The organism is Bartonella sp. TT29SHDZB, from assembly GCF_042193395.1.
GTDB lineage: Bacteria > Pseudomonadota > Alphaproteobacteria > Rhizobiales > Rhizobiaceae > Bartonella.
The window spans coordinates 1-115343 of sequence record NZ_JBHILQ010000002.1 but is presented as its reverse complement, the minus strand read 5'-3'; the positions used below and the strand labels follow the sequence as shown (position 1 = coordinate 115343).

At 37.0% G+C, this 115343-nt stretch carries 89 protein-coding genes, 1 tRNA gene and 8 pseudogenes; 43 read left to right on the top strand and 55 right to left on the bottom strand.

Annotation, left to right across the window (positions count from 1 at the left end; genetic code table 11):
• Positions 1-365 precede the first annotated feature (365 nt).
• Positions 366-1118 (top strand): BA14K family protein, encoded by a 753-nt coding sequence (locus tag ACFIJJ_RS01695; protein ID WP_375622246.1) that lies wholly within the window; start codon positions 366-368, stop codon positions 1116-1118.
• 68 nt (positions 1119-1186) lie between these two features.
• On the opposite strand, the pseudogene ACFIJJ_RS01690 reads toward ACFIJJ_RS01695, so the two are convergent.
• Positions 1187-1487, bottom strand: a pseudogene (locus ACFIJJ_RS01690) (MBL fold metallo-hydrolase); the annotation flags it as partial.
• Positions 1488-1492: 5 nt separating this feature from the next.
• Between ACFIJJ_RS01690 and ACFIJJ_RS01685 the strand changes: the two are divergent.
• Together ACFIJJ_RS01685 and ACFIJJ_RS01680 are read left to right on the top strand one after the other, a co-directional pair.
• Positions 1493-1891: pseudogene (locus tag ACFIJJ_RS01685) on the top strand (sensor histidine kinase); the annotation flags it as partial.
• Positions 1892-2364: 473 nt separating this feature from the next.
• Positions 2365-2988, top strand: coding sequence for a BA14K family protein (locus ACFIJJ_RS01680; RefSeq protein ID WP_375622247.1), 624 nt, complete (start codon positions 2365-2367; stop codon positions 2986-2988).
• Between the two features lie 69 nt (positions 2989-3057).
• On the opposite strand, the gene ACFIJJ_RS01675 is transcribed toward ACFIJJ_RS01680, so the two are convergent.
• Positions 3058-3708, bottom strand: a complete 651-nt coding sequence (locus ACFIJJ_RS01675; RefSeq protein WP_375622248.1) for an MBL fold metallo-hydrolase — start codon at positions 3706-3708, stop codon at positions 3058-3060.
• Positions 3709-3852: 144 nt separating this feature from the next.
• On the opposite strand from ACFIJJ_RS01675, the gene ACFIJJ_RS01670 reads away from it, so the two are divergent.
• On the top strand, positions 3853-4557 hold the full coding sequence (locus ACFIJJ_RS01670) for a response regulator (protein ID WP_375622249.1): 705 nt from the start codon (positions 3853-3855) through the stop codon (positions 4555-4557).
• A 7-nt stretch (positions 4558-4564) separates the two neighbouring features.
• Positions 4565-5905: an ATP-binding protein gene (locus ACFIJJ_RS01665; protein WP_375645749.1), complete on the top strand. Its 1341-nt coding sequence runs from the start codon at positions 4565-4567 to the stop codon at positions 5903-5905.
• 45 nt (positions 5906-5950) lie between these two features.
• Here the strand turns inward: ACFIJJ_RS01665 and ACFIJJ_RS01660 are convergent, their stop codons facing one another.
• Positions 5951-6451 (bottom strand): YbjN domain-containing protein, encoded by a 501-nt coding sequence (locus tag ACFIJJ_RS01660; protein WP_375622251.1) that lies wholly within the window; start codon positions 6449-6451, stop codon positions 5951-5953.
• A 380-nt stretch (positions 6452-6831) separates the two neighbouring features.
• Positions 6832-7101, bottom strand: a complete 270-nt coding sequence (locus ACFIJJ_RS01655; protein ID WP_375622252.1) for an accessory factor UbiK family protein — start codon at positions 7099-7101, stop codon at positions 6832-6834.
• 305 nt (positions 7102-7406) lie between these two features.
• On the opposite strand from ACFIJJ_RS01655, the gene lgt reads away from it, so the two are divergent.
• The 4 genes from lgt (at position 7407) to ACFIJJ_RS01635 (ending at position 11640) form a co-directional block, all read left to right on the top strand.
• Positions 7407-8285 carry a prolipoprotein diacylglyceryl transferase gene (gene lgt, locus ACFIJJ_RS01650; RefSeq protein ID WP_375622253.1) on the top strand — a complete coding sequence of 293 codons (879 nt, stop codon included), beginning with the start codon at positions 7407-7409 and terminating at the stop codon, positions 8283-8285.
• The gene (locus tag ACFIJJ_RS01645; RefSeq protein ID WP_375645801.1) at positions 8260-9339 is read left to right on the top strand and encodes a class I SAM-dependent methyltransferase; all 1080 of its coding nucleotides are present in this window, start codon (positions 8260-8262) and stop codon (positions 9337-9339) included. The genes lgt and ACFIJJ_RS01645 overlap by 26 nt, the downstream gene beginning before the upstream one ends.
• A 102-nt stretch (positions 9340-9441) precedes the next feature.
• Positions 9442-10233 (top strand): peptidoglycan editing factor PgeF, encoded by a 792-nt coding sequence (pgeF, locus tag ACFIJJ_RS01640; protein ID WP_375645748.1) that lies wholly within the window; start codon positions 9442-9444, stop codon positions 10231-10233.
• A 474-nt stretch (positions 10234-10707) separates the two neighbouring features.
• Positions 10708-11640 carry a ribose-phosphate pyrophosphokinase gene (locus tag ACFIJJ_RS01635; RefSeq protein WP_273791232.1) on the top strand — a complete coding sequence of 311 codons (933 nt, stop codon included), beginning with the start codon at positions 10708-10710 and terminating at the stop codon, positions 11638-11640.
• Here ACFIJJ_RS01635 and ACFIJJ_RS01630 read toward each other — a convergent pair.
• Entirely contained in the window at positions 11637-13136 is a 1500-nt protein-coding gene (locus tag ACFIJJ_RS01630) for a helicase HerA domain-containing protein (protein ID WP_375645746.1), read from the bottom strand. The genes ACFIJJ_RS01635 and ACFIJJ_RS01630 overlap by 4 nt on opposite strands.
• Before the next feature lie 292 nt (positions 13137-13428).
• Here ACFIJJ_RS01630 and ACFIJJ_RS01625 point away from each other — a divergent pair, with 292 nt between their 5' ends.
• A complete protein-coding gene (locus tag ACFIJJ_RS01625; protein WP_273791234.1) occupies positions 13429-14058 on the top strand; it encodes a 50S ribosomal protein L25/general stress protein Ctc in 630 nt (209 codons plus the stop codon).
• Between the two features lie 76 nt (positions 14059-14134).
• Positions 14135-14716, top strand: coding sequence for an aminoacyl-tRNA hydrolase (pth, locus tag ACFIJJ_RS01620; RefSeq protein ID WP_375645745.1), 582 nt, complete (start codon positions 14135-14137; stop codon positions 14714-14716).
• Between the two features lie 235 nt (positions 14717-14951).
• Here the strand turns inward: pth and ACFIJJ_RS01615 are convergent, their stop codons facing one another.
• On the bottom strand, positions 14952-15695 hold the full coding sequence (locus tag ACFIJJ_RS01615; RefSeq protein ID WP_375622258.1) for a L,D-transpeptidase: 744 nt from the start codon (positions 15693-15695) through the stop codon (positions 14952-14954).
• Between the two features lie 266 nt (positions 15696-15961).
• Between ACFIJJ_RS01615 and ychF the strand changes: the two genes are divergently transcribed.
• Positions 15962-17065: a redox-regulated ATPase YchF gene (gene ychF / locus ACFIJJ_RS01610; protein WP_375622259.1), complete on the top strand. Its 1104-nt coding sequence runs from the start codon at positions 15962-15964 to the stop codon at positions 17063-17065.
• A 158-nt stretch (positions 17066-17223) separates the two neighbouring features.
• Here ychF and ACFIJJ_RS01605 read toward each other — a convergent pair whose 3' ends face one another.
• The 4 genes from ACFIJJ_RS01605 to petA form a co-directional block, all read right to left on the bottom strand.
• A complete protein-coding gene (locus ACFIJJ_RS01605; RefSeq protein ID WP_375622260.1) occupies positions 17224-17664 on the bottom strand; it encodes a PRC-barrel domain-containing protein in 441 nt (146 codons plus the stop codon).
• Positions 17665-17774: 110 nt separating this feature from the next.
• Complete coding sequence (locus tag ACFIJJ_RS01600) at positions 17775-18671, bottom strand: cytochrome c1 (protein WP_375622261.1); 897 nt, start codon at positions 18669-18671, stop codon at positions 17775-17777.
• On the bottom strand, positions 18665-19918 hold the full coding sequence (locus ACFIJJ_RS01595; RefSeq protein ID WP_375622262.1) for a cytochrome bc complex cytochrome b subunit: 1254 nt from the start codon (positions 19916-19918) through the stop codon (positions 18665-18667). Before ACFIJJ_RS01595 ends, ACFIJJ_RS01600 begins: the two co-directional genes overlap by 7 nt.
• Before the next feature lie 4 nt (positions 19919-19922).
• Positions 19923-20471 (bottom strand): ubiquinol-cytochrome c reductase iron-sulfur subunit, encoded by a 549-nt coding sequence (gene petA / locus ACFIJJ_RS01590; protein WP_375622263.1) that lies wholly within the window; start codon positions 20469-20471, stop codon positions 19923-19925.
• 716 nt (positions 20472-21187) lie between these two features.
• Between petA and ACFIJJ_RS01585 the strand changes: the two genes are divergently transcribed.
• Positions 21188-21664 carry a tRNA (cytidine(34)-2'-O)-methyltransferase gene (locus tag ACFIJJ_RS01585; protein ID WP_375645743.1) on the top strand — a complete coding sequence of 159 codons (477 nt, stop codon included), beginning with the start codon at positions 21188-21190 and terminating at the stop codon, positions 21662-21664.
• Between the two features lie 693 nt (positions 21665-22357).
• On the opposite strand, the gene ACFIJJ_RS01580 is transcribed toward ACFIJJ_RS01585, so the two are convergent.
• Positions 22358-23611: a CCA tRNA nucleotidyltransferase gene (locus tag ACFIJJ_RS01580; protein WP_375622264.1), complete on the bottom strand. Its 1254-nt coding sequence runs from the start codon at positions 23609-23611 to the stop codon at positions 22358-22360.
• A 247-nt stretch (positions 23612-23858) separates the two neighbouring features.
• On the opposite strand from ACFIJJ_RS01580, the gene ACFIJJ_RS01575 reads away from it, so the two are divergent.
• The 5 genes from ACFIJJ_RS01575 to ACFIJJ_RS01555 all read left to right on the top strand — a co-directional run bounded on the left by ACFIJJ_RS01575 (position 23859) and on the right by ACFIJJ_RS01555 (position 32164).
• On the top strand, positions 23859-24890 hold the full coding sequence (locus ACFIJJ_RS01575; RefSeq protein WP_375622265.1) for an AAA family ATPase: 1032 nt from the start codon (positions 23859-23861) through the stop codon (positions 24888-24890).
• A complete protein-coding gene (locus ACFIJJ_RS01570) occupies positions 24891-25802 on the top strand; it encodes a DUF58 domain-containing protein (RefSeq protein WP_375645742.1) in 912 nt (303 codons plus the stop codon).
• Positions 25799-28597 carry a DUF4159 domain-containing protein gene (locus ACFIJJ_RS01565; RefSeq protein WP_375645741.1) on the top strand — a complete coding sequence of 933 codons (2799 nt, stop codon included), beginning with the start codon at positions 25799-25801 and terminating at the stop codon, positions 28595-28597. The genes ACFIJJ_RS01570 and ACFIJJ_RS01565 overlap by 4 nt, the downstream gene beginning before the upstream one ends.
• The gene (locus ACFIJJ_RS01560) at positions 28594-30690 is read left to right on the top strand and encodes a glutamine amidotransferase (RefSeq protein WP_375645740.1); all 2097 of its coding nucleotides are present in this window, start codon (positions 28594-28596) and stop codon (positions 30688-30690) included. The genes ACFIJJ_RS01565 and ACFIJJ_RS01560 overlap by 4 nt, the downstream gene beginning before the upstream one ends.
• A gap of 589 nt (positions 30691-31279) precedes the next feature.
• Positions 31280-32164 carry a metallophosphoesterase family protein gene (locus tag ACFIJJ_RS01555; RefSeq protein WP_375622269.1) on the top strand — a complete coding sequence of 295 codons (885 nt, stop codon included), beginning with the start codon at positions 31280-31282 and terminating at the stop codon, positions 32162-32164.
• Positions 32165-33586: 1422 nt separating this feature from the next.
• On the opposite strand, the gene ACFIJJ_RS01550 is transcribed toward ACFIJJ_RS01555, so the two are convergent.
• The 12 genes from ACFIJJ_RS01550 to ACFIJJ_RS01495 form a co-directional block, all read right to left on the bottom strand.
• Positions 33587-34411, bottom strand: a complete 825-nt coding sequence (locus ACFIJJ_RS01550; protein WP_375645739.1) for an outer membrane protein — start codon at positions 34409-34411, stop codon at positions 33587-33589.
• 464 nt (positions 34412-34875) lie between these two features.
• A complete protein-coding gene (locus ACFIJJ_RS01545; protein ID WP_375645737.1) occupies positions 34876-37821 on the bottom strand; it encodes a bifunctional [glutamine synthetase] adenylyltransferase/[glutamine synthetase]-adenylyl-L-tyrosine phosphorylase in 2946 nt (981 codons plus the stop codon).
• Between the two features lie 77 nt (positions 37822-37898).
• On the bottom strand, positions 37899-39281 hold the full coding sequence (locus tag ACFIJJ_RS01540; protein ID WP_375622272.1) for an ATP-binding protein: 1383 nt from the start codon (positions 39279-39281) through the stop codon (positions 37899-37901).
• Positions 39278-39964, bottom strand: coding sequence for a response regulator transcription factor (locus tag ACFIJJ_RS01535; RefSeq protein WP_273791552.1), 687 nt, complete (start codon positions 39962-39964; stop codon positions 39278-39280). The genes ACFIJJ_RS01540 and ACFIJJ_RS01535 overlap by 4 nt, the downstream gene beginning before the upstream one ends.
• Positions 39965-40036: 72 nt before the next feature.
• Positions 40037-41548: a Do family serine endopeptidase gene (locus tag ACFIJJ_RS01530; protein WP_375622273.1), complete on the bottom strand. Its 1512-nt coding sequence runs from the start codon at positions 41546-41548 to the stop codon at positions 40037-40039.
• A 212-nt stretch (positions 41549-41760) separates the two neighbouring features.
• A complete protein-coding gene (locus tag ACFIJJ_RS01525; RefSeq protein ID WP_375622274.1) occupies positions 41761-42171 on the bottom strand; it encodes a cytochrome c-type biogenesis protein CcmH in 411 nt (136 codons plus the stop codon).
• 1 nt (position 42172) lies between these two features.
• Entirely contained in the window at positions 42173-44152 is a 1980-nt protein-coding gene (locus tag ACFIJJ_RS01520) for a heme lyase CcmF/NrfE family subunit (RefSeq protein WP_375645736.1), read from the bottom strand.
• A 7-nt stretch (positions 44153-44159) separates the two neighbouring features.
• Positions 44160-44639: a cytochrome c maturation protein CcmE gene (ccmE, locus tag ACFIJJ_RS01515; protein ID WP_273791548.1), complete on the bottom strand. Its 480-nt coding sequence runs from the start codon at positions 44637-44639 to the stop codon at positions 44160-44162.
• Between the two features lie 77 nt (positions 44640-44716).
• Positions 44717-45487, bottom strand: a complete 771-nt coding sequence (locus ACFIJJ_RS01510; protein WP_375645735.1) for a tetratricopeptide repeat protein — start codon at positions 45485-45487, stop codon at positions 44717-44719.
• A 233-nt stretch (positions 45488-45720) separates the two neighbouring features.
• Complete coding sequence (locus tag ACFIJJ_RS01505) at positions 45721-47139, bottom strand: ATP-binding protein (protein WP_375645734.1); 1419 nt, start codon at positions 47137-47139, stop codon at positions 45721-45723.
• Positions 47139-47804: a response regulator transcription factor gene (locus tag ACFIJJ_RS01500; protein WP_375622278.1), complete on the bottom strand. Its 666-nt coding sequence runs from the start codon at positions 47802-47804 to the stop codon at positions 47139-47141. Before ACFIJJ_RS01500 ends, ACFIJJ_RS01505 begins: the two co-directional genes overlap by 1 nt.
• A gap of 21 nt (positions 47805-47825) precedes the next feature.
• Complete coding sequence (locus ACFIJJ_RS01495; RefSeq protein ID WP_375622279.1) at positions 47826-48062, bottom strand: hypothetical protein; 237 nt, start codon at positions 48060-48062, stop codon at positions 47826-47828.
• A 346-nt stretch (positions 48063-48408) separates the two neighbouring features.
• On the opposite strand from ACFIJJ_RS01495, the gene ACFIJJ_RS01490 reads away from it, so the two are divergent.
• The 4 genes from ACFIJJ_RS01490 (at position 48409) to ACFIJJ_RS01475 (ending at position 53025) form a co-directional block, all read left to right on the top strand.
• Complete coding sequence (locus ACFIJJ_RS01490) at positions 48409-50559, top strand: transglycosylase domain-containing protein (RefSeq protein ID WP_375645733.1); 2151 nt, start codon at positions 48409-48411, stop codon at positions 50557-50559.
• A 17-nt stretch (positions 50560-50576) separates the two neighbouring features.
• Complete coding sequence (locus tag ACFIJJ_RS01485) at positions 50577-51173, top strand: DUF1214 domain-containing protein (RefSeq protein WP_375645732.1); 597 nt, start codon at positions 50577-50579, stop codon at positions 51171-51173.
• The gene (locus ACFIJJ_RS01480) at positions 51166-51705 is read left to right on the top strand and encodes a hypothetical protein (protein ID WP_375645731.1); all 540 of its coding nucleotides are present in this window, start codon (positions 51166-51168) and stop codon (positions 51703-51705) included. Before ACFIJJ_RS01485 ends, ACFIJJ_RS01480 begins: the two co-directional genes overlap by 8 nt.
• Before the next feature lie 534 nt (positions 51706-52239).
• Positions 52240-53025 (top strand): DUF1499 domain-containing protein, encoded by a 786-nt coding sequence (locus tag ACFIJJ_RS01475; protein WP_375645729.1) that lies wholly within the window; start codon positions 52240-52242, stop codon positions 53023-53025.
• A gap of 1142 nt (positions 53026-54167) precedes the next feature.
• Here the strand turns inward: ACFIJJ_RS01475 and ACFIJJ_RS01470 are convergent.
• Positions 54168-54458, bottom strand: a complete 291-nt coding sequence (locus tag ACFIJJ_RS01470; RefSeq protein ID WP_375645728.1) for a hypothetical protein — start codon at positions 54456-54458, stop codon at positions 54168-54170.
• Positions 54459-54711: 253 nt separating this feature from the next.
• Here ACFIJJ_RS01470 and ACFIJJ_RS01465 point away from each other — a divergent pair, with 253 nt between their 5' ends.
• From ACFIJJ_RS01465 to ACFIJJ_RS01455, 3 genes are read left to right on the top strand one after another with little or no spacing between them, the layout of a single operon-like run.
• A complete protein-coding gene (locus tag ACFIJJ_RS01465; protein ID WP_375645727.1) occupies positions 54712-56379 on the top strand; it encodes a peptidase domain-containing ABC transporter in 1668 nt (555 codons plus the stop codon).
• A complete protein-coding gene (locus ACFIJJ_RS01460; RefSeq protein ID WP_273791620.1) occupies positions 56369-57694 on the top strand; it encodes an HlyD family type I secretion periplasmic adaptor subunit in 1326 nt (441 codons plus the stop codon). Before ACFIJJ_RS01465 ends, ACFIJJ_RS01460 begins: the two co-directional genes overlap by 11 nt.
• Positions 57694-58158 (top strand): toxin-activating lysine-acyltransferase, encoded by a 465-nt coding sequence (locus ACFIJJ_RS01455; protein ID WP_375645725.1) that lies wholly within the window; start codon positions 57694-57696, stop codon positions 58156-58158. Before ACFIJJ_RS01460 ends, ACFIJJ_RS01455 begins: the two co-directional genes overlap by 1 nt.
• A 232-nt stretch (positions 58159-58390) precedes the next feature.
• On the opposite strand, the gene ACFIJJ_RS01450 is transcribed toward ACFIJJ_RS01455, so the two are convergent.
• Positions 58391-58465: transfer RNA gene (locus ACFIJJ_RS01450), tRNA-Gln, on the bottom strand.
• 875 nt (positions 58466-59340) lie between these two features.
• Between ACFIJJ_RS01450 and ACFIJJ_RS01445 the strand changes: the two genes are divergently transcribed.
• A complete protein-coding gene (locus tag ACFIJJ_RS01445; protein ID WP_375622288.1) occupies positions 59341-59943 on the top strand; it encodes a superoxide dismutase in 603 nt (200 codons plus the stop codon).
• Between the two features lie 83 nt (positions 59944-60026).
• Here the strand turns inward: ACFIJJ_RS01445 and ACFIJJ_RS01440 are convergent, their stop codons facing one another.
• On the bottom strand, positions 60027-62120 hold the full coding sequence (locus ACFIJJ_RS01440) for a S9 family peptidase (RefSeq protein ID WP_375645724.1): 2094 nt from the start codon (positions 62118-62120) through the stop codon (positions 60027-60029).
• A gap of 855 nt (positions 62121-62975) precedes the next feature.
• Between ACFIJJ_RS01440 and ACFIJJ_RS01435 the strand changes: the two genes are divergently transcribed.
• Positions 62976-63413 carry a MucR family transcriptional regulator gene (locus ACFIJJ_RS01435; RefSeq protein WP_012754848.1) on the top strand — a complete coding sequence of 146 codons (438 nt, stop codon included), beginning with the start codon at positions 62976-62978 and terminating at the stop codon, positions 63411-63413.
• Positions 63414-63511: 98 nt separating this feature from the next.
• On the opposite strand, the gene ACFIJJ_RS01430 is transcribed toward ACFIJJ_RS01435, so the two are convergent.
• Both ACFIJJ_RS01430 and ACFIJJ_RS01425 read right to left on the bottom strand, forming a co-directional pair.
• Positions 63512-63922, bottom strand: a complete 411-nt coding sequence (locus tag ACFIJJ_RS01430) for a SufE family protein (protein ID WP_375622290.1) — start codon at positions 63920-63922, stop codon at positions 63512-63514.
• 108 nt (positions 63923-64030) lie between these two features.
• Positions 64031-64406, bottom strand: a pseudogene (locus tag ACFIJJ_RS01425) (DUF5330 domain-containing protein).
• 1020 nt (positions 64407-65426) lie between these two features.
• On the opposite strand from ACFIJJ_RS01425, the gene ACFIJJ_RS01420 reads away from it, so the two are divergent.
• Positions 65427-66266 (top strand): peptidoglycan-binding domain-containing protein, encoded by an 840-nt coding sequence (locus ACFIJJ_RS01420; protein ID WP_375622336.1) that lies wholly within the window; start codon positions 65427-65429, stop codon positions 66264-66266.
• A gap of 140 nt (positions 66267-66406) precedes the next feature.
• On the opposite strand, the pseudogene ACFIJJ_RS01415 reads toward ACFIJJ_RS01420, so the two are convergent.
• The 4 genes and pseudogenes from ACFIJJ_RS01415 to ACFIJJ_RS01400 form a co-directional block, all read right to left on the bottom strand.
• Positions 66407-67372, bottom strand: a pseudogene (locus ACFIJJ_RS01415) (integrase); the annotation flags it as partial.
• 671 nt (positions 67373-68043) lie between these two features.
• A complete protein-coding gene (gene ppdK, locus ACFIJJ_RS01410) occupies positions 68044-70710 on the bottom strand; it encodes a pyruvate, phosphate dikinase (protein ID WP_375645722.1) in 2667 nt (888 codons plus the stop codon).
• Positions 70711-70886: 176 nt separating this feature from the next.
• Positions 70887-71543 carry a DsbA family protein gene (locus ACFIJJ_RS01405; RefSeq protein ID WP_375622292.1) on the bottom strand — a complete coding sequence of 219 codons (657 nt, stop codon included), beginning with the start codon at positions 71541-71543 and terminating at the stop codon, positions 70887-70889.
• Positions 71544-71625: 82 nt separating this feature from the next.
• Complete coding sequence (locus ACFIJJ_RS01400) at positions 71626-72126, bottom strand: DUF721 domain-containing protein (protein ID WP_375622293.1); 501 nt, start codon at positions 72124-72126, stop codon at positions 71626-71628.
• Between the two features lie 203 nt (positions 72127-72329).
• Between ACFIJJ_RS01400 and mutY the strand changes: the two genes are divergently transcribed.
• Positions 72330-73388 (top strand): A/G-specific adenine glycosylase, encoded by a 1059-nt coding sequence (gene mutY, locus ACFIJJ_RS01395; protein ID WP_375622294.1) that lies wholly within the window; start codon positions 72330-72332, stop codon positions 73386-73388.
• Between the two features lie 488 nt (positions 73389-73876).
• Here mutY and ACFIJJ_RS01390 read toward each other — a convergent pair whose 3' ends face one another.
• Positions 73877-74965, bottom strand: a complete 1089-nt coding sequence (locus ACFIJJ_RS01390) for a site-specific DNA-methyltransferase (RefSeq protein WP_372440009.1) — start codon at positions 74963-74965, stop codon at positions 73877-73879.
• 370 nt (positions 74966-75335) lie between these two features.
• Between ACFIJJ_RS01390 and ACFIJJ_RS01385 the strand changes: the two genes are divergently transcribed.
• The 7 genes from ACFIJJ_RS01385 to ACFIJJ_RS01355 all read left to right on the top strand — a co-directional run bounded on the left by ACFIJJ_RS01385 (position 75336) and on the right by ACFIJJ_RS01355 (position 85074).
• A complete protein-coding gene (locus ACFIJJ_RS01385) occupies positions 75336-76031 on the top strand; it encodes an HAD family hydrolase (RefSeq protein ID WP_375622295.1) in 696 nt (231 codons plus the stop codon).
• Positions 76032-77043: 1012 nt separating this feature from the next.
• Entirely contained in the window at positions 77044-77379 is a 336-nt protein-coding gene (locus tag ACFIJJ_RS01380; protein WP_375645721.1) for a hypothetical protein, read from the top strand.
• A gap of 176 nt (positions 77380-77555) precedes the next feature.
• The gene (locus tag ACFIJJ_RS01375) at positions 77556-77906 is read left to right on the top strand and encodes a hypothetical protein (protein WP_375622297.1); all 351 of its coding nucleotides are present in this window, start codon (positions 77556-77558) and stop codon (positions 77904-77906) included.
• A 164-nt stretch (positions 77907-78070) separates the two neighbouring features.
• Positions 78071-78424 (top strand): hypothetical protein, encoded by a 354-nt coding sequence (locus ACFIJJ_RS01370; RefSeq protein ID WP_375622298.1) that lies wholly within the window; start codon positions 78071-78073, stop codon positions 78422-78424.
• A 609-nt stretch (positions 78425-79033) separates the two neighbouring features.
• The gene (gene thrC / locus ACFIJJ_RS01365) at positions 79034-80431 is read left to right on the top strand and encodes a threonine synthase (RefSeq protein WP_375622299.1); all 1398 of its coding nucleotides are present in this window, start codon (positions 79034-79036) and stop codon (positions 80429-80431) included.
• 83 nt (positions 80432-80514) lie between these two features.
• Positions 80515-81789, top strand: coding sequence for a M16 family metallopeptidase (locus ACFIJJ_RS01360; RefSeq protein WP_375622300.1), 1275 nt, complete (start codon positions 80515-80517; stop codon positions 81787-81789).
• A 399-nt stretch (positions 81790-82188) separates the two neighbouring features.
• On the top strand, positions 82189-85074 hold the full coding sequence (locus ACFIJJ_RS01355; RefSeq protein WP_375622301.1) for an EAL domain-containing protein: 2886 nt from the start codon (positions 82189-82191) through the stop codon (positions 85072-85074).
• A gap of 42 nt (positions 85075-85116) precedes the next feature.
• Here the strand turns inward: ACFIJJ_RS01355 and ACFIJJ_RS01350 are convergent, their stop codons facing one another.
• Positions 85117-85701, bottom strand: coding sequence for a YqgE/AlgH family protein (locus ACFIJJ_RS01350; RefSeq protein ID WP_375622302.1), 585 nt, complete (start codon positions 85699-85701; stop codon positions 85117-85119).
• A 71-nt stretch (positions 85702-85772) separates the two neighbouring features.
• Between ACFIJJ_RS01350 and ACFIJJ_RS01345 the strand changes: the two genes are divergently transcribed.
• Positions 85773-86651, top strand: a complete 879-nt coding sequence (locus ACFIJJ_RS01345) for a protein-disulfide reductase DsbD domain-containing protein (protein WP_375645720.1) — start codon at positions 85773-85775, stop codon at positions 86649-86651.
• Positions 86652-86677: 26 nt separating this feature from the next.
• On the opposite strand, the gene rnhA is transcribed toward ACFIJJ_RS01345, so the two are convergent.
• From rnhA to cyoE, 4 genes are all read right to left on the bottom strand, one after another.
• Entirely contained in the window at positions 86678-87145 is a 468-nt protein-coding gene (rnhA, locus tag ACFIJJ_RS01340) for a ribonuclease HI (RefSeq protein ID WP_375622304.1), read from the bottom strand.
• 5 nt (positions 87146-87150) lie between these two features.
• On the bottom strand, positions 87151-88110 hold the full coding sequence (locus tag ACFIJJ_RS01335) for a homoserine kinase (RefSeq protein ID WP_375645718.1): 960 nt from the start codon (positions 88108-88110) through the stop codon (positions 87151-87153).
• Complete coding sequence (gene ispH, locus ACFIJJ_RS01330) at positions 88110-89165, bottom strand: 4-hydroxy-3-methylbut-2-enyl diphosphate reductase (protein ID WP_375645717.1); 1056 nt, start codon at positions 89163-89165, stop codon at positions 88110-88112. The genes ACFIJJ_RS01335 and ispH overlap by 1 nt, the downstream gene beginning before the upstream one ends.
• Positions 89166-89345: 180 nt before the next feature.
• A complete protein-coding gene (gene cyoE, locus ACFIJJ_RS01325; RefSeq protein WP_375622307.1) occupies positions 89346-90281 on the bottom strand; it encodes a heme o synthase in 936 nt (311 codons plus the stop codon).
• A gap of 418 nt (positions 90282-90699) precedes the next feature.
• On the opposite strand from cyoE, the gene ACFIJJ_RS01320 reads away from it, so the two are divergent.
• Entirely contained in the window at positions 90700-91239 is a 540-nt protein-coding gene (locus ACFIJJ_RS01320; RefSeq protein WP_375622308.1) for an invasion associated locus B family protein, read from the top strand.
• Positions 91240-91348: 109 nt separating this feature from the next.
• On the top strand, positions 91349-92767 hold the full coding sequence (tldD, locus tag ACFIJJ_RS01315) for a metalloprotease TldD (RefSeq protein ID WP_375622309.1): 1419 nt from the start codon (positions 91349-91351) through the stop codon (positions 92765-92767).
• A gap of 536 nt (positions 92768-93303) precedes the next feature.
• Here tldD and ACFIJJ_RS01310 read toward each other — a convergent pair.
• The 8 genes from ACFIJJ_RS01310 to ACFIJJ_RS01275 all read right to left on the bottom strand — a co-directional run bounded on the left by ACFIJJ_RS01310 (position 93304) and on the right by ACFIJJ_RS01275 (position 101931).
• Complete coding sequence (locus tag ACFIJJ_RS01310; protein WP_375622310.1) at positions 93304-94557, bottom strand: class I SAM-dependent RNA methyltransferase; 1254 nt, start codon at positions 94555-94557, stop codon at positions 93304-93306.
• Positions 94554-95297 (bottom strand): TlyA family RNA methyltransferase, encoded by a 744-nt coding sequence (locus ACFIJJ_RS01305; RefSeq protein ID WP_375645716.1) that lies wholly within the window; start codon positions 95295-95297, stop codon positions 94554-94556. Before ACFIJJ_RS01305 ends, ACFIJJ_RS01310 begins: the two co-directional genes overlap by 4 nt.
• A gap of 16 nt (positions 95298-95313) precedes the next feature.
• Positions 95314-97221, bottom strand: coding sequence for a 1-deoxy-D-xylulose-5-phosphate synthase (dxs, locus tag ACFIJJ_RS01300; protein WP_375622312.1), 1908 nt, complete (start codon positions 97219-97221; stop codon positions 95314-95316).
• A 243-nt stretch (positions 97222-97464) separates the two neighbouring features.
• Positions 97465-97719: an exodeoxyribonuclease VII small subunit gene (locus ACFIJJ_RS01295; protein WP_375622313.1), complete on the bottom strand. Its 255-nt coding sequence runs from the start codon at positions 97717-97719 to the stop codon at positions 97465-97467.
• A gap of 7 nt (positions 97720-97726) precedes the next feature.
• The gene (gene ribB / locus ACFIJJ_RS01290; RefSeq protein ID WP_375622314.1) at positions 97727-98830 is read right to left on the bottom strand and encodes a 3,4-dihydroxy-2-butanone-4-phosphate synthase; all 1104 of its coding nucleotides are present in this window, start codon (positions 98828-98830) and stop codon (positions 97727-97729) included.
• A gap of 15 nt (positions 98831-98845) precedes the next feature.
• A complete protein-coding gene (aroC, locus tag ACFIJJ_RS01285; protein WP_375622315.1) occupies positions 98846-99934 on the bottom strand; it encodes a chorismate synthase in 1089 nt (362 codons plus the stop codon).
• A 148-nt stretch (positions 99935-100082) separates the two neighbouring features.
• Positions 100083-100901 (bottom strand): enoyl-ACP reductase FabI, encoded by an 819-nt coding sequence (gene fabI, locus ACFIJJ_RS01280; RefSeq protein ID WP_375645714.1) that lies wholly within the window; start codon positions 100899-100901, stop codon positions 100083-100085.
• Between the two features lie 127 nt (positions 100902-101028).
• A complete protein-coding gene (locus ACFIJJ_RS01275) occupies positions 101029-101931 on the bottom strand; it encodes a DnaJ C-terminal domain-containing protein (protein ID WP_375645713.1) in 903 nt (300 codons plus the stop codon).
• 325 nt (positions 101932-102256) lie between these two features.
• Here ACFIJJ_RS01275 and pdxH point away from each other — a divergent pair, with 325 nt between their 5' ends.
• Positions 102257-102880: a pyridoxamine 5'-phosphate oxidase gene (pdxH, locus tag ACFIJJ_RS01270; protein ID WP_375631578.1), complete on the top strand. Its 624-nt coding sequence runs from the start codon at positions 102257-102259 to the stop codon at positions 102878-102880.
• 237 nt (positions 102881-103117) lie between these two features.
• On the opposite strand, the gene ubiA is transcribed toward pdxH, so the two are convergent.
• Positions 103118-104122 carry a 4-hydroxybenzoate octaprenyltransferase gene (gene ubiA / locus ACFIJJ_RS01265; RefSeq protein WP_375645712.1) on the bottom strand — a complete coding sequence of 335 codons (1005 nt, stop codon included), beginning with the start codon at positions 104120-104122 and terminating at the stop codon, positions 103118-103120.
• A gap of 90 nt (positions 104123-104212) precedes the next feature.
• Between ubiA and purD the strand changes: the two genes are divergently transcribed.
• Positions 104213-105487 (top strand): phosphoribosylamine--glycine ligase, encoded by a 1275-nt coding sequence (purD, locus tag ACFIJJ_RS01260; protein WP_375645710.1) that lies wholly within the window; start codon positions 104213-104215, stop codon positions 105485-105487.
• A 637-nt stretch (positions 105488-106124) separates the two neighbouring features.
• Here purD and ACFIJJ_RS01255 read toward each other — a convergent pair.
• The 3 genes from ACFIJJ_RS01255 to ACFIJJ_RS01245 all read right to left on the bottom strand — a co-directional run bounded on the left by ACFIJJ_RS01255 (position 106125) and on the right by ACFIJJ_RS01245 (position 109171).
• Entirely contained in the window at positions 106125-106652 is a 528-nt protein-coding gene (locus tag ACFIJJ_RS01255; RefSeq protein ID WP_375645709.1) for a DUF6101 family protein, read from the bottom strand.
• 144 nt (positions 106653-106796) lie between these two features.
• Entirely contained in the window at positions 106797-108206 is a 1410-nt protein-coding gene (locus ACFIJJ_RS01250) for an FAD-binding oxidoreductase (protein ID WP_375645708.1), read from the bottom strand.
• 2 nt (positions 108207-108208) lie between these two features.
• Positions 108209-109171 (bottom strand): L-threonylcarbamoyladenylate synthase, encoded by a 963-nt coding sequence (locus ACFIJJ_RS01245; RefSeq protein WP_375622322.1) that lies wholly within the window; start codon positions 109169-109171, stop codon positions 108209-108211.
• A 278-nt stretch (positions 109172-109449) separates the two neighbouring features.
• Between ACFIJJ_RS01245 and ACFIJJ_RS01240 the strand changes: the two are divergent.
• Together ACFIJJ_RS01240 and ACFIJJ_RS01235 are read left to right on the top strand one after the other, a co-directional pair.
• Positions 109450-109732: pseudogene (locus ACFIJJ_RS01240) on the top strand (type II toxin-antitoxin system RelB/DinJ family antitoxin).
• Positions 109733-109739: 7 nt separating this feature from the next.
• Positions 109740-110020 (top strand): annotated as a pseudogene (locus ACFIJJ_RS01235) (type II toxin-antitoxin system YafQ family toxin).
• A gap of 61 nt (positions 110021-110081) precedes the next feature.
• Here the strand turns inward: ACFIJJ_RS01235 and ACFIJJ_RS01230 are convergent.
• The 5 genes and pseudogenes from ACFIJJ_RS01230 to ACFIJJ_RS01210 form a co-directional block, all read right to left on the bottom strand.
• Positions 110082-110276: a hypothetical protein gene (locus ACFIJJ_RS01230; protein ID WP_375645800.1), complete on the bottom strand. Its 195-nt coding sequence runs from the start codon at positions 110274-110276 to the stop codon at positions 110082-110084.
• Between the two features lie 157 nt (positions 110277-110433).
• The gene (locus ACFIJJ_RS01225; RefSeq protein ID WP_375645707.1) at positions 110434-110661 is read right to left on the bottom strand and encodes a hypothetical protein; all 228 of its coding nucleotides are present in this window, start codon (positions 110659-110661) and stop codon (positions 110434-110436) included.
• Positions 110658-111013, bottom strand: a pseudogene (locus tag ACFIJJ_RS01220) (glycoside hydrolase family protein); the annotation flags it as partial. The pseudogene ACFIJJ_RS01220 and the gene ACFIJJ_RS01225, both read right to left, overlap by 4 nt.
• Positions 111008-112015, bottom strand: a pseudogene (locus ACFIJJ_RS01215) (hypothetical protein); the annotation flags it as partial. The pseudogenes ACFIJJ_RS01220 and ACFIJJ_RS01215, both read right to left, overlap by 6 nt.
• A 1679-nt stretch (positions 112016-113694) precedes the next feature.
• Positions 113695-115343, bottom strand: a 1649-nt coding sequence (locus tag ACFIJJ_RS01210) for a DUF6990 domain-containing protein (RefSeq protein ID WP_375645706.1), incomplete at its 5' end; no start/stop codon positions are given.

Below are 115343 nucleotides of genomic sequence, written 5' to 3'. Positions count from 1 at the left end.
ATAAAGTAAAATAAGACTTTCTCATAGAACCATAAGCCTCTGATAAAAAAATGATAACTTTTATTCATATACCTATTGTTCAATTCATATTGTACCAAACAATAAAAAACTATCCCTAAATAAAGAGTTCATATTCCATAGTAAAAAATCGTGGACTCTCAATACAAACTTATTAATTAACCTCAAGCAGAGTACATTAATTGAAATCAAAATTCTGTTATGATTTCATTTTACTGTCTCCGCGATAGATTTAACTAAATAAATTTTTATTTTTTTGTCACAATAAAGTCCAAAATTGTTCAGACTCTATTCAGTTTGAAACGTGTAGGATGTGAAAAATACGAATTTACACAAGGAGCATCATTATGAAAAAAGTGATCAGGTTAGCGGCATTATCAGCAATATCAACTGTGACCGTTTTGATGCCGCTAAATGCAACGCTTGCGGATATGGCATGGAAGCGTAGTGACTCTATCTCGAGAGAAATAGATGATATGATGAGGAAGATGCGTAAAGAAACAGATGATGCGATAAGGGAAATGAAGAAGAAAGCTGATATCCCGCCTTGCGGTTTTTCTCGCTCCCATTGTTCTGATAGCAAACGTGGCTTTTTTTCTGATGATTTCCAAAAGTTTGTTGATGATTTCCGCAAGCGTTCTGATGATGACAAGAGAAGATTTAAAGCCAAACATAGTAAGGCGGAACAACAACACCATCATCACCATTATCATCATTTTGAAAACAAAACATATCATTACGTCGAGCGCAAAAAGACAAAACACAGTAATATTCATATAGACAACTCAGAAGATGCTTTAGCGGTGGGTATTCTTGATCTTAAAACTGGTACGATTCTTGGTACAATTTTAAAAAAAACAGAACAGCCACAAGTGGTTTATCAAATAGTACCACAAAATCAGATAATTTATCAAAAAGTTCCGCAAAATCAAAGAGTTTATCAAGTGCAGCAAATGGTGGCATATGAGCCACTCCAGCAATCATTAGAATCTGATTGGCTTAACTATTGCAAGAAAAAATACCGTTCTTTCAACCCTAAAACAGGGACCTTTCGAGACCGTAATGGTGTGGAACACTTTTGTTATGCCCCAATAAATTAACTTCTGTTCCATCCTACTAAAAAAATCTTAAATGGCAAAAAAACGCTTCAAAGCGTTTTTGTGTTTGCTCATATATTAAAATCTTGAAGAAAAGAATTATTTTGGCGCTCATAGCCTATACTACTTTTGGGATCATGCCCACAGATAAAACAAACATCATCGCCTAAGGGTAAAACTTTTTCTCGAAGGGATTTGCATCAATTTTTCATAGGAACAGAAGGGGAAGTCCGTACGTCCAATAGAACCACGAAAAAGAACAGCACCCAAGAGGGCTAAGCGCTCTTTTTCATTGAAATAAATAACATGACCAAGGGAATGCCCCAGTGTATACAAAACCCTAAACTCATGTCTAGCAAAATACACACACTCACTATATCGAACAACGCACCATGATGCTTTCGGGTGTAAGCCATGATTTAAGAACCATTCTCACTTGTTTTAAACTTCAGCTAGCGTTAGCAAATACTGACTTTGATATCAAGCCGCTTGAGCAAGATGTGAGTGACATGCAAAATATGTTAGAAGATTACCTTGCTTTTGCCCGTAGTGAAGACAGTGAGTGTGTTAAAACTTTTGATTTAAATGCTCTTATGCAAAAATTCTCTACCGATGCGCATCTTCACAAACGCCAATTTTCCTACACCATTGAAAGCCCTACACAAATACAAGCACGCCCACGTGCCTTCACACGTCTCATCAGCAATCTTGTGTCAAACGCATTTTATCATGCCAATACTGTCAAACTAACAGCCATATCCCAACAAGAATGTTTCCCATATATCAAAAAAAAGTTCCCGCAATATATTATATTTATACAATTATAATATGATATCGAACTCAATATTTAGCCTCACAAGAGAGTAGTCAAACAGGACTGTATTTTATCACACCAATAAGGTTCTATCTTAGCACCATAAGTCTATAATAAAAAACGATAACTTTTATTCATACACCTATTGTTCAATTCATATTGTATCAAGCAATAAAAAAGTACTCATCAATAAATAATTTATAACCAATAGTAAAAAATCTGGTTCTCTAAATACAAGCTGCTTAATGAACATTAAGAATAGTACATTAATTGAAATCAAAATTCTGTCATGATTTTATTTTACTGTATTGGTAATAGTTTTAACTAAATGAATTTTTATTTTTTTGTCACAATAAAGTCCAAAATTGTTCAGGCTCTATTCAGTTTGACACATGTAGGATGTGAAAAATACGAATTTACACAAGGAGCATCATTATGAAAAAAGTGATCAGATTAGCGGTATTATCAGCAATGTCTACTGTAACCGTTTTGATGCCATTAGATCCAACGCTTGCGGATATGGCATGGTATCATAACTATGATATGAGGAGGGAGGCTGGTTTACCGTCTCACAATTTTAGCTCCCATTTTTCTCATAGTGAACATCACTCTTTTGATAATCCCCACAAGCGTCATTATGTTAGCCATAAATGGGGAGCACAACAACACCATCATGTTGAACATAAGACATATCATTATGTCGAGCGCAAAAAGACAAAACACAGTAGTATTAATATAAATAACTCAGGAGAAGCTTTAGCAATGGGCATTCTTGCTCTTGCAGCAGGTGCACTTCTCGGCAAAATTTTAAAAAAATCAGAACAGCCACAAGTTGTTTATCAAACCGCACCACAGCATCAAATTGTATATCAACAGGTTCCACAAGAACAGATAATTTATGAAGCTCCGCAAACGGTGAAATATGAGCCAGTACAACAATCATTAGAATCTGATTGGCTTCAATATTGCAAGAAAAAATACCGTTCCTTCAACCCTAAAACAGGGACCTTTCGAGACCGTAATGGTGTGGAACACTTTTGTTATGCCCCAATAAATTAACTTCTGTTCTGCCCTACTAAAAAGTCTTAAATGGCACAAAAAAACGCTTCAGAGCGTTTTTTTATTTGCTCATATATTAAAATCTTGAAGAAAAGGATTATTTTGTCGCTCATAGCCTATGCTACTTTGGGGACCATGCCCACAGATAAAACAAACATCATCGCCTAAGGGTAAAACTTTTTCTCGAAGAGATTGCATCAATTTTTCATGGGAACAGAAGGGGAAGTCCGTACGTCCAATAGAACCACGAAAGAGAACATCACCCAAGAGGGCTAAGCGCTCTTTTTCATTGAAATAAATAACATGACCAGGAGAATGTCCTGGGGTGTGAAAAACCTTAAACACATGTCCAGCAAAATGAACGCACTCACCATCTTCTAACCATTGATCAGGGATACAGATGCAAGCATCAGTGATGCCATAATTTTTTGCGCTTTCGCTCACGGCATCCATCACAGGCTTATCATCGCGATGTGAACCGATGATTTTTACATTAAGCGCTTCTTTCACTTGCATTGCTGCTCCCACATGATCAAAATGACCATGTGTTATCCAAATAGCCTCAACGATAACACCATTCTTTTCGATTACGTCTTGAATCCGCGGCCAATCACCACCAGGATCAATGAGAACCCCCGTTTTACATTCACTATCAAAAAGCAAAGTGCAATTTTGTTGGAATGTTGTAACTGGAATAATATGTATATTAAGACTACCCATCATATCCTTTTCAAAAGTAACTTTTTTAAATTTATAAATAAAACTTTCTCTCTTTTAAGGTAAAGGTGCTGCTCGACAGCTTTATACAACTTATGTAAACTTGCATTTTGTGTAAACTAAATTTTTATCAAGGTTTTTTTAAGAATGACCAATCACGTTCAAGTTTTGTGTGACGATGCCCCTCACCTTCTTGTGATTGATGACGATACTCGTATTCGCAATCTTTTATTTCAGTTTCTCATTAAAAATGGATTTCGTGTTTCAGTTTCAGCCAATGCGAATGAAGCAAGACGACTATTGGCAAGTTTAGATTTTGATCTTCTTATTGTTGATGTCATGATGCCTGGTGAAAACGGTATTGACCTCACTCATTCACTCCGCCAAACAAAAAATGTCCCTATCTTCATGCTAACAGCTTTATCAGAAATAGACAATCGTATCCGTGGATTAGAAGCAGGGGCAGATGATTATCTGGCTAAGCCGTTTGACCCTCGTGAACTTCTCCTTCGCATCAACGCCATTTTACGACGTGGTTTTCCCCTTAGCCAACCCAAAATTGAGCAAATCGTTTTTGGTCCTTATATATTTTCAATTTCACGACGCGAACTCAAAAAAGGAGGAGAAATTATTAAATTAACAGATAAAGAGCAAGAAATGATGGTCATTTTTGCCGAAAATGCAGGCGATACAATTCCGCGCCATAAATTTGCGACCGATGACAGCAATATAAGTGAACGTGCCATTGATGTGCAGATCAACCGCCTTCGTCGTAAAATAGAAAAAAATCCAGCACTCCCTATATGGCTCCAAACTGTGCGAGGAATAGGGTATAAACTCTCAATTGAATAGGCGCACAATGTTCAAACCTTTAAGATTTTTTTTTCGATGGTTAACGAAAAAAATGCCTAAACGGCTTTATGCTCGCTCTTTAATCATTATTATCGCTCCCATGGTGCTTCTGCAAACGGTCATTGCTTATGTCTTTATGGAACGCCATTGGCAAATGGTAACCGAGCGTCTTTCAACGGCTGTCGTGCATGATATTGCAGCCATTATTGATATTCTTGAAACATATCCCCAACAAGATAACTATGAAGATATCAAGCGTATTGCACAACAACGTATGGGATTAAATATTTCTATTCTATCTCCTACCTCCTTACCCCCTCCAGGACCTAAGCCATTTTTTGCAATTCTTGACTATTTTTTAAGTGAAGAAATCACCCGCCAAATTAACCGTCCCTTCTGGATCGATACCGTAGGAGATTCTGATCTTGTTGAAATCCGCATCCACCTTGGTCACAATATCTTACGCGTCTTTGCTCCACGCAGCCAAGCTTATGCTTCCAATACTGCTATTTTTTTAAGCTGGATGGTAGGAACAGCTCTTGTTTTATTGCTGATAGCAATTTACTTTTTGCGCAATCAAATCAAACCGATTCAACAATTGGCTGAAGCAGCAGAAAGCTTTGGACGCGGTCGTCCTTTACCAAAAGGATTTCAACCACAAGGAGCTGATGAAGTTCGTCGTGCAGGCATCGCTTTTGTACGCATGCGTGAACGTATTGAACGCCAAATTGAGCAACGTACCATGATGCTCTCAGGAGTAAGTCATGATTTAAGAACCATTCTTACACGCTTTAAACTTCAGCTAGCATTAGCAAATACTGACTTTGATATTAAACCGCTTGAGCAAGATGTAAGTGACATGCAAAATATGTTAGAAGATTATCTTGCTTTTGCTCGTGGTGAAGGAAGTGAAAGTGTCAAAACTTTTGATTTAAATGCTCTTATGCAAAAATTCTCCGCCGATGCTCATCTTCACAAACGTCAATTTTCTTACACTATTGAAGGTCCTACAGAAATACAAGTACGTCCCCGTGCTTTCACACGCTTAGTCAGCAATCTTGTATCAAATGCATTTTGTTACGGTACGACCGTTAAACTAACCGCTAACTCTCAACTAGAATCTTTTATATTAATCATCGATGATAATGGACCTGGAATTCATGAAAATATGCGCACAGAAGTTTTTAAGCCATTCTTTCGACTTGATAAAGCGCGAAATCAAGATGCAAGTGGAACAGGACTTGGTCTTTCTATTGCCCAAGACATAGCACGCAGCCACGGTGGCAACATACAATTAGATGAGAGCCCTCTAGGGGGGGTGCGCGCTATTCTTGATATCCCCCTATGAGTAATATTTCAGCAAACCGTCTGTAAAAATAACAGACTGTATATTTTAGGCATTCCCTACAGTTTCAAACAAAGTGTACTGTAGTGCCTTGTAAGCACTTTCTCCCGACAAAGCAACCATCTGAAATGCAACATAATGGCTTTCACAGACTTTAAGTGCATGTATCAACAATGTTTCAACCTGTATATGAGATGGATGCATCCCACCAGCCAAAAGAAGACCTTGTCGATAAATAACTGAATTATTCCTTTGCCAGTAATCAAAATGTCCCAACAACAACTTTTCATTAATTGCTAGCAATAAGCGCTGTATTTCAGCTGTTTGAGCATTTTTTATAGAAAGATCAAACGAACAAGCTAAATGAAGTGCTTCATGCTCTTCCATCCATGAAAAAGCAAGACGATAGTTTGCACGTTTTCCTTCCACACAAACGCTAATTTCATCTTGTGCATCCCGCTCAAATGACCAATCATATTCACAGGCAATCTGTTCGATAAAGTCAACAGGGTGCTCTTTTCTTTCTGTGGCGCAAAATGCAAGCCTCATCACAATCCTCAATCATCTTTAAACATTGTCAACAGAATATAAACCATCTAAACTGTAACAATATTTTGCTACAATCAGAACCTTTACACCAAACAAATACACATAAAAACATCGACAGTACACAAACACCCAGAACACAATCGCGCTGTTTAGGGCAACCTGATAATCATAAAACGAATCATCAAGTCTTTTCAGTGTATTGATACAATTTCATAGCGCCAGCCCCCCTGATTCAAAAAAATGTATTTTACCCCCAAAAAAAATCAAAAATAAACAAATGCTCCGCTCTAACAGACTCAAGATTAAGCATTTTTTAGTTTCACGCATCATATTGAAAAATTGGGGATATTTTTTGAAGATTCTTTTTTTAAGAAACTATTTTACTTTTTTGTGTCTGCGTTTTTTAAATCATCTTTTTTTAAATCATCAAGGCGCCTTTTCAAATCAGCATTATCAGCATGGATTTTCAGCACCATCTCCTTAAAAGTCTCAAACTCTTCGCGAGAAACAAGATCAAGTTTGTTTGCTATCTTTTCAGCCTGCACACGAAAAGCTGTTCCAGCTTCACGTCGTATGCCTTGCGCAACGTCAGCAGCATCCGTTGCTAATTTTGCTAATTCATCAAAAATACGGTTTGATCCATTACGCATAACATTTTTCCTTAAATTTTAATTATTGACGCACGCATTATAGCGTATTCTCATAACATTTAGATACTGTAATTTGTTCCTTTTACTCTATATTTTACATACTATGTAGACTTTTCATAACGATTTTGTTTAAGAGTTTTTAATACTCCTTTTATCACCATATTTTTTTTACCGCGATAAATCAGTGGAAATCTATCACCCTTTCTGTCTAGCCTCCCTACTGACTTGACCATTGTGCATTCATCTGTCATTTCTGATCATCAGAGTCACTTCATATTCATCTCATAATGTAAGATGCTTAACTCATGAACAATTTGTCTTGTCCAGCCATTGCTTTTCCGTCTTTTCTTGATCCTGTCATTATCCAGCTAGGTCCTATAACACTTCATTGGTATGGACTTGGTTACGTGCTGGGTATTCTTTTTGCTTGGTGGTATGCGCAAAATTTATTAAAAAAAACATCTCTATGGTATAGAAACCACCCTCCTATGGATAAAGAGAAGATCGGAGATTTTGTTGTCTGGTCTGCCATAAGTGTTGTTGTTGGAGGACGTTTAGGACAAGTTCTTGTATGGGATCCCATTTACTATTTTAACCATCCAAGTGCTATCATTGCCGTATGGGATGGGGGAATGTCCTTTCATGGCGGACTTATTGGTATTATCATTGCTATGATCTGGTTTGCCCGTAAAAATCATATTAACATACGAGCCATGTTTGATATCATTGCTGCAGGTGCTCCTATTGGTATCGGCATTGTACGAATTTGCAACTTCATCAACCAAGAGTTATGGGGCAATATTACTACACATCCTTGGGCTGTTTGTTTTCCTCTCGATCCTTACTATTTACCGCGCCATCCAAGTCAACTTTATGAAGCATTTATGGAAGGATTTCTTCTCTTCATCATCCTGTGTCTTCTTATTTTTTGGTTCAAAGCATTAAAACGTCCCGGTACTGTATCAGGGATATTTATTATAGGCTATGCAATAGCACGCAGCATTTCTGAAATTTACCGTGCTCCTCAAGAAGATCCAGAATGGTTTTCCACACTTTTCCATTCTACTGGTTTTACTTATGGCATGGCTTTATCTCTTCCCATGTTTCTTTTAGGGGGATATCTTCTTCTCCATGCCTTTAAATATAAATCGACAGAAAATGGCCAGTCTCAAAGAAAAAATTAAAGAAATTATTGCCCTTAATGGACCAATCACTGTTAGCCAATATATGACGTTGGCACTCACCGATCCTCAATTTGGTTATTATCAAACACAAACACCTTTTGGACGTGCTGGTGATTTCATTACAGCACCTGAAATAAGCCAACTATTTGGAGAGATGATTGGCATTTGGACTCTTGCAAGCTGGAAAGCTCAAGGTTGTCCTTATCCTTTTATTCTCGCTGAAATAGGTCCAGGACGTGGAACTTTGATGGATGACATTTTGCGAACTATCCAAAAGCTCTCTCAAACGGCATTTAATGCTGCTGAAATTTTTCTGATAGAAATAAGCAAAAAACTTGCAAAAGAACAAAAAAAGCGCCTTTGCTCTTATCAAAAACAAATCCATAGCATTGAAAATTTTAATCAAATTCCTTCAAAACCTCTCTTCCTCATTGCTAATGAATTTCTCGATACACTCCCTATCAACCAATATATTAAAGTCAATGGAGAATGGAAAGAGCGCTGCATTACAGTCAATCAAAATGGAGATTTCATCTTTATTGCTGCCCCACATAGACTTCCCTCTTCTTGTCTACAAACCTATTGTTCTAAAGTGCCTGACGGAACAATTTTTGAACATGCCCCCTTACGACATCAGTTCATGAAACAAATCAGCCACCATTTAGTGCAAGTAACAGGTTCTGCTTTACTTATCGACTATGGTGCTTGTGATCTTGCTTTTGGTGATACGCTGCAAGCTCTCTCAAAACATAGATTTCGTGATGTTTTCGATGCCCCTGGTGAACATGACTTAACATCCCATGTTGATTTTTCTTTTTTAAAAACCATCGCTCTTGAACAGGGCTGTTTTGCTGAAATCTTCGAGCAAGGAGAATTTCTTTTTAAAATGGGGCTACTGGAGCGCGCAAAACAGCTTGGAGTGGGAAAAAGCACTCCTTTGCAAGATAAAATCTGCCAAGACATCGAACGGCTCGCTGGTCCAGATCAGATGGGAAAATTATTTAAAGTTTTACATTTCAGTGATAAAAACATCTCCATCCCTCCCCAATTATGATGATCAGCGCTTTTGTCAATAAGCACATCATTATCTGAAATATTCATTGACAAATATGAACATCTCCATCCTCATTTCAAATAATCTCCATAAGGAACTTTTATGAAATCTATCCCTCATCCCATTCTTGCAAAAAATCTTTCTACTTTACACAGCCATGGGATAAAACATGGATTTTTTACACGTCAAGGTGGTGTTTCAAAAAATCTTTATCATAGTCTTAATGTTGGGAAAGGTTCAAATGATCAACCTGAACATATCGTACAGAATCGTCTTTTGATCGCCAATTATTTTTCTATTGAGGCGAAAAATTTAGTCACAGTCAATCAAATACACTCCTGTAACATTGTCGTAGCTCATCAAGCAACTATCGGTACCCCTCCTCAAGCTGATGCTCTAGTTACGACCACCCCAGAACTCGTTATTGGGGTTCTTACAGCAGATTGCGGCCCCATTCTGTTTGCTGATCCACAAGCTGGAGTCATCGCTGCAACTCATGCTGGCTGGCGTGGAAGCTTAAATGGAATTATCGAGAAAACAATTGCTGTTATGGAAAAACAAGGAGCCAAAAGACAATCAATAACAGCAGTCCTTGGACCTTGTATTGGTCCATGCCACTACGAAGTAACAAGTGAATTTTACGACCAATTTATGGAGAGCCATAGCAAATTTCAAAAATATTTTTTAAAAACAGAAAAAGTCAATCATTTTCGCTTTAATCTATGGGCATTTATTATAAACACACTCAAAGAAGCAGGCGTTAATGCTTCTTGTGTAGAGCTTTGTACCTATCAAGATGAACAGCGTTTTTTCTCCTATCGCCGTGCAATTCACCGCAACGAACCCGATTACGGACGGCAAATTTCCGCTATTATGCTGAAAAACAAAAGATGAGCCCCTTTTATACTTGGAACAATACCAAAACTGCAAAACTAAACTTTTTATCCAAATGTAAAAATAAATCCCATTGTACTTTTCTTTTTTCACGAAATTATCTAGCAGCCCATAAAATATGATTGCCTTCGCTATGATCATTTCCAATGTTTGGTTATAATGATTGAAAGCAAGATTATACTTCATTTTATTACTCCCCTTCATTCATCTTCAATATGAAACATTCTCCATATTGAAAACATTTTTTATAAAGTAATAACCAAAAAGCTTAATCTATATGTATTTCTTTGCCACATGGAGAAAAAACTTTGCTCTAACAGTAATAAACTTTTGGAAAAAGAGACAACATACCGCATAGCTCTTTAACAATAATCGATAAAATTGTAAGGCTTTTGTAATTGTTCTCTTGCAATTTAATAAAAAGAAATTAAAAACCGTGTCGCATTCCCACCATGATAATTCAGAGGTTCTACTATGAAACTTTTCTGCGGAAATTCTAATCCACGCCTTGCTGAAGATGTTGCAAATTATTTGAATATCCCCTTAGGCAAAGCAACTGTAAAACGCTTTGCTGATCAAGAAATTTTCGTAGAACTGCATGAAAATGTACGTGGACAAGATGTTTTTGTTTTGCAATCTACATCCTATCCCGCAAATGATCATTTGATGGAATTGCTCATCATGATTGATGCCCTTCGTCGTTCTTCTGCGCGTCGTATTACAGCTGTTATCCCCTATTTTGGCTATGCCCGCCAAGATAGAAAACCAGGACCACGAACTCCCATTTCTGCAAAACTTGTTGCCAATCTCATTACTGAAGCAGGAGCCCATCGTGTTTTAACATTGGACCTTCATGCAGGACAAATTCAAGGTTTTTTTGATATCCCTACAGATAATCTCTATGCTGTCCCTGTCATTTCTCGCGATGTCAAAGTGCATTATTCTCTTGAAAATGTTATTGTTGTTTCACCTGATGTGGGTGGTGTGGTTCGCGCGCGCGCGCTCGCCAAGCGCTTGAACAGTTTGCTCGCTATTGTGGATAAACGTCGCGAAAGCCCCGGTGAATCAGAAGTTATGAATATCATTGGAGATGTATCGGGAAAAGATTGCCTTTTGCTTGATGATATTGTTGATTCAGGTGGAACTTTATGCAATGCAGCAAGTGCTCTGCTTAAACATGGTGCCAATAGTGTCACGGCTTATATCACACACGGTGTTCTTTCTGGTAATGCAATCGAACGAATTGCCAATTCAGAGATGAAAGAATTGGTTATTACAGATTCAATTATGCCAACACAAGCTATTGAGAAAACCCATAATATTCGTGTTTTGCCCATTGCCGACCTTATTGGAGAAGCAATAGCAAGGACAGCAGCAGAACAATCGGTTTCCAGCTTATTTGGTTAAAGTGGTTCCTTGGGGTCTCCCGGTGCTGTTTCAACACCAAGATCAGGAAATGCAACAATACGTTGACCACTAAAATGCGTGTGAATAACAATAAGTCCACGCTCTTCAAAGTAGGTTAAAAGTCGGCGTGCACGGCTTAAAGAATGAGTCCCATAAAGACGTGCTAAAAATGCATCAGATGGACAGGGCTTTCCCCCTAATGCGGCCTGTGCCACGTTCAAGAAGACTCCTTGAACATCTTCTTCCAAACTTTCTGATATCTGCAAAATATGTTTCCAACGTTCACTGACAGCCGTTTGTTCATCAACAAAAGCCTGAGCAATAGCCAACTTACGCCGAAATTGTGAAAGATTAAAAGGAACCTTTGACATACCATGGATACGACAACGAACTGAAAAATCTTGATAAAGCACCGCTGTTGAACGATAAAAAGCTTCAGAATCCTCAAGAATTTCCCGAATAATATGTTCTGCCTGCCCGTCACGCTCAACATCAGAAAGTTCAGGAAATAAACTCGGGTTTTCTTCCAACAACTCTTGTTTTTTATGCACGACCTCCTCTAACATCTCGTGCATTGATTTTTCCCTCATCGGCTCTCGTGTTTGTTTAAATGGCGTTAAAATTTCCTCTGGTGAAGCAGTAAAAACGAGCTCTTGTACATCATCTCGCTCTGTTGGAAGTGGCATTAATTTAGGGCTAGAAGAGCGTGCCAAAGTTTCAACAGAACCGATAATAATTGGTAAGGGACGTCGTGATAAAGCAGGGCCTAAAGCTATAAAATTTCCCCGTTCAAGATCTCTAAACATTTCCGCTTGGCGACGTTCCATCCCCAAAAGATCAGCGGCGCGCACCATATCAATATCTAAAAAAGTCCGCCCTATTAAAAAGTTTGAAGCTTCAGCCGCAACATTTTTGGCAAGCTTAGCCAAACGTTGTGTCGCAATAACACCAGCAAGACCACGTTTACGTCCTCGACACATAAGATTGGTCATAGCGCTCAAAGAAATTTTACGCGCTTCATCAGAAACTTCTCCTGCTGCAGTTGGAGCAAACAATTGTGCTTCATCGACAACGATAAGCATAGGATACCAATAATCACGTTCCACATCAAAAAGTGCCCCAAGGAAAGCCCCTACAGCACGCATCTGTTGTTCAGTATCCAAGCCTTCAAGATTAAATACCACTGAAACTCGATGTTGTCGAATGCGATGGGCAATACGAGTCAATTCTAGTTCACTACGTTGAGCCTCTACAATAACATGACCAAATTTATCTGCCAAAGTTACAAAATCGCCTTCTGGATCAATTACACAATGCTGCACCCACTTAGCACTTTGCTCCAAAAGACGGCGTAAAAGATGTGATTTCCCTGAACCGGAATTACCTTGTACAAGAAGACGTGTTGCCAATAATTCTTCTAAGTCAAGAAGTGCTGGCATCGATTTATGCAAAGCACGACTTTCTGACATCTCACCCAAGGCAATCTCAACCTTCATAACATCTCCAGTGTTTGATTTTGAACATATCAGTGCCAGCACATATTGGTTGATTCTCCATCCACACCGCAATTTGTAACATTTCCTCCTTTTTAACGGTAGAAATCATCGATTTTTCCCACAACTCTTGCATCTATGAATAGTTTGAACTATAGAACAAACTTCTGCGTAGACACCCTTGGAGGCAACGTAGAATGGAGTGATCGCTGTTGGTTAGCGCATATCTTCATATCCATGCAAAAACTGTTACTGTTTTTGAAGGATCTCCAATCATGTAAAAAGGACTTAAATTATGAGTAAAAGCTACACTCTTAAGGCCGAAAAACGCGAGCGGGTTGGTAAGGGGTCCTCCCGTGAACTTCGCCGCAACGGTCTTATTCCTGCTGTCATTTATGGTGAAAAACAACCACCCTTGGCAATAACAGTTCCCTATAAAGAAATTTTCTACAAAATTCATGCCGGTGGTTTTCGTACCACTATTGCAACGATTATTCTTGACAAGCAAAAAATTATGGTCTTGCCAAAAGACTATCAACTCGATCCCGTGCGTGACTTTCCCCTCCATGTAGACTTTTTACGCATTTCAGCAAAATCCGTTGTAGAAGTGAATATTCCTGTCCACTTCCTCAATGAAGATACGGCACCTGGACTTAAAAAGGGTGGTGTCCTCAATATTGTTCGGCACGAAATTGAATGTACAGCTCCAGCAAGTGCTATTCCTGAAGCTATTGAAATTGATCTCTCCAGCTACTCTATTGGTGATTCTATTCACATTTCAGCAGTGCAACTGCCAAAAGATGTGACTCCCATCATCCAAGATCGAGACTTTACCATTGCAACCATTGCAGCTCCTGCTGGCATGGATGTCAGCGATGAAACTTCTGAACAAGAAAATGATGAAGAAAACACGGAAACTTCATAAAACTCAAAAGGCGGGAATTTTTTCCGCCTTAATTTATGAGACATTACCCTTACTCATACTTTGACTGAAGATACACATGTGGCTTATTGCTGGTCTTGGCAATCCTGGTTTACAATATCAAAACAACCGCCATAATATCGGCTTTATGGCTGTTGATGCCATTTATCAGTCCTTCTCTTTTTCTCCATGGTCAAAGAAGTTTCAAGCAGAAATCTCCAATGGTTTCATAAATAATGAGACAATTTTTCTTATAAAACCACAAACTTTTATGAATCTTTCTGGTCAAGCTATTGGCGAAGCTTTGCGATTTTATAAATTAGATTTGAAGAATTTGATCATCATTTATGATGAGTTAGACCTGTCACCGGGAAAAGTTCGTATAAAAATTGGTGGAGGAAATAATGGGCATAATGGCATTAAGTCTATTGATGCCCATTGTGGTACTGACTATTGTCGTATACGCATAGGAATTGGTCATCCTGGAAGCAAAGAACTTGTTCATCAACATGTCTTGGGAAATTTTACCAAATCTGATCAAGAATGGTTATCCCCTCTCTTAGAGACAATTGCAAAAAATATCGCTCTCCTTATAAAAGATGAGAAATCCCTCTTTATGAATGAAGTTTCACAAACGATAAAACACAATCAGAACCATTAGCTTGCGTGCCCCTGTCGCGTGAAGAATATGAATAAGAACTCTTAAAAAAAATCCTCTTATAAACTTTCTCAAAGACAAAATCTGTTGGCAACGTGAGAAGCTAGAAAATAGAATCAAAATACAAGCTTGTATACACTTTTGAAAAAGAAAGGCTTATCTTCTCTTTTAAGAAAAAGAGAAGATTGAACAGAAAACCAAAATACTTAAATGGCTCTCTCCAATCTTCTCCCCCAAATTAAAAAAAATCATTTGGCTGAATGGTTGCCTGTAGCGGATCGTAGCCATTTGATTGTTGACTATAAACTGTAGGAATACTCCTATTGTTTTGCAATACCACAACACGCGAACCAACGGGAACACGATCATAAAGATCGATAATATCTTGATTAAGCAAACGAATGCACCCACTTGAAATAGCACGCCCAATTGACCACGATTCGTGTGAACCATGAATACGGAAAAGTGTATCTTTCCCATTTTTGAACAAATAAAGTGCCCGCGCACCTAATGGATTATCGGGCCCTGGTGGCATTCCTTTCCCAAGATGACCATAACGTTCTGGTTCTCGAGCCATCATAGCTGCAGTAGGAGCCCAATTTGGCCACCGACGCTTGCGCTGTATAACCCCCTCACCTTCAAATGCTAGGCCTTCTTTACCGACCCCAATCCCATAACGCAAAGCTTTTCCATTTTCACCAATAAGGTAAAGAAAACACTCTTGCGTATCTACAACCAATGTCCCAGGCGCATAAGATGTATAATAAATCACTTCTTGTCGCCAATATTTTGGATCAATTGTCGCAAGATCAACAGCAGGTAACGAATAGGTCTCATTCGTTACAGGACCATACAAAGCCTGTATTTCTGGTGGAATGTATCGAACTTGTTGAAAAGAAACCGATGACATATCTGACTGATGTGTAGCACATCCAGCCAAAGCCAAAAGTGCTGCAATTAAAAAGGCATAACGAGATAACACTCTTCTATTTTCTCCGATTAATTATTTATGCAGATTTGCATACCATGAAAAACTTAGCACAATATTAACATTAATTCGAAGTTTTCTTATCCTTGTAACTAAGGAGAACAATAAGGTAAGAAGAACTAAGGTAAAAAAAGCAGATACCTGCTACTTTATACTTTTTTCTCACTTATCGCAAGGCAAGGACTATAACTCTTCTGAAAATATGCTATAAAAAGGAAGCTTTATCTTGACCATAAAATTAATAGAAAAGAAAGACTCTCATGGGCTTTAAATGCGGTATTGTCGGATTACCTAATGTTGGGAAATCAACTCTTTTTAATGCATTAACAAAAACAGCCTCGGCACAGGCTGCCAATTATCCTTTTTGTACCATTGAACCCAATACCGGTGAAGTTGCTGTTCCAGATTTACGAATGGAAAAAATTGCATCAATCGCTGGTTCAAAAGAAATAATTCCTACACGCATTAACTTCGTTGATATTGCGGGACTTGTACGAGGTGCTTCAAAAGGCGAAGGTTTAGGGAACAAATTTCTAGCCAATATTCGCGAAGTCGATGCCATTGTCCACGTTTTACGCTGTTTTCAAAATGAAGATATTACCCACGTAGAAGGACGTATTGATCCTGTTAGTGATGCAACAACGGTTGAAACCGAGCTCATGCTTGCGGATCTTGAAAGTCTTGATAGACGAATCGTACAAATCCGTAAACGAGCAACTGGAAAAGACAAAGAAGCTCTCGCAATTCTACCCGTTATGGAAAAAGCATTAAACATACTACAACAGGGAAACCCTGTCCGCTTATTGCTCAAAGATATCTCTTCCGATGAACACCAAATTCTTAAGAGTTTAAATCTTTTAACTTCCAAGCCTGTACTTTATGTTTGCAACGTAAGCGAAAATGACGCCGCTCATGGAAATAGCTTTACCCAAACAGTTGAAAAAATGGCAACAGAGCAAAATGCGCAAAGCATTATCATTTCTGCTTCTATCGAAGCGGAAATCACACAACTAAGTGATGCTGAAGCATCAGAATATCTCAATGCTTTAGGACTCTTTGAACCGAGTCTCAATCGCCTCATTCGCGCTGGTTACCATTTACTTGATCTCATTACTTACTTCACCTGTGGGCCTAAGGAAACACGAGCATGGACAATTACGCGTGGTACAAAAGCTCCCCAAGCAGCTGGCGTTATTCACTCAGATTTTGAGCGCGGTTTCATTCGTGCCCAAACCATCAGCTACAATGACTATATTGCTCTGGGTGGAGAAAGCGGTGCAAAAGAAGCAGGAAAAGCCCGCGATGAAGGAAAAGAATACATTGTGCAAGATGGCGATGTCATGTTATTTAAACATAATACTTAAATCTTCACTCTGTCTTAATAATTTATCTTGAAAACTTTGAAATAGCTCCTTGGAATCTTGTCGCAAAAGCTCTCAAGAGTTTTTGGAACAAAAAAACTGTTGCTAGCATATTATTATGATAGCAACAGCTTGATCCCTTAAAGAATAGAAAGATAGAATTAGTGTGCCCAACGCCCTTCGTATTTAAATGTTGGAGCGTTCTTTAAAGAATCTTTTGTTGCATTTGTAATGAGTTTCCATTTACCATAATCATTTGTCATCTGGATTGTTTCTGGAGAAACGACCACATAACTCTCGCCTATGCCAAGAAAACCACCAACAGCAATAACAAATCCTGCAATATTATTTTCACGCAAAATAATATCTTTTACTTCACCAATATTTTCATCTTCTATATTATATACATTGGCGCCTATAAGACTGGAAGCAACAAAATCCGTTGCTAAAGGTGTCACATAACGCACAGACTTATCTATCCCCACCTGTACAATACCCGTCGAAGAGATCATTTCAGGTTTTGAAGGCACTTCAAAAGACTGAGCATAAGTACTAGAAACCATCAAAATTGACATAAGAGTAGTACATGCAATTTTTTTCATTTTAACATCTCCATTTTTACTTTGCTTTTACTTTATAAAACCTCAATGCATCATAAAAAGATTTGTTCCTTATGCTCTTTATACTCTATACTCTTTTGAGCCTTGTCGCTTTACCCTTTTCTCTTTATTTCGTCTTTTATTTCTTTCTCTAATTCTTCTTCTAAACGACACCAAATACGATTTTTTAAAATATAAACAAACCCTGCAAAAATGATTAAAAATAAAATAACACGAAAACCGGTTTTTTTACGAATTTCCATATGAGGATCGGCAGCCCACATCAAAAAAGCAGAAACATCGCGCGCATAATGTTCAATAATTTCTGGAGTTCCATCTTCATAAGCAACCATACCATCACTCAAAGGAGGAGCCATCGTTAAAGAATTACCGGCAATAAAATAAGGATTATACCAATAACCATTCGCAATTTTTATCTCCTTCGGTGCCTTCTGATATCCTGTTAAAAGAGCTGTAATATAATCTGGACCAGCTGTATCATAATGAGTTAATACATCCGTAATTAAAGCAGGAAACGGCAAAGATACCCCACGTGCACGTGCCATCAATGACAAATCTGGAGGATAAGCATTATTCAAAATAAATCTTGCTTCTTCTTCATACGCAAAGGGAGAAGGAAAATAATCCGTTGCAACCCCAGCACGTTTAAAAAATTTTCCTTCTCGATTAGGACCATCGCGCACTTCATATTGCCCCGCCAAAGCTTTGATCTGTTCTTGATCATACCCAAGAGCTTTTAAATTGCGAAAAGCCACATATTTTAGCCCATGGCAGCTGGAACAAACTTGTTTATAAACCTTTAATCCGCGCCTCAATTGCGCCTTATCATAAAACCCAAATGGACCTGAAAAACTCCATTCTTGTTTTTTAGGAACTTGTAAAGGAAAAGAAATAAATCCCTCTTCCTGATCAGAGTCATCACTCGCTAAACTCTGAGCAGAAAAGCTCATAGCAACAATAAAAATCAGTCCGACAAAAACATTTACCATAGTCTCTTTTTCTGTTTTAAATCTTGCATAATTGAAGAAGGAAGAGAACAATTTTTTTCAAACGCTGGCAAAATCGGCAAAATAACCAAAAAAAATATAAAATAATAAACAGTAGCCAATTGTGTCCATAAAAGAATTTTATCACTTATTTCTCTTGACCCCAACCAACCAAGAAAAACGACATCAATAACCAACGCCCAAAAGAAAATTTTATAAACAGGTCGATATCTTGCTGAACATATTTTAGAGCGGTCTAACCATGGCACAAAAATTAAAATGCAAATCGAACTGACGAATAAAACAAAGCCAACAAAGTTTGAAGAGAAAATACCAATATCAAAGGTTATAGCACGAAGCATCGCATAAAAAGGCAAAAAATACCATTCTGGAACCACACGAAGAGGTACCTTTAAAGGATCTGCCACACTATAATTTTCAGCCTGCCCCATATAATCGGGCATATAAAACAAAAACCAGGCAAAGAAGATCAGAAAAACAGTAATAGCAAAAATATCTTTGATAAGCGCATAAGGCGAAAATGGAACTGTTTCCTTATCTGATTGTATAGCAAGACCCGTTGGATTACCTTGCCCAACACAATGAATTGCCCAAATATGCAGCCCCACAAAAAGAAGCAAAATAAATGATAAAACATAATGGAAAACATAAAAACGATTCAACGTTGGTTGTCCTACGACATAACCACCCAGAAGTGTCTCATGCAACCATGTCCCCACCAAAGGTATCGTTTTAAAAAGCCCTGCAATCACTGAAGCCGCTGAAATAGACATCATCCCCCAAACAAGCACATAACCAAAAAATGCTATTGCCATCATGATGATATAAATAAAAATACCTGTAACCCATACCATTTCTCGCATATTTTTATAAGAACCATAATAAAGTCCACGTGCTAAATGGATATAAACGGCAATAAAAAAAAACGAAGAGCCTACACAATGCCATGGACGAAAAAGCCAACCAAACTGCCCTTCACGCCGAAATCGTTCACTGGTTTCAAAAGCCAAATGAATATCCGGAACATAATGCATAGCCAAGACAATACCAGTCAAGAGCTGTGATAAAAGCATAATGGTTAAAATACCGCCAAATGTGTAAAAGTAATTAAGATTACGCGGAACAGGAAAAATCACAAATGCATTATAAAAAAAACGAGGAAGAGGAAAACGCTTATCAAACCAACGGGCAAGAGCACTTTTAGGACAATAAGGAGGAAACCTTACCATGACTTTATCCTATTTTGAGTAAAGTATCAGAAAGAAATTGGTAAGGTGGAATAGTCAAATTATAGTTAGCTGGGCCTGACCGCACTCTTCCAGCGGTATCATAAACAGACCCATGACAGGGACACAACCATCCTCCAAATTTACCCGATTGCCCAAGTGTTACACAGCCTAGATGCGTACAAAGATTAATAACAATCAGCCAATTTTCACGTCCTTTACCTGCTGAACGCGCAAAATCTGTTGCTTCTTTTTCACCCTCAAGATTAGGATTGCGCGCTTGACGATCTTTTAGAAGTCTCAATTCAGTAGCGCGCGCATCAGCAATTTCTTTTGCCGTACGATTTCGAATAACAACAGGCTGTCCTCGCCACTTTACCGTCACCGACATCCCCTCTTCAATACCAGAAAGATCAACTTCAACAGAGGAAGATGCCAAAACAGCTTCATCTGGACGCAACTGACGGATAAAAGGCCACGCAACCGCTCCCATTCCAACTGCTCCTGCAACAGCTGTTACCAAAAACAGAAAATCCCGCCTCGTTTGCTCACCCATGGACTTAACTTAAAGAGACACTTTGCTAAAACATTTTTTTACCATACCCTCTCCCATTGTACAATGCTTGATCACTCAGTTACCTCAACCATAAAAACATCCCCGTAAAAAACTCCTGCCATTTGTATGGTTTATACAAAAACTGTTTTATAATGATAATTCATCGTTTTACAGAGTGAATGAAATCCTGAAACACGTAAGTTTCTTTCATTTCAAACCTATTCATATTAACCAATCAAAATTACTCCCCCACCCGTGAAAATCAGAAATAGCATAAACCCTTCTAAAGAAAGAAACATTGTCGTTATGACCATATCTCAGTAAATAAGTTGAGCTTATCAGTTATTTCTTTAACACATTTACAGCATCTCTCCCTTCCTCAATTCCAACTGGTTGCATGAGCATTTTTTTTGCTTCTGTTTTTGCATAAAAAGCATATTTTGTTGATTTTAATTAAAATGGATGATCTAGCCTCATTAAATACCCCACTTTTCAACATAATGAGCCAATCCATTTCATGGATCGCTCAATAAAAGGAAGTCTCTAATAGGGAGCTTCTCTCTGATCCCAAACAGACCTGTATACATAACTTTTTCCCTGAAATTTAAAGGGAATAAAAATTAACCGTAAAAAACATGTATTTCTCAAAGCATATTTTTCGAATAAATTGTGGTGCTTCTTTACAAAGTCGAAAGAAAAATCATATTACAGAGAACATGACACTTCATATAGCTCTTTTCCAACCTGATATTGCTGGTAATACTGGAACGATTTTACGTCTTAGCGCTTGCTTTGGTTTACATGTGCACATTATTGAACCTGCAGGCTTTAATCTGTCGGATCGTAATCTCAAACGCGCAGGATTGGATTATCTCGAATACGCTTCCTTAGAACGACACATTGATTGGCAACATTTTATAAGCTCCATGAAACACTTTAACCGCCGCCTGTTGCTTTTAAGTACAAAAGCAAAAACATGCTATACGCAGATATGCTATCAGGAAAATGATGTTTTACTTTTTGGTCGCGAAACAGCTGGCGTTCCCGATTATGTTCATGAAGCGGCCGATTACACATTGAAAATTCCCATGCAACCACAGGCACGCTCTCTAAATCTCGCCATGAGCGTAGCCATAACAACAGGAGAAGCATTACGCCAAATTGGTTATCATGAAAGAAACTGTAATCTATAAAAACACAACAATTCCATTAAAATATTTAATATAATGCTAAAAAAGCATGAACTATAGTTTTTTAATAAATAAAAAGGTATTTTGTATAGAATATTACAAATAATTAAAAGCGCATACTTTTTAATTATACTTTTAAAATGGATTACAGAACACCTCTAAAAGCCCATAAGTTATCTCGAAGAAAAATATATGACACATAAATAATAAAAACGCTTTAATACCGTCACTTCTCTCACAAAGTACAAAATGCCATTGTGTTGCTCCTTTATACACTCGATTTAAATAAACAGTTCTTAATGCCCGTCACATCCACCTACCCTACCAACTGTGAATGATATAGTCTCCCCCTCGTGCATAATATAAAATCCCTTGAGCATCTCCCCTCTTTATACTCATATAAAGTGCAAACCGCTATCACTATTCTCCTTATTCGTTTTCACTTTTAAGAATCCTTATCTTTGAGATGGTTTATAAAAGGCATTTTTCTTTCCTGTAATCGTTTTTACTCATACAAATTCCCCCGTTCGTGACACATAAGACAATAATTTTGATTGATGTAATATGCACAAGTTTGAAATAAGATAACCTCACAATATTCAGAGCTCTTATTTCACATGAATAATGATGAATTATTCTTAAATTAATATGTTGACTTAAAAAGTAAAAACAATAGTGGGGCTATAAACAGCAATATTATAAATCAATTGTTTCTAATAATGCATGACGATCCATTAAAAATCCGCTTTCAACCCATATCATTTCTAGCTCTTTAAGCTTTTTTCCTAAAAGTACACCTTTCGTAAAACCTTTCCTTATTAAATCGTTACCATTAATAGGAAAAGTTGGAATCTGCCATTTTTGGGCAAGTTGATAAAGCTTGACATAACCATCTGCTTTTTGCAAAGCATCACTTTTTTCCAAATGATCAAGATGTGATGCAGCGACAGACAACGATAATTGATCTAAAACTGGCTGTCGTCCATGAAAATAAATCAGTTTTTGCACAAAATGATCAGAACAGTTTTGGTTTATTATTTCTAACTCTGCCCATTCCTTTAATCGCATTGTTTCCTTATGGGAAAAACGCAAGCGCTGTGCCATTTCATGAAGACGTATGGGGTCAGGAGGAAGAAGGCTTTCTAGCCGTAACAATGAATCAACTTTCCAACCAAGAGTCTGTTCTGTCTTCACCAATGCGTGAATTGCATCAATGCCCCATCGTTCTGTTTCAGGAAAAATGAATGCCAAAATTCTGCTTTGTCGCATCCATAAAAGAGCACGCGTTGGATCAGAAGCGGCAAGAAGCTTTTTCATTTCTGCCCAAATACGCTCAGAGGAAAGTTTTTTTAAACCGTGTTTTAAACGAACACATGCCTTCAATCCTTGCACATCAGGTCGCCCCGCTCCATACCACGCAAAAAAGCGAAAAAACCGTAAAATACGCAAATAATCTTCGCAAATACGATCTTCTGCAACCCCAATAAAACGAACTGTTCGGCTAGCAATATCACTCAAACCTCCCACATCATCATAAAGGTTGCCATCAGCATCACAATAAAGTGCGTTTATCGTAAAATCCCGCCGTTCAGCATCTTTTTTCCAATCACGACCAAATGCCACTTTTGCATGACGCCCATCCGTTTCAATATCGCAGCGAAGCGTTGTAACCTCATAAGAACATGAATGAGCAACCACTGTTATCGTACCAAAAGCAATCCCTGTAGGAATAGCTTTAAATCCTGCTTTTTCTACACGTGCGATAATCTGTTGCGGCAAGCAGGTTGTGGCAATATCAATATCACTAATAGGCTGCCCTAGCAGTTGATTGCGTACTGCTCCCCCTACAATACGCGCCTCTTCCCCCTCCAAAGACAAAACGCGAAGAAGTGTCTGAATATCACTTTGTTGTAACCACGCAACCTGTTTGAAGTTCTGTCTTATATTCACCCTTTAACCTTTCAAAAAAGTTGTCTTCATTTCTTTAAAGAACTCTCTTCATAAAACAAAATTTTTAAGACATCCCTTATAAAACACGCCTATTTCTTCCAAAGAAACTGTTCTCTTCTATACACGAATATAAAAAAAACGGCATATGATACTTCATTTCTTCTCATTTTCTGTTACAAACAATAAGATATCCATTATCATGCAGAGAAAATTACTATTTTTGCGACAAACACCTTAAGGAAGAAATATGAGTCAACATGATACGTCACCCAATTCTGTGAAAAAGGTTAACACCAATCATGAGGCCCAAGTAATTATTGATGATATTGATACAGCCCATAAAGAATTGGATATTCTGCAACAAGAAATTGACAAAGTTATTTTTGGACAAAGTCATGTAATTGAATATGCTTTAGTCGCTATTTTTGCTGGTGGTCATGCGCTTCTTGTCGGTGCTCCAGGACTTGCTAAAACACGTCTTGTTGAAACACTGGGAACAGTCTTAGGGCTTGATGAAAAACGCATCCAATTTACCCCTGACTTAATGCCATCGGACATTATTGGTTCTGAAATTATGGATTCCGATAAAGATGGTAAACGTTCTTTTCGCTACGTTCAAGGTCCTATTTTCACGCAACTTCTCATGGCTGATGAAATCAATCGTGCCTCTCCACGGACACAATCAGCTCTTTTACAAGCTATGCAAGAATATCATGTTACCGTTGCAGGTACCCGTTATGATTTACCACAACCTTTTCATGTTCTTGCAACGCAAAATCCTCTCGAACAAGAAGGAACCTATCCACTTCCTGAAGCACAATTGGATAGATTTTTGATGCAAATCGATATTGACTATCCTGATCTTACAACAGAGCGGCGGATCATTTTAGAAACAACAAAAGAAAAAAAATCAAATGCAAAACCAATTTTATCCGCCCTAAAATTGCAAAAAATTCAAAATATTGTTCGCAAAATGCCCCTTTCAGAAAATGTTGTCGAGGCTATTTTAAAAATTGTCCGATCAGCGCGCCCTCATAAAGACAATGGCCTTGCCAATACTTATGTTTCTTGGGGACCTGGTCCACGAGCATCACAAGCCCTTTCACTTTGTGTTCGCGCTCGTGCTCTTTATTATGGACGCTTAGCCCCTTCACTTGATGATGTTGAAGCATTGGCCTATCCCGTATTACAACACCGCATGGCTCTTAATTTTTCTGCCCGTGCTGAAGATATAACCGTAAAAGATATTATCAATAACCTTGTGAAAGATGCTCTTTGAATGGCACTTGGCAAAAAAGTTTTACAAAAGCCTCCATTGTCGCTGGCAAATGAACTGCATAAGGATACTGGCAAAATGCCATATTTCCTTTTACAAGCGCGTCATATCGCTAATACACTGATAACCGGATGGCACAGACAACGTAAAAGCGGTAATGGGGAAAACTTTTGGCAATTTCGTCCCTATATGGAAGGAGAATCCATTACCCGCATTGATTGGCGTCGCTCAGCGCGTGATGAAAATACGTATCTGCGCGAAAACGAATGGCAAATGACACAAACCGTTTGGCTTTGTCCTGATCAGAGCGCATCAATGCATTACTGTTCGCGCTTTTCTAAAATCTCTAAAGGTAATCATGCCATTATTCTTACCCTTACCTTAGCATCACTTCTTGCACGCAGTGGCGAACATATTGCTATTCCCAACTTAATGTCCCCCACAATGACATCCAATGTCGTAGAACGAATAGCCTTTGCTTTAGAAAATCATTCAGATGAAAATTCATTTCCGGATTTTTCAACGATTACACGCTTTTCACATGTCGTTATAATGAGTGATTTTCTCGACTATCCTGAAAAAATCATCCAACATTTAACCGTTTTAACTACAAAACAGGTGACAGCTCATTTAATTGAAATTTCTGATCCCGCAGAAGAAAGCTTTCCCTACACAGGTCACACAGAATTTTTGGATCCTGAAACAAAAGAGAAACATGTTTCCACTAAAGCAGAAGATCTTCGTAAGAGCTATTGTAAACTATATCACGCAAGGCGACAAGAATTGGTAAATTTTTGCGCACGCCAAGGATGGTCTTATCACGTTAGTACAACGGATCAACCTTTAACAGAGACCATTTTTCATCTTGCAAATACAATGAGCGACTCTCCATTGCAAAAAAGGAGGGCACGTTGAGTTTTGCTGCTCCCTTTCTGTTACTAGGGCTTTTGTTCCTACCGGTCATTTGGTGGCTGTTGCGGATAACTCCTCCATCTCCGCGTAAAGAGCTTTTTCCCCCTTTTCGCTTCTTACCCAAACCAACTCATCAACAAGAAACAGCAAAACATACACCTTGGTGGTTGCTCTTGTTGCGTTTAACCATAGCGGCACTTGTTATCATAGCTCTAGCACGCCCCACTTGGAATCAAAAACCAATCAGCTTTTCTGGGTCTCAACCCCTTGCACTCATTATTGATAATGGTTGGGCATCTGTAAAAGAATGGAAAAAACGCGTCTCTACCGCTGAAATGCTCCTTGCACAAGCAGAAAAACAGAAAAAAAATATTTATCTTGTTGCAACGGCTGAAAATGATATCTCCAATATAGAGCCCCAACCAGCCAAGATTATAAAACAGCATTTAATGCATTTGCAACCGCGTCCTTGGCCTGTCAACCGTGTGCATGCCTTCAAAAAACTCAGCGAAATAACCAAAGGAAAACCTCTTGATATTGCTTATTTAAGTGATGGATTACGAACAAATGAAGATGAGCAAGCTTTTGCTCATCTTGAAGAATTAAAACCTAGAAACTTCTTGTGGTATTTGACTGATATTTCCAATTTAACCGGCATAACATCCATAGAAAATAACAATGGAAACATGGGCGCGCGTATTATCCGCTCAACAACACACAGTAACACTCCCGCTACACTCAGTCTCTACGATTCAAATAATCAACTTCTCGGACAATTTACGAAAAATTTCTCCGAAGGAGAAACAACAGCTCTTGTTCCTTTTGATGTACCACTTGAACTACGCAATGATATCGCTTGGATAAAAATAAACAATCAAAACCATGCTGCTGCAACCTTCTTGGTAGACAGCCATCACAGGATAAGCCGTGTTGCTCTTCTTTCACCCGATACCAATGAAATGGCACAGCCTTTACTTGCTCCATTTTATTACATTATCAAAGCCTTACAAGGTCATACACAACTTATAACAGCCGGTGGAAGAGAACTTTCAACGGATATTGATCATTTGCTTAAACAAAATCCATCTGTTTTGATTATGGGTGACATTGTTAACATGCCCCCACAAGCAGAAAAAAAACTTTCTGATTTTGTGAATAAAGGAGGAACACTCATCCGTTTTGCAGGAGAAAAACTCAGCAGCGCAGAACATTACGATAACCTTCTTCCGATACCACTGCGCCCAGGTCAACGCTCCCTTGGAAGTATTATGTCTTGGACAAAGCCACAAAAGCTTGCCCCTTTTGCAAAAAATAGCTTTTTCTTTGGTCTTCCTTTTCCAGAAGATGTCACTGTCTCGCGCCAAATCCTCGCAGAACCAACCCCAGATCTTTTTGAAAAAACGTGGCTTAGCCTTTCGGATGGAACCCCTCTTATTACCGCAGCAAAACGTGGTAAAGGAACCCTCATTCTCATTCATGTTGCTCCTGATCCTACATGGTCTAATCTTCCTCTTTCCGGCTTTTTTGCACAAATGTTGCAAAAATTAATCACATTAAGTACCTATGAAAATACAAACCTAACACACAGAGAAAAAAGAACAGTGCTACAAAACCCTTGGCGAACTATAGCCGTTGACGGACAATTACAAGTCCCACCCTCTGATGTTGTTCCACTGGTCTTTGATGCTCAAAATCCACCCCGTCCTTCCTATCATACTCCACTAGGACTTTATGGTGTCAAAAACGATTTTTATGCGCTTAATCTCTTAACTCATTCATCGCGCTTGGTGAAACAATCATCATTGCCACCTTCTCTTAACAAGAGTCCTTTATCTTACGATACAAAAGAAAAAAATCTTACCGGTCCACTTTTAGGATTAGCCATCTTATTATTCGCCTTTGATAATTTTCTCATTTTATGGATGGGAGGTATTTTTTCTTTCAATAAACGGCATAATATGTTTTTCCTCCCTCTCATAATTCTTATTGCCTTGTTTGCATATGCTCCAATTCTTCATGCACAAACGATAGAAAATCATCATGATAGTGTAAAAGCCGCTGGTGCAACACATCTTGCCTACGTTATAACCAACAATCGTGAAATTGATACAACGAGTAAAAGTGGTCTAGAAGCCTTAAGCCAATTTATCGCAGAGCGCACAATGCTTGCCCCTGGCTCTGTTACAGCACTTGATCTCGATAAAGATGAGCTCTCCTTTTATCCTCTTATTTACTGGCCAATTGATGTTAAAAGTCCTATACCAACTCCCACAAGCCTTGAAAAAATAAATAATTTTATGAAACATGGAGGAACAATTTTATTTGACACACGCGATCAGATAAAGAGCAATCTTAATCTTGAAGGAGATGCCACTCCAGAAACGCAAAGATTACGAACCATCTTAAAAGGATTAAACATTCCATCCATTGAGCCAGCATCAACAGATCATGTTGTTGCACGTTCCTTTTATATTATGCCAGATTTTCCTGGTCTCTACCGTGGTTCACCTTTATGGATTGAATCCTCCTCAACAAACAAAAAAAATAAAAATTCTCTTGCCAGCGGCGATAATGTAAGTTCTCTTCTCATTACTGCCAATAACTTTGCCGGTGCTTGGGCACTCGATGAAAAAGGAACATGGAAATATCCCCTTGTTCCCAATGATCCAATGCAGCGTCTATGGGCATTTCGCGCAGGTTTAAATATTGTTCTTTATGTGCTTACAGGAAACTATAAAGCGGACCAAGTTCATGTTCCAGCGCTCTTGGAACGCTTTAAAAGAGAAAGAAGGCAATGATACCATTTTTCACTTTTCAGCCTTTCTTACCACTCTTTTGGATTCTGCTCTTAAGCGGAATATCCTTTCTTTTTGTCGTTGTTGGTCTTGTTACGCAACGTCAAGGTTCTTTATTTCGTCTGATAGCATTAAGCGCCCTCATCCTTGCTTTGCTCAATCCAATGATCATAAAAGAACAGCGCGAACCACTGAAAAGCACAGTGGGAATTGTTATTGACCGCAGCAAAAGCCAAACATTTGGAACACGTACAAACGACAGTGATGAAGCGCGTGCGCAATTAACTCAAGCATTGGCGCATTATCCACAATTTGAACCACGTTTTATTGAAGCTGGAAAACTTGCTGATAATCAGTATGCGCCCTCAACGAATTTGTTTGAGGCTTTAACACAAGCAGTATCTGATGTACCGCTCTCTCGTTATGCAGGAACCATTTTTATCACCGATGGACAAGTCCATGACATCCCTGACCTATCAGATCTTCATCATGAAGCACCTCTCAATGCTCTGATTACAGGATACTCAGACGAATTTGATCGTCAAATCAAGTTTATTTCTCCTCCACGCTTTGCCCTTGTCAACAAACCACAAACGCTCTCCATTTTGGTAGAAGATAAAGGCCCCGCCAAAAAAACAATACCACAGAAAGCAAATATTACACTAAGCGTCAATGGACAAGACATTGGCCATTATTCTGTGACTCCTGGCGTGATTTTTCAAACTGAAATTACCCTTCCTCATGCTGAAAAAAATATTATCCAAGTTATAACTGATCCACACAAAGGTGAACTAAGCTTGGAAAACAACCGCGCCATAACAATTATTGAAGGAATCAGAGAAAATTTACGTGTTCTTCTTATTTCAGGTGCTCCTTATAATGGAGAACGAACATGGCGTGACCTTTTGAAAGGTGACTCCAATATTGATCTTGTTCACTTTACTATTTTGCGTCCCCCCACCAAAGCAGATAATACGCCCTCAAGCCAATTATCCTTAGTGGTCTTTCCCACAAGAAAACTCTTTGTTGAAGAAATTAATAACTTTGATCTCATCATCCTTGATGGCTACCAGCACTCTACTGTTCTCCCCTTAATCTATTATGATTATATCGCCCAATATGTACAAAAGGGGGGTGCATTGTTGATGGTAACAGGACCTGAATTTACCCAAAAAAACTCACTTGCGAAAACACCTTTAATAAGCATTCTACCGGCATTGCCCAATGGGACTATTATCGAAAAACCGTTTCGCCCTACATTAACCAAAGAAGGTGAACGCCATCCTGTTACAAGAGGTCTCGCAACACTTAACCTTCCCGCATCTCAATGGGGACAATGGTTGCGACAAATTGCTATTCAAAACATAAATAACGGAATCGCCCTCATGAAAGGAGCTAATGAACAACCACTTTTAATTCTCTCCCATGTTGATAAAGGGCGTGTAGGCATGTTGCTTTCTGATGAAAGTTGGCTTTGGGCTCGAGGTTTTGAAGGTGGTGGTCCTTATGCTGCTCTTTATCGACGAATTGCCCATTGGCTCATGAAAGAACCAGAACTTGAAGAAGAAAAATTAAGTGCAACCAGCAGCCATCATCATTTAACAATTCGCCGTCAAACTCTAAAAGACCATCCAGAACCCGCTGAAATAATCTTTCCCTCTGGGAAAAAAGAAAATATTACTCTGACCAAAGAGCAAGAAGGCCTTTTTACTGCAACTGTGACCACTGATGAGACAGGAATTTTTACCATTAAAAATGGCGATTTAACAATACTTTCTTCTGTAGGGATGCTCGATAATCTTGAGTTGTTTGACTTGACTTCAACACAAGAAAAACTAGCCCCCATTATTAAGCACACTGGTGGCTACATCAGACGTTTACACTCTGAGGGAAAAGAAAACATTCATCTTCCTCCATTCAAGCTGATTCAATCAAAAACAAGTCCGTCCTCTTCCCCAGCACACTCAATTGTTCTGAAAGAAGCAACAGAAACCCGTTTAATCAATACCTTTTATTTTTCGATATTTTCTGGTTTTTTGGCACTGCTCATCTGTCTTTTACTGTTGAGCAGTATGTGGTATCGTGAAGGACGTTAAAAAATCTGAAATTTCGTATAATAGTTTTTAAAATTCAGCTTATTCTTTTATGTATTTACTTGTCTTTATAATTATACAACAAATTGATTTATAATTAAAAATACAGTATAATTCTCCTTATTTTAAATATCCTCATATTAAAACAATAAAAAACATTCTCTTGTGTGTTATTAGAAGAGATGCTGTATGGATAGAAACCATTGAAGAAAGAGTGAAATACCTCTTATGAATCCTCTTAAAGCAAAGCAAGGATTTTTACAAAATTGGGGGGAATAGTATGATGGTTTTTATTTGTGCTAGCTTAGAGGTGGTAGTGTACAGTAAGCCCTCTATATACTTCACAGAAGCTTTCCATTATAATATCGAGTACCGTCGTGAAATTAGCTCAGAAGCATTGAGAAATGTCTTTTTTATAAATATGTAAATGTACAACACAATGATATTCTATTGGGGATATTCTATTTGGAACATTCCGCTTGAGGCGTTCTATTTTGCAAGCTAATTTTCATTTTACAATCTTTCTTGCCTTTAAGCACTAACTTATCTTATGTTTATTCTTTAAATCGTTTTTAATACTCTACGAGCTTTTATGTTTTATCTTGCCCATATATCGGATGTACATCTTTCCCCTCTCCCGCAACCTTCCCTTTTTGAACTTTCTGGAAAGCGTCTTACCGGTTATCTGAACTGGCAAAAAAAACGTAAGAGTCAGATGGCAACAGATGTCCTAGAAACTTTACTAGATGCCTTGAACAAAACAAAACCCGATCACCTTGTGATCTCTGGTGATCTTGTCAATCTTGCTCTCGATAAGGAATTTGAACAAGCGCATCGTTGGTTACTTACATTAGGACACCCCCAAGATATTTCTTTGACATTTGGAAATCATGATGCCTATGTCCGCGGAGCTTTACAAAAAGCATGTATCCTCTTTAAACCTTGGATCACAGGTGACAGCCCTCAAAAAAGTGCCTTTCCTTATATGCGCGTTCGCAAAGATGTTGCCATCATAGCAGCTTCTTCAGCCATTGCGACTCTGCCTTTTCAAGCTTCTGGTTATTTTGGTAAAATGCAAGCGCAAACTTTACCGCTCTTTTTAAAGGAAGCAGCACAGCGCAACCTTTTTCGTGTCGTCATGATTCACCACCCTCCCTTTCCCAACGCAACGTCTTGGCATAAAAAACTACGGGATATAAAACGTTTTCTAGACATTATCAAATACCACGGTTGTGAGCTTATTCTTCACGGACATACTCATTTACCCACATTGAATTACATTGAAGGACCAATTAAAAAAATTCCTATTGTTGGTGTTCCTTCCGCATCACAAGCTTTTGGTGATAAAAAACCACCCGCAGGCTTTAACTTATTTTCCATTGAACGCTTACAAAATCAATGGCATTGCCAATTACAACGTTATAGCATTATCAACCCCAAAAACGAGATTGTATGTACTGAAACAATTAATCTTTAAACTCCTTCATAGTTGCCAAAACAACCAAAAACGAAAATATTTTTTTTCATATTCCTTTGGAAATTATAATTCTTATTTCCCTTTTTCTCCTTAAAAGACAAAGTTTCACCTTCTCTGTCAATAAATCAATTTTTCTCAGAGAATTCCATCTGCCGCCCCACTTATGTGACTAGCTTTTTACAAACTTATCGGTTTTCTTCCTTCCCGCCCTAAAGGACGAAAATTCTACCACATCTGATTTATAAATAATTCGGATTCTTGTCTCACGGGTTCCAGCTGCTAATTGCGCATGTGATTTACTTCACAAAGCTCTACACATAAACCCTGCTTTGAATTTCATCATCCACTCCTCCAAAAGCATCTAATGCGTAAAATCCTTATAATATTACAATGATGATATTTTATAGAATAATAGAGAAGCTCACTCAGCTTCTATACCTGAAAATCAATGGCTAAAAAAGCCAAATAATAACTAAAGTATATAATTTCAATAACCAAACCTACTTGTGATTCATAAACAAATGATGTTGATTGATTTATCGTAAATAGATTTGAAATGATCCCTTACTATTTCACTCAACATTTATTATCATATATTAAAAAAGTTATAGATTATATTTCGATAAAAGATATAGGTAATAATGTTTTTTACGTCTCGAAAAATTCCTAATTTTCTATCTTTTTTCCTATAAACAACTTTATAATACTCTTTATAATTATTTTATTACTATAAACTATTATTTATAATATCATATGAAATATCGAATAAAAATTATAATATGAATTTTTATTCGATATTTCGGCTGTAATTTTACGTGCTTTAGAATTTTTTTTGCGATCTTTTTGTTATTAAAAAAGATATTTTATGATAACGCAAAACAGAAAAGTTGATTGTATAAGAGGTCTTTCAAATAAAATGCCATTAGCTTGCAATTCACATGTTGGTTTAAAAAAGCATCTTTAAAGCATCCAAATCCATTTCCCGACGGCACCTATGAATAATGTAATGATAAGTTCATTTAGCAGCACCATCTTTACATTTATGGAAAAGCAAGCTAGGCTAGTATTAAATCTCACACTTTGCCACTCCCCAATGTAGCGACAGCCTTTAGCACTTAAGATGGTTCATAAGAGGCATTTTTATTCCTTCTTTTGTTTTCTATCTCACGGCTCTCCCTCCTTTTGACGTGCAAAAGACGCGGTTTTGATTGGTCGACATGGTATAGGTTTAAAATGAGAAAATCTTATGATACTTGGATCTCTCACTCAACATGACAAAAAATAATTTATTATTTACAAATCAAAGTATTGTTTGAATAAAATAGTAGCTCTTTTGAGTAAAGGATATTTACTAGAACATATCTGAAAAATAAAAGCCTCATTCGAAAATGAGACTTTTGAAGTGTTTAATTCTGCAAAAAATTAAAATTTATAAGCTACACCCACGCGGAAATCGTTTGTCTTGTAGTTCAGTTCAACTTTATCCTGTATGAACTTCTTCTTACCCAAATCTGAATAACGATATTCTGCACGCACAATAATGTTATTAGTCATTGCAAAATCAATACCACCTCCAAAGGTATAACCAACCATTGTCTTTTTTTCATCATGCAACCACTCAGAAAAATCAACTTCTTCATTTTTGCTATCAGCTACTGCCGTAAAAGTATTCCGAAGCTGCGTATAAGCAACCCCTCCGGAAATATAAGGCATCATCCGCTCAATCGGAAAACCAACTTTCACCCGTGTAGCACCAGCCCACTTTTGTTTTAAAGTATTACGTATAGCTTCAATAGGCAACGCTGGAGATTCCTCCTCATGAGAATCTCTTGCGTGATTTGTTCTTTCTAAAGATTTTGATGTTTCTTCCTTTTGATTTTTTGGTAGAGGGATATCCTTCGAATTTTTTTTATTAGACAACATAACATCCGTATCAATACCTATAATAAAACCATTATTGATATCAATATTGAAGCCTGCATAAACGCCCCCGATAAAACCAGAAAGTTTAGGCAAATTCTCTTTTTCAACTGGATTCCATACCCCTGTCTCTTTTTTTAAATAACTTGCAGTCGTTTTGCCTGAAAAGTTTCCAATCTGCCCTCCAAGATAAAATCCTGTCCAAGAAAAAGAAGGCGCTGCAAGAACAGGAACAGGCTGTTCAGGAATAACGCTATCCGCCGCCTGTACGATAGAAATTGAAATTAAAGAAAATATAGATGTTGAGGTTAAATACTTTGTAATCATAATTGCTCCCCTAAAAGCTAATGTGATACATAAATAATGGTCAATCGTTTCACAATTTTTTGAAAAAATCTATAGCAAAAATGACACAGTTAAAAAATTAAAATTAGTTTTAATTAAATAGTATTTAAAAAAATTTAAATATTATTTATAATTTCCAGAAACTATTAATCTATAGTAGCTTTTATAGCTTCATATTAATTATTATTATCTAGAATTAGATAATAATAATATCAATGTTTTGAAAAAAATGAGATAAATCTCATAAAGAATATGATTCACTAAAATAATCACTCAGCGCTTTTTGTATAAAGAATGACACCTAGAATGGAGAATTTTTTCATCACACTTGAAAAACAAGTAGAGAACTTCACTCTAACCCTCTCAAGCGTCTAATGAAATAAAAGACAAAAAATTAATATATAAAAATGGAATTAATAATTTTTATTTATTCTTATAGAATTATTTTAATGCTTCATGATTTTTGTAAAAACTGAACAGACCAATTGCCCAGTTTCTGCAATTAATTTTTCAACACGAAGCAAATCAGGTTCCCCAACACTATTCAACAAAAGGTCACTTAATCCAGGTGGCATGTCATTGGGATCAAGAGAATCATTTAAGCAAAGCCGTATAATTTGACTCAAATTTGTATAAAGACGATAGGCATAATGTAAATCAGCAATACATGACTGATTAAGAAAACTGTTTGGTAAGTGATCTAAAATATCCGCTGTCGTCGCTCCAATTTGAAACTCCATGACATGCGTAATAAGAGAAAATTGAGCAATAAACTCCAAATCCATAATACCACCAGACATCGTTTTTAAATCCCATTGATTTTTTGGCGGCTTTTCCTTTGCAATCAAGGAACGCATTTCACATACTTCTTTTGCAACTTCCTTCTTATCACGAGAAATAGCAATAATTGCACACACTTCATTTTCTAGCTTTTGTAAAAAATCAGGATCTCCTGCAATGCCTCGAGCCCTTGTTAAAGCAAGATATTCCCATATCCATGCTTCTTGGCGATAATACTTTTTAAAAAATGGAAAAGAAACAGCAATAGGCCCTTTATTGCCTAACGGCCGTAACCTTAAATCAACGACATAAAGAACACCTTGGCTTGTAAGAGTGGATAAAGCAGAAACGAGGCGCTGTGCTAAACGCGTATAATATTGAGAGATATAAAGAGGCTTTTCTCCATCAGATATTTCTGCATCATCATCGTGTTCATAAAGCAAAACGAGGTCAACATCGGAATCTGCCGTTAATTCGCGACTTCCAAGCTTCCCCATACCCAATATGCCAACACGCCCACCTTTAATACGACCATGAAGACGAGAAAATTCCTCTTGAACGGTAGCAAATGTTTTTGTAATCATAAGATCAGCAAGCGCAGTAAAAGCAAAACCCGCTCTTTCTCCTGTAATTGTACCGTTTAAAATTCGAATACCAATCAAAAAACGTTGTTCATCTGCAAAAATCCTTAAATGATCAAGAATTTCCTCATAAGAAAGAACATTTTCAAGAAAATATTCAAGCCGTTTTTCTAAATATGTTTTGGTCGGTAATTCTGAAAGAATATTCGGATCTAACATTCCATCAAAAACATGGGATCTGCGTGCAATAATTTCTGCAAGACGTGGAGCTGCCCCCATAATAAGGACAAGCATATCCAAAAGAGAGGGATTAGACTGCAAAAGACTAAAAAGCTGAATTCCTGAAGGTAAGCCCTGTAAAAAACCATCAAAACGCAACATCGCCTCATCAGCTCGTTTTGTCCCGCCAAAAGCTTTCAAAAGAGCTGGCGTTAATTCCGTTAATCTCTCGCGTGCTTCGGCTGATTGCGTTGCTTTATAACGACCAAAATGGAGCGTGCGCATAATACGACAAATATCACTTGCTCTTTCGAAGCCTAAACGGCTTAACGTTATTAATGTCTCCGGATCATCTTCTTCACCTGTAAAAACTAAATTACCAATTTCTAAACCAAGTTCTTGCTCATTCTCAAACAGTGCAGCATAATGTTTTTCAACAACCTGAAGTGTTTTTAATAAATCACGGATAAAACTGCTCCTGTCTTGATAACCCATTAAATAGGCAACACTCGTGAATTGAGCTGTATCATTTGGAAGAAGATGTGTTTGTTCATCGAAAAGCATTTGAATACGATGTTCCACATTTCGAAGAAATGCATAACTTTTTATAAGGCTATTTCTCGTTTTCTCACTGATCCAACCAAGCGTGTGAAGTTCTGCTAACATTGCAACTGTCTGACGTCCACGTAATTGAGGAAAACGTCCACCAGCAATGAGCTGCTGTGTCTGAACAAAAAACTCAATCTCACGAATACCCCCACGACCTAACTTTATATTATGCCCATAAGCTGCAATTTGACCGTAATTTTTATGCGCATGAATTTGACGTTTGATCGAATGAATATCAGCAATAGCAGCGTAATCTAAGTATTTCCGCCACACATAGGGAAAAAGCTCTTTGAGAAAGTTAAAACCTGCCCTCTTATCGCCAACAACTGGACGTGCTTTAATCATAGCTGCTCGTTCCCAATTTTGCCCACGCCCTTCGTAATAACGCAATGCAGCCCTTACTGGTAAGGCCAAAGGGGTTGATCCTGGATCTGGACGAAGACGAAAATCAAGACGAAAAACATATCCTTCCGCAGTGCGTTCTTGAATGATACGGATTAATCGGCGTACCATTTTAGAAAATACGTCAACACTTTCAGAAATATTACCAATATGAGGTGATGTTTCATCAATGAAAACAATAAGATCAATATCAGAAGAATAATTAAGTTCCCCTGCTCCTAATTTTCCCATCCCTAAAATAATTAAACCACAATCTTTTTCTGGATTCTCACGGCTTAATAAATTGATCTTACCATGATCATGCGCTTCTCTTAATAGAAAACGTAGTGCTACACTTAATGCTGCTTCACCCAAACGAGTTAACCAAGCACATGAAACTTCGTAAGTAAAAACACCACCCAAATCAGCTAAAGCAATGAGAACATGCGCTTCTCGTTTTTTGCGCCTTAAAGCAGCCATCAATGAAGTTTCATTTATAGATTCATCCTTATCAATAGCCGTAATATCATCTATAATTTCGCGCAGCCTTGTTTCTATATCAACATTTAATAAAGCACTAAGATATGATGGATTGGCAATTAAAACCTCACGCAAAAAAGGAGATAAGGTCATAACCGAACTGATAAAATCAATCTGCGTTCCACTCTCTGAAATGATGGAAACAAGCGATTCTAAACCTTCTTTCCTTGCTTGTTCTTCCATGTCTTTTAACCATTGGGAACCACTTTTATCGAGAGGACATAAAGGGAGAAGCTGTGTTTTTAAAAAAGCTTGTTTCGTCTCTGCTCCCTTGAAAAGCATTTTGCCTTCCTTTCTATTGCTTTATACTTTTAAAATAGTTGTTACGTATGAAAAGAGAAAAGTGAAGAAAAATATCTTTAAGGAAATAACAAAATAGCCCTAAGCCCTGGATTTGCATTTTCAAGTAACAATTCACCCCCGTGAAGCTTCATAACCGCTTTTGCTATACTTAAACCAATCCCAAACCCAGGTTGTGTGCGACTTTCTTCAAGACGAACAAATCGTTCTGTCACTTTTTCACGTTTATCCTCTGCTATTCCTGGTCCATTATCGCTTACAACAACTAATAAATGTTCATCACGATATTCCATTGATAAGCAAACCTCTGCTTTCCTTTCACCTTTAGAGGCATATTTAATGGCATTATCTATAAGATTAAAAATTGATTGTGCAATAAGCTCACGATTCAACTTAAGCTCTTTATCAAATATATTCCCCAACCGAAGTAAAACACCTGACTCTTCAGCAAAAGGTTCGTAAATCTCAACAGCATCCTCAAGGATCAGTTTCATATTCATCATTTCAAGATGCTCAATTGCACTGCTGGCCTCAATACGTGAAATCATTAAAATCGCATTAAACGTACAAATAAGTTGATCTGATTCTGCAATAACCCTATCAAGGACCTGACGATACTCAAGCTTTGTCTTATTTCCTGAAAGCGCCTCTTCAGCGCGATTTCTAAGACGCGTTAACGGTGTTTTCAGATCATGAGCAATATTATCTGATACTTGACGTAAACCAATATTTAACTCTTCAATGCGGTCTAACATAACATTAAGATTGGTTGACAATCGATCAAACTCATCCCCTACTCCAGAAACAGGTAAACGCCCACTGAAGTCACCATCCATCAAGCGCTGTGATGCAGCCGTTACATGATCAATCCTTTGTAAAGCTCTCCTGCCAACAAAAAACCATATGAGTAAAGCGCCTCCAACCATTGCGGCAAGTGCAATGATCACAGCTTTACGAATAACCACTGCAAAACGTTCTGGCTCATCCAAATCACGTCCTATAAGAATCTTCATAGCATTAGGCAAATCAACAATAACCGCCAAAGCGCGATGTTCACTTGTTTTGCCATGTTCTCCAAAACGGGAATACAAAAAAGAGGTAGAAATAAAACCACTCTGATTCAAAAGACCTAATTCAATACGTGCTACATTTCCTGCTAAAATACGCCCCATAGAATCCGTGACCAGATAAAGAAATGCTCCTGGTTGTCTTGAACGATAATCAATAGTGCGCATTAATAAGGATAATCCCCCATAATTATAAGCATTTTCAATATACTTTAATTCTTCATGTAAAGCCTGTTCAGTTTGCTCTGTTAACAATGAAGCAGAAAATGCCGTCATATAAATAGAAAGTCCTGTTGCCACCAATCCAAACAATAAAATGTAAAGTGCTGAAAGCCTTAGCGCCGTCGTGCGCATTATATTAATCAAACGATTCATGCTTTGTTATCTGGTACTTTTAGCATATATCCAGCTCCACGCACTGTATGGAGAAGGGGAACATCAAAATCTTTTTCAATTTTGGCTCTCAAACGGGAGATATGGACATCAATGACATTCGTTTGTGGATCAAAATGGTAATTCCAAACATTTTCCAAAAGCATAGTGCGTGTAACAACCTGCCCCGCATAACGCATCAAATATTCAAGTAAACGAAACTCTCGTGGTTGCAATAGAATGTTTCTATCACCTCGTTTTACCGTATGTGCTAACCGATCAAGCTCAAGATTACCTACACAGTAAACAGTTTCTGCTTCTTTAGGATTTTTCCGCCGTTGTAAAACTTCAACACGCGCAAGAAGTTCAGAAAAAGCATAAGGCTTTGTCAAATAATCATCTCCCCCTGCACGCAGCCCCGTTACACGATCATTAACTTGCCCTAAAGCAGACAGGATAAGAACCGGTGTTTCATTGCCTTTAGCGCGCAATTCAGCAATAATAGAAAGACCATCACGATGCAAAAGCATTCGGTCAACAACCATAACGTCATAATTTTCCGTGGTTGCTAAAGCGTATCCCGTATCCCCATCATAAGCAACATCAACAGAATGCCCTACTTCCAAAAAAGCTTTTTCGAGATAATGCCCCGTCTCATGATCATCTTCAATAACGAGTATCTTCATAAAACGTATCTCCATTATTTTATTATGTTGTAGGGCAAATATGTAATAAACATTTGTCCTACAACTAAAGTCTTATTTTTTGAAAATTGGAAGAGCAACAAAACGATTTTGATCATTTGTTCGCACTTGTAAGAGTATAGCCTTTCTTCCTAACTGCTGAGCATTTTTGATTGTGTTAATAATATCAGAGACTCGTTTAACCGGTTTATTATTTACTGTGACAATGATATCACCAGGGCGTATCCCTTTATCTGCAGCATCTGAATCGGTATCGACATCCGTTACGACAACCCCTACACCATCATCAGAAGGCATAACAATCAGACCATAATCTTCCAATGTTTCATCTAAATCACTCTGTCCATTTGAATGTTTTGAAGTCTCTTTCTTACTTTCATCTTCAGACATTGCAGCGAGTTTAACCTTGATGCTCTCCTCCTTACCTGATCTCCAAATCCCTATGGTTACCATTTCTCCTGGTTTAATATTTGCAATACGTTTCGCCAGCTCACGCGCATCCGCAACTTTTTCATTATTCACTGAAATAATGACATCACCCGCTTTAATACCAGCCTTTTCTGCCGGTCCTTTTAACGGATCAGTAACCAAAGCACCTTTGGCTTCTTTCAATCCTATTGAATCGGAAATCTCCTTTGTTACCGGCTGAATCTGAACACCTAACCAACCACGTTGAACTGAACCTTTTTCAATAAGTTGTTGTACAACCTGTTTTACAGTCGCTGCTGGAATAGCAAAAGCAATCCCAACATTTCCTCCAGAAGGAGAAAAAATTGCTGTATTAACCCCAACAACCTTTCCATTAAGATCAAACGTTGGCCCACCAGAGTTTCCTCTATTAACAGCGGCATCAATCTGAATAAAATCATCGTACACACCAGTGCCAATATCACGTCCGCGTGCAGAAACAATACCTGCTGTCACAGTTCCACCAAGACCAAATGGATTCCCAATGGCAACAACCCAATCCCCAACACGAAGCTTTGAATCATCACCAAAATCAACATAGGAAAATTTTCTTTTATCATTCACTTTTAATACGGCAAGGTCGGTTTTGGGGTCTTTCCCAATGAGCTTTGCGTTCAATTCTGTACCATCATCAAGAACAACAGTATAACTTGTTCCATCAGAAATCACATGATCATTGGTCACAATATAACCATCAGACGAAATAAAAAAACCCGATCCAAAAGCAACTGGACGGAGTCTCTGCGATTGGTGCGGAAATTTATTTTTAGGTTTATCAAAATCATAAAACTCTTTAAAAAATCTTTTTAAAGGATGCTGATCTGGTAATTGATCAAGTCCTGGACCACTAAAAAAGTTGCTAAAGAACCTATCTTCTTTCTTTTTATTGCTCTTTACTTGTACTGCTACAACGGCTGGTTTCACTTGAGCAACAATATCGGCAAATCCCTGTTGTTGTATTAACGAAGTCAATACAGAACTTGCATGAGCCTTTGTCATCCACAAGCTTGATGTACATCCACTAAAAAACAGTGCACTTTCCAATATCGCAGAAAAACTCACTGCGACAAATGTTTTAAAGAAAGCCTTTTTAACCATTTATTCTATGCTCCTATTCAATCATACCTTTATTTCAATTCCGATCACTTATAAAATATCAGACCTTACCGTTTTCTGTCTAAATTATTAAAGTTTTGTAAGGTTTCAGTATTCCCTAATATAATTACAATAAGATTGTATGCTCATTCAGATAATCTGATTTTTTTATGTAACATCTTTTTTAATGCAATGACATTTTTGACTGTTCTTTTTCATTCACATAACGCATGATTATTCCGTTTGAAGTGGAAAAATATGATACTTATACCAATGATAATAATGATCAAAGGCGAGAACCATAAAAACCAAGTTATTTTATTCAATGGTGGTTTCAAGAGAATAAATTCACCATATCGCTCAACAAGAAAGTCAGTAACTTGCTGATTACTATAGCCCATTTTTAGCCTTTCCCGAATTAAAAGCCGTAAATCACGTGCTAAAGCAGCATCTGAATCATCAATTGATTGATTTTGACAAACCGGACAACGTAAATGCGATGAAATATGGCGTGCTCGCGCTTCAAGAATCTTATCCTTTAAAATCTCATCCGGCTCTACTGCTATTGCTAATCGAAAAGGAAACGTTGCAATTAAAAAAAATACAATCCAAAGAATTTTTTTCATCTCAATGTCTTTTCCCAAAATTTAAAGCAAGCACTACCCTATTGTACATGCCAATGCGAAACCAATACCCCAAAAGAGAAAGACATCCTCCCATAGCCATCATGAATGCCCCTAACCAAATACATATTACATAAGGCTTCCACCATATGTGCACAACAAGACCCCGATTATCGATCCGTCCCGGCACAATATAGAGCTGCGATAAGCCATGATTTTTCAGACCAACTTCTGTTGTTGATGTATTTTGACTTGAATAAAATCGCTTTGAGGCTGTTACATGACCCACAATGTTTTTATTTTCATATATTTTAAAATAAAACTCCATTGTCGAATAATTCGAACCAACACCATCATACACTGCATCAAAATGAAGCATTTTATCCGCTATCGTCACCCTATCCCCTACGTTCATGATTAAAATACGTTCTTGCCCAAAACTTGCCACACAAACAATACCAAATAATGTAACGCCTAATCCCATATGTGCTATTGCTGCACCAAAAGTAGACCATGGCAATCCAAGAAATCTCTTAACGCGTACTGAAAAATCTCTCTTGCCATATCCACTCTTTCCCCATAGATCCACTAAACTGCCTAAAAAAACAAACGCTGAAAGCCCAATCCCTAAAACTGCAAAAATATCACGCACAGATGCCGCATAGAATATTATAAAACAGACGATACCAACGAATACAAAAACAAACCACAACCGTTCAAAAACTGCAAGAAAATCACCGCGTTTCCATGCCATCATTGTCCCAAACGGAACAAACAACAACAGCAAAAGCATTAGTGGTCCACAGGTCAGGTTAAAAAAAGCAGCCCCTACAGAAATTTTTTGCCCAGTTAATATCTCAATAAAATAAGGATAAAGCGTACCAATCAATACTGTTGCTGTTATTGTTGTAAGTAACAAATTATTTAAAACAATAAACCCTTCACGTGAAATTGGTTGAAAAAATCTTTCTGTTTTTAAAATAGGGGTGCGCAAAGCAAAAAGAAAAAAAGCCGCTCCTGTAAAAAAAAAGAAAAGCGCAAGCATTGCTTTCCCCCGTGCTGGATCAACAGCAAAACCATGAACAGAAACTAAAAGCCCAGAACGCACAAGAAAAGTTCCCATCAGAGAAAGAGAAAAAGTAAGCAGCGCTAAAAACAGAGTCCAACTTTTCAATATTTCTCGTTTTTCGAGAACAAGAGCAGAATGTAAAAGAGCCGTTCCTGAAAGCCAAGGCATAAACGAAACATTTTCAACAGGATCCCAAAACCAATAACCGCCCCATCCTAGCTCATAATAAGCCCAATAGGAGCCAACCATAATACCCAATGTCAAAAAACACCAAGCAAGTAAAAGCCACGGACGAATCCCACGTGCCCAAATTCTATCAACATGTCCCATAATCAATGCCGCAACGGCAAAAGAAAAACAAAGTGAAAAACCGACATAACCTAAATAAAGTAGCGGTGGATGAATTGCTAATGCGATATCTTGTAAAAGAGGATTGAGACCATTTCCCTGCAATGCTGGTGGATTTATACGTAAAAATGGATTGGATACAAAAAGAATAAATAAAAGAAAAGCAGTTGTAATCCAACTTTGGCAAATTAAAACAAGCGTCTTAAAATCTTCTGGCAAATGTTGGCTAAAAAAAGCCATCAATGCGCTAAAAAAAGCAAGACTTAAAACCCATAACAACATAGAGCCTTCGTGGTTTCCCCAAACACCTGTAATTTTATAGAGCATCGGTTTTTCTGAATGAGAATTCTCAACAACGTTCAAAACAGAAAAATCAGATACGACATAAGCATAAATTATCACTAAAAAAGATAAAAGTAGTAATGTAAAAGTAATATATGTTAGAGGAACAGCTGTTTGCATTAACAAACGCTCTCTCCACCAAAAACCTAAAGCAGGTAAAAACGCCCCTAATAAGCTTACTGAAAATGCTGCAGCTAAAAAAATATGACCCAGTTCGACAAGCACAATCGAATTATTTCTCCATAATGTAATGTTTTTTCAAACGATCAGCTGTTTCTTTAGGCATATAAGTTTCATCATGTTTTGCTAAAATACGCATCCCTATAAAAAAGCCCTGTTTATCGAAATGCCCTTCTACAATCACCCCCTGACCTTCACGAAAAAGATCCGGTAAGGCACCATTGAAAACCACTTTTTCATGTTTTTTGTTATCCGTTACAAAAAAAATAACGCCTCTCTCTCCAACATATTGAACGGTTCCCTTTTCAACAAAGCCACCCAAACGCAAAGGGCGCTCCGTTAAAATATCTTCTCTTGTAATTTCAGAGGGCATTCTAAAAAAACTGACCGCATGACGCATTGCATACACTATGAGACTTGCTGCAATTGTCATAACCAAACAACATAATAATATGATCAGTAAGCGCCTTTTTTTTCGCTGCTCTAAAATAACCTTCCATGAGGCAGAACTCTTTAAAGATTGACTGTTCATAGACACTCTGCGAAAAAAGTTTAAATACGTTATAATTAAGTATCAATATTTTATTTTTTAAGAGCTTTGCACATCTTCTACATAGGTGCAAGATTTCTTTTCTCTGTATGCTCACGCGATAAATCACGTAACTGAATCATCATTTTTTTAACACGTGATTGTCCTGAAAAATTTTCAGGCATTGTATCAAGAAAGCTTTGTAAAAATTGCACTGCCTGCGCAGTTTTTCCTGCTTGATGCAATGCATCGGCCAACAACAAACGTGGATAAAAATCTGTTGGCGCTAAATCTGCTGCTTTTTGAAAGGCATTTTGCGCTTCTTGCGTTATCACTCCCCCTTCATAACCAACCAATGCTAAACCGTATCCGACAAGCCTTGGAGCTGTTTCGCCATTCAAACGAAGTGCATCTAAATACGTATTCACTGCTTCTTGAAAAAGGCTTTCTTCGAGATACCCTACCGCTAACGCATCTGCTAGCTTGCCATCATGAGGTGCACGGAAAAAAAGCACTTGTAAACGAATAAGCTTTTCTTGCTTACTGAGAGTTTTAGGATCCTTATCCATTAATTCGCTAAAAAAATAACTTTTCACTTCTGGATTGCCTATCAGCCCATAAATACTCCATGTCATCAGAAGAACAAACAAAATACTCAAAGCCTTAAGAATATTTCTTTTTTTATAATGCATATAAAGCTTGTTAAACTCAATCGTACGCTTATGGCTTCTATAACCATCTACGGTTTCAACTTTCCATTCTTTCTTTATCTCATCGTCAAAACGTAGTGAAAGAAAAAGAATACTTGCCAGAAAAGTCAGAAAAAATGCTGCAAAAATTAATAAGAGCATATCGTTTTTTTCCAATACGAACAGAGAATAACTCGCTTACATTTTATCCTCTTCATAAGAAGAGTGATGTGAATTAATAAAAATTCATTTTTTCATGGAGAATATTATAAATATCTATCATATATATCAATTAAGCAAAGAAACTAAAAACAATGTTTCCCTACTCTTTATGTATTGTCTAAAATACTGCTTTATAAACTTTATAGACATTTCTTGCTTAAGAAGAAAATATGTCATTCTCCCATCTTAGGTAACAAAACTTTTGCATACAATCCACCCAAATCAGAACGTGATAAAAAGAGATTGCCACCATATTCACTGACCATATCTGAAACAATTGCTAACCCTAAGCCTGCCCCTAGTTTACTTTCATTAAACCGCCGCCCTCTTTTTAATGCTTCATCAATTTTGTCTTCTGTTAAACCAGGACCATCATCTTCTACAAAGATACTAAAATATTCTTTTTCTTCAGCATTTTCTTCTAAACAACAAGAGATCAAAACCTTTGCTCGAGACCACTGAGTAGCATTTTCAATCAAATTCCCTACAATTTCTTCTAAATCTTCCTTCTCTCCAGAAAAAACAATATCATCAACATCCATAATAAATTGAATTTGTTTTTCAGGATTAAGCTTTTTCATAACCCGCACCAAACGTTCAAGCACACTGCGAACAGACGTATGATAGACAATACTATCGCATTGTGCTGCAATCCGTGCACGCTGAAGATAATGATTGATTTGAGCTTGCATTATTTGCGTTTGCTCTCTCAACAAACAAGCCTTTTCTCCGCGCATCTTATCTGTCTCATTCATAATCACGGATAGAGGCGTCTTCAATGAATGCGCGAGATTACCAACTTGTGTGCGAAATCGCTCAATAATACGCTGATTATTATTAATGAGAGCATTCATCTCTTGTACAAGCGGCATCACTTCGCTTACTAAATCCGTATTCACATAATGAACTCTTCCTTCGCGAATATCATTCAATGCGCGTCGAATAAGCTTCAACGGTTGAAAACTAAAGAAAATAATAGCAATATTAATAAGAACACTCCCGATACCGAAACTCCAAAGAAAAATTTGCAAAGTTCGCGTAAATTCCTTTACTTGGGCATGAGCTTCATCGATATTCCCAACAAGCCGAAAACGTGCAATATGATTTTTATTATCAAGAACAACATCACTCTCAATCACTTGTAGCTTTTGACCATTGTTCCCCATTATCCGATAAGAGCGAAAGAATTTATTGTCAAAAGGTATATCAACATCACTTGGTGTAAATATCTCGCCTGTTCCCAATGAGGGGGATGTCAATCTTCCTTTTAAATTATGGGATATCGCAACAACTTCCCAATACCATCCTGTTGTTGGATCAGAATAACGAATATCATCAATCCCAGCCCCTCCTCTTAAAGTACCTTCCGATGACACCGTCACTGTTGCAATAAGACTGTAGAGTTGAGCAGAAAGGATACGCTCTAGGCTTTGTTCAGTTGAACGCTTATAAAATAAAATACTTACTGCAGAAATCGATAAAAGAGAAATAACAACCCATAATGTTGATAAGATCATAACACGTAAACTGAGAGATCGAGTAATGACAAAAAAGAACCTCCTATACCAATTATTCTCTTCAAAAACATTCATTAATCACCTCGCGTTCTCACGCGATATCCCATTCCTCGAATAGTTTCAATCAAATCCACTCCAAGCTTTTTCCGTAACCGACCTACAAAGACTTCCACTGTATTCGAGTCCTTATCAAAATCCTGATCATAAAGATGTTCAGTAAGCTCTGTTCTTGAAATGATCCTGTCACAATGATGCATGAGATACGAAAGCAGTCTGAATTCATAAGATGTTAGTTTAATCAATTGACCATCCACAAAAACACGAGACGTCTTTGTATCCAACAAAACATTTCCGCAACATAATGCACTCGTCGCATGTCCAGTAGTGCGACGAATTAATGCGCGCAAGCGCGCCATCACTTCCTCCAAATGAAATGGCTTCACAACATAATCGTCAGCCCCAGCATCAATACCGTGCACCTTATCAGACCAACGGTCTCGCGCCGTTAGCATTAAAACAGGCATGGAGAGCCCTTCTTGACGCCACTTTTCAACAACACGAATACCATCAATATACGGCAGTCCTATATCAAGTATCACCGCGTCATAAGACTCTGTGCTCCCTAAAAAATAAGCCTCTTCACCATCGAAAGCACTATCGGAAACATATCCTGCACGTCTTACAGCTTCTGCTAATTGATGGTGAAGATTCCGATCATCTTCAACGATTAAGATACGCATCACAACACCATCTGCTAAAAACTAATCAGCAGGAACAAAAAACTCAACACGACGTAATTTTTCACCATTACGGGCTGGTACAACAACCACAATTGCACACATGTCCTTTCCATCCTGAACAACTGGTTTTGAACGGACGAGAACCCCGCTCTCTTGCGCGGCAGCCTTCTTACCTACTTCAGCACACCCAGAAGCTAGAACAGAATCTGCTTCTAAAAAAGCGGCTATTATTACGAACAAGAATTTTTTTTTCATCATAAATATTTCAATAACCCATCTCTTCTCTTCCTTGATAAAGGATAAAAGAAATAATGGTTTTTTTGGGTCGATTAAAAAATCACAAATGGAAACAATTTATCCTCTATCTTACAGAAGAACATATTAACATTACTCCAAATTTTTAAAAAATCAAAAAAATATTTTTAATAATGAAAATAAAATTTATTCAATAAAATAATAAAATCTTAATATACTATCTTACAAAAAATGAATAATTCTAAAACAAATTCTTTCTCTGTTAGAACTATAGAAAAAAAATACTTCTACTCCATATAATTATTGTATATTTGTTTGGTTGTATTGCTTTGCCATAGGCTCTCTTTAAATGTTTGATTTTTTTAAAAAAAAGAAAGGGCAACATCGTAAGCCATTTCACAGTCCTGCTCTCATTGAATTAGACGCACGATTAGACACAGCGCTTTATCACATTCGTTCTGCTAACAGTTTTTTCTGGAAAAAGGCAAAAATCGTCTCACAAAATTTTCATCTTCAAGGATGGAAACGTTTTATCGTTGAAGTTCTCGATGAAATACTGACATTAGGGTTGATGGGATTTACTCTTTTCACTATTTTGGGCATTTCTGTTTTTGAAGTGACCAAAACAGATTGGTCTTTTCCTAAAAACTTTTCCATTCTTTTTCTCGATCGCTATGGAAATCCAATTGGGCACCGCGGTGCAATGCCGGCTATTTCTGTCCCCGTTGAAGAAATGCCAGACACTGTTATTAAAGCGGTTCTCGCCACAGAAGACCGTCATTTTTTCAATCATTGGGGCATTGATTTTCAGGGGCTTACACGGGCAATTTCACAAAACATGCAAGCTAAAAGTGTGGTTCAAGGTGGTTCAACTCTCACACAACAATTGGCTAAAAATTTATTCTTAACAAATGAGAGAACGATAACACGTAAAATTAAAGAAGCTTATCTTGCTCTTTGGCTAGAAGCAAATTTTAGCAAAAAGCAGATTTTACAACTTTACCTTGACCGAGCCTATATGGGAGGAAACAATTTTGGTATTGCCGCAGCGGCAAAATTTTATTTTGGAAAAAACATACGTCATGTCTCTTTAAGTGAATCTGCTATGTTAGCAGGACTCTTTAAAGCTCCAACAAAATATGCTCCTCATAGTCATCTCTTTGCAGCTCAAACACGTGCCAATGTTGTCCTGTCTAATCTTGTTAATAGTGGCTTTATGACGAAGAGCCAGATTATCAATGCGCATCGCCACCCTGCTAGGGCGCTTCCCCACATAGAAAATAATCAGGCTGATTATTTTCTTGATTGGGCATTCGAAGAAGTCAAAAAAATGCGTAATCAATTTCTAAGTCATAATTTAATTATTCAAACAACCCTTGATCCGAATATTCAAAAAGCAGCAGAAGAATCTATTGCTTATCATTTACATCAATATGGTCAACAATATCGTGTAACACAAGCTGCCACCGTTATACTCGATAATAATGGTGCCGTATGTGCAATTGTTGGAGGACTAGATTATAAAAAGAGTCAATTTAACAGAGCAACACAAGGCGGTCGACAACCTGGTTCTTCATTCAAACCTTATGTTTACGCAGCCGCAATGGAACATGGACTGTCTCCCTCAACAATCGTTCTAGATGCTCCTATCAATTGGGGAGGTTGGACACCCAAAAATAATTCTGGCCGTTATTTGGGGAAAATTGATTTAGCAACAGCTTTAGCTTTTTCTATTAATACAGTCCCTGTGTATCTCACCTATCAATATCTTCACCGCGATACCCAACCTATCATAGATCTCATCAAGAATATGGGGATTAACGCGCATATTTTATCACACAAAACGATGGTTCTTGGCACTTCCAACATGACCCCCATGGATCAAGCTACAGGTTTTAATGTCTTTGCCAATGGAGGAATAGCGGGTAATCGTCATGGGTTTACGCAAATCAGAACAATTGATGGGCATGTGGTATGGGATTTCGAACATAACGGAAAAAAACTACACCGAGTTCTGAGTGAACAATCAGCTGCTTATATGAACCAAATGATGGTGGGTGTCACAACACGAGGGTCTGGTAAGCGTGCTGCTCTGCCCATGACTCTTGTCGCTGGGAAAACTGGAACATCACAATCCTATCGTGATGCTTGGTTTGTTGGCTTTACTGGCAATTATACTGGAGCGGTATGGATGGGAAATGATAACTTTTCACCGATGAATCGTGCTTTTGGGGGTGGAGTCCCTGCCATGATATGGCATAGCATCATGCTTGCTGCACATCAAAATATCATGCTCAAACAGCTCTATGGTGTTAAAGATTCTCTCCTTCCTTATCAGCCCCTAGTACTTTCTTCCCATGCAGATTCTGAAGTTCCTCCTCCCATACCCTCTACGCTTTCTCCTGAAACATTAAATATCGTACGATTGATTAACAAAGATCTGAAAAAACTATCTGCAATTTCTTTGAAAATGAAAACAACTGGAGATTCAACATTTTGAATTCAAGATATTCACTGATGTTTTTTAATATCACCATTTTCTTTTTTATCTTCGCTTTTTCCATTTTATGTGGAACACTGAGTGTCAATTATGTGCTCAATTCCTTTCATCATTTTGGACTCTTTAGAATTGGAAAATGGAGTGCTTATCCACAGGTGGGAACCGCTAATATGGATCCTTATACCCGCGCCCACACCGCTAAACGAGGCATTGTTTCACTCGGACGAACTGAAGGTATTCAATTCCAGATTTGGCAAGATAACCAAGGGCGTCCACTTCATCCTCACTGTCATTATTGGCTCAAAGGCACCATCCCTGAAACTCGTCTTTTCACCCTTTATACAGCTGACAAATCCCTAAAACCCTATACTTCATCCAAAGAAATACCTTTTGAACTCCACACGAACGCTATTATTTATGAGCATGATGGCTCATTGCGCATCAATATTTCACCTACACCGCAAGCCGGCAATTGGCTTGCAACAGTTAGTCAAAAAGAATTCGGGCTTATTCTTACCTTATACGATACCTCAATCATCTCTGCAACGGCATTACAAAAGCTTACAATGCCATCAATAGAACAAATCCCATCAGGACAAATAAATTGTGACTAGATTCATTTATATCGCACTTCTTGCAATCATTGGCGCTATTATCGTTCATATTTGCGTTCTCTTTCTGATCCCCTATTGGGCACAAAATAATATATGGACAGCACTTAAAAAATCCGGAGCCCCTTATCAATTTGTTGCTTTTACTCCCGATAATCCTATTCAACAATCTGCTGATCCACTCTTTCTTCTTAAAGTCTGCAGATTTAATCTTGAAAATGGACCTGTTCATTTAAAAGCTTTGAAAACACGACAATTTTGGTCACTAGCAGCCTACACACACAAAGGAATTATTTTCTATAGCCTTAATGACCGAACAGCCCCTGATAATACACTCGATCTTATTATTGGAAAACCAATACAAATCATAGAACTCAAAAAATCAAAACCTAAAAAAAATGCCAATTCAGTTTTGGTTGCTAAAAATTTGAATGAAGGTTTTGTCATTTTACGTATTTTTGCCCCTTCTTCACTTGCAAAAAAAGAAAATGAAGCTTTTCTTTCATCTGCGACCTGCCGCATATTTTATGAATAAAAACGGAGTAACCTCTCATTTGTACAATACCTTACTTTCTATACAAAATACATGAAGCCTATCAAAATGGTTATCTTTTTTCTCTATTAATTGAATCTTCGAATTCAGATTTATCTGATTATAAATCCCTCAATTTTTTATTGAGATAGAATGAAATCTCTATTGCACATCATCATATCCTATTTGATTACGCATTATCTGACAGAAAAAACTCCCAGCAATCAGAAGAGAAAATCAAGAGTAAAGTTCTAGAAAAATATGCTGCTAACAACCGTAAAACTTGTTATTTGAGTTTATTTCTTTTTATTTACAAACATTCCCATAAAATTCGCATCAATGACATGATAAACTATAGAAGAAATACTGATTACCTTCAATGAAGTGCAAAAATAATCGCTGGAGACTTATAAGACATTATGCATCCTTGACCTCAAAAATAAGTGCTTTATTTTTGTTTTATGAGCATAAGCTTTTTGTAAGATATGCACTCTGAAAAAACTTGGCTTATAGTTTACAATTGAGGGGAAAAACTTCATGAAGAAGAGATATGTTCGGTTCATTTCAAGAGCAGCAGTATGGTCCCCTCGATTTGGTGGATTGTCGTTCTTTGTTTTATTATTTTCAGTCATTTTACAACGTTTTTCCGTCATTAACGTAACCGACTTCATAATTTTGATCGGAATCTCTACTGGCTGTGTGATTATTTCTCTTTTTCTTGCTTTAAAAGCACTTTACAGCTTATGGGTCTATGGAGCCCTAGGGGGAATGAAAGCTTTAAAAGGGATCATTTATTCGGTAATAACGACTACACCATTGATGCTCTTTTTTGGACTTTGGTTTACCTTACCGGCTCTTTACGATATTTCTACCGATACACAAAGCCCGCCGGCTTTTTTTCGCACAATACGTCCCAGCGATGCTTTACCGCTCAAAAGTGTTTTGACTGAACAAGCAACATTACAGATGTCACAATGGCCAGAAATATCGGGGCGCCGTTATGATGGTTCACCTGACCGTATTCGCGAATCTGTTCTCAATGTTTTAGCAGCCTATGATTGGCCTGTTGTGGCTCAACGAGAGTTTAAAGGTGAAGAAAATGCGCTTTATATTGAAACGAGAGCTAAAACTTTTTACCTTGGGTTTATTTCGGATATCGTGATACGCTTAACTGATGAAGGGGATACAACTTTTGTTGATATGCGTTCTGCTTCTCGTTATTTGCCAAGAGATTTGGGGACAAATGCTGCTTTTATTATCGATTTTATGGATGCCCTTGATACGGAAATCGCTTCCCTTCCTCTTTCACAAGACGATGAATAACGATCAAGAGCGAGAGAGAAGACACTTTATTTCACAAAAATTGCTTATTTTTCAATAAACATGATACATAAGCAAACAATCACTTTTCAAAAGCTATAAACTAAAAATTCTTATACAAAAGGATAATATTCTCAAACCTAACCATTCTTGAAATAATGAAAAAGATTAAAAAAATAGGAAATAAAAAACAGAAATATTGATAATAATATTAAAGTCTCTGTATAACTGTAATCAGTAAATATTTTTTAAAGTTTAATATTAAATAAATTATTATAAAACTCATATAAAAAACATTATTATATAAAGATAATAAATAATCATTTTTCATATAAATAACGTATACAAATAAAAACTGTTATAGAAAGTAATATAACAAATATAATGAACAAAAATGTGCTTAAAAACATTTTTTTCACAATTTCTTTGTTACTATAACCTTTAAATTTATACTGTAAAAACATTGCATAGAAAAATATAAAGAAAAAACATGTAGAAGATAATAATTCTGCAATAATACGAATAATATCACTCATAAAAAATCCAAATTAAAAATATATAAAAACAATAAACATTAATATATATTATATCATATAAAACTTAATAATTTAAAATAATATAAAAAACGAATTTATTCTTAATTAATGATTTAATTTTAATATTTTTTTCATTACATACCTTAGATACATAATACAATTTAAATAAATATAATTAAACAAAAAATGCAAAAAACAATTCATAAAATATATTAAAAATATAGATAACAAATAAAATTTCCAAATTAATCTATAATTATAAATTAATGATGAATAATCATTGTTCATAGAAATAACGTATATAAATAAAAAATATCATAGAAAATAATATAAAGAACAAAAATATTCTTAACAAAATTTTTTTCCAAATTTCTTTTTTACTATAACCTTTAGATTTATAATATGAAAACAATGTATAGAAAAATATAAATAAAGCACCTATAGAAAATAATAATTCTACAATAATACTAATAAGCTCATTCATAAAAAAAATCCAAATTAAATATATAATTTTGTAAAATTATGCACCTAAACCTTCCTGTCAAGTTTGTAGACACATAATTATGCCTACAAGCTTGTTCATTTTAGAAATATCTGCTAATTTTTATATTAGCGATAACATTCATAGCCTGTATATCCCAAACCTGTACCAAATCCTACTGTAGAGCCAACTCCTCCTCCTAATGATAGACCTTCCAAAGCGCCTATTGGTCCTCCAACTGACCACCCCATAACTCCACCAATTACCACTCCCATATCATGTCCCCTATGTCCCATTGAAAATCCTGCTGAGAGATAATCTCCAACAGTACACCCAGGTCGTGATCCACTGCTTGAAAAATTCATTGATGAAACATGAGACCAACCATTAGAAAAACTAGAACCAAATGAACGAAACATATAAAACCTCTTTTATTGTTAAAAATAACTGTATCACAACGATACAGTGGAAAATTCATTATTGTTCATTTTAGCAAATGTCAAATATAATTTGTATAAATAACAATAAAAATACTGTATAAACAATAAATACATTATGTTTATATTGCATTCACACAAAATGTATATTTTGTGTGAATATAATACTATTTACAATACTGTTTAAATATGCGACATCAATCGCTCTTTCTCTTAAACAAAATCATAAATTCAAATGAGTCATTCACAGGAAAAACTAGTATCATTCTCTTGGTTTACAAGAACAACAAAGAAATATATCTATTATGTCATCGAACTTAGTTGCGTTGCTGTCGTTTTGCGCTTACTTGGCTTGGTGAATCCTTTTATTTTTCAAGCGATTATCGACCGTATTCTCCCTTTTCAGCGTATTGAAAGTCTCTATGCTATCGTTGTCTTGATGGTTGCTATTATGTTGTTTAGCACGGCTCTTAGCACTCTATCAGGCTACTTAGGAGCTTATTTAGCCAATCGGCTTACGCTAGAATTTGGACGGCGCATTTACACCCATGTGTTAAGCCTTTCCTTGCCTATTTTACGCACTTGGCAAGTGGGGGAACTGTTCACGCGAATCGGAGAGGTTGATACAATTCGCGGGTTTCTAACAGGAACCATCGCCACCACTGTGCTAAATGTTCTGTTCGCAATCATTTATCTTGCGGCACTCTTTTCCATTAGTCCGAAACTGACCTTCATTGTCCTTATCATTTTACCCTTGCAAATGGGCTCTTTAGCGTTGGTCGGTCCCTTCTTGCGCCGCCAATTACGCCGTGCTTTCACTCTGCAAGCTGCCCATCAATCGCGCCTTATTGAAAGTTTTACCAATCTTGAAGCCATTAAAGCGCATGTAAAGGAGCCAGCCCATACAATACGCATGCAAGAAACTTTAGCCCGTAGTTTAGATCAAAGCCTTACAACCAGTAAATTGCATCTTCTCAATGGAGCCATGAGCCATATTTTTGGTGATCTTTTCACTATTTTTATTATCTTTTTTGGTGCTCAGGCAGTTCTTCAAAACCAGATTACGCTAGGGCAACTTATTGCCTTTCATCTCCTCGCTGGAAATGTTTCTGGTCCTATCTTAAGCCTTGCATCCCTATGGGAAGAATGGCAGCATTTGAAAATCTCTCGTCTTCGTTTGGGCGATATTCTTAACTCCCCTTCAGAATGGGAAGAAGAAAAGCCGCCTCTTCAACTCAGCGCTCCTCCTCATCTTGAAGCCAACGATCTCTGTTTTTCTTATGGAGATAAGTCCATTATCAATCATCTTGATGTCTGTTTACAACCTGGGCAACCAATTATGTTACTTGGTCCTTCAGGGTGCGGAAAAACAACCTTGGCGAAGCTCCTTTGTGGACTCTACCCCCCAACAAGCGGAAAGATATTGATTAACGCCCAACCTTTACAGAATTTTGATGTCCGTAGCGTGCGTGACACAATCGCGTATTTTCCCCAAAATCCTTGCCTTTTTTCCGGAACCATTCTTGAGAATATGCTTCTTGCTAAACCAGATGCCACTAAAGATGAAATCGACTCTGCACTATATGTTAGTGCTTGCCATGATTTGATTGCTCAGTTGCCTCTAGGACTCAATACTCAAGTAGGAGAGCAAGGTGGTTTTTTATCAGGTGGTCAGCGCCAACGCTTGGCTTTGGCTTGTTTCTTTCTGATAAATCCAAGCCTTCTTATTTTGGATGAACCTACTTCTGCATTGGATGACACTGTCAGTGCACAAATTGTTGAGCATTTATATAAACTTTCACAAGATCGTATTGTTCTTGTTATTACCCACAAACGTGATCTCTTCCCTCAGTATGCAACCGTCTTAAACTTTACTGATTTGGAGGCAAAAAATGGCAGATAAAGCTCCCTATTTGCGCCCTTTGTCACCAACTCTTCATATGGTTGTTGCTGTTTTAATTGCTTTATTTCTCTTTATTGTGATCGGCAGCTTTATCGCAAAAACAGAGATTGTTGCACGGGGGCAAGGAAGTGTTATTCCCACCGCTTACGTTCAGCTGGTCCAAGCGCAAAATACAGGACGCATTGAGAAAATCCTTGTAAAAGAAGGGCAATTTGTTCATCAAGGTGATCTCCTTATTCAATTAGATCCTCGTGAAGCCCTCAATGAGTGCGCACGTGTTCAAGCAGATATCGCGCAACAAACCCTTCAAGCACAAATCGCAACAGCTATTTTAACAGCTTTGCACGAAAGTGATCCTTTGGATAAAGATTTTGTGACCAAAGGGCTTGCCTATCTGCCAGTTCCTCCTTCTGGCAATCAGACTGCAAGAATAGAAGGGGAAAAACTCATTAGCGCTACCCTTCAATCTCTCCAAGATAAATTAAGAGCGCTAAAAGCACAAGCGGACCGCGTCGAGCGCAGCGGTGCAACACAACATGCGCAATTAGATAGGTTGGAAGATGATCGTCAATTAAGCCAAGGAAAATTAAAGGCTGCAAAAAGCCTAATGGAAACAAAAGTCATTAGCCAAGCCGTTTATTTAGAGCGTTTACATGATTTTAAAAATGTCGAGCATGAAATTTTAACCAATCAAAGACGTTTGGAAGAAAATGCCGCCGAAATAAACACCCTCCGCCAACAACGGAAAAGTCTCATTTCCGATGAAATCGCCCGCTATCGGCAACTTTCGCGTGAAACAGAACTGAATCTTCAAGGATTAAAAGCAAAGCTTGATAGCACTCAATACCATCTTGACCACTTATCACTCTATGCACCTGTTGATGGACGTATCGATGATTTAAGTATCCATACTTTGGGCGGCTTTGTAGAGGCTGGTAAAACTCTCATGCGCATTGTCCCTGGTGCGGGTGGTCTCATTATTGAAGCATTTTTTGATAATCGAGATATTGGTTTTTTAGAAAAGGGCCAACGTGCTTACATCAAGTTTTCTGCCTTTCCTCCTGAACGTTTCGGTGTTATCCACGGTACAGTCGTTAATGTAGGCGCTACAGCGCGCTATAATAAAGAAATTAATGGTGTCTACGCTGTTTTAATCAAAATTGACCAAGATCACATCACTTTGAATAACAAACAACTTAAATTTATCCCTGGCATGACTGTAACAACGGATGTCATTACCTCAAAACGACGTCTCATTTCTTATTTCTTTGAACCTATCACCAAAATTTTAGAACAATCTCTAAAGGAAAGATGATGTCTGTAAATGAAAATCCATCACCACCACTCATAAATCCTCTTACGGCTTTGGGTGCCATGGTTGTTTTAATGCTTACATCTCCCTTATACCGCCGCTGGCGAATCTGGGATATTGAACGCAACATAGGACCCGCCTTACAGACTGGGCAATATAAACTCTATAAAAATGAACGTGGAGAATTTTGTGCCTTTATCACTTGGGCTTTTTTAGATGAGAAAAATCATCAATCTATGCTTGAAAAGGGAGAGCTTTTGTCCGATGCGAATTGGCAAGGCGGAGAATATATGTGGTTTATTGATTGTGTGGCACCCTATGGACATGCTGCTGGTATGGTACGTGACATGCAGCGGCATGTGTTTCCTAATCAGCATTATTGCTACGCTGTTCGGCGTAATGAAGATGGTGGAATACGAAAAATTGCACGCTGGTGTTGCTATAGAGCAAAAAATCCAGCCAAATAGTTTTTCTAAAGCAAGTGCGCATAAATCATTTACCCCTCGTCTTATAGAAAAGAATCTTTTAAAAGAGCTCTTTAAGCGATAGCTATAGTAAAAGAAAACTTTACCATATTTAGAGCTAACCCGCTACAAATAGGTGCTTTTCAACTTACCAGACTTGCTATGAATAGCAACAGAGGTTAAGGGGGCTAATCCACTCTCAAGCTGAACTTTGATTAACTAATTCCACTAGAATTGGCTGGGGTACCTGGATTCGAACCAGGGAATGCCGGTACCAAAAACCGGTGCCTTACCGCTTGGCTATACCCCAAAAAAACACGCTTTATAGCGACTCTTGCACCTTATAGCGATTCCTGTGATTGGACGCAATATCTGAAAATCAAAGACTTTACTTTTTTATCATAAAATTTCTGAGTCTTGTATGGCATTGCCATCGATACAAATTCGTAGCAGAAACTGATATACAGTTGTGATTTTAACATAAGCAGGAACCATTTATCCATCAATTATTTTGCTCTTTGTATTGATTTTCTAGGAACAGAAAATGAAAATCTTGCGGTTTACTCATGTATCTAATAAATTTGCATATGATTTACTTTTCTTGATATATTAGAATCCCATCTTGCTCAATTTAAGAAAAAAGCTGTCACCACATTGGCGACCGGTAAGTGTATGATAGTGCTGCTGTGCTCTTGCATTAAGCGTAAAGATGATAACGTCCTCTAGTTTTTACATTATATTATTCATGGGTAGCACCATAAAATGAAATCAAGCACATTGAAAAATATTTCCTAAAAAATAACACTTAATATTCTTTTGAAAACATTATGATACACTAGTACTCTAAAAGAGTTTTGCAAAAATTAAAAACATTTTATATGGCATTTGAAAAAATAGAGATACAAAAATAAGGAATAATAGCTATTTCCATTTACTTTTTATTCAAAAGATAATGATATTTTTTACCCGCTCATAGATGGAAGAAACCTTCAGAAGCAATCTTTATGTAGACCAATACCCTTTTTGATTGATGAATATACATTTCCTAAAAGCTTCTTTTACAAAAAGAGAGACATTAAAACTATTTCATACAAACTAGGTATTCAACATTTGCTTTTAAATTCGGTAAATGGCAAATTAGGCTTATGAAATAAGCTTAACAATTAGAATCGAGGAGATTTTTAAATGGCTTTTGAATTGCCCCCGTTGCCTTATGATTACGATGCCCTTTCGCCTTATATGTCACGCGAAACGCTTGAATATCATCATGATAAGCATCACCTTGCTTATCTTACCAATACCAATAATTTTGTGAAAGAGTTAGGCTTAGAAAATGAAAGCCTTGAAGATATTGTTAAAAAAAGTTTTGGAAAAAATATTGGTTTGTTTAATAATGCAGCACAGTATTACAATCATAACCATTTTTGGCTTTGGATGAAAAAAGATGGTGGTGGTCAAAAACTTCCTGAAAAGTTAGCAAAAGCTATTGACGCTGATCTAGGTGGTTACGATAAATTCCGCGCTGATTTTATTGCTGCTGCTGGTGCCCAATTTGGTGCTGGATGGGCGTGGGTTGCTGTTAAAGATGGAAAGCTTGAAATTATGAAAACACCTAATGGTGAAAATCCCTTAGTGCACAATGCTCGCCCTATTTTGGGTGTCGATGTGTGGGAACATTCCTATTACATTGATTATCGCAATGCTCGACCGAAGTACCTCGAATCCTTTGTAGACCATTTAATTAATTGGGACTATGTTTTGAAACTTTATGAAGAATGTGAATTTTAAACTGTCTCAATAATTTTTTAGTGTATGAAAGTCTCTATAATCCAATAAATTATCGGAGACTTTCATACAGAGGTATCTATGGATTAGCAAAAGTCTTTTCCTGCTATCTTTAGAATATATGCATAGATATAGGCAACTTCTTCTAGCTTTGAAAAACGTCCAGCTGCACCAGCGTGCCCTGAATCCATATTAATACGTAATAAAACTGCATTATCGTCTGTTTTTAGGTCTCGTAATTTTGCCACCCATTTTGCAGGCTCCCAGTAAGTTACACGAGGATCTGTTAATCCTGCCATCACAAGTATAGGGGGATAGTTTTGAGCTTTGACATTATCGTAGGGGGAATAGGAAGCAATAAGCTTATAATCTTCTTCTGATTCAAGAGGATTCCCCCATTCGGCCCATTCTGGAGGTGTGAGTGGCAATGAAGCATCTAACATTGTCGCTAAAACATCAACAAAAGGCACATTCGCTACGATCCCAGCAAAATCCTGTGGAGCTATATTGGCAATAGCTCCCATCAACATCCCCCCTGCTGAACCACCATGAGCAATCAGCCGGTCGTGAGAAGTAAATTTATTGTTTACAAGGTAACGCCCACAAGCAATAAAATCTGTAAATGTATTGTGCTTAAAGAGATGTTTTCCTTTCTCATACCATTCTACTCCCTTTTCTTTTCCTCCGCGAATATGAGCAATGGCATAAATAAAACCTCTGTTCACTAGAGAAAGTACATTACTATTGAAACTGGCAGGAATAGAGATCCCATAAGCACCATAACCGTAAAGCAGACAAGGCGCACCACCGTCAAGGGGAGTGTTTTTGTGGTAAAAAAGTGAAATAGGAATCTTCTCACCATCATCTGCTATTGCTGTAATACGTCGTGTTACATATGCATCTTTATTATGCCCAGAGGGAATTATTTGCGTTTTTAAAAGCATTCGTTTACAACTCTTCATCTCATAATCAAACACTTGATCAGGTGTTGTCATAGACGAATAAGAAAAACGAATAGTTGGACTGTTATATTCTGCAACTCCTTGCAGACCTAAAGAATAAGCCTCTTCAGTAAAAGCAATAGAATTAACTTGTTTAGTGGTACGTTCCATTACTTTTATACGTGGAAGCCCCTCAAAACGTTCAATCCAGACAAGAAAATCTTGATAAGCATCATGGGATAATATTAGGCACCCAAGCTGATGTGGGACAAACTCAGACCAATTTTCTGATTGTGGAGATGTATATGGCGCTACCATAATTTTGAAATCTTTTGCATTATCTAAATTGGTCAAAATATAAAAGACATCACCACCCTCTGTAAGTGAATATTCAATACCTTTTTGTCGTTTCCGTACACATTTTGGAACAGTAAAAGGCGCCTCAGCTGGAATTAACCAGATCTCGGATGTTTCATGATCATGAATATTAATATAAATAACATCATGAAGCTTAGAACCGCTTACATCTAAGAAAAAACCTGGATTGTCTTCACGAAAAATAAGCTTATCTTGTGATTGATCTGTGTTTAATTGATGATAATAGAGCTCTGAAGGTCGGTGGTTTTTATCCATCTTAGTATAGAAAAAACCTTCAGATCTAGCATCCCATACAATTTGACCAGATGTATCAGTAATTGTGTCCATACAATCAGACAATGTCTCAAAATTACGAATTTTAGCTGTATAGAATTCTGATCCTTTGTCATCATAGGTCCATACCACATGTGTATGGTCAGGAGATTCTTGAACTGAACCAAATTTGAAATATTCTTTGCCTTCTGCTAGGACATCACCATTAAGGTACACGTTTTTTTCTCCGCCATTCCTTGGTGTCCGAAAATAATGTGGTTGTTGGCCTCCGGTAACATAAGAGAATCCGTAAGCAAAAGCACCATGTTTTATAGGAACAGAACTATCATTCTCTTGGATCCTGTTTTTCATTTCGGTAAAAAGCAAATCTCGTAATGGTTTTGTATCAGCCATTTGAGCTGATTGATAAGCATTTTCTTTTTCAAGATAATGTCGAATATTGGGATCAAGACAGTTAGGATTTTTAAAAACATCTTGCCAGTTAGACGCACGTAACCAATGATAGGGATCATCACGAAAAATACCATGATATATTTCTTTATGAGTGATTCTAGATGCTTTGGGAGGAATTGCAAAAGTGCGAGTCATACACAATCCTATATTAAAATATGTTAACAGCTTCGTTTATATGTTAGAATCACAATTATTGATGCAAGTGTAAAAATCTATAAGTTCTATTCACTTGCAAAAGTAGCGCCATGATAATTTTTTAAAACGAATACCTTTCTGTTCATTATATACCACAGCTATTGTTTTCTAGGAATATAATACCACTTTTATAATGAACGTGACTGATAAAACAATTAAACTATGAGAAAAAGATTTGATTTTTTTTGAAACAGTATAATCGCATAATTTTACAGAAATGAGTAAATATATATAAAGTATTATTATTAATACACAAAAAAACAAAAACATTCCATGTCGTTTTAATGAAGAGTTTTATATTATAAATAATGATATTATGTCATAATTATAATATACTATATTTTCTGTTATTAAATTTAATAAATATAAATAATAAAATAAATTTAAAACTTATTAAAAATAAACATACCAAATTATAAGTATTCAAAACAAAAAATAATAATTTATATATTATATTTTTTGTAATTAGTAATTTTATTTTTACATTCTAAAAAAAATAAATAAATTTTATCCTATATTTTTTTATATTTGTGATGTATTATATATTATGTATGATATGTTATAGGCTAAAAATATATTTTAGCATGTAATAATTTCGTTTTTCTTATTGTATATTATGACAAAAAGTAGGTATTTATTTGATTTTTTTGTGTTTTGGCAATTTTATAGAATAATTGAATTGACAAAAAAGATTTTTGTACAATATGAAACTCATGTGCATGAGATCTTTATATCATGAGTATATGCACTATATCTCGATTTTGAATTACTCAATTTAAATTAAAGGAAACAAGAATGGAACATCGTGCAGTCTTAGAGACTGAAAGCAATTTAGTTATTACATTGGTTGCTGATATTGTTGCTGCCTACGTGAGTAATAATTCTATTCGACCGACTGAAGTGCCAAGTTTAATTGCTGATGTCCATGCTGCTTTTCGTAAAGCAGGGAATCTAGAGTTAACAGAAGTCGAAGTTGAAAAACAAAGGCCTGCCGTTAATCCAAAGCGTTCAGTATTTCCTGATTATCTCATTTGCCTTGAAGATGGAAAGAAGTTTAAATCTCTAAAGCGTCATCTCATGACACATTATGGAATGTTGCCAGAGGAATATCGTGAAAAATGGCAGTTAGATAGTTCTTATCCTATGGTGGCGCCTAATTATGCAAAAACACGATCGGCTTTGGCCAAAGAAATGGGGCTTGGACGCAAAAGCAAACGGAAAAAAACTAAATAATCTTATTTTGCGAAAAAATGGTTTCATATATAAATTTGATTTTAGTATACATGTTTTGTGTGAAGCTTTTGTATATATAGCAATTTCTACCAAGGGAATTACATATAGCTTTCGTTACGAATCCGTTTAATCATTGATTTCAGACCATTTGATCGTTGTGGTGTAAGATTTTCATTTAAACCAAGTTTTTCAAAAAGCTCTTGAGCATCAGAATTGCGAATTTCAGAAGCTTTTTTGCCTGAATAAAAAGCAAGAAGTATATAAATGAGTCCACGCACAATATGAGCATCGGAATCACCTTGAAACGTCAATATTGGATCTTCTGAGTTATTACGTGAAGATAATAGCCACACTTGGCTAACACAACCAGGAACTTTGTGAGCATCATTTCGAGCGTTTTCCGGAAAAGGTGGCAATTCATAGCCAAGCTCGATGACATAACGATAACGATCTTCCCAATTATCCAAAAGCGAAAAATTTTCTATAATATTACCGATTGTTTCCGCCATTATTTTAGTCCTGTTTCGTTTGAATAATCATTCTTGAATACACTTATAAAAAATCAATATTTATTCTTCCTAACATAAATAACACGAAGAACATTAAAAATCCTTATTTCAAGATAACATTTTATGGTTTCGTAAGAACTCTTGTATTTCTATTTTGTAAGAAACATTAGGGGAAGCCTCTGATATTATTTTTGTTCCCTAATATGTTCCCTAAATATTCATAAGCAGCTCTTGCACCGTAATATGCGCGCTCGCCAAGTGAACTTAAAAAGGATTTTCCTACTTTGCAGGTTTTTATATTACGGTCACAAAATGCGCCTAAGTCATTTAAGGCTTCCTTAAAAGCAATAATCACATCGCTCGTTGTTGTCTCATTATTTTTGGGGCTAGAAGAATGGTTACTGCTTGGATCTGCTACAAAAAATGAAATAATGACAAAAATAAAAAATAAAAGAAATGATAATTTGATTAAAAAACGTATCATGGACAATCAATGTACGGCAGTGGTAAATACAATAAAAGAAGCATTTTATACACTGTTGCTTTATAAACAATTTATAAAATGTGTTTTTTATAAAATTGAGTATTCATGTATTGGATCTATATAATTGGCTTTTTTATAAATATGACACAATTCCTCTGTATAAAATAGTATACATTGTCTATTCAGTAAAAAATTAATATCAAAATTATACACTTACAGGCTGATCATGTTAATGAACATACTATGGTAAAAAATGAGAGATATAATCATGTTGTGTACATACTTATTTTAAATAACAATTCACCATCTTAGCTTAGTTGAAAAAGCTAAAAAGAGTAAAATTCTGTTATTCTGACTTTAATAGTGATAAAATATTTACATTATCTATAAAATTTTTAATAGCACATCATCAACATGATCAATATGTCGATCAAAAGATCAAACAATTGTTTCATCTCTTATAACTCCATCTCCAGATCTCAAGGCAAGTTTTTTTATAACATTGTAAATCAATTTAATTGATATAAAAGTAGCTACACTAAAATATAATAACCTTAAGAGACCAGTATTCTCACCAAACCGTTTACAGAAAAGTAACCCTATATATGTAAATTGTAAAGAATATAATGACTCTTATCTTTTTAACGTTATAGAAGAATAATCTCTAACTTGTTTTTAAATAATAGGCAAACATCTGCGCCCAAAATGAAGAATAACGTGATATTATTATTGAGATGATTATATGTGATAATGCAGTTTGCAAACACTAAAATGATCTTGAATGTTAATCATTTGATGTTCTCTTTATACATATTAAAGATTTGTAAAATCTGAAATTAATAAAAATTGATAAGAGCTCTTGTTGATTGATCAACTTATACATTGATAGAATGAAGCTGCTTATTCTAGGAGTTTGAAAGGAAAAAACAATAATGTAAATGCATTTCTCTCTAGCGAAAAGTAAGAACTAATTTGCATTCGTTTCTTTGTGAAACATAAACGCAACTGAAAATAAAAATGATGACAACAAAACGAAAGACGCCCCGAAAAAAAACTGTAAAACACCGTAAATACTCTAGTAGTATCGTTATCACACTTTTTCTTATAATTTTTCGTTTCATTTTTTGGAGTATCAAAAGTATTTATTTTTATACACAAAAAAATACTTTATTTTTTGTTGGATCTATTCTTTTTACTATTAGTTTTTTATTTGTTTCATTTAATGCTTTATTTTCGCAAATGACAACACATCAAGGTATTTTCACTCAAATGAAGTTTTCTTCCGCTCAAAGTATAGGGAAGAGCTCTACTTTATCCAAAAAAGAAGCAAGATCACAAGAACTCTCTCGTGTAACTTCTGTACATTCTCAAAGTCATAACCACACAAATTCACCTTTATCCTCTCAATCAGCAAGCATGCTGGAAAAGCAAAAAGAATTAGCAAAATTAGGACTTTATGATGGACCATTAGATGGACTAGAAGGACCTAAAATACGCCGTGCGATCACTCTATGGAAACAACAAGCTGCTCAGAAAATGCAAAATAATGTTTTACCCAATTCTACAACAGATGAAATTGCGCTATTAATTAAGCAGAGCGAAATAGAAATGGAAAATAAAACAAAAAGAAATATAACACACTCAAAAGAAGCTGTTTTAGAGCCTTCTGTTGAAGATATTATACGGGTACAAAAAGCTTTACATATCTTTGGTCATGAAGAGGTTATTGTCACAGGAATAGAAGATCAAAAGACGATAGAAGCCTTAAAACAGTTTCAACAAATGTTTGATCTTCCTGTAACTGGTAAAATTAATCACACAATTTTAATAAAAATGCGTGAAATTGGTCTATTAAATTGAAGATAATCATTAATATTATCAAAAAATTTCTTAATTTATAATGATAATTTGCTTGTTGAATGCCCTCTCCCGAATACGAAAATATTCCTTCATCTCAAGCTCTCTTATATTAAATTAATCAGAGCTGTCTTCTTGCACATTACATATTGAGCCATACAATTTATAGCAAAGGGATCGTGACCTCTAGCAGAAAAAAGAAACCATTGCGAGAAAGCAAACGCACTTATTTTAAAATTTCCAATGCTTTAGATGATAAGGACACGCGAAATTCTGTTGTAGAATCACGCCTTCTTTTCATATTCTCGAGCAAGGATAGCCCAAATATCCCCATCAATCTGATCTTCACATATATAATACAAAGAATTTGTGCGAACACCTGTAAGGATAAGCAAAAGCAAAACCAAATGTATCATTTTTATCGTTTTACTGAGTGTCTAGACAAAAAGCGGGAAAATCTTTCCAATCCATTGCTAATCTATTTTGCATTTTATGAAGTTTTTTGCCTGAGAAAGCGCGTGCTTTTGTTGTCGCCTGTAAATCAACATAAAAACCTAACGCTGCAGTATGTTTGAAACAAATATTAAGGTGGTTCAGTACTTTTTCTGCTGTTGCAGCTTTTGGTATACCAGATGGAGCAAAGGTATTGCGTATCTCTGTTTGCCTAATCTCTGAAACGAAGAGGCTGTCTAATTTGGGGAAAATATGAAGTTTTAAAAGTAGAAACCACTTCTTACCTTTACCATTTCCTCTTAATTCTGCTTTACGGCTTTCAAAAGCATCTAAAGCAATGTCTTTTAGATAATGGAGATGACGCGCATTGCTTCCGCTTTTGTTTCTCACGTTCTTTAATGAAGTCACATCCTCTCATGTAAAACAGAACGCCCCAAACAAAATATACTTGAGTTGCACATTCACGTGCTTTCTTTAAAGAAACATCTCTCAAGGCATCCAAACCTATTTCACAATGATGTGCGTGAATGGTATAATGATAAGCTTACTGTGCACTACCATCTTGATGCTTATGAAGGAGCAAGCCGGGACCATCACACACTTTGCCTCTAATGTTGTGCTAGCTCTTGGCACGTGAGACGGTTTATTATAGGCATTATTTAAGCCTTTTCTTTAATGTTTTTCCCCCATACGCTAATATTACTTATGTGAAAACAAATGAATTTGACTGATTCAACATGGAATAAATTTGAAATGAGAGAATCTTATGATATTCAGGCTCTCATTCAAGATAAGAATTTAAATTTATCATTATAAATCAATATATTGAGTAATTATGATATTCCTTCATAAGTGTAAAGATGGTAGCGCACAGTGAATTTTATAAACTCTGAAGGACAGATTTTATAAATTTACGGAGCGTTTTACATAATTCCATTACACAAATACCGACGTGAAATGGGTTTTGCACTGAAAAATGTTTCTTCAAAACAGCGCATAAATGTGCAAAACAAATGCATTTGTTTGGGGTGTTCTGTTTTTCGTGAGAAATCCATACCCCTATTAAAAAAACGCGTGAATTAACTGCACAATAGCACGCTGCTTTCTAATTTAAGAGTCCCTTCAATACTGAAAATATATTAATAATACACTTTGTTCTATCTTGCTTTATATTTCCTCTCATAAACCTTTCAAAAATATACTTTCTCGCGTGATATAACTTATAGAGCATCCCTAGAAGGGCTTTTATTTTCTTTCATGAAGGAAATAAAAGAATATATAAAAATTCATTTCAGTAATAACTATACAACAAAAAAATATTAACCCATTACATCCTTTTTGCTATTGCGGACTGAGCTGCTGCTAAACGAGCAATTGGTACCCGAAAAGGAGAACATGAAACATAATCTAGGTTATTTTCTTCACAAAAAGCAATAGAGGCAGGATCGCCTCCATGTTCACCACAAATGCCCAATTTTATTTTTGCGCGCTTTGAGCGTCCACGCTGTGCTGCAATGGTAATAAGTTCTCCTACCCCATCACGATCAATAGATACGAAAGGATCTAGCTCTAAAAGTCCTTTTTGAAAATAGGTTGCCAAAAAAGGAGCAGCATCATCACGGGAAATTCCAAAAGTTGTTTGTGTCAAATCGTTTGTTCCAAATGAAAAAAATTCCGCAGTTTCAGCAATTTCATCTGCTCGAAGCGCTGCCCTTGGAAGCTCAATCATTGTTCCAACCATATATTGAATGATGGTTCCCTTTTCTTTCATCACTTCCTCAGCTACCTGATCAATACGCGTTTTTATAAAATCGAGTTCAGATTTAAGTGCAATAAGTGGTACCATAATTTCAAGCATAACAGGAGAGCCAGATTTTTGAGCCGCTTCTGCTGCTGCTTCAAAAATTGCCCGCGCTTGCATTTCAGCAATTTCAGGATAAGTAATAGCTAAACGGCATCCTCGTAATCCAAGCATAGGATTAAATTCGTGCAACTGTTGCGCACGTTCAACAAGCATTTCAGCAGAAACTCCCATAGCTGTTGCAACATCAAGAATTTCTGCATCAGTTTTTGGTAGAAATTCATGGAGTGGAGGATCTAACAAGCGAATGGTAACAGGCAAACCACACATAATTTCAAATAATTCAGCAAAGTCTGAACGCTGCATTGGCAAAAGCTTATCTAATGCTTTACGACGACCACTTTCATCATGACTTAAAATCATTTCACGCATGGCTATAATACGTTCACCAGAAAAAAACATATGCTCTGTACGGCAAAGACCAATACCTTCAGCCCCCAAAGAACGCCCCATACGAGCATCAGATGGTGTCTCAGCATTGGCGCGAACTCTTATACGCCGCATCTCATCAGCCCATTCCATTAATTTTGCAAAGTCTCCGCAAAGCTTAGGCTGCAACATTGCAACTTTTCCCTTTAAAATTTCTCCACTTCCACCATCAATCGTGATAACCTCGCCTTTTTTAAAGCTTTCTCCTGAAGCAAACAGCGTATTTGTGTTATAATCAATCCGCATACTGCCAGCACCAGAAATACATGGCTTTCCCATCCCCCGCGCAACAACAGCAGCGTGGCTTGTCATACCTCCACGCGTTGTTAAAATTCCTTCTGCTGCATGCATACCATGAATGTCTTCTGGGCTTGTTTCTACACGGACCAAAATAACTTTGCGACCTTCTGCTGACGCAGTTTCTGCCTCTTCTGAAGTAAAAACAATTTCACCCGTTGCTGCTCCAGGAGAAGCCGGTAAACCACGTCCTATAACAAAACGTTCTGCTTTGGGATCAAGTGTTGGATGTAAAAGTTGGTCAAGTGATTTTGCATCAACACGCATTACAGCCTCTTCACGGCTTATTAACCCCTCCTCAACCATTTCAATTGCCATCTTGAGAGCTGCACGAGCCGTGCGCTTCCCTGAACGAGTCTGCAGCATCCATAATTTACCTTTTTCAATAGTAAATTCGAGATCTTGCATATCCCGATAATGCTGCTCAAGCTTCTGCGCAATCTGACATAATTTCAAAAAAGCCTCAGGCATGATTTTTTCCAAAGACGGCTTATTTGAACCAGCAACAATACGCGCATTTTCTGTAATATTTTGAGGCGTTCGAATGCCCGCCACAACATCTTCCCCTTGCGCATTAACTAAAAATTCACCATAAAGTTCTTTTTTCCCTGTCGATGGATTGCGTGTAAAAGCAACACCTGTTGCCGAATCTTCTCCCATGTTACCAAAAACCATAGCTTGCACATTAACTGCCGTTCCCCAACTTTCAGGAATGCTATGTAAACGGCGATAAGTAACTGCGCGTGCCGTCATCCAACTTGAAAAAACGGCTCCAATCGCCCCCCATAACTGTTGTTCAGGATCTTGTGGAAAAGGGGTTCCTAATTTTTCTTCAACATAGGCTTTATAAGAAGTAATAACATTTTTCCAATCATCTGCTGTCATTTCTGTATCAACAGTGTAACCATTGCATGCTTTTGCTTCATCAAGAAGCTCTTCAAAATACGAATGGTCTAGCCCCAAAACAACGTTAGAATACATTTGGATAAAACGCCGATAACTATCATAAGCAAAACGTTCATTATTGGCTTGTAAAGCAATTGCTTTTACAGTTTCATCATTCATGCCAAGGTTCAGCACTGTATCCATCATCCCTGGCATAGAAGCCCTAGCCCCTGAACGAACAGACAGTAAAAGTGGTCTTTGTTTATTCCCAAATTCACGTCCTGTTTGTTCAGCAACGCGTCTTAGTGCTTGCTTAACAGATTCCTGGAGCTCTTCTGGATATGATTTGTCATGGGCATAATAAAAATTACAAACTTCTGTTGTCAGCGTAAATCCGGGTGGTACGGGCAAACCAAGATTACTCATTTCTGCCAAATTAGCCCCTTTACCTCCGAGAAGGTTACGCTCACTTGCACTTCCTTCCGCCTTTCCATCTCCAAAACTATAAACCCATTTTTTCACTGTACAAATCCTCCCATATCAGCATCAAAACATTATTCAACCTAGGCTCACTTAAAAGCAATGATTTGATTCAAAATCGGCTCCAAAAAATATCGCTTCATAAATGCATAATATTAATCCTTCCAAAAGAGATAATGACCAAAAGTATCATTCTCCATCTTCTGGAAGATTAAGATTCAGTTTTTAAGAAAACTATCAATCACCGAAAAAAAATCTTCTACTTTCATGGCACCTTCATATTTACTACCATTAATAAAGAAAGTAGGTGTTGCTGTGACACCAAGCTCTTTACCGCGTTCAAAAGATGCATTTACTTCATCTAAAATGGACTGATTTTTCAAACACGCAGTAAAACTTTCATCTGTAAAACCAGCCATTAAGCCAATTTTTTTCAATGGTGTTAGAGCATTTTTTCCGAAAGCCCATTCATTTTGTTTTTGAAATAAAACTTCTATCAAAGGAAAATAGCGATCTTCTGGTGCACACCGTGCCAACATAAAACCTGCTGTTGCCCGAGGATCAAAAGCATATTCTCGGAAAATAAGTTTTACTTTTCCTGTTTTGATATACTTTTGACGAATTTGGGGAAGTATATCATTATAAAAATGCGCACAATGAGTACATGTCAACGAAGCATACTCAACAATGACGACTGGTGCATCCGCCTCTCCCTCAAAACGATCCTTTACTTTACCCGATTGGAGAAGCTCTGCCATATCAACAGTTGCCACTGATTTGGGATCACGCGCTAAAGCAACTGTTACACTGTTTTGTACAATCGTTATGAAGAGAAAAATTATCCCGAAAGATAAAAAAGAACGATATTTTACCATAAATAATACTTTTCTGTTGTTATTAACGAATAGGAATCCAATGCTTTCTCATATATTAAAGAAAAATATATAAAATATATTGCTATTTATTATTTTTTTCCAAGAAAATGCAACAGCCAAGTTTATAAAGTGCTTGCTGCAAGCTTGTATCTTCAATTCCTTCAAGCATTTTTTCCACGCATTTTTTGTCTTGTTCACTCAAAGGCGGTTTTAGAGGCAAGTGATTCATAAAAACCGATATACTCCTTTGCTCAATCTTGATGCGATCAATAGCAATATAGCCAAAAAATCCGTTAATTCTATGAAGTAATTCCTCTGTTTCATGCATTAATTTTAACGCAGCAAATCCTTCACATGCGATAACAAGTGTTGCTGGCTGAAAAACTTCATCTTGATCTGCACGACGTTTCCAAATAATTTTAAGCGGCATTGTATATTCACTGATATCATAGCCCGCAATTTGTGGCCAATGTTCTAGAAGCGCTACATTAAGCCCTGTCCGTTTGCGTAAAACTGGATCAAGTATTTTGTATACCGTCTCAGAAAGAGAATAAAAGATACGTTTTTTAAGTTGTTTTCTCATTTTTAGATCATTGTTCAACCGCTTGCTAAATTAAAATCATTTGTTTCATCTAAAAATTGTTGCCTCCTCAATTTATGAAATATCAACAAAATAAAAAGCCTTTTCTCACCAAAGCTTTGACAATAAAAGAGCAAAAAACATGAATTACAAAATAAATAATTTTTTCTTTTGCATTTTATATCTCCCTATGCTTGAAAGCAATCATGTATGAAATTTCTTCGCACCTCCTTGCTTGGTACGATAAAAATCACAGACATCTTCCATGGCGGATTACCCCCGAAGAGCAAAAACAAGGTATCCGCCCTGATCCTTATCAAGTTTGGCTTTCTGAAATCATGCTTCAACAAACAACCGTTGAAGCAGTTAAGCCTTATTTTAAAAAGTTTCTAAAACTATGGCCAGATCTTTTCTCTTTAGCAAAAGCCTCACAAGATGATATCATGAAAGCATGGGCTGGACTTGGTTATTATTCACGCGCGCGTAATCTTAAAAAATGTGCGCGACAGCTTGTTGAAAACTACGCGGGACAATTTCCACAATCTGTAAAAGAATTGCGAACTCTAGCCGGTATTGGAGATTATACTGCCGCAGCCATTGCTGCGATTGCTTTTAACCACCCTGTAGCAGTGGTTGATGGTAATGTCGAACGTGTGGTAGCGCGACTTTTTGCTATCACTTCAATATTACAAAAAGCAAAAGTTGAAATTAAAGAAAAAACACAAAAAATTACTGCTTTAAATCGTCCTGGTGACTTTGCTCAAGCAATGATGGATCTGGGAGCAATAATTTGCACTCCACGTAAACCATCTTGTTATATCTGCCCTCTTCAATGTTTATGCAAAGCGGCAAAGATGCAACAAACGGAATCTTTTCCAGTCAAAGCCCCTAAAAAAGAACGCCCTTCAAAAACAGGGATTGCTTTTGTGGTCCTTAATCAAAATAAACAAATTTATTTAGAAAAACGACAGACGCAAAAACTCCTTGGTGGAATGACCCAAATTCCTAACAATATTGGCATCGATAACGAAAATGGGCTCAAAAACGCTCCCTTTACTGCCAATTGGCAATTCAAAGGACAAATTACGCATGTTTTTACTCACTTTTCTTTAAAACTCGATGTTTACTATACCGAAGATGTTCATGAAATGAATTGTGAAAATGGTTGGTGGTGTAACATTCAACATCTTGCCGAAGAAGCATTACCTACTGTTATGAAAAAAGCCATTTCCATAGCTCTTCCCAATTCTTTCAGATTTAAATAGCCTTGTTTATAAAAAATGTTTGCTAATGAAAGCTTTTGTATCTCTAGCGACCATTTTTTAATCTTTAAAAGAAAAATTTAAACACGTGAAATGACCAATTTTTTTCTACAGATAAGAATTAAGAAGGAATAGAAAAACTTAGAAGCCTTAGATTTAAATTTCAGGATCTGCCCTTTGTTCGCTCAGATAGGTATACGTGTTACCTAAAAAAAACACTTGATTTTGAACTTCTAAATGAACCTTTTAATTCCGATATTTCGTTTTTATAAGCTTATATTGATACTGTTTTGGAACTAAAATTAAGACATAGAGTGCAAATTTCTCATTTTTATTTCTTCTACAAGAAGCGTAAAAATACTCGCTTGCCACTCACAAGCGAGATTAGTGTGTCAATAAAAAACATCTAAGAAAGGCTAAAACGCTCTCACGTCCATCTCAATCAAGATCAGGTACATTGGTGGTCAATAGAATAAAGTGATCAGCTTAGTTCATAAAACACCCGTTTTTAACATTTGTGAACGTATGATCATTCTTAAATGATCTATGGACTTCAACCGTCCATTTTCCTCATAATACCAAAAGGTCCAACCATTACAACTCTGCGAATCTTGAGCCTTTCTTCCCATTGCGTGAATTGAACCCGCTTCACCACCATGCATAATCGTACCATCAGCTCTTACAATAGCAGATACTTGCTTCTTACGATCGTAAAGAACTTCTCCAGGATAGAGTAAACCTGCTTCAAGCAAACTGTTGAATGCTACGCGCGGTTCTGCTTTTTTTCTATCCAAAATCGCTAGTTCTGGTTGCGCTAAAGGTTTAACCGCCGCAATTCTCTCACATGCAGCATCGATGTAATCTTGCTCGCGTTCAATCCCAACAAAATCACGCCCTAAAAGCTTGGCAACAGCACCTGTTGTTCCCGAACCAAAAAACGGATCGAGAATAACATCACCAGGTTTACTAGAAGCCATAATAATACGCGCTAATAACGCTTGCGGTTTTTGTGTTGGATGTAATTTACGTCCTGAATCATCCTTTAAACGTTCAGCTCCAGTGCAGAGAGGGAAAAGCCAATCTGAACGCATTTGTAAATCTTCATTTGCTGCTTTTAAGGCATCATAATTAAATGTGTACTTTTTATCTTTTTGATCTCGCACGGCCCAAATAAGCGTCTCATGAGCATTTTGAAAACGGCGCCCTCGAAAATTAGGCATCGGATTATTTTTGCGCCAAATAATATCATTAAGCATCCAAAAACCTAAATCTTGTAATGCCGTCCCAACCCGAAAAATATTATGGTAAGATCCGATAACCCAAAGTGTTCCATTTGGTTTTAATACACGACGACAAGCAAGCAACCATGCACGGGTAAAAGCATCATAAGCAGCAAAGCTCTCAAACTGATCCCATGCATCATCAACCGCATCAACAAGCGAATGATCTGGACGGTATAAAGCTCCATCCAATTGCAAATTATAGGGTGGATCCGCAAAAATCATATCAACGGAATGTTTTGGAAGTTTTTCTAGAACGGAAACACAATCTCCCTTAAAAATTTTATTGCGCCATGGCATTTGTGAGGGAGTACGAAGGAAATCTTTTTGAAGCTGAATAACTGTCATGAAAAACCCAACAAAATTAACTAAATTTGCCCTATAATCAACCAAAATAGTTTATAGGCCCGCATTACCAATCCATATTTACAAAATAGCGTAAACGTATCGTTAAAATTCCGCAAAATTGATATTCGTTTTTGTTTTTTAAGTAAAAAAATTTTTATATGAATGAAATCTTAATTTTCTTTTTTTCAATGTACTGTTCCCATATCTTTTATTTCGTAAAAGAATTAAGAATCATTTTCAAAGCGTATTTTTATGAAATAATGTCCTCTCAATATCGTTTTCATAAAAGTTGTCCATCTCGCAACATATAAAGGAATGTCTTATGCCTCAGATAGATCTTATTATTTTTGATTGTGACGGAGTTCTCGTTGACTCTGAATATCTTGCAGCAAAAATTGGATCTCAATTGCTCAAACAAACAGGATATGAAATATCACCCGAAGAATTGAGTGAGCGTTTTGCAGGGCTAATCTTTCGCGATATTCTTAAACACGTTGAACAGGAAACAGAAAAACCAATTTCTGCTCATCTCATAGATCAAATGACTAATATTTTTCGTACACAAATAAAAACTGAATTACGTGCTATTGATGATGTAAGAGAAGCCATAGAAATTATTCAAACACGCTATCCCTACTGTATCTGCTCTAATGCAAAGAGCATCGATATAAAAGAGATGCTTACCACTGTTGAACTCTATGACCTTTTTGAAGGTAAAATATTTTCTGCACCTGAAGTTGGAACAAAAAAAACCAAACCTGCCCCTGATGTTTTCCTTTTTGCTGCAAAACAATTACAAGTAGAACCCCAAAACACTATCGTTATAGAAGATTCACTTCATGGTGTACACGCAGCCAAAGCAGCAGGCATGCGTGTCATCGGCTTTACGGGAGGATCGCATAGCTATCTTGGCCACTCTAATATACTTGCAGAAGCTGGTGCTGAGACGGTTATTGCAAAACACGCTCATTTAGGAGAAGTCCTAGAAGCAATGGCAGTATGGCAAGATTTCGTATAAAAAACTTCATTCAATATATTTATCAGCACATGAAATCTCTTAGTAACATTCTTAGTATGGCGTCTTCTCTTGCTTAAAGCATACGTACAAAAGCTTAAACATAACTAAAATGGCTCCACGATGATAAATAACTCGTATATACTTACGCACTATATATTATAGTCAGTGGAACTCTCTAATAATTTAAGCTCTTCTGATTGTAAATTATTGTAAAAAGCTATAGATTTTATTTTACAATCTGAAATGAATATAACCAAATTCCCACTATTATGCTTCTTCTTATAATGATGGTACAGATAAATATTATAACTAACGATCATTAAGCTGATAACTTTACAATATATACCTTACAATAAACGTTATTATAAAAAATTAATAGCGTATTTAAAAAACATTAAAAGAACATCTATTAATCCAAAACAACTTTTATATTACTTATGATTCATACTAAATAAAAATATCGAATAAATTCATTTATTTACACTACTATTTTAAATATAAGTTATAAAATTATTTACATATTAATATATAAAAAATGCATAAAATACAATAACATCACATCATACCTAATAAAATATATAAATACCAAAAATGTTCTTATTATTTTTATAATTAAGTTTTTATGATTACATTTTATTTATTAATGCTTAAAATAAAACTATCATTATGTTTATTATTTCCTATTTATATACAAATATATAAACCACAAAAAACTAAAAAAGTAACTCAATGATTAGAAAAATATTTATTATGTCTTATAATAAGCAATCATATTATTCCAATAAAATATTCTTATTTAAAATTTTATAATATAAAAATTTTATAATATAAAAATAATACAACTGTATTATATATTTTATATAAACAAAAAGTATTTTTGTTGTTGACAATAAGAACATAATGTATTATCGTGTAACATAATGAGTAAACATATTTAGTGTTTTAAAATTTGTTTATTATCATTATTTGTGTATATAGGTTCGTATTAATATAAAAATATTTGAGGTAATTTATGGTAAAATTAGTTGCAAATTGTACATTATGTATCTTTACGGTGGCTGTTTTTTTTCTTTTGCAAGTTGCAAATGTTAATGCAAATTATTTAAAAAATAGCTCTCTAAAAGAAGATTCTTCTCCATCTATAATAAAACACGTGGAAAATAAAACAATCCATACAGCTTCTATTTATGTACCAACTTTAAGTTATGGAACAGTAAATGAATCAGCTCTTGAAGGAAAAGTAGAAAAAGTTGCTGCTTTTACAATAGGGGCAGGAGTGTTGTTAGGTGGATTTATAATAACTACATTGCTAAACTGGATAACACAAATAGTTGCAATCTTTAAATAAATTATAAAATAATTACTGTTTTGTTATGAACAATATAATAATAAATTAAATAATTAAAATAATATTCATTACTAATAAATAATTATTATAAGTATATCTAAAATATATATTTACCAATTATACGTATTTATTAATATATTTATGATATAAATATTTAAAGTATTTGAGGTGAAATTATGACAAAAGTATTTAAAAATTATATACTAAATATTTTTATAGCTATTGCTTTTCTTTTCTCACAAATTGTAAATGCTAATGCAAATCATTTGAACAATAGCTTTCAAAAAGAGAATGTTTCTGTTTCTGTAATAGAAAAAGCAACCAATATGGCTACTCTTTATATTTCAAATTTAAATTATGGAGTAGGAAATGAAGCTACTGTTGAAGGAAAAGTCGAGAAAGTTCTTGAGCCCATTACGTTAGGAGCTTTTGGTATTTCAATATTAGCTGGGTATGGAATAGGGACAATAGGTATAATTTTAGCGTGGCCCGTAGGGCAGATACAAAAACTCATAAGTTCTCGCTAATTAACAGTGATACCGACGACCTTATACTTAAACATTTGAAATATAAGAATAAAAATCTGAACGTGAGGCATGGCTACATTATCTGCTCATTGTTATTAAACTAAGACACATAAATAGCTTTCCCCTCACAAATAACAAGATTAGAAAGTATTTGAGGTGAAATTATGACAAAAGTGTTTAAAAATCATGTGTTAAGTACTTTTATAGCGATTGCTTTTCTTCTCTCACAAATTGTAAATGCTAATGCAAATCATTTGAACAGTAGCTTTCAAAAAGAGAATGTTTCTGTTTCCGTAATAGAAAAAGCAACCAATATGGCTACTCTTTATATTTCAAATTTAAATTATGGAGTAGGAAATGAAGATGGCATTGAAGGAAAATTTGTAAAGGTATTTGAGCCCATTACGTTAGGAGCTTTTACTACAATAGGAGCTTATATTTTCGGTGGACTTACTGGACTCGTTATGTCCGTATTCAGTGCGATGCTCGGAGGAGGAATAGCTAGAAGTTTAAAGTAAAAATAAAAAAATCTAAATAATCTGAAATTAAAAGCAATGCCTTAAATGGCGGACTGCCTCAGTAATTGGGGCAGTTTTTTTGTGCTTTCTATGGATAAATTTGTTCATTATGAATCATACCTGTGTAGCTTCAATATAACACCTATTAGCATAAAAACTGATAATTTAAACTGAATAAAAACCTCTCAAGATGCACAATTTAGGCACATAAAACTAGGAAATTATCTCATAAATCCTCCAACACAAGTTATAAATACCACTTTCCAGAAGCTAATTGTAATATGCATTTTGATTCTAAAAAGTCTAAGCAAAAATAGGTAAAATAAATGAATCTTTGCAAGAAAACTCTTTGAGAAATACCGCAATATGTAGAAAGCAATATAAATTATAAAATAGATTAACAAATAACAGAACAAAGTCTTTTGAAGATAAATTTTTAATATCAATATGTTATATCAAAATTTCTAAAGGACAATACCACTGTTTCATCATTATTGATAAGTATAAGCAAACAAACTTCCATTCATTTCACAATTCAAATATTATTAAAAATGTGAGACACACTACTGCATCAGTTTATCGATAATAAATAAATGAAAGAAAAAATTCATGAAATATATCAGCACAAGAGGCGTGGCCCCTGCTCTAGGCTTTACCGAAACGGTTATGACGGGTCTCGCTAATGATGGCGGTCTGTACCTTCCAGAAAAATTTCCTCAATTATCACCCGATGCATTACGAGCACTGCGTGGGCAATCCTATATGACCATTGCTAAAACTATTCTTTGGCCCTTTATGAATAACGAAATCGAATATGTATCTTTTGAGAATATGATTACCGAATCGTACAATACCTTTCGTCACCCAGCAACCTGCCCGTTACTGCAAATTGGTCCAGATGAATTTATCCTTGAACTTTTTTACGGTCCTACCTTGGCATTTAAAGATGTTGCAATGCAGTTTCTTTCTAGATTGATGGATTATATTTTAACTAAACAAAATAAATGGGCAACGATTGTTGCTGCAACATCGGGTGATACAGGTGGTGCTGCAATACAAGCCTTTGCTGGAAGAAAAAATTCAGATGTTTTTATTTTATTTCCCAAAGGACGTGTATCATCCATTCAACAACGGCAAATGACTACCAATCAAAGTGATAATGTTCACGCCATAGCTATCGAAGGAAATTTTGATGATTGCCAAGCACTCGTCAAAGCAATGTTTAATGACCATAACTTTCGTCAAAAAAGAGCGCTTTCAGGGGTTAACTCTATAAACTGGGCGCGCATCATGGCGCAAATTGTTTATTATTTTTCATCTGCCCTTTCCCTAGGTGCTCCTGATAGAGCCGTCTCATTTACTGTTCCTACTGGAAATTTCGGTGATATTTTTGCAGGGTATGTCGCTGCCCGTATGGGATTACCTATCGCACAACTGGTTATTGCAACAAATGATAATGACATCCTTCCACGCACATTAACCAGTGGCACTTACGAAATACGACCTATAACCCATACAACATCGCCTTCTATGGACATTCAAGTCTCTTCTAATTTTGAGCGCTTGTTGTTTGAAAGTGGTAATCGTGATCCAGTATGGATTCGCAATGCCATGGAGAACTTGAAACAATCAGGACGTTTTACTCTTGATGAAAAACAGCTTCAAAATATTCGCTCCCTGTTTTGTGCTGGGAAAAGTAGCATGGCTGAAACAGCACAAACAATTAATAGTGTTTATAAAGAAAGCGGCTATCTTATTGATCCACATACAGCCGTTGCACTCAAGGTAGCGCGCGAACACAAAAAGCCACATATTCCAATGATCACTCTTGCCACAGCTCATCCTGCTAAATTTCCTGATGCAATCCAAAATGCCTGTGGTATTAATCCACCACGGACATCTTGCCTAGATGGATTGATGGAATCCAAAGAGTGCTTTACAAGTCTTGCTAATAATGAAAAAATAGTAAAAGATTATATTTCTTTAAAATCAAATGCATCTTACTAAGTTCAGCTGCATTGTAATTAAAATCACAAATATTCCAATGCCCTTATAGAGGTATTTGGCTTGTTTAATGGAGTCGTAAACACATGGGTGTAGATATCAGTCGCCTGAGTAACGGTTTGACTATCGCCACACAGACAATGCAACAAATTGATAGTGTAGCGCTCGGAATATGGGTTAAAGTGGGCGCACGCAATGAAACCTTTACACAACATGGCATCGCCCATCTCCTTGAGCATATGGCTTTCAAAGGAACCGCCAATCGTACAGCTCTTAAAATTGCAACTGATATTGAAGATGTTGGCGGTGAAATCAATGCCACCACCAGTATTGAAACAACGGCTTATTTTGCACGTGTACTTAAAAGCGATATCCCGCTTGCTATCGACATTTTAGCCGATATTTTGATGCATTCAAAATTTGACGAAGATGAACTAGAACGAGAAAAACAAGTAATTTTTCAGGAAATTGGTGCCGCCCATGACACGCCTGATGATATTGTTTTTGATCACTTTACAGAAACAGCCTTTCGTCATCAATCCCTTGGTCGCTCTATTTTAGGAACAGCTAAAACTATTCAATCATTTACATCCGCTGATCTCCATGATTTCATTAATAAACAATATAGTGCAGATCGTATGATTGTCGTTGCAGCAGGAGCTGTAAAGCACGAAAATTTCTTGCGAGAAGTTGAAAGTCGCCTTGGTACTTTTCGCCCCCATTCAACTACCCCCCTTACTAATCTTGCAAATTATGTCGGAGGCGACTTTCGTGAATATCGCGATTTAATGGATACACAAGTTGTTCTAGGATTTGAAGGGCGTGCTTATCACGCGCGTGATTTTTATGCGGCCCAAATTCTTTCAATCATTCTTGGTGGTGGTATGTCTTCACGTCTTTTTCAAGAGGTAAGAGAAAAACGTGGATTATGCTATTCTATTTATGCTTTTCATTGGGGATTTTCAGATACTGGACTTTTTGGTGTTCATGCTGCTACTGGACAAGAAGGGCTCAAAGAACTTATTCCTGTGATTCTTGATGAACTTTCCAAGGTCAGCAAAAGTATTCATGCCAATGAACTTCAACGAGCGCAAACACAATATCGTGCTAATCTCATAATGTCACAAGAAAATCCTTCTAGTCAGGCACATCTCATTGCTCGCCAAATACTCCTTTACGGTCGACCAATTCCAATATCGGAAACAATTGAACGCCTCAATCTCATCACTCCTAAAAGATTAACTGATTTAGCGCATCGTCTTTTTACAAATTCCACTCCAACACTAACTGCTGTCGGACCTGTCGGCCCCCTCATGAATTTTGATGATTTAACATCAACTCTTTCATACAAGCTAAAGTAAAAAATTCTTTTCAAAGCAGCATCACAATAACATCACATATTTTATCATAAAATTTACTACAAAAGCTCTTCTCATTAAATAAGTTTTGGAAATATTGGGCAAAGAGGCGTACAAAACTACCCAATTCATACTTCATGTGATAAAGATTCTAATGAGTGAAGGTATATCCGTGAATATCTGGAAATTCATGGTTTAACTTTGCCCTTTTAAAATATAAAACTTCATTCGCTTCAATTTCCATTGGAGCAAATGGGTGTGTGGTCTATTTGTATATAAAATCACATAACTTAAGAAAAAGTGATTACAATTTATTATATAAATAAATTATAAAAGGTGGACGTTTTTTCTCAAAAATCGAAATGAAAATTAAACATCCTAAAATATTGAGAGTGGGACATTGTGAAGAGTTTGCGTAAAATAATTGACATCATTTTCATTGTAGTCGTTAGTTCTTTTGTCCATCTTACATCAGCACAAGCAATTGAGCCAGTTAAAATTTCTTCTCAAGATGCTGCTCTTGATCTCTCAAAAGCAATTGAAATTCACCATACAAACAACTCTATTTTTCAAACAAGTACAGCGCCAGGACCAGATGGTATTGTATGGCGTATTGAAGTGCAGGCAAAAAATGAAAAATTTTCCGGAAACTGGGCAGTTTTTTCTCTTGCAAATCCAACAGATGAACAAGTTGACCGTCTCATCGTTGCCCCCCATTACCGCATGGCACATTCTGGATTTTTTTGGCCAGACCTTGGATCAGCAAGGATTCAATCCATAACGCCAAGCGAAGGTTTTTCCCTCGATCGTCAACTTAGTGCAAACTCTGATATCTTTCGTATTACCCTTAACCCTGGTGCTGTTGTTACATTGGTGGCCGAACTTAACTCTGCCACTCTACCGCAAATCTATTTATGGCAACCTGAAGCTTATAAGGATGCAATTAATTCTTATACGCTTTATCATGGTATTCTTCTTGGTATATCAGGTCTCTTAGCACTTTTGTTAACTGTTCTCTTCGTTGTCCGTGGGACAGGACTGTTTCCTGCAACAGCGGCTGTCGCTTGGGCAGTGCTTTTTTATATTGGTATTGACTTCAATTTTTTAAATAAATTCTTTGCAGTTACACTCACAACACAGCCAATCTGGCGCGCTGGGACAGAAGTAGCGCTTGCTGCTACACTCTTCATTTTTCTTTTTACTTACCTCAACCTTAATCGCTGGCATTATCATTTTAGTTATGGTGCTATCGCTTGGACCATTGCCTTTTGCAGTCTAGGAGCCTTTGCTATTTATGATCCCATCAGAGCCGCTGGAATTGCGCGTTTGTCTTTTGGCCTTACCGCTGTGCTTGGTATAATATTAATCATCTATTTCTCAATCAGAAGCTATGACCGTGCCATTATGCTTATTCCAACATGGTTGCTCATTAGCTTTTGGTGTGTTGGAGCCTATGCCTGTATAGCTGGACATTTAAACAATGATATTATCCAGCCAGCATTAGCAGGGGGATTAGTGCTCATTGTTCTTCTCATAAGCTTTACTGTCCTGCAACAAACTTTTTCTAATGATGCTTTCCATGAAGGAATATTTTCCGACCTTGAACAACAAGTACTCGCAGCAAAGGGAGCTGGAAATATTATTTGGGATTGGAATATTGAGCGTGACCGTATTGTTGTACATCCAAACATGGCAACCCTTTTGGGTACTGAAATTCATAACCTCAATGGACCTATGCGCAACTGGATTTCAGCTTTGCACCATGATGATCGTGAACGCTTTCAAGCCGTATTGGATATCATTCTTAAAAATAAAAAAGGGCGCATTGATCAAATTTTTCGGCTTTCTTCCGGGGGTGGTTACTATCATTGGTTTTCTCTTCGTGCACGTCCGGCGATGCAAAAAGATGGAAAAATCACACGTGTCATTGGAACCATTGTCAATATTACTAACCACAAAAAATCTGAAGAACGTTTATTGCATGATGCAATCCACGACAGCTTAACCGGACTTCCTAATCAACAAATTTTCTTTGATAGACTACAAAATTATACCTCTTTAGCGAAAGCAAATATCAAAATTAGACCAACCGTCTTTATGATTGATTTTGACAATTTTCGCCAAATTAATCGCAAATTAGGCATCGCTGTTGGGGATACTGTACTCCTTATAGTCGCACGTCGTTTAAATCGTCTCATTAACTTTCAAGACACCTTATCGCGTCTTTCAGCAGACCGCTTTGCAATTATTTTACTCAGCGAAACTGAACCACAAAAAATTGCAGCATTTGCAGATCATTTGCACAAAACAATTTCAGCACCTATTTCACTTCCAGAAAACAAAATAATCCTTTCAACCTCTATTGGATTGGTTACATGGAGTGAAAGCCGATCGACGGCTAAAGATATTTTTAATGATAGTGAATTAGCGATGATTCGTGCAAAACAAATGGGTGGAAACCATATTGAACCTTTTCGTCCTAATTTTCGCACTTTGGGTCTCGAACATAATACTCTGGAGAAAGATGTTCATTATGCTATAAAACGTAATGAGATGAAAATCCTCTACCATCCTATTCTTAATTTATCAGACGGACATATTATTGGTTTTGAAACAATTGTAGAATGGCATCATCCCACTTATGGAAATTTAAATGTTTCTGATTTCATAAAAATCGTAGAAAATGAACAAATTGTTATGGATTTGTCACAATTTATCATCGATAATGCCATTATTGATCTTATAAATGTACAAGAAAAGTTTTCCCAACAATCTTTCTTTATTTCAATTAATTTACCAAGCGCAGAAATGATTCATCCGCGTTTTATCAGTCAATTGCGTGCCGCTTTGCTTCGCCATCCTCTTCACAAAGGGCGCTTGATGATTGAAATATCTGAATTTGTCTTAAGAAATAATCCTGAACAATCAGCGCACTTTCTCGAACAAATTAAAACACTTGGAATGAATCTCGCACTCGATAATTTTGGAACAGGTTATTCGTCTCTGACCTATCTCGTACGTTATCCATTTGATATGGTTAAACTTGATCGTTCACTTATCTCAATCGACTCTCTTAAGAAGAAAATTGTTCTAAAGTCTATCATTAATATGGCAACAGATCTTAATTTGCAAATTATCGCAGAGGGTGTTGAAAATGAAAAAGAAGCAATCTTCCTTCGTCAAGAAGGCTGTAAATATGTTCAAAGTACACTTGTGACGAAACCGATTGCCATAGAAGAATTAATTACACTCGTTCAGAGCCATTTCCCTTATAAAATAAAAACATAATGGATAAAATAACGTGTAAAGTTAAAAAGCTTAGAAAAAACTCTACGCGTGTCCCATTTCAGAAGCAAGATAAGTTGGATCGATACCCATGCGTGTTAAACTTTTATCATATTTGCAGCTTAAATCGCTTTCAAAAAGAAAACTAGGTGATGTAGAACTGATTAGCCAACCATTTGTAGAAATTTCTGCCTCAAGTTGCCCCGCTTTCCATCCAGCATAGCCTAATGCTACCAGTGCATGTTGCGGACCTTGTTCGCAACTGATCGCTTTTAATATATCAATTGTCGCAGTAAAGCAGACCTTATCTGCAATAAAAACAGTTTCTTCACAAGCATAATCATCTGAGTGAAGGACAAAACCACGCGAAGGATCAACAGGACCACCATAGCGAACTGGAAACTGTTTTATTGGTTCAGAAAGACTTTTTTTTTGGCCACTGTCTATGACTCCCAAGTGAAGCAAAAGCTCTGGAAAACCAATATGATGCAATTGATTGAGAATGATGCCCATCGCACCGGCATCAGAATGCGCACAAATATAAATAACAGAACGAATAAAGCGTTTGTCATTCATCCCAGGCATTGCTATGAGTAATTGTCCACCTAAAAAGCCATTACACCGCTTCATTAATCTGTTATTCTCCATAATTTACATGATAAAAGTTTGTTCATTTAGCACACTAGGAAAATAAAACTCCAATGAAAAAAAGTCGTATATTTACAAATTTACAAAATATCGCAACTTTCTTTTATAAAAAGCTTTTCGTTACTTTAAGCTTAACATTCATAGTTTTAGAATTACTTAACATTCCTGTAAACGCTCAAACAGAACAAAAACTCCAGCTTTTCGCAACATCTTGGTATGAATCAGATGGTGGTCGTATCCGATTAGCGATCACTGAACCTTCTCTTTCTGGAATAAGAGAAGGCATTATTGAAATTGAGCTTAAACCAGGATGGAAAACTTACTGGCGTAATCCAGGTAATTCTGGCATGGCACCATTTTTTAATTTCAACCAACAGATTTCTTATGAAATCTTTTATCCTACTCCACAGCTTTTTGAAACAGAAAATGATTGGTCATTAGGTTATAAAGATAAAGTAATATTGCCCTTCAATCTTTCTGGTTCAAGAAAAAATTTAAGTGGTGCTTTCACTCTTGGATTATGTAACAAAATCTGTCTTCCATTTACTATTAACTTTGATTTTTCGCCATCTGCTCTTAAAAATAAACATCTTCCTGCTTCCTTCTTAAAAAAGGCGCAAGATTCTTTGCCCCGCATGATGCAGAATGCACTAAAAATAAGTGCCGAAAAAAATAACAGTACCCTTCTTATAAAAATACAAAATAACAACAAAACTACACCTTCCTCTCTCTTTTTAGATGGAGGAGAAATGCAAATTGGAGCAGCAAGAAAAGTCAGTGATAACGCAGAATATACACTCTTCAGTGCTCCACTCTATTTCGCACCAGAAGAAATAAACCAAAAAATTTTTTATACAATTTCTTTTAAAGATCACGCCTTAAGTGGAACATTCATATTCCATACGCAGCCAACCCCTCTTGCGACTCCGTGATAAAAGAAAAAACTCCCAAACAGCAATTATGCTGGAAAACGTCCATTTTCACGATATTGAGTAATTGCTTTGCGAGCAAGGGCATCTGCGCGTTCATTTTCTGGATGTCCCGCATGCCCTTTTACCCAGTGCCATCTGACTGTATGACAAAAACTAGCATCCTCAAGAGCTTGCCATAGCTCCATATTTTTAACAGGATTTTTTGATGCGGTGCGCCAATTATTCTTTTTCCAATCTTCAATCCACTTAGATATACCGTTACGTACATAAACTGAGTCTGTATAAAGATCGACAAAACATGGCTCTTTAAGCGCCTTTAATGCACAAATTGCCGCCATGAGTTCCATTTGATTGTTTGTCGTATGGACCTTACCGCCATAAAGCTCCCGTTCATGACCATTCCAGCGTAAAATTGCCCCCCAGCCTCCAACCCCAGGATTCCCAGAGCAAGCACCATCTGTATAAATTTCAACGACTTTTTGTTGAGCTGCCATAAAATTTAAAAACCTAATTCACTCAGAGAATTTACATTACTGAAAAAACAAAGCTTGTGCCAATACTCCCATGGATCTTTCTTAATAACAAAGCTATTAGGCGGTGTATTAAACCAATCATATAGACGTGTGAGTAAGAAACGTAGAGATGCACCACGAGCTAATAAAACCATCTTGTCCAATTCTAAAGGGATCAATGGTCTTATTTTTTGATAACTTTCCAATAACTTACGTGCTTTGGTAAGATTGTAGGAATGATCAGGCTCAAAGCACCAAGCATTTAAACAGATCGCTAAATCATAAGCAAAAAAGTCATTACAAGCAAAATAGAAATCTATCATCCCAGAAAGACGATGATTCACAAAAAAGACGTTATCATTAAATAGATCAGCATGAATAATACCTGTTGGTAAATTTAATGGCCAATTTTCTTGTAAAAAAGCCAATTCCCCCTCAATTTTTCGTCCAAATTCCTTTAACAATGCATCTTCTCTGGTTTGACAACGTTGCCACAATAACTGCCAATCCATAACAGAAAGAGTATTTTTACGACTGAGTGTAAAATCCTGTCCTGCTAAATGCAATTGTGCTAACCCCGTCCCCACTTCGCCACAATGATCTATATTGGGCTGGCGGATCCACTCTCCTTCCAGAAAAGTAATAATAGCAGCAGGACGTCCTGCTAATTCACTAATCATCATTCCATCATTTTGAATAACGGGTTGAGGACAAGGAATTCCACGCTGTCCTAAATGCTGCATCAAGCGACAAAAAAAAGGTAAATCATCTTTTGAAATACGCTTTTCATAAAGTGTTAAAATAAACTGCCCTTGTGTTGTCTCTAGCATAAAATTAGAATTTTCGATCCCCTCCTCTATACCTTGATAAGACAAAAGTGAACCTATTGCGTAACGTGTTAAGAATGCTTTTAAATCATTTGGATGAATATCTGTATAAACGGCCATTATTCTGCTTTCGTTTTAGACATGGCGGTATCTTGATGTTCATTTTTTGCGTTACTTGCTTGACCATTAACAAAAGCCATATCTTGAGACGTTAAAATGACATCACGTAATTCGCGACTCACTAAAAATTTTTCCGTTTCTACCGCTGTTTCAGCTAATTCTATTGTGACATCATAACGCTCACGAAATGCTGAAATAATTTCATCAATAATAATTTCAGGAGCCGAAGCCCCCGCTGAAAGACTGACAATAGAAAGAGATTTTAGGTTTTCAAAATTAATTTCATCAGCGCGCTGAACTAAAATAGCTTGCCGCGCACCAGACTTTTCGGCAACCTCTACTAAACGTCGTGAATTAGAGGAATTTGGTGCTCCAACAATCAAAAACAAATCGCTCCCCTGTGCCGCTGCTTTAACCGCATCTTGCCGATTCGTTGTAGCATAACAAATTGACTCAGCCGCTGGGGCTGCTAATGTAGGAAAACGTTGTTGTAATATATCGATAATTCCTGCTGTATCTTCAACAGAAAGCGTTGTTTGTGTCACAAATCCTAATTTATCCGGATCATCGGGTTGATAATGCAAAGCATCTTCTATCGTTTCAATGAGCGTCACAGCCCCTTCTTCAAGCTGTCCCATCGTTCCTATCACCTCAGGATGACCAGCATGACCAATCAATATAACATGACGACCATGACGTTGATGTCGTATCGCTTGTTTGTGAACTTTTGAGACCAACGGACATGTTGCATCAAGATAAAACAAATTATAGCATCGTGCTTCTTCTGAAACAGATTTTGGTACACCATGAGCAGAAAAAACAACCGGTTGATTGCGATGTTCTTCTGGGATCTCATCAAGTTCTTCGACAAAAACAGCTCCCCGTTGCTGTAATCCCTCAACCACGTAGCGGTTGTGTACAATTTCATGACGAACATATACTGGAGCACTATATTTTTTTAATGCAAGCAGAACAATCTGGATAGCACGATCAACCCCTGCACAAAATCCACGTGGACCACAAAGACGTATCGTTAAAGGGGGAAGTCCAGACATAAATCATCCTTAATCTCTATAGCTTTATCATATTCAAACAACCTATTATTATACATGAATAAGCAATGTAAAAAAAACGTGCAATATCATCTTTTGCATAAGAACACACTCTATCGTGTTTTCTTACAGTATTTTCTTGAAGAAAAGCTCTTTTTAAATTTGCTTTTTCATTTTATTTTCCTAAAGAGCGATAAAATACCAAACAAGAGATTCAATCAAAAGAATGCTAAAGATACCTGCCAAATAGAGTAACGAAAAGAAAAACGTTTTTTTGGCCATCAAAATAGTTCCATTATGTGTATCAGCTTTCCATAAACGATAGGCAAAATAAATAAAGATAATGCTTAAAATTGTTGAAAAAATACCATAAAAAATTCCGCCAAGACCAGTAAAGCAAGGAGCAGCAGCACATAATGCCATCAAAATAGTATAAAATAAAATCTGTTTTTTTGTTGAATATTCACCTCGTACATTAGGCATCATAGGAATCCCCGCAGCCTCATAATCAAGAGATGAAAATAAAGAAAGAGACCAAAAATGAGGGGGGGTCCACATAAAAATGATTAAAAATAATAAAAAGCTATCAATACTCACTGTCCCTGTTGCCGCGGCCCATCCAATCATTGGTGGAAAAGCTCCAGAAGCACCACCAATAACAATATTTTGTGGTGTGATACGCTTTAACCAAATTGTATAGATAACGACATAAAAGAAAATCGTAAAAGCAAGAAAAAATGCCGCAAACCAATTAATGAAGCTCCCCATAACCAATACTGAAAGCATAGAAAGAACCATACCAAAAATAAATGCCTTTCGGGGGCTTATTTTACCCATAGGAATGGGACGCTTTTTAGTCCTTTCCATCATGGCATCAATATCAGCATCATACCACATATTAAGTGCCCCCGCACCACCGCCACCAGCAGCAATACATAAAATTGCTAAAAAACCATACCACGGATTGATAGGAACAGGAGACACCATCAAACCAACTAAAGCCGTAAAGACCACAAGAGACATAACACGTGGTTTCAATAATGTGATATAATCACTAATAGTGGATTTTGGTGGCGTTGACTTACCATTCGCAATCGATAGCTCTCCTGAAACTGACATGCCACTCAAAACCCTTTTCCATTTTTGTCATTCTCAAACCCAATATCATCTGACAAATATGATCTATTATCGAGCGTATGGGAATGACAAATAAAAACCAATCGTCTTTTTGAAAAAATATGGGATACCCCTCTTGTGTATGTATCCCCTAAAAATAGATAGAAACATTTGCAACAAAAATATTTTTTCAATCAACATTCTCTCTATAACATTACAAATGTATCCTACCGAACATCATAAAACCATACTGAAAATTTATCTTCTATAAAATGCTATTTTTTTCATTTTCCTTTATTTCTTGCATATAGATTAATATATTTGGGTAAATACTGATTTTGTGTTATAGTTTTTTATAGGGAATTCATTTTTTATGTAAATCTATGTATGGTTGTGAGTGTTGAGTCGGATAGGATTTTCTGTGATACTTTATAAATTACTCAAAAAAACTTTTTTTATTGGCACTGTTCTTTACACACTTTATAGTAGTTTTATCAGTCATGCATTTGCACAAACACCCTATGCGCAAAATGTCCCTGCTCCACAAACCTATGGTGCATGGACAAAAGTTTGTGCTCTACCACCAGGTACCCCTAATATGCAGTGTGAAGTTGTACAAAACGTTCACACACAAGGGCGTCAAGATATTACCTTGCGTGTTACATTTTATAAACTTCCTCAAAAGCAAGGTGCTTTGATGCGTGTTTTTGTTCCGATTCGCGTTGAATTACGTCCTGGCGTTGGAATTAAAATTGACGATAAAAATATGGGAAGAATGGAATATCGTCGTTGTCTTGGTGATAATTGTGTTGCTGAAGCCTTTCTTAAAGAAGACATATTACAACTCTTTTTTAAAGGAAAAATGGCAACCTATTTTATCTTCACAACTCCTGAGCAAGGAATTGGAGGTCTCGTTGACCTTCATGGTCTTGGCGATGCCTATGCAACCTTACCAACATGAATGAAATCGATACATATTGAATGATTAAAATCTCATCGTATATTTTGAGAGCTTCTTAATTTAAATCAATAAAAATCTTCTAAGCCCCCATAGCAATAGGATAATTCTTATGAAATCGCTGATTGATCATTTTGATATTGCTTCTTCTAAAGTGCAATCACTTGTACAGGAAACGCTTCATCATGCTGATGATGGAGAACTTTACCTCGAGTATACAGAAAGCGAAGCTCTTTTATTTGATAATGGACAGCTTAAAAACGGCTCATTTCATCAAGATATGGGGTTTGGCCTGCGTGTCGTTGCTGGAGAAGCTACCGGATATGCACATTCTAGTGAATTATCAGCAGCAGCACTCAAGCGTGCCAGTGAAGCTGCTAAAGCTGTTACCTATAATAATCATGCAGGAACTTATAGTATAGCACCTCAACAAACAAACAAAAGACTTTATCTACCGCATAATCCCCTTGATGCTCCATCATTTGAAGAAAAAAGTGCTCTTTTGCAAAAAATTGATGCCTATTTACGTGCTAAAAATAATAAATTGCATCAAGTGACTGTTTCTCTTTCTGGCTCGCTACAACATGTTGAAATTTTACGTGCAGATGGTTATTTGGTTCGTGATATTCGTCCGCTTGTGCGACTTTCTATATCTGTGGTCGTAGCTGAAGGCAATCGACGTGAAAATGGTTTTTATGGGTGTGGAGGGCGACAAACATTTAACCAATTTATTCATGAAGACAATTGGAAAAAAGCTGCGGATGAAGCCTTACGTATGGCTTTAACAAATTTAGAAGCAGAAGCAGCACCTGCTGGATCTTTTGATGTTGTCTTAGCTAACGGATGGCCTGGTGTTATGCTCCATGAAGCCGTAGGTCATGGTTTAGAAGGTGACTTTAACCGTAAAAAAACATCCGCTTTTGCTGGACTTTTAGGACAACAAGTTGCGGCAAAAGGTGTTACAATTGTTGATGATGGAACAATTCCACAACGCCGTGGTTCTCTCACTGTCGATGATGAGGGGACTCCTTCAGGATATAACGTTCTCATTGAAGATGGAAAACTCGTTGGTTTTATGCAAGACAGGCTTAATGCACGGCTTATGGGAGGTAAATCAACTGGAAATGGACGGCGTGAATCCTATGCTTATGCCCCAATGCCACGAATGACCAATACAATCATGCTAGGAGGAGATAAAACACCTGAAGAAATTCTTTCTTCACTTAAAAGTGGTATCTATGCTGTTTCATTCGGTGGAGGACAAGTTGATATCACTTCTGGAAAATTCGTCTTTGAATGTACTGAAGCATACCGAGTAGAAAATGGTAAAATTTGTGCACCAATCAAAGGTGCAACTCTTATTGGAAATGGACCGGATGCTATGAAACGTATTACAATGATTGGTAATGATAGTAAACTTGATAATGGTATCGGTATGTGTGGAAAAGCTGGCCAAAATGTCCCTGTTGGTGTTGGTCAACCTCATCTTCGAATCAATAATATGACAATCGGTGGAACTGCGCTGGAGTAAGCTTGCTTATTCCTTCCCAATATTCAATATTTTCCCCTTCTCGTTTATCAAGATGTCCTTGTGAAGAGTGAGCTTTTGCTACAAACATTAATTTATAAAGATAATTGAGCGTTATTCATATTTAAATTAAAACCTTGAATACCGTAAGATTTTCTCATTTTAAATTTGTGTCTGTTAAATTAATCAAAATTATTCGTTTGTACGTTACAAGCAGGGAGAACCGTGTGGAGTGAAACTGTACAAAAAAAGATAAAAACGCCATAATGAACCATCTTAAGTGCCAAGGGCTGTAACAACATTGGGAGTTGGCGAATATTACGATGGTGCCGGCAGACTTAGACATACCTTCTTCATGATACATTCGTTTTTTGTGTGGAGTAACTGTCTTGTATGTTTCATAATAAAGTTTAAAATAAAAAAACTTCCTGTATTCAGTGCTTTCATTCAATAAGAAAAGAAAAAGATTATTATTGTAGATAAATCTTAGAGAGATTTTATAATAATACTCAAATGAACTATGTCAAAAAACTTTCAGGCTAAAGCTTCCAACCTTTCTTCTTTTTATTTTTGCTCAAAACAGCAACAACTTCAACATGTGGTGACCATAAAAATTGATCAATTGGTATGATTTTTTCTACTGTATATCCCCCTGCAACAAGAAAAGATAAATCACGAGCAAATGTAGTAGGATTACACGAAATTGCCACAACACGTGATATTGTTGCCTTTGCCAATTCATGTACTTGTTCCTCTGCTCCAGCACGGGGAGGGTCAAAAACAACACTCTCAAAACACTCAAGTTCCTTTACAGAAAGGGGATGTCGGAAAAGATCACGTTTTTCACAAGTGACCGTTTTTAAACCAATCGCAAAACGTGCTGCTGTATTTAGATTTCTTAATGCATCTTCATTATTTTCTACTGCATGAACATTCATCTTTTTTGCCATACGCAAGGTAAATGTTCCTACCCCTGAAAACAAATCAACAGCATTCTTTGCTTTTTTTAAATGCGTTAAAATAATATTACCCATTATATTTTCAGCTTCACTGGTTGCTTGAAGAAAACCACCAGAAGGAAATTCAACACGAACATCTCCAAAGTAAATCACTGGTTTTTCTCGTTCAACCAAAACTTCACCGTCAACAGATAAACGTGTAATTCCATATGAAAGCGCTGCACTAATCATTTTCTGACGAAGTGTTTCATGGTGTATAACGCAACCATTTAAAGCAACATCTAAACCATTTTGAACGCGTGTTATCGTAATATGAAACCGTTTGACAGAGCTCTTTAAAAAAGCACAGAGCTCTCTGATATTATGCAACTGAGAAATAAGCTCTGGATGGCTTATTGGACATTCCTCAAAAGCCACAATCTCATGAGAGAGATAACGGTTAAAACCAACTTTTTGCCCCTGTGGGGTCATGGATGCTGTTAGAGTAATCCGCCGTCGGCTATAAGGTTTACATTCTATTAAAGGCGAAACAACATCATTAAGTCCATACTTTTTAAGCGCATCAACAACCAATTGTTGTTTCCATACGCGATAAGCATCCATATGCCAATGCTGAAGAGTACATCCTCCACATTCTCCAAAATGCTGACAAAGAGCATCAATGCGTTCTGATGATTTTTCTTTTAATGCTATATATGTTGCATATTTTCCATGAACCGTAATTTTAGCACACTCTCCTGGTAAAGTAAAAGGAACATAAACGAAGCCGTGAGACGTCTTAGCAATACCATAACCATTTGCTCCAATATGATCGATTATGACATTGTCATTCACTCTTGTTTTTCTCCGAATAGTAAATATTCCACGTTGCCATCACCACCTGTAATAGGGGAAGAAATTAAACCTTTTGCACTCCACCCTGTTTGTGTATTTAACCAAACAAAAAGTGCCTCAGCAGTTTCTTTAGCACTTGATGGACTTAATATTCCTCCCTTACTAAAGTGTTTACGACCAACCTCAAACTGAGGCTTTACCAGTAAAACAGCTTGGGCGCCCTTCTTGGCTAAAGACAAAACGGGAGGCAATGCAAGTTTGAGAGAAATAAAGCTAACATCTGAAACAATAAGATCAATTTCTCGCCCACCTAAATGTTCCTGTTGAAAATCTCTAACATTCAAGCCTTCTAATAACGTTATAGCACTGTTGCCCAATAAACGTTTATCAAATTGATGATGCCCAACATCAACCGCAATGACATGATCTGCTCCACGCTCTAAGAGAACTTGCGTAAAACCACCTGTTGATGCACCAACATCAATGGCTGTCACTTTGTCCGTTACAATTGGAAATGCATCAAGTGCAGCAATCAATTTTAACGCTGCCCGAGAAACATAATTCTGCGCTGGATCACAAACGGTAATCTCTGCATCATCAAAAACGATTTGCCCAGCTTTAAAAACGATTTCTCCGTTAACTTTAACAGTTTGGCGCATAATTGCATCACGTGCGCGTGAACGTGTCGTAAAAAAGTTTTTTTCAACTAAAAGAATATCGAGTCTTTTTCTGGAAGCCATCTCATACTCGAATTTTCTATCCTGTTCGAATCTCGCGTCCCAAAACAGCAAAAACCGTGTTGACAATGCCCATAGCGTCAAGCCCGATAGTTGAGAGAACTTTTTCTGGTGAACCATGATTCAAATATTCATCAGGAAATTTTAGTGTACGAACTTTCAAACCATGCTCTAAGAGCCCTTCTTGCGCTAAAAATTGTAATATGTGCGCTCCAAATCCACCGATTGCACCTTCTTCAATTGTCACCAATACCTCATGCTCACGTGCCAAACGACGCATCAAATCTTTATCTAAAGGTTTTGCAAACCGTGCATCTGCAACCGTTGTAGACAATCCTTCAGCCTCCAACGCATCAGCAGCTTGCAACACTTCTGACATCCGCGTTCCAAAACAAACCAAAGCGATTCTATTTCCTTCACGCAGAACACGCCCTTTTCCAATTTCTAATAACTCACCACGTTGCGGTAAATCTATACCAATCCCCTCACCACGTGGATAACGAAAAGAAATGGGACCCTGATCATAGGCTGCAGCTGTACGCACCATATGCATCAGTTCAAGTTCATCTGAAGGTGCCATAACAACAAAGTCAGGAAGAGTGGACAAAAAAACAATATCAAAACTTCCAGCATGTGTTGCACCATCTGCCCCCACAAAGCCTGCGCGGTCAATAGCAAAACGTACCGGTAATTTTTGAATTGATACATCATGAATAATTTGATCATAAGCACGCTGTAAAAAAGTAGAATAAATTGCAACAAAAGGCTTATACCCTTCACAAGCAAGTCCTGCCGCAAAAGTTACGGCATGTTGCTCTGCAATACCAACATCAAACATTTTTTCTGGAAATTTTTCCGCAAAAGAATCAAGACCTGTCCCTGTTGGCATCGCTGCTGTTATGCCCACAATCTTATCATCATGGCGCGCTTCTTCTGATAAAGCTTTAGAAAATACCTTGGTGTAGGGTAGAATATCGCTTGATGCTTTAACCTGTTTTCCTGTCGTGACATCAAAACGATTAACACCATGATATTTATCAGACGAGGCTTCTGCAGGGGGATATCCTTTTCCCTTATGGGTTACAACATGCACCAAAACAGGACCATTAGGATATTCACGAACATTTTTAAAAACAGGTAATAAATGCCCCAAATTGTGCCCATCTATGGGGCCAACATAATAAAAGCCAAGCTCATCAAATAAAGTTCCCCCAACCAAAAGTCCACGCGCAAATTCCTCTGAACGACGGGCCTTATCCCCAAAAAACTTTGGCAATTTTTCGCTTAACATCTTTACGCGTTCACGCAAATGACGATAAGAAGGACGAGATACTAACCGTGCAAGATGTGCACTCATAGCACCTGTAGGTGGTGCTATAGACATATCGTTATCATTAAGAACAACAATCAAGCGTGCATTCAAAGCACCAGCGTTGTTCATGGCTTCATAAGCCATACCCGCAGACATTGCACCATCACCAATGACAGTTATGATATTGCGCCTTGTCTCTGCTTTCAAAGCACTTGCCACCGCCATGCCAAGCCCTGCTGAAATAGAAGTAGATGAATGCCCCGCTCCAAATGGATCATACACACTTTCTGAACGTTTTGTAAAACCAGATAATCCGCCCTCTTGACGTAATGTGCGAATTTTTTCTCTACGCCCCGTTAAAATCTTGTGCGGATAGGTTTGATGACCAACATCCCAAATAATCCTATCCTCTGGTGTATTAAAAACATAATGTAATGCAACAGTGAGCTCAACAACGCCAAGTCCTGCCCCAAGATGACCACCTGTTACAGAAACCGCATCAATTGTTTCTGCCCGCAACTCATCAGCCAACTGTACCAAATCAGACTCAGGCAATGCCCGCAAATCTTGCGGAAAACAAACACGGTCAAGCACTGGTGTTAAAACATGAGACAAAAAAACTCCCTCCTGTTACCTTAACTCAAGAGAACGCAACGGTAAAAATACATCTTCTCTACTCTTTTATTGACAGCTTTGCATCTTTTTTACTAAAAAAGACTCTTCTCTATTCGAGATAATTTATGATTTTTCCCATTTGTAACTTATTTTATAAAAAAGAAATCAATAAAATTTGTTATTCTACACAATAAGGTTATTGCACTGCTTAATCCAGCAACAAATATCCAAAAAGATTTAATATTATTGAGCATCAAGTGGTTCTACTCCTTCTGGAGAACCTCCTTCTGAAAACTGGATTTTTTCAACTTTAGCTTCAGCAACTCTTAAGAGTTTTTCACAATGCTTTTTAAGCGCTTCACCGCGTTCATAAATATCAATGGATTGTTCCAAAGGCACATCGCCACGTTCCAAATTTTCGACAATAACTTCAAGTTGCTTAAGCGCTTGCTCGAAGCTTAAGGTCGTAATATCCCCCTCTTGTATCTCTTTTTTCATATGAACCTCAAAAAATATCTGTTCTGGATATACGAATTCCAAAATTTTCTAAACCTACATAATGATGCTCTTTAGAAGCATAAACAATAACAGAGCCTATTCCTAAATATTTTAAAATTTGTGATCCTAAACCAATTTTGCGCCATTCTGCTTCGCGTTCAATCGCCTGCACATGGTTTTCTGAACTGTCTTTTGCCATGTTTTGAATACCAATAGTTGATTGTATAACAGATCCTTCACGCAAATAAATAAATACGCCACGTTTCTCTTTTTTCATCATTCTCTGCATCATCACCATAATATCTGAAGATTGACAAAAAACATCACTTATAATGTTTTCATGATGTAAATGCACGGGAATATCCTCACCCTTACAAATATCACCAAAAATAATTGCAATATGCTGAACGGATTCCCAAGGGAGTTGGTAACTTTTAACAATAGCGGAACCTATAGATGTTTCAATAGGCATTTCTCCAACATGCTTGATCAATATTTCCTTACGTTGGCGATAAGCAATCAAATCTGCAACCGTTATAATATGCAACCGATGTTCTTGCGCAAATTTCATAATCTGATCACCATGTTTAACGCTTCCATCATCATTAACTAACTCACCGATAACACCAACCGGCGGCAAATTAGCTAATTTACATAAATCAACAGCAGCCTCCGTGTGACCTGAACGCATGAGCACTCCCCCTTCATGCGCAATCAAAGGAAAAACATGCCCTGGACGAACAAAATCATCCGCACTTGCATTTGAATTGGCAAGATTACGCACCGCTAATGTACGATCGTGCGCTGAAATCCCTGTTGTTATGCCGTGTTTAAAATCAACAGTAACTGTAAACTGCGTCCCATGTGCAGAGTTATTATCTGGTACCATAGGAGAAAGATTAAACCGTTGTGCTTCTTTTTTTGGCATAGGTGTACACACAATACCTGTTGTATGACGAAGAATAAACGCCATCTTTTCTTCTGTACAATGCGCTGCAGCAACAGTTAAATCTCCCTCATTTTCACGGTCACCATCATCTGTTACCACAACAATTTCACCGCGTTCAAAAGCTTTAAGTGCAGAAACAATTTTTTTTTCATCATATGCCATTGTTCACCTTCTCACTCACCCAACTTGACCGCGATGTCTTAGATAATGGTCAGCAATAGCACAAGCAACCATCGCTTCACCAACAGGAACAGCACGAATCCCAACACATGGATCATGACGTCCCTTTGTTATAACGTCTATATCATGACCATCAACATCAATGGAACGACGAGGTGTTAAAATTGATGAAGTAGGCTTTACAGCAAAACGCGCAACAATTGGCTGTCCACTCGATATTCCCCCTAAAATACCTCCCGCATGATTGGATAAAAAAAGCGGTTTTCCATCATTTCCCATTCGCATTTCATCGGCATTTTCTTCTCCCCTCAAGCGGGCTGCCGCAAAACCATCACCAATTTCCACACCTTTTACCGCATTAATCGACATAAGTAACGAGGCAATATCTTGATCAAGCTTTGCGTAAATAGGGGCTCCTAAACCTGCCGGAACATTTTCTGCAACGATCTCAACAACCGCACCAACAGATGTTCCCTCTTTACGGAGTTCACTGATATAATCACTAAAAATGTGAACCATCTCTGCATCAGCTGTAAAAAAAGGATTATTATTAACCTCTGACCAATCCCAACGATCACGATTAATATTATGAGGACCAATTGCTATCACTGCTCCTCGGACAATCAAACCAGGAACGATTTTACGAGCAAATGCACCAGCTGCAACACGCGCTGCTGTCTCTCGTGCCGAAGCACGTCCCCCACCTCGAAAATCACGAATGCCATATTTAATATCATAAGTATAATCCGCATGTCCTGGACGATACTGATGGGCAATCGAGCTATAATCCTTCGAACGCTGATCTGTGTTTCGAATCAACAGAGAAATTGGTGTACCTGTTGTCACCAATGTCGTTCCATCGTCTTGAACAACAACTCCTGAAAGGACCTCTACTTTATCTGGTTCTCGGCGCTGCGTTGTGTATTTTGATTGTCCTGGTTTGCGTTTATCAAGATAAGCTTGAACTTCTGCAAGAGTAAAAATAATTCCAGGTGGACAACCATCAATGACACAACCAAGAGCAGCACCATGACTTTCACCCCATGTTGTTACACGAAACAAATGACCAAATGTATTATGCGACATGAAAAAAGATCCATTTCTCTGTCAAATATATACAACGATAACGTATGTTGTGTGCTATACACAAGACAACTCTTTTCTCCCAAATACTCTTGGACACCTTAAATTTGGTCAAACTATTGCTGTCTAATAAAATCTTATAAACCAAACTTTATTCTTTAACGACAGAAATGTCTGGTGCATCAACTGCTTTCATACCTATGATATTATAACCCGAATCGACATGATGGACTTCACCGGTAACAGAACGAGACAAATCTGAAAGAAAATAAAGTGCAGAATCACCAACCTCTTCAATTGTTACCGTACGACGTAATGGAGCATTATATTCATTCCATTTTAAAATATAACGAAAATCACCAATACCAGAAGCCGCTAACGTTTTAATTGGTCCAGCAGATATAGCATTAACACGAATATTTTTGGGACCTAAATCTACCGCTAAATATTTCACGCTCGCTTCAAGAGCTGCTTTGGCAACCCCCATTACATTATAATTGGGAACAACTTTTTCTGCACCATAATAGGTTAGTGTCAAGATTGAACCACCATCTGACATTAATTTCTCTGCACGCTTTGTTAGAGCTGTTAGGGAATAAACGGAAATATTCATGGTCATCATAAAATTTGATTCGCTGATATCAATATAACGACCGCTTAATTCATCTTTATCAGAAAAACCAATAGCATGAACTAAAAAATCGAGTTTTCCCCATTTCTTCTCTATTTCTCTAAAAACCGTATCAATAGAGACACTGTCAGAAACATCACAATGTCCACAAACAAATCCCTTTAATTCTTCAGCCAAAGGCTCAACACGCTTTTTCATTGCTTCACCCTGATAGGTAAAAGCAAGCTCTGCCCCTGCGTTACTTGCCGCTTTAGCGATTCCCCAAGCGATGGAGCGATTATTGGCCAACCCCAAAATTAAACCACGCTTACCGTACAATAAACCATTACCCTTAGCCATCAGCTCTGCCCCATTGTTACTTAAAATTGATATTATTCACCTGCCTATGACACAGGTCAACTTTTTCTTCAAGCAATTGGTTTAAAATCAAACAAAAACTACGCTTAATATATATATAATTTTAAAATTAATCTTGTTGCATTTGCAAAAACTGTTCTAGCGCGGCATTTTCATTTCCCGGCAACATAATACGAACATGCACATAAAGATCATCCCTTGTACCATTTTTTAAACGAAGCCCTTTCCCTTTCAACCGTAACACGCGATCAGAACTTGACCACGCAGGAATCGTTAAAACCACACGTCCCTCCAACGTCTCAACTTCTTCTTTTGCTCCCAAAACAGCATGTTTAAGAGAAACTGGTAAATCAAGATGGAGTGCTCTTCCTTCAACCCGAAAACGAGGATGTTTTTGAATCTGAATGGTTATTAACGCATCTCCTGCTTGCCCGTGAGGCACCGCTTCTCCCTGACCTTTTAAACGAATAATCTGTCCGTCTTCAATATAATCTGGAAGTTTAATTTTTAACTTTTTTCCATTTGGAAAAACAGCCTCCACCTTTTCTGCACCAACCATCTGCTCTAATGTTATGATAAGATTAGCACGAACATGTGCTCCTTGTTGGGAACGGTTATAGTGTGTGGAATTCGAAAAGCTACCTCCTCCTCCAAACAGATCGCGAAAAATATCACTCGCATCAAAACCTGCACCACTTGAAGAGGAAAAATCAAATCCCTTTGCTCTTCCTGAAAAGGGATTTTGTTTATTGCTAAAATTTTCACCAGCACCATAGGCTTGATAAAGCGGTTTTCCTTCCATATCAATTTCACCGCGGTCAAATTGTGCTTTTTTATCTTTATCACCTATAATTTCATAAGCTTGATTAATTTCAGCAAACTTTTCTTTAGCCTTTGTATCATCTTTATTGTGGTCTGGATGATACTTCTTTGCTAATCTTCTAAATGCCGATTTAATCTCTTGCGATTTTGCGGTACGTGCCACACCCAGAATCGTGTAGGGATCACGCATATTGCCCTCTTTTCAATTTCTTCGTTTTCAAAATATCAACTGATACGTTGTTCAATATCCCTTATAGCTTCATCAGTCTATTCTAGAGAATAATTTCTTCTTTTCTCTTTATATGTCTATCAACAAACTAAAATACCAGATAAAATAAGACATTTATTTAATATAGCTTATTGTAGTCTATGCTGAAGTAAAAATAATTAAACTACCATAAAAATACATGATAGCATTGGCTTTTTGAAAATAAGAAAAAATGGTACTGTGACTTCTTGATGATAAAGTAAATGAGAAAATGCCTCACCCATGCTCACTGATATTTGGAGAAACTATGAGCAAAAAAATACCAACAGATGATCATTTTATGCAAATGCAAAAACCTTTTGAACTTTTCGCAAAGTGGCTTGAAGAGGCAACGATAAGTGAAATAAATGATCCGAATGCTATGGCATTAGCAACAGTTGACGAAACAGGACTCCCTAATGTTCGTATGGTTCTCCTCAAAGACTACAGTCCCCAAGGCTTTGTCTTCTATACCAATTATGAAAGCTGTAAAGGACAAGAAATTTTAAAATCAATGAAAGCATCCTTAGGTTTTCATTGGAAATCGCTCCGTCGTCAGGTCAGAATTAGAGGAATTGTTGAAAAAGTAAGTCAACAGGAAGCCGATGCCTATTTCCAATCGCGACCACGTGGTAGTCGAATTGGTGCATGGGCATCTAAACAATCTCAACCTTTAGACAATCGTTTTGTGCTCGAAAAAGCAATTGCCCAATATACTGCGCGTTATGCTCTAGGTAATATTCCACGACCACCTTATTGGTCTGGGTTTCGTGTTAAACCCCTTTCTATAGAGTTCTGGTGCGATCGCCCATTTCGTTTACATGATCGTCTGCTTTTTACACGCGATTGTATTGAAAACAATGATTGGAAAAGACAAAAACTTTACCCCTAATCCTTCAAACTTCATCGTTATGAAGATTTTTTCTTCCCAACAGTTAAACAAATATTTTTTATTTGAAAAATTCTAAAAGAAGATGATGTATTTTATTTAAATAGAAGAATTTCATTTCCACTGTAACAGTTGATTAGTAATATTTTCTACTGTATCGCTTAAAAATAGATTAGCAACAAGCTTATTTAAAAAAACATACTGTATTCAGTAGAAACTATGATTTTAGCTAACTTATTTTTAGACCGCAGGATAAAATATCGTCCATATACCCCCACATACTAAACCAGCAAAAATCACAAAACCAATAAGCGAATTAGATTTGAAAAGCCTGAGGCATTGTGAACTGTCATCTATATCAATGACTTTAATTTGAATAAACATATGGATGCTTGCCACAAAAATCCCCAAAAAACTAAGAACAGGGACTCCAGCTAAATAAAATGCTAGACTAATGAACATCACAAAACCACCATACAAAAATACTAAAGCACGCTTGGTTGCTTTACCAAAGAGAAGAGCCGTAGAACGGACACCAACAGTAACGTCATCTTCTTTATCTTGATGTGCGTAGATTGTATCATATCCTATGGTCCACAAAATTGATCCCACATAAAGCAAGATTGGTGCCCAGCTTAAACTTCCAAAGACAACAGCCCACCCCATTAATGCCCCCCAATTAAACGCAACGCCTAAAAAAAACTGCGGCCAATATGTTACGCGTTTCATAAAAGGATAAAATGCAACAGCTATCAATGATGAAATACCTAGAAAAAAACTAAACCTATTAAATTGTGATAAAACAACTAAACCAACCAAACATTGCACAAGTATAAAAACTCTTGCTTGAAACCGACTCACATGACCTGTCGGCAATGGGCGAGAACGTGTCCTTTCTACCTGAGCATCAATTTTATGGTCAATAAGATCATTCCAAGTACATCCTGCCCCTCGCATAGCAATAGATCCCAGAAAAAAAAGAAAAAGATACCAAACCCAATGAAGAAACATTGATAAAAGAGTATCGTAATGCATGTTATAAGAGAAAAAAGCCATTGTTGTTGACCAAAAACAAGGCCACATCAACAATTGCCATCCAATAGGCCGATCCCAACGCGCCAATTGCGCATAAAACCATAAAGAACGGGGAAGAAAGCTGTAGACCCATTGTTTGGAAGATGCATCCATAACCCGTCCTTGGCTATCATAGGACTGAACATGCGCGATATTTTTATTTTTTTTCATCAAATGATTTACCTTTGGTCTTGCGATAGAGACATTTCATTCTTATGAGAAGGGGATGAGATTAATCATCTTTTATGAGAGGAGCAAGCAATGAATATTCTTCTTATTGGCTCAGGTGGACGAGAACACGCTTTAGCATGGAAAATAGCAGCATCACCACTGCTAACAAAGTTATATTGTGCTCCTGGAAATCCTGCAACAACAGAATTTGGTGAAAATATTAATTTGAACATTGATGATCACCCCCTTGTTATTGATTTTTGTAAAGCACATTCTATTGATCTTGTAATTGTAGGACCAGAAGCACCATTGGTAGCGGGTATAACAGATTCTCTTAATAGTGCTAACATTTGTGTATTTGGTCCTACTCAAAAAGCTGCTCAACTAGAAGGTTCAAAAGCTTTTACTAAAGATTTATGTCATAAGAATAACATTCCTACAGCAAGTTACCAATGCTTTGATGATGCCGCTAAAGCCAAAGCTTACATTCATCAACAAGGTGTTCCTATTGTCATTAAAGCTGATGGCTTAGCCGCCGGTAAAGGTGTCGTGGTTGCAACAACTATGGAAGAAGCATTTAACGCAGTTGATGCCTGCTTCAAAAGTACATTTGGAGATGCAGGAAACAAAATTGTTGTAGAATCTTTTCTTGAAGGTGAAGAAGCAAGCTTCTTCTGCCTTTGTGATGGTAAAGTTGCTCTTCCTTTTGGATCTGCTCAAGATCATAAACGTGTAGGTGATGGGGATATTGGAGCAAACACCGGTGGTATGGGTGCTTATTCACCAGCGCCCATCATGACCAAAGAAATAGTGAATCGTACTCTCAAAGAAATTGTTGAACCAGCTTTAAAAAGCATGAACGAAATGGGAACCCCCTTTAAAGGCATTCTCTTTGTCGGATTAATGATAACGCAAAAAGGACCCGAATTAATTGAATTTAACGTACGATTCGGTGATCCTGAATGTCAAGTTTTAATGATGCGCCTCAAAGATGACATTTTGCCAATTTTTCTTGCTGCTGCTCAAGGAAAACTTGAAAATAAGCCTCTTCAGTGGTCTGAAAAAGCTGCTCTCACCGTTGTTATGGCTGCTAATGGTTATCCAGACTCTCCCCAAAAAGGTACTGTTATCCGTAACGTTGATCAAGTAAACTCTCTTCCCGATGTGAGAGTTTTTCAAGCTGGTACAGTGTTGCGTGATGGAGAACTCATTGCAAATGGTGGACGTGTTCTCAATATAACTGCAACAGGAAAAACGATTACGCATGCACAAAAACGTGCCTATGAAGCTGTTGATTGTATTGATTGGCCAGAAGGTTTTGTTCGTCGTGATATCGGATGGAGAGCCGTTGCGCGAGAAAATTAAATCCTTTGAATATTCTTTTTTACGATTTTATTATTTTATATAAGAGCATGACACACAAATTTTCTCACTGTTTTACGTTGACCATAATTTTGAAAAAATGAGTGTGCTTTCCTTTGAACAATCAAATATTATAAATAGAATATCTACTCATGATAAAATAGGAAAATTTTCTGAATCTGAAAAAAATTCAAAAACACTTCCAGTAATCTTCTGGTGTTTTAATGATGTGACAAAAACCCAAAATTATACCGCAAAAAAACAGTTTCTATTGTTATGAAAACCGTTTTTACCTCTCCGAAAAAAGCGTTTAACGTAATTGATTCCTGCTGCAAATGTATGGTGTTAAAAAACTCTTCATTTACAATCATTGACTTCCTCTTTGTCTTCAAGAACCAAAAGTCACACCAAATTCCGTCTGTAAAGGTCTGGATTTTCATTGAGCGGATTCCTCTTGCTTCCCACTCATATGCTGCACTTACACAAATACCTACAAGCAAACTTAAGAATATTTGCCATATCTTCTAAAACACTTCATGTGTGAAGTTTACACGCCTTATATTACCGCTCCAAACAACGATGTTTTACAGCACAACAAGATAAATGCTGACGGTAGTACAAAAATGAATACATGTTAATATTACTGGAGTGCAATTCGATTCGCAATCACCAAACGCAAGCCTAACGGATTGCTATAACGAAGTAAAAAACGCTTTTGTTTAGAATGTGCTGTTGTACCAAAAAATCGATGTAAATCAGAACGATCTTTTACAACCAGAATGCGATTATCTTCATTGATCATAAGCATGGGAAGGCCATAAGTATCTGCCCATAACCGCCAATCCAGAAGAACATTATTCAAATCTCTGGAAACCAAAAGCGGTATACAAGCTTCCTCATCGGCATGAAGTAATTCTAATGCAACAGCTCTTTCTCCTGAACGCGTTTTTACGGTACGTGCTGCAATTCCTTGGAAATGATAAGGGGGTATTAAATGCGATAAACTTGAAGGCATATCCGTTTTAAAAGAAACACCACGCTCATTTAACGAACAAATAACCTGATTACCCGTTTTGGGTGAAAAATATGTCGTCGTTTGTGGCAAATGGCACGGATCTAACCGAAATTCAAGCACCGCTTTTGCCTGATTAAAGCATTGATTAGCCATATACATTATCCCAATTTATCTTAAATAACATACACCCTTTAGCAGCTTTTTCTCATTGGATTATTAAAAGTTTGAATAAAAAACAACTGGTTTCTTTTTTGGTTATTAAAATCTAAACAAAAATACATGATCACCATTCTTGAATTATAATACTTTTCCAGGATTCATTATCCCTAAAGGATCGAGCGTTTTTTTAATCCCTTGCATAATATCCAATGCGACAGGCGATTTAAAAGAACGAAGTTCTTCGCGCTTAAGCTGACCAATTCCATGCTCAGCAGAAAATGCACCTCTATAGTCCACCACTAAACTATGAATGCGATGATTCATTGTTGACCATAACTGCAAGAACACTGCCGTATCAGCTCCTACAGGTTGTGTAATATTATAATGTAAATTTCCATCGCCCATATGTCCAAAACAAATCACCCGTGCTCCTGGAGCAATATCTTCAACAATAAGCGCTGCCTCAGCAATAAAATCAGGAATAGAAGCAAGTGGGATTGCAATATCATGCTTAATGGACCCTCCTGCTAACTTTTGTGCTGATGATATACTTTCTCGTAATTGCCAAAAAAAATCTTGCTGTTTTAAAGATTGCGCAACAACTGCATCTTCTATCACCGCATTCTTTAAAGCTTCTTCTAAAATAGTACTCAATACCGATAACGCCTCATCATTGCCTTGCAACGATGAAATGTTCATTAATACATACCATTCATGTTTCCGCTGAAGAGGAAGCTTCTCACACATCTTATAATCTAAAGCCATTTGCAAACTGAGATTTCCCATGAGCTCAAAACCTGTCAACATCCCTCCTCCATATTCTTGAGCCAGAGATAAAAACTCTAAAGCCTTCGCCGGACTATATAATCCCACCAAAGCAACAGCTTTTCCTTTTATTTTTGGAAACATCTTCAAAACGGCTGCGGTTATAACACCCAATGTGCCTTCTGCACCAATAAAAAGATCTTTTAAATCGTAACCGCTATTGTCTTTTTTAACAAAACGCAAATCATCTAAAATACGCCCATCCGGTAAAACAACTTCTAAACCAAGACAAAGATCACGCATATTGCCATAAGCTAAAACAGCTGTCCCTCCAGCATTCGACGAAAGATTTCCTCCTACTTGGCAAGAACCTTCAGATGCCAAAGAAAGAGGGAAAAAACGACCTGATTCATCCACTTTTTTCTGTAAATCCTGTAAAATAACACCAGCCTCTACAACAACAAAGTTTCCCTCAAGATTTATAGCTCTAATCTTATTTAATCGCTCCATGGATAAAAGAACGCCCCCTCCTCTTTCATCTGGTTGTTGCCCCCCCACAAGCCCTGTATTTCCACCCTGTGGCACAATCGGTGTGCGCGTTTTGCTCGCTAACTGCATAATCGATGAGACCTCTGCGCAAGAAGATGGACGTAAAAGTAAAGGTGTTTTTCCATGAAAAAGCCCTCGCTCTTCAAGCAAATACGGTGCAATCAACGCTTGATCTGTTATAGCATGCTTAGCACCAACAATTTCCCTAAACCCCTCAATTAATTCCTGCTCCATGTTCATTTCTCCTTTGGAGCTGCAGCCCGTATAAGACGATCATTGATAGCCTCCCCTAATCCGTATAATGGAATAGGTTCTACTGCGATACATCTCACTTTAAATGAATCTAATTCCTTCATATATTGAAATAAATGAGAGGCTGCCTCTTCTAACTTTCCATCTTCGCTAAGGTTTAAAATAGACACGGCATTTTCAGCCCCCATAACACGCTTTGAACCAAATGCTAAAAGCGCTTCACCATTTTCCACCTTTTCTACATTCAAACGAACCGTGGCATTGGGAGCATAATGCGACTTTAACATTCCAGGAGCTTCAATCGCCGCCCTTTGATCTATCCGTTTTAAAGGCTTCCCCACAACTTCTTCAATTTCATCAGCCGCAAGCCCCCCTGGACGCAAAAGATAAATATTTTCACCACAAATTTTAATAATCGTTGATTCCAGACCTATTTTAGCAGGTCCTCCGTCCAATATCAAAGGAACAGATTCCCCCAAAGATGCAAAAACAGCCTCAGCTGAAGTAGGGCTAAGACGCCCCGATTGATTTGCACTAGGAGCAGCAAGTGGGCGGCCAAAATGTTGTACCACTTCTGCAAAACGACTGTCTGGAAAACGAACAGCCAAGGTATTCAAACCAGAGGTTGTTAAAGGATGGATATTATGCTGTTCCTTTAAAGGCAAAACCAATGTCAAAGGCCCTGGCCAAAATTCCTCCATTAATTGGCGTGAAAGAAAGTCAATTTTAACATAACGTTGTGCCATTTCGATGCCGCTGACATGCGCAATAAGAGGATTAATTTGCGGACGACCCTTTGTAGAATAAATAGAAGAAATTGCCCTTCCATTGGTTGCATCGCCCGCTAATCCATAAACAGTTTCCGTTGGTAACGCTACTAACTTCCCTTGTTCAAGAAGCGCTATTGCCTCTCTTATCGAAGCACTATTGAGTGGTAGAATCGTCATGACACATCATTTCTATAACACTCTTTTAGTGATATTATGCTCTTCTTTGTTCATATATCACATTGATTTTATATATTTTTTTAAGTATGGGGTTCATAAATAAAGGTTAGTGAATAGGATTTTCCAATATTCTTCTACAAAACATATCTTATTCTGCTAACTTTCTCTAATAGTTTTTTGAATTTTGCTAAGTTCTCTTGTGAAAAGCTATTGTTGAAACTCTTGATATAAACTTAACGTGCGGTACATTGTACCACAATTGAATAGGGGATTTAGCAATGGGAAAAATTCAAGCCCCCATACCTGATCAAGTTCAAGAAATTGCAAGTGCAGTTATTAAGTCTATGGGTTTAACTGTATCAGATGCAGTACGTATGTTTATGACCCGCATTGCTAGAGATCGAACATTACCACTTGGATCTATTTCAACCAAATCCGGAAACATTACGAGCTCTCGAGGATGCCGAAATGGGATGCGTCGAACATACATCATTAGACAGCTTAAGGACCATGATACGCGAAGATAGAACCGAAATGCGTAAATCTGAAAAGCAAACCTAAGCTTGCTATGCTAGAAATTGTTTATACGCGTTCATTCCGGCATAATCTTAAAAGTGAAAGCAAAGATAGGTATGCTAATACACTAGAGAAGGATTTGCTGCTTGTGGTCAAGCGTTAGCGAAGAATGAACCGCTAAAGGTGCATTGGAGAAATCATGCACTAACAGATAAATGGCACAATTGTCGTGATTGTCATATCAAGCCAGATTTAGTTTTGATCTATCGAAAGCCAAATACTAAAACACTAAAGCTCTTACGACTTGGTTTGCATTCTGAACTACGCTTATGATTGGATCTCCAATTTATAGTAAAAAGAATTTTTCGAAGTTTTTGCTTGTATAACAGTTTTTCTAATTCTTTGAGAACCACTGCTTCAAATGAGCGAAGATGTTGTCTATCGCATCCATGAGGCGTGCAAAATCAAGGATAAGCAAAAAAAAAAGAAAAAATGCTATCCACTTCATCAAGCGAGACATCATTTTCACGCTTTGATAGGTCATGATGATTTCTTGAAGGATTTCTTTTTCTGCTTCTGTAAGCTCTATATCGTCTTGTGTTTTTTTCTAACCATGTTTCCACCCACACAAGCGTTCACCCTGCTTGTTATGCTTTAAGATCTCTCTTACTAAGTTTGAGCTAATGGTGTTCAAATCTTGCCAGCTTAAATAAATTGGCAACCAGCCAACACAAGAAGAAGCATATTTATTTGTCGCGCAACCAATCAGAGAGAGCAGCACGCATATCAGCATCACTTTTTTGATTAACTTCACTTTCCACCTCCAAACGTGTTGTGGCTGCTTTTAAAGCTTTTTCTGTTTGCTTTTGTTGCTCTGCTTTTTTCCCAAGAGTAAAAGCTCTTGCTAAGGCAATAAAAAAAGCGGCTAAAGCCGCACCTGTTACCATCAAATTTCTTTTCATCCATAAGATCATAGGCGGTGCTCCTGAAAGCGTTTAGCAACAAAGAAAATACCAGTACATGCGGCTAAAACCATAATGGCGGCTAAAGCCCATTGGATTGGTCCATTGCCCACTAAAAATCCACCAAGACCTGAGAAAGAACCAATAATCGGTGCAAGGGCTTCGGCTTTGAAAACCCCCGTTGGTGCTTGCGTTTCTACTGTTTGATAATTGGAAGAAACATAAGCCCCTTTCGCCCATAGCCCTGCCTCTGCTACACGCCGGTGTACGAGACCTTATAAACGTTTGCCTCCCGCTTTGGTCCATTTCTGCAATTCGGTTGATACAGATTCATAATCCCCCGATTAAGCCTTTTAAGTAGTGTTCTATAGCCTTCTTGAGGGCTTAACGTATCGCCTATGATTTTCATGACAAGATTTGGATATTGCGTGAGTGCTTGCGCATCTTCATCGCTATACCCTTTAGAGCGTAAAAATTGCAAAGTTTGTTTATGTTGTGCGCGTCCCTTGTTACCGCATAAGGATAGATGCATTTGAAAAACTTTCTTGTGGTGTCTTTCCTAACGCAAGCCCTGCAAAAAAATCCATTAAATGCTCGGAAAATTCTGATTTTCTAAAACGCTCCCATAAGCTGCTTGGATTTGCGTCTTTATGAATAAAGTTCCCAACGGCGTTTACATAATTTGTTGCCTGTTCTGGCATATCATTTGCTTTTAAATGTTCCTCTTCTGGTAAGTGTGCATTCAAATGTTTTTCTTCTCCTATAGGTGCATCAAAAAGCTTTTCCTCATCATTTCCAGAATCGTTTTTCAAAGAGTTTGCCGCTATAGATTTCTCATTAAGTTGAGCAATATAATCCATCACATCTTTTTGCTGTCGCCCAGCTTTGTCCCCACTAGACTGATCAATGTTCCCAACAAGTGGAGCTTGAGGAATCATTGATGCAACACCTCCCTGCTCTGAGAAGTCATGTTTTTGTTGCTCTGGCACCTCTTGTATCTTAACAGTATTCTTTGAAACATCCGGCAATGGAGGCATTTGGCGTTTTAAATCATCCATAGACATAATCAATTCTGCTGGCGTTTTTTCCCAGCTTGTTCTGTCCCTGCTTGAGAACCGCGAATAAGCTCTGTAGGACTCAATTTTTGCGGAGTATTATCCCCATTGCTCGCATCAAAAGGGTCTGTGCGACAAGCAGCCCGTTCTAAAAAACTTGGCTTGTATCGTCCTTCCAACGGCGTGCTTGGAGGCATCGAGCGTTGTTGCAATAAATATCTAGGTAACTGCGGTATAACCTGATACATTAAAGGACGCAAAAATTTTGGATCAAACAACTTTAAAAGAGAATTTGTGTTTTCTTGTTCCATCACGGCATCCTGTCCATCTCACAGCCACGCTTGCTATAATCTACATGCAAAAAACCTATCGCCTTATGCAAGAAAACAGCTTCAGGTTTTGACTTCAAAACATCTTGTGCCATCACCCCGCGATAACGCTCTGGATAGCCCCTGTAGTTATACTCATAGAGTTTGTATCCATCTCGCTGCCCTACTCGTACGATATTTTCTTTCGCTCTGATGTTGCTAAGCCCAGCAAAAATACCAAGGATAGTTCCAACATTTCCAACAATCTCCTACGGATTAGGTTTTTTTATATAACAAGATATTGATTTATAATAATAATCTAGCGTTATTTATATTGAATTAGCCTCCCGAATAACGTAGAATTCTCTCATTTCAAATCTGTTTATCTTGAATCAATCAAAATCACTTGCTTGCACATCATAAGCGGGGCTGATGTGTGGGTAAAAACTATAGAAGAAAGGAGTAAAAATGATTCTTATGAAGAGTCTTAAGAGCCAAGGGCTGTAGCAACACCCACGAGCTGGTTTTGTACACTTTCAAAAATGATATCTTTACCTGCTCCCAAGGTGATATTCCCGCTCTGTTCATCATTGCTTTGCATCGGGTTTGTACCGGCAATAATATCGGCTCCAACACCATGGATGCAGCCTTATTTAAAGTGCCACCCGCTTGAATAATGATGCCAATCGCTATGCTGTTGAAACCGTTGGTAACCCTGCCTACCCTCTAGAGTTATTTCAGAGGGTTATTACCGTAAGTTTAGAGACAATGAAAATCGTTAAGAACCTACCAAAACTAGAAATTAAAGAAATTGAATAGACTTGGCTTGCTAAACTCACAAGGGGTATAGAGTCTTATAACCATAATCTATACCTCTCTTGTTAAGTTGATTACATACAATCTTTAAAAGGAGTGTTTGTATGCGTTATTCTAAAAAGAAATCATTTGCACTTTTAAATACTCTTATTTGGATTGCTTTAAGACTTTAAGAAACCCTATCTAAAATGAATACGCTTCTTTTACATTGCCTTTAAGAGGTTATACCGTAATCTAAAATGATAGCTTTATTGTTATCAAAAGCTTTGTTTAAAGAGGGTTATGTATATTTATTTTCTTATATTACTTATAGGTTTTGAAGGTTTCTACCCCCCCAAAACCCTTACAAAACATACATCATTAGCTGAATTTATAGGTTGTATTATTGATATAGGTTGTTTTTTGAAAAATTGATAAAAAATAATATATTGAAATATAATGACTTTTATTTTTTATTGAAAAATATGTAAAGGGGGGGTGTAAAAAGCACCTCCACCCCCCCCAAAACTCATAACCATAATGGTCTTGATAGCATTTCTTATGATTATAATCCCTTTCTTTTGAAAGGCTTTAAAGGATCACATGCTTTTTTCATAAAGCACATTTTAATCACTCACTAAAATCATAAGATTCGTCTGTTAAATAAACTGACATAACCGATAAAATAGACAATAATCCATTAAAAGGGATTTTGATCATCTATGGAATAATTTTATAGATCTTTTTTTATAGGTTATTTCCTTTAAATCTTGCACCAAAACCATGATCAGAGCCATACCACTGTTGAGTTTCTCAACTAGTGATCAAGGCTTTGGAGCGCGTCTTATTTTCTAAATTTCTGAAATCTTTTTGATATTTTTTAGGTGCTATTTCTTGTCTTTTTTTCCGATAAAATTGACTATTTTCTCTTTCCACGAGCGGGATTGCTCCTTGCTGATAACCTCTTGTTGATCATCAAAATCTTTTGCTACCCGTTCAATCAAAGCGTAACTCACTTGCTTCACCTTTGCTACTTCTTTGGCTAAAGCTAATGCACGTTCAAGGTGGGTTTTGTTGATGCTCTCGTCAAAGCCTAGGTGATCACCTGCCGTAAAGCTTTGCTGATAAGATTGTAAGGTCTCAATATTGCCCAATAAAGCAAGAGCGCCAAGATGAAGCAAAGCATAATCCGTATCATCTGCTTTAGACGTTGCATCCCGTTGCCAAGGAGCAGTGCCATAATCAGAGCGAAGTCTTTTAGAAAGGTCAATCTCTTTGACTGACCACTCTAAAGCATCATCAAGTGCTTGCTTTAAGCGATCCGCAGTAACTTCTGGTTCAAAGATTTCTAAACCCTTTGCTTCAAAATTAAGCTGTAAATCTGGAATATCTTCCGTGTAGGTAGGATCAATGAATTTACAAGCGGTGGAAAGAATGCCAGTACTAATCATAAAAGCGCTATCAAATTGCGGACAATCTTTGGCAATTTCGTCGTTATAAAGAATGTCTACTTCACGATCAGCCAATTGATAGCTTGCCATATAATCATTCTCATTGATTTTCTCGGTTGACCAGCCTAGGCTTTTCAAAAGTGTTGTCGCACTTTCCATGGTGAGACGATCATCAGTGTCATCCGCTTCATCCACTTCCTCTGCCACTTCAACAGAAGTTGTTTTAGAAGCAACAGATGCTGTTTGCGCATCCAAGCTTAAAATCGGAGCGTTTTTTGGAAAACCAGTCCGATAATGCCGTGCAAGAGTAAGAGAGTTGTCGATTGTATATTTCGTGATACCTTTCACAAAACCTAAAGAATTTCCCTTTCTAAAATTCTCTTTATAAAACTTAAGCCTCTCAACATCTCCAATCAGAATAAGCGCAATAAAATGGCGTATTATAAGATCATATTCACTGTCTGGGGGAAAAGCCGCATAATCACAGATGATTTGATTCACATTTTGTCGATCAGCCCAGCACAAAATATCCGCACAGATCTGCTTCAGTTTACCTTCATCCAATTCAGTACTAGAAACTGCATAAACTTCTTCTGATTCTTTAAGAACTGTATATTGGGGAGTATTGATGAAAATAGATCGATAAGCTGTAGAAAAACCAAGTGTTGAAAGAGAAACCTTGAAGGTAACAAATGGTGTCTCTCCTTTTTTATCAAGGTCGTACACTATATTAATGATACGATCTTTCTTTATAAAATAAGCATTGCAATTGTAATTTTTATCACGATAAACTGTCCAGTCTATCCTTTTTAAGTCTTCAGAAACTGTATTAAGAAAAGACAAATCTTGTAAACTAAGACGATCATCTATGGCTTTTCGCTCATTAAGGATTTTCAGATATTCTTCAGCAAATTGAACGGCATGGTTAATATATCTCTCTACTTCACTGTCATCCAAAATCTCAGAAATCGTACCTGCTTCTAAAAAATTTTGATAAGATTTCAGGACATCAATTTGACCTGTCAATGCTAAACAAGCTAAATGCCAGACTATACGTATATTGTAGCTATACTTTTGAACACGTG

Excerpts from the sequence above, each read along its gene's own strand:
- ACFIJJ_RS01695 (WP_375622246.1), top strand. The coding sequence starts at position 366 with ATGAAAAAAGTGATCAGGTTAGCGGCATTATCAGCAATATCAACTGTG.
- ACFIJJ_RS01680 (WP_375622247.1), top strand. The coding sequence starts at position 2,365 with ATGAAAAAAGTGATCAGATTAGCGGTATTATCAGCAATGTCTACTGTA.
- ACFIJJ_RS01675 (WP_375622248.1), bottom strand. The coding sequence starts at position 3,708 with ATGGGTAGTCTTAATATACATATTATTCCAGTTACAACATTCCAACAA.
- ACFIJJ_RS01670 (WP_375622249.1), top strand. The coding sequence starts at position 3,853 with ATGACCAATCACGTTCAAGTTTTGTGTGACGATGCCCCTCACCTTCTT.
- ACFIJJ_RS01665 (WP_375645749.1), top strand. The coding sequence starts at position 4,565 with ATGTTCAAACCTTTAAGATTTTTTTTTCGATGGTTAACGAAAAAAATG.
- ACFIJJ_RS01660 (WP_375622251.1), bottom strand. The coding sequence starts at position 6,451 with ATGAGGCTTGCATTTTGCGCCACAGAAAGAAAAGAGCACCCTGTTGAC.
- ACFIJJ_RS01655 (WP_375622252.1), bottom strand. The coding sequence starts at position 7,101 with ATGCGTAATGGATCAAACCGTATTTTTGATGAATTAGCAAAATTAGCA.
- lgt (WP_375622253.1), top strand. The coding sequence starts at position 7,407 with ATGAACAATTTGTCTTGTCCAGCCATTGCTTTTCCGTCTTTTCTTGAT.
- ACFIJJ_RS01645 (WP_375645801.1), top strand. The coding sequence starts at position 8,260 with ATGGCCAGTCTCAAAGAAAAAATTAAAGAAATTATTGCCCTTAATGGA.
- pgeF (WP_375645748.1), top strand. The coding sequence starts at position 9,442 with ATGAAATCTATCCCTCATCCCATTCTTGCAAAAAATCTTTCTACTTTA.
- ACFIJJ_RS01635 (WP_273791232.1), top strand. The coding sequence starts at position 10,708 with ATGAAACTTTTCTGCGGAAATTCTAATCCACGCCTTGCTGAAGATGTT.
- ACFIJJ_RS01630 (WP_375645746.1), bottom strand. The coding sequence starts at position 13,136 with ATGAAGGTTGAGATTGCCTTGGGTGAGATGTCAGAAAGTCGTGCTTTG.
- ACFIJJ_RS01625 (WP_273791234.1), top strand. The coding sequence starts at position 13,429 with ATGAGTAAAAGCTACACTCTTAAGGCCGAAAAACGCGAGCGGGTTGGT.
- pth (WP_375645745.1), top strand. The coding sequence starts at position 14,135 with ATGTGGCTTATTGCTGGTCTTGGCAATCCTGGTTTACAATATCAAAAC.
- ychF (WP_375622259.1), top strand. The coding sequence starts at position 15,962 with ATGGGCTTTAAATGCGGTATTGTCGGATTACCTAATGTTGGGAAATCA.
- ACFIJJ_RS01605 (WP_375622260.1), bottom strand. The coding sequence starts at position 17,664 with ATGAAAAAAATTGCATGTACTACTCTTATGTCAATTTTGATGGTTTCT.
- ACFIJJ_RS01600 (WP_375622261.1), bottom strand. The coding sequence starts at position 18,671 with ATGGTAAATGTTTTTGTCGGACTGATTTTTATTGTTGCTATGAGCTTT.
- ACFIJJ_RS01595 (WP_375622262.1), bottom strand. The coding sequence starts at position 19,918 with ATGGTAAGGTTTCCTCCTTATTGTCCTAAAAGTGCTCTTGCCCGTTGG.
- petA (WP_375622263.1), bottom strand. The coding sequence starts at position 20,471 with ATGGGTGAGCAAACGAGGCGGGATTTTCTGTTTTTGGTAACAGCTGTT.
- ACFIJJ_RS01585 (WP_375645743.1), top strand. The coding sequence starts at position 21,188 with ATGACACTTCATATAGCTCTTTTCCAACCTGATATTGCTGGTAATACT.
- ACFIJJ_RS01575 (WP_375622265.1), top strand. The coding sequence starts at position 23,859 with ATGAGTCAACATGATACGTCACCCAATTCTGTGAAAAAGGTTAACACC.
- ACFIJJ_RS01570 (WP_375645742.1), top strand. The coding sequence starts at position 24,891 with ATGGCACTTGGCAAAAAAGTTTTACAAAAGCCTCCATTGTCGCTGGCA.
- ACFIJJ_RS01560 (WP_375645740.1), top strand. The coding sequence starts at position 28,594 with ATGATACCATTTTTCACTTTTCAGCCTTTCTTACCACTCTTTTGGATT.
- ACFIJJ_RS01555 (WP_375622269.1), top strand. The coding sequence starts at position 31,280 with ATGTTTTATCTTGCCCATATATCGGATGTACATCTTTCCCCTCTCCCG.
- ACFIJJ_RS01550 (WP_375645739.1), bottom strand. The coding sequence starts at position 34,411 with ATGATTACAAAGTATTTAACCTCAACATCTATATTTTCTTTAATTTCA.
- ACFIJJ_RS01545 (WP_375645737.1), bottom strand. The coding sequence starts at position 37,821 with ATGCTTTTCAAGGGAGCAGAGACGAAACAAGCTTTTTTAAAAACACAG.
- ACFIJJ_RS01540 (WP_375622272.1), bottom strand. The coding sequence starts at position 39,281 with ATGAATCGTTTGATTAATATAATGCGCACGACGGCGCTAAGGCTTTCA.
- ACFIJJ_RS01535 (WP_273791552.1), bottom strand. The coding sequence starts at position 39,964 with ATGAAGATACTCGTTATTGAAGATGATCATGAGACGGGGCATTATCTC.
- ACFIJJ_RS01530 (WP_375622273.1), bottom strand. The coding sequence starts at position 41,548 with ATGGTTAAAAAGGCTTTCTTTAAAACATTTGTCGCAGTGAGTTTTTCT.
- ACFIJJ_RS01525 (WP_375622274.1), bottom strand. The coding sequence starts at position 42,171 with ATGAAAAAAATTCTTTGGATTGTATTTTTTTTAATTGCAACGTTTCCT.
- ccmE (WP_273791548.1), bottom strand. The coding sequence starts at position 44,639 with ATGAACAGTCAATCTTTAAAGAGTTCTGCCTCATGGAAGGTTATTTTA.
- ACFIJJ_RS01510 (WP_375645735.1), bottom strand. The coding sequence starts at position 45,487 with ATGCTCTTATTAATTTTTGCAGCATTTTTTCTGACTTTTCTGGCAAGT.
- ACFIJJ_RS01505 (WP_375645734.1), bottom strand. The coding sequence starts at position 47,139 with ATGAATGTTTTTGAAGAGAATAATTGGTATAGGAGGTTCTTTTTTGTC.
- ACFIJJ_RS01500 (WP_375622278.1), bottom strand. The coding sequence starts at position 47,804 with ATGCGTATCTTAATCGTTGAAGATGATCGGAATCTTCACCATCAATTA.
- ACFIJJ_RS01495 (WP_375622279.1), bottom strand. The coding sequence starts at position 48,062 with ATGATGAAAAAAAAATTCTTGTTCGTAATAATAGCCGCTTTTTTAGAA.
- ACFIJJ_RS01490 (WP_375645733.1), top strand. The coding sequence starts at position 48,409 with ATGTTTGATTTTTTTAAAAAAAAGAAAGGGCAACATCGTAAGCCATTT.
- ACFIJJ_RS01485 (WP_375645732.1), top strand. The coding sequence starts at position 50,577 with ATGTTTTTTAATATCACCATTTTCTTTTTTATCTTCGCTTTTTCCATT.
- ACFIJJ_RS01475 (WP_375645729.1), top strand. The coding sequence starts at position 52,240 with ATGAAGAAGAGATATGTTCGGTTCATTTCAAGAGCAGCAGTATGGTCC.
- ACFIJJ_RS01470 (WP_375645728.1), bottom strand. The coding sequence starts at position 54,458 with ATGTTTCGTTCATTTGGTTCTAGTTTTTCTAATGGTTGGTCTCATGTT.
- ACFIJJ_RS01465 (WP_375645727.1), top strand. The coding sequence starts at position 54,712 with ATGAGTCATTCACAGGAAAAACTAGTATCATTCTCTTGGTTTACAAGA.
- ACFIJJ_RS01460 (WP_273791620.1), top strand. The coding sequence starts at position 56,369 with ATGGCAGATAAAGCTCCCTATTTGCGCCCTTTGTCACCAACTCTTCAT.
- ACFIJJ_RS01455 (WP_375645725.1), top strand. The coding sequence starts at position 57,694 with ATGTCTGTAAATGAAAATCCATCACCACCACTCATAAATCCTCTTACG.
- ACFIJJ_RS01445 (WP_375622288.1), top strand. The coding sequence starts at position 59,341 with ATGGCTTTTGAATTGCCCCCGTTGCCTTATGATTACGATGCCCTTTCG.
- ACFIJJ_RS01440 (WP_375645724.1), bottom strand. The coding sequence starts at position 62,120 with ATGACTCGCACTTTTGCAATTCCTCCCAAAGCATCTAGAATCACTCAT.
- ACFIJJ_RS01435 (WP_012754848.1), top strand. The coding sequence starts at position 62,976 with ATGGAACATCGTGCAGTCTTAGAGACTGAAAGCAATTTAGTTATTACA.
- ACFIJJ_RS01430 (WP_375622290.1), bottom strand. The coding sequence starts at position 63,922 with ATGGCGGAAACAATCGGTAATATTATAGAAAATTTTTCGCTTTTGGAT.
- ACFIJJ_RS01420 (WP_375622336.1), top strand. The coding sequence starts at position 65,427 with ATGACAACAAAACGAAAGACGCCCCGAAAAAAAACTGTAAAACACCGT.
- ACFIJJ_RS01405 (WP_375622292.1), bottom strand. The coding sequence starts at position 71,543 with ATGGTAAAATATCGTTCTTTTTTATCTTTCGGGATAATTTTTCTCTTC.
- ACFIJJ_RS01400 (WP_375622293.1), bottom strand. The coding sequence starts at position 72,126 with ATGAGAAAACAACTTAAAAAACGTATCTTTTATTCTCTTTCTGAGACG.
- mutY (WP_375622294.1), top strand. The coding sequence starts at position 72,330 with ATGTATGAAATTTCTTCGCACCTCCTTGCTTGGTACGATAAAAATCAC.
- ACFIJJ_RS01390 (WP_372440009.1), bottom strand. The coding sequence starts at position 74,965 with ATGCCATGGCGCAATAAAATTTTTAAGGGAGATTGTGTTTCCGTTCTA.
- ACFIJJ_RS01385 (WP_375622295.1), top strand. The coding sequence starts at position 75,336 with ATGCCTCAGATAGATCTTATTATTTTTGATTGTGACGGAGTTCTCGTT.
- ACFIJJ_RS01380 (WP_375645721.1), top strand. The coding sequence starts at position 77,044 with ATGGTAAAATTAGTTGCAAATTGTACATTATGTATCTTTACGGTGGCT.
- ACFIJJ_RS01375 (WP_375622297.1), top strand. The coding sequence starts at position 77,556 with ATGACAAAAGTATTTAAAAATTATATACTAAATATTTTTATAGCTATT.
- ACFIJJ_RS01370 (WP_375622298.1), top strand. The coding sequence starts at position 78,071 with ATGACAAAAGTGTTTAAAAATCATGTGTTAAGTACTTTTATAGCGATT.
- thrC (WP_375622299.1), top strand. The coding sequence starts at position 79,034 with ATGAAATATATCAGCACAAGAGGCGTGGCCCCTGCTCTAGGCTTTACC.
- ACFIJJ_RS01360 (WP_375622300.1), top strand. The coding sequence starts at position 80,515 with ATGGGTGTAGATATCAGTCGCCTGAGTAACGGTTTGACTATCGCCACA.
- ACFIJJ_RS01350 (WP_375622302.1), bottom strand. The coding sequence starts at position 85,701 with ATGAAGCGGTGTAATGGCTTTTTAGGTGGACAATTACTCATAGCAATG.
- ACFIJJ_RS01345 (WP_375645720.1), top strand. The coding sequence starts at position 85,773 with ATGAAAAAAAGTCGTATATTTACAAATTTACAAAATATCGCAACTTTC.
- rnhA (WP_375622304.1), bottom strand. The coding sequence starts at position 87,145 with ATGGCAGCTCAACAAAAAGTCGTTGAAATTTATACAGATGGTGCTTGC.
- ACFIJJ_RS01335 (WP_375645718.1), bottom strand. The coding sequence starts at position 88,110 with ATGGCCGTTTATACAGATATTCATCCAAATGATTTAAAAGCATTCTTA.
- ispH (WP_375645717.1), bottom strand. The coding sequence starts at position 89,165 with ATGTCTGGACTTCCCCCTTTAACGATACGTCTTTGTGGTCCACGTGGA.
- cyoE (WP_375622307.1), bottom strand. The coding sequence starts at position 90,281 with ATGTCAGTTTCAGGAGAGCTATCGATTGCGAATGGTAAGTCAACGCCA.
- tldD (WP_375622309.1), top strand. The coding sequence starts at position 91,349 with ATGAAATCGCTGATTGATCATTTTGATATTGCTTCTTCTAAAGTGCAA.
- ACFIJJ_RS01305 (WP_375645716.1), bottom strand. The coding sequence starts at position 95,297 with ATGGCTTCCAGAAAAAGACTCGATATTCTTTTAGTTGAAAAAAACTTT.
- ACFIJJ_RS01295 (WP_375622313.1), bottom strand. The coding sequence starts at position 97,719 with ATGAAAAAAGAGATACAAGAGGGGGATATTACGACCTTAAGCTTCGAG.
- ribB (WP_375622314.1), bottom strand. The coding sequence starts at position 98,830 with ATGGCATATGATGAAAAAAAAATTGTTTCTGCACTTAAAGCTTTTGAA.
- aroC (WP_375622315.1), bottom strand. The coding sequence starts at position 99,934 with ATGTCGCATAATACATTTGGTCATTTGTTTCGTGTAACAACATGGGGT.
- fabI (WP_375645714.1), bottom strand. The coding sequence starts at position 100,901 with ATGGCTAAGGGTAATGGTTTATTGTACGGTAAGCGTGGTTTAATTTTG.
- ACFIJJ_RS01275 (WP_375645713.1), bottom strand. The coding sequence starts at position 101,931 with ATGCGTGATCCCTACACGATTCTGGGTGTGGCACGTACCGCAAAATCG.
- pdxH (WP_375631578.1), top strand. The coding sequence starts at position 102,257 with ATGAGCAAAAAAATACCAACAGATGATCATTTTATGCAAATGCAAAAA.
- ubiA (WP_375645712.1), bottom strand. The coding sequence starts at position 104,122 with ATGAAAAAAAATAAAAATATCGCGCATGTTCAGTCCTATGATAGCCAA.
- purD (WP_375645710.1), top strand. The coding sequence starts at position 104,213 with ATGAATATTCTTCTTATTGGCTCAGGTGGACGAGAACACGCTTTAGCA.
- ACFIJJ_RS01255 (WP_375645709.1), bottom strand. The coding sequence starts at position 106,652 with ATGGCTAATCAATGCTTTAATCAGGCAAAAGCGGTGCTTGAATTTCGG.
- ACFIJJ_RS01250 (WP_375645708.1), bottom strand. The coding sequence starts at position 108,206 with ATGGAGCAGGAATTAATTGAGGGGTTTAGGGAAATTGTTGGTGCTAAG.
- ACFIJJ_RS01245 (WP_375622322.1), bottom strand. The coding sequence starts at position 109,171 with ATGACGATTCTACCACTCAATAGTGCTTCGATAAGAGAGGCAATAGCG.
- ACFIJJ_RS01225 (WP_375645707.1), bottom strand. The coding sequence starts at position 110,661 with ATGATCTTATGGATGAAAAGAAATTTGATGGTAACAGGTGCGGCTTTA.